At 67.2% G+C, this 115343-nt stretch carries 102 protein-coding genes, 2 tRNA genes and 1 pseudogene (2 of these 105 cut by a window edge); 59 read left to right on the top strand and 46 right to left on the bottom strand.

Annotation, left to right across the window (positions count from 1 at the left end):
• Positions 1-1211, bottom strand: partial view of a DHA2 family efflux MFS transporter permease subunit gene (locus CKJ82_RS03485; protein WP_240510665.1) — the 5' portion only. 232 nt of this gene lie to the left of the window's left edge; only the first 1211 of its 1443 coding nucleotides appear in the window; its start codon is at positions 1209-1211; its stop codon lies beyond the left edge, outside the window.
• A 41-nt stretch (positions 1212-1252) separates the two neighbouring features.
• Here CKJ82_RS03485 and CKJ82_RS03480 point away from each other — a divergent pair, with 41 nt between their 5' ends.
• Genes CKJ82_RS03480 through CKJ82_RS03470 form a run of 3 tightly spaced genes read left to right on the top strand, consistent with a single transcriptional unit; the run spans position 1253 to position 3837 of the window.
• A complete protein-coding gene (locus CKJ82_RS03480; RefSeq protein ID WP_095537026.1) occupies positions 1253-1990 on the top strand; it encodes a DUF429 domain-containing protein in 738 nt (245 codons plus the stop codon).
• Positions 1991-2024: 34 nt separating this feature from the next.
• On the top strand, positions 2025-2786 hold the full coding sequence (locus CKJ82_RS03475; RefSeq protein ID WP_095537025.1) for a MerR family transcriptional regulator: 762 nt from the start codon (positions 2025-2027) through the stop codon (positions 2784-2786).
• Between the two features lie 25 nt (positions 2787-2811).
• Positions 2812-3837, top strand: coding sequence for a Dyp-type peroxidase (locus tag CKJ82_RS03470; protein WP_095537024.1), 1026 nt, complete (start codon positions 2812-2814; stop codon positions 3835-3837).
• Positions 3838-3861: 24 nt separating this feature from the next.
• Here the strand turns inward: CKJ82_RS03470 and CKJ82_RS03465 are convergent, their stop codons facing one another.
• Positions 3862-5331 carry a DUF4185 domain-containing protein gene (locus tag CKJ82_RS03465; protein WP_240510664.1) on the bottom strand — a complete coding sequence of 490 codons (1470 nt, stop codon included), beginning with the start codon at positions 5329-5331 and terminating at the stop codon, positions 3862-3864.
• Positions 5332-5497: 166 nt separating this feature from the next.
• Between CKJ82_RS03465 and fdnG the strand changes: the two genes are divergently transcribed.
• The 3 genes from fdnG to nrfD are packed head-to-tail and all read left to right on the top strand — an operon-like array spanning position 5498 to position 10882.
• The gene (gene fdnG, locus CKJ82_RS03455) at positions 5498-8767 is read left to right on the top strand and encodes a formate dehydrogenase-N subunit alpha (RefSeq protein WP_205691368.1); all 3270 of its coding nucleotides are present in this window, start codon (positions 5498-5500) and stop codon (positions 8765-8767) included.
• A gap of 45 nt (positions 8768-8812) precedes the next feature.
• A complete protein-coding gene (locus CKJ82_RS03450) occupies positions 8813-9790 on the top strand; it encodes a 4Fe-4S dicluster domain-containing protein (protein ID WP_240510663.1) in 978 nt (325 codons plus the stop codon).
• Complete coding sequence (nrfD, locus tag CKJ82_RS03445) at positions 9791-10882, top strand: NrfD/PsrC family molybdoenzyme membrane anchor subunit (protein ID WP_095537022.1); 1092 nt, start codon at positions 9791-9793, stop codon at positions 10880-10882. It begins immediately after the preceding gene.
• On the opposite strand, the gene selD is transcribed toward nrfD, so the two are convergent.
• On the bottom strand, positions 10883-11875 hold the full coding sequence (gene selD, locus CKJ82_RS03440; RefSeq protein ID WP_095537021.1) for a selenide, water dikinase SelD: 993 nt from the start codon (positions 11873-11875) through the stop codon (positions 10883-10885).
• Positions 11876-11899: 24 nt separating this feature from the next.
• On the opposite strand from selD, the gene CKJ82_RS03435 reads away from it, so the two are divergent.
• The 4 genes from CKJ82_RS03435 (at position 11900) to CKJ82_RS03420 (ending at position 16282) form a co-directional block, all read left to right on the top strand.
• Positions 11900-11994, top strand: a tRNA-Sec gene (locus tag CKJ82_RS03435).
• 23 nt (positions 11995-12017) lie between these two features.
• Positions 12018-13313: an L-seryl-tRNA(Sec) selenium transferase gene (gene selA, locus CKJ82_RS03430; RefSeq protein ID WP_205691359.1), complete on the top strand. Its 1296-nt coding sequence runs from the start codon at positions 12018-12020 to the stop codon at positions 13311-13313.
• A complete protein-coding gene (gene selB / locus CKJ82_RS03425; RefSeq protein WP_240510662.1) occupies positions 13310-15088 on the top strand; it encodes a selenocysteine-specific translation elongation factor in 1779 nt (592 codons plus the stop codon). Before selA ends, selB begins: the two co-directional genes overlap by 4 nt.
• Positions 15089-15205: 117 nt before the next feature.
• Entirely contained in the window at positions 15206-16282 is a 1077-nt protein-coding gene (locus CKJ82_RS03420; protein WP_133064004.1) for an HNH endonuclease signature motif containing protein, read from the top strand.
• A gap of 11 nt (positions 16283-16293) precedes the next feature.
• On the opposite strand, the gene CKJ82_RS03415 is transcribed toward CKJ82_RS03420, so the two are convergent.
• Both CKJ82_RS03415 and CKJ82_RS03410 read right to left on the bottom strand, forming a co-directional pair.
• On the bottom strand, positions 16294-17490 hold the full coding sequence (locus CKJ82_RS03415) for a hypothetical protein (protein WP_095537018.1): 1197 nt from the start codon (positions 17488-17490) through the stop codon (positions 16294-16296).
• Between the two features lie 60 nt (positions 17491-17550).
• Complete coding sequence (locus tag CKJ82_RS03410; RefSeq protein WP_095537017.1) at positions 17551-18495, bottom strand: DUF808 domain-containing protein; 945 nt, start codon at positions 18493-18495, stop codon at positions 17551-17553.
• 218 nt (positions 18496-18713) lie between these two features.
• On the opposite strand from CKJ82_RS03410, the gene CKJ82_RS03405 reads away from it, so the two are divergent.
• From CKJ82_RS03405 to CKJ82_RS03390, 4 genes are read left to right on the top strand one after another with little or no spacing between them, the layout of a single operon-like run.
• On the top strand, positions 18714-19337 hold the full coding sequence (locus CKJ82_RS03405) for an ECF transporter S component (RefSeq protein WP_095537068.1): 624 nt from the start codon (positions 18714-18716) through the stop codon (positions 19335-19337).
• Positions 19338-20663 carry an ABC transporter ATP-binding protein gene (locus tag CKJ82_RS03400; protein WP_095537016.1) on the top strand — a complete coding sequence of 442 codons (1326 nt, stop codon included), beginning with the start codon at positions 19338-19340 and terminating at the stop codon, positions 20661-20663.
• Positions 20660-21421 (top strand): energy-coupling factor transporter transmembrane component T family protein, encoded by a 762-nt coding sequence (locus tag CKJ82_RS03395; protein ID WP_095537015.1) that lies wholly within the window; start codon positions 20660-20662, stop codon positions 21419-21421. The genes CKJ82_RS03400 and CKJ82_RS03395 overlap by 4 nt, the downstream gene beginning before the upstream one ends.
• Positions 21422-21889, top strand: a complete 468-nt coding sequence (locus CKJ82_RS03390; RefSeq protein WP_095537014.1) for a nucleoside/nucleotide kinase family protein — start codon at positions 21422-21424, stop codon at positions 21887-21889.
• Here the strand turns inward: CKJ82_RS03390 and CKJ82_RS03385 are convergent.
• Positions 21886-22422 carry a ribonuclease FAU-1 family protein gene (locus CKJ82_RS03385; RefSeq protein WP_095275813.1) on the bottom strand — a complete coding sequence of 179 codons (537 nt, stop codon included), beginning with the start codon at positions 22420-22422 and terminating at the stop codon, positions 21886-21888. The genes CKJ82_RS03390 and CKJ82_RS03385 overlap by 4 nt on opposite strands.
• A 5-nt stretch (positions 22423-22427) precedes the next feature.
• Positions 22428-23114: an Rv1157c family protein gene (locus CKJ82_RS03380; protein WP_095537013.1), complete on the bottom strand. Its 687-nt coding sequence runs from the start codon at positions 23112-23114 to the stop codon at positions 22428-22430.
• A 239-nt stretch (positions 23115-23353) separates the two neighbouring features.
• Here CKJ82_RS03380 and typA point away from each other — a divergent pair, with 239 nt between their 5' ends.
• The 7 genes from typA to CKJ82_RS03345 all read left to right on the top strand — a co-directional run bounded on the left by typA (position 23354) and on the right by CKJ82_RS03345 (position 30368).
• Positions 23354-25270: a translational GTPase TypA gene (gene typA, locus CKJ82_RS03375; protein WP_095275818.1), complete on the top strand. Its 1917-nt coding sequence runs from the start codon at positions 23354-23356 to the stop codon at positions 25268-25270.
• Positions 25271-25281: 11 nt separating this feature from the next.
• Complete coding sequence (locus tag CKJ82_RS03370) at positions 25282-26928, top strand: ABC transporter family substrate-binding protein (protein WP_095537012.1); 1647 nt, start codon at positions 25282-25284, stop codon at positions 26926-26928.
• Positions 26929-26978: 50 nt separating this feature from the next.
• Positions 26979-27860 carry an N-acetyl-1-D-myo-inositol-2-amino-2-deoxy-alpha-D-glucopyranoside deacetylase gene (gene mshB / locus CKJ82_RS03365; protein WP_095537011.1) on the top strand — a complete coding sequence of 294 codons (882 nt, stop codon included), beginning with the start codon at positions 26979-26981 and terminating at the stop codon, positions 27858-27860.
• An 11-nt stretch (positions 27861-27871) separates the two neighbouring features.
• Positions 27872-28237, top strand: a complete 366-nt coding sequence (locus tag CKJ82_RS03360) for a hypothetical protein (RefSeq protein WP_095276197.1) — start codon at positions 27872-27874, stop codon at positions 28235-28237.
• A gap of 13 nt (positions 28238-28250) precedes the next feature.
• Positions 28251-28574, top strand: a complete 324-nt coding sequence (gene fdxA / locus CKJ82_RS03355; protein ID WP_095537010.1) for a ferredoxin — start codon at positions 28251-28253, stop codon at positions 28572-28574.
• 4 nt (positions 28575-28578) lie between these two features.
• Complete coding sequence (gene dapC, locus CKJ82_RS03350; protein ID WP_095537009.1) at positions 28579-29682, top strand: succinyldiaminopimelate transaminase; 1104 nt, start codon at positions 28579-28581, stop codon at positions 29680-29682.
• Positions 29683-29786: 104 nt separating this feature from the next.
• On the top strand, positions 29787-30368 hold the full coding sequence (locus tag CKJ82_RS03345; RefSeq protein WP_369825007.1) for a GtrA family protein: 582 nt from the start codon (positions 29787-29789) through the stop codon (positions 30366-30368).
• Here CKJ82_RS03345 and CKJ82_RS03340 read toward each other — a convergent pair.
• From CKJ82_RS03340 to CKJ82_RS03320, 5 genes are all read right to left on the bottom strand, one after another.
• The gene (locus CKJ82_RS03340) at positions 30357-30770 is read right to left on the bottom strand and encodes a GNAT family N-acetyltransferase (protein WP_133064003.1); all 414 of its coding nucleotides are present in this window, start codon (positions 30768-30770) and stop codon (positions 30357-30359) included. The genes CKJ82_RS03345 and CKJ82_RS03340 overlap by 12 nt on opposite strands.
• A gap of 88 nt (positions 30771-30858) precedes the next feature.
• Positions 30859-31824, bottom strand: coding sequence for a 2,3,4,5-tetrahydropyridine-2,6-dicarboxylate N-succinyltransferase (gene dapD, locus CKJ82_RS03335; protein WP_095537008.1), 966 nt, complete (start codon positions 31822-31824; stop codon positions 30859-30861).
• 5 nt (positions 31825-31829) lie between these two features.
• Positions 31830-33230, bottom strand: coding sequence for an amino acid permease (locus tag CKJ82_RS03330; RefSeq protein WP_095537007.1), 1401 nt, complete (start codon positions 33228-33230; stop codon positions 31830-31832).
• Positions 33227-34633, bottom strand: coding sequence for an amino acid permease (locus tag CKJ82_RS03325; protein WP_420838543.1), 1407 nt, complete (start codon positions 34631-34633; stop codon positions 33227-33229). Before CKJ82_RS03325 ends, CKJ82_RS03330 begins: the two co-directional genes overlap by 4 nt.
• Positions 34634-34742: 109 nt before the next feature.
• Positions 34743-35687, bottom strand: a complete 945-nt coding sequence (locus CKJ82_RS03320) for a 2,3,4,5-tetrahydropyridine-2,6-dicarboxylate N-succinyltransferase (RefSeq protein WP_095535122.1) — start codon at positions 35685-35687, stop codon at positions 34743-34745.
• Between the two features lie 32 nt (positions 35688-35719).
• Here CKJ82_RS03320 and dapE point away from each other — a divergent pair, with 32 nt between their 5' ends.
• The 7 genes from dapE to CKJ82_RS03285 all read left to right on the top strand — a co-directional run bounded on the left by dapE (position 35720) and on the right by CKJ82_RS03285 (position 40925).
• Positions 35720-36847, top strand: coding sequence for a succinyl-diaminopimelate desuccinylase (gene dapE / locus CKJ82_RS03315; RefSeq protein WP_095537005.1), 1128 nt, complete (start codon positions 35720-35722; stop codon positions 36845-36847).
• A gap of 30 nt (positions 36848-36877) precedes the next feature.
• A complete protein-coding gene (locus CKJ82_RS03310; protein WP_095537004.1) occupies positions 36878-37684 on the top strand; it encodes an LOG family protein in 807 nt (268 codons plus the stop codon).
• Positions 37677-38516 carry a dihydropteroate synthase gene (folP, locus tag CKJ82_RS03305; protein WP_240510660.1) on the top strand — a complete coding sequence of 280 codons (840 nt, stop codon included), beginning with the start codon at positions 37677-37679 and terminating at the stop codon, positions 38514-38516. Before CKJ82_RS03310 ends, folP begins: the two co-directional genes overlap by 8 nt.
• Positions 38513-39268 carry a glucosyl-3-phosphoglycerate synthase gene (locus CKJ82_RS03300; protein WP_240510659.1) on the top strand — a complete coding sequence of 252 codons (756 nt, stop codon included), beginning with the start codon at positions 38513-38515 and terminating at the stop codon, positions 39266-39268. The genes folP and CKJ82_RS03300 overlap by 4 nt, the downstream gene beginning before the upstream one ends.
• Before the next feature lie 10 nt (positions 39269-39278).
• Positions 39279-39698 (top strand): cell division protein DivIVA, encoded by a 420-nt coding sequence (locus CKJ82_RS11915; RefSeq protein ID WP_205691357.1) that lies wholly within the window; start codon positions 39279-39281, stop codon positions 39696-39698.
• Positions 39699-39792: 94 nt separating this feature from the next.
• Positions 39793-39963, top strand: a complete 171-nt coding sequence (locus tag CKJ82_RS03290) for a DUF3117 domain-containing protein (RefSeq protein WP_095275850.1) — start codon at positions 39793-39795, stop codon at positions 39961-39963.
• 65 nt (positions 39964-40028) lie between these two features.
• Entirely contained in the window at positions 40029-40925 is an 897-nt protein-coding gene (locus tag CKJ82_RS03285) for a methyltransferase domain-containing protein (RefSeq protein WP_095537002.1), read from the top strand.
• Between the two features lie 14 nt (positions 40926-40939).
• Here the strand turns inward: CKJ82_RS03285 and CKJ82_RS03280 are convergent, their stop codons facing one another.
• Together CKJ82_RS03280 and glgA are read right to left on the bottom strand one after the other, a co-directional pair.
• A complete protein-coding gene (locus CKJ82_RS03280; protein ID WP_095537001.1) occupies positions 40940-42370 on the bottom strand; it encodes a GH32 C-terminal domain-containing protein in 1431 nt (476 codons plus the stop codon).
• 17 nt (positions 42371-42387) lie between these two features.
• Complete coding sequence (glgA, locus tag CKJ82_RS03275) at positions 42388-43542, bottom strand: glycogen synthase (RefSeq protein WP_165765363.1); 1155 nt, start codon at positions 43540-43542, stop codon at positions 42388-42390.
• A 132-nt stretch (positions 43543-43674) separates the two neighbouring features.
• Between glgA and glgC the strand changes: the two genes are divergently transcribed.
• The gene (gene glgC / locus CKJ82_RS03270) at positions 43675-44892 is read left to right on the top strand and encodes a glucose-1-phosphate adenylyltransferase (RefSeq protein WP_408910777.1); all 1218 of its coding nucleotides are present in this window, start codon (positions 43675-43677) and stop codon (positions 44890-44892) included.
• On the opposite strand, the gene CKJ82_RS03265 is transcribed toward glgC, so the two are convergent.
• Entirely contained in the window at positions 44889-45575 is a 687-nt protein-coding gene (locus CKJ82_RS03265) for an O-methyltransferase (RefSeq protein ID WP_095536999.1), read from the bottom strand. The two genes, glgC and CKJ82_RS03265, sit on opposite strands and share 4 nt — an antisense overlap.
• A gap of 109 nt (positions 45576-45684) precedes the next feature.
• Between CKJ82_RS03265 and sigE the strand changes: the two genes are divergently transcribed.
• From sigE to tatB, 3 genes are all read left to right on the top strand, one after another.
• Positions 45685-46299 (top strand): RNA polymerase sigma factor SigE, encoded by a 615-nt coding sequence (sigE, locus tag CKJ82_RS03260; protein WP_095536998.1) that lies wholly within the window; start codon positions 45685-45687, stop codon positions 46297-46299.
• 140 nt (positions 46300-46439) lie between these two features.
• A complete protein-coding gene (locus tag CKJ82_RS12085) occupies positions 46440-46826 on the top strand; it encodes an anti-sigma factor family protein (protein WP_133064002.1) in 387 nt (128 codons plus the stop codon).
• 12 nt (positions 46827-46838) lie between these two features.
• A complete protein-coding gene (gene tatB, locus CKJ82_RS03250) occupies positions 46839-47303 on the top strand; it encodes a Sec-independent protein translocase protein TatB (protein ID WP_095275863.1) in 465 nt (154 codons plus the stop codon).
• Positions 47304-47322: 19 nt separating this feature from the next.
• Here the strand turns inward: tatB and CKJ82_RS03245 are convergent, their stop codons facing one another.
• Positions 47323-48459: an Mrp/NBP35 family ATP-binding protein gene (locus tag CKJ82_RS03245; protein ID WP_095275865.1), complete on the bottom strand. Its 1137-nt coding sequence runs from the start codon at positions 48457-48459 to the stop codon at positions 47323-47325.
• Positions 48460-48538: 79 nt separating this feature from the next.
• Between CKJ82_RS03245 and CKJ82_RS03240 the strand changes: the two genes are divergently transcribed.
• Positions 48539-49111, top strand: a complete 573-nt coding sequence (locus CKJ82_RS03240; protein ID WP_198947126.1) for a YflT domain-containing protein — start codon at positions 48539-48541, stop codon at positions 49109-49111.
• 51 nt (positions 49112-49162) lie between these two features.
• Positions 49163-49948: a type 2 periplasmic-binding domain-containing protein gene (locus tag CKJ82_RS03235; RefSeq protein WP_095536996.1), complete on the top strand. Its 786-nt coding sequence runs from the start codon at positions 49163-49165 to the stop codon at positions 49946-49948.
• A gap of 81 nt (positions 49949-50029) precedes the next feature.
• Here the strand turns inward: CKJ82_RS03235 and CKJ82_RS03230 are convergent, their stop codons facing one another.
• The 3 genes from CKJ82_RS03230 to CKJ82_RS03220 form a co-directional block, all read right to left on the bottom strand.
• A complete protein-coding gene (locus CKJ82_RS03230; protein ID WP_095536995.1) occupies positions 50030-53809 on the bottom strand; it encodes a multifunctional oxoglutarate decarboxylase/oxoglutarate dehydrogenase thiamine pyrophosphate-binding subunit/dihydrolipoyllysine-residue succinyltransferase subunit in 3780 nt (1259 codons plus the stop codon).
• Between the two features lie 115 nt (positions 53810-53924).
• Complete coding sequence (locus tag CKJ82_RS03225; protein WP_095536994.1) at positions 53925-57647, bottom strand: ABC transporter ATP-binding protein; 3723 nt, start codon at positions 57645-57647, stop codon at positions 53925-53927.
• Between the two features lie 4 nt (positions 57648-57651).
• The gene (locus CKJ82_RS03220) at positions 57652-58611 is read right to left on the bottom strand and encodes a hypothetical protein (protein ID WP_133064001.1); all 960 of its coding nucleotides are present in this window, start codon (positions 58609-58611) and stop codon (positions 57652-57654) included.
• Between the two features lie 160 nt (positions 58612-58771).
• Between CKJ82_RS03220 and CKJ82_RS03215 the strand changes: the two genes are divergently transcribed.
• Together CKJ82_RS03215 and CKJ82_RS03210 are read left to right on the top strand one after the other, a co-directional pair.
• A complete protein-coding gene (locus tag CKJ82_RS03215) occupies positions 58772-60343 on the top strand; it encodes a carboxylesterase/lipase family protein (RefSeq protein ID WP_095275879.1) in 1572 nt (523 codons plus the stop codon).
• A 146-nt stretch (positions 60344-60489) separates the two neighbouring features.
• Positions 60490-61275 (top strand): hypothetical protein, encoded by a 786-nt coding sequence (locus CKJ82_RS03210; RefSeq protein ID WP_095536992.1) that lies wholly within the window; start codon positions 60490-60492, stop codon positions 61273-61275.
• A gap of 10 nt (positions 61276-61285) precedes the next feature.
• Here the strand turns inward: CKJ82_RS03210 and CKJ82_RS03205 are convergent, their stop codons facing one another.
• On the bottom strand, positions 61286-61804 hold the full coding sequence (locus CKJ82_RS03205) for a hypothetical protein (protein WP_240510658.1): 519 nt from the start codon (positions 61802-61804) through the stop codon (positions 61286-61288).
• A 117-nt stretch (positions 61805-61921) separates the two neighbouring features.
• Here CKJ82_RS03205 and CKJ82_RS03200 point away from each other — a divergent pair, with 117 nt between their 5' ends.
• From CKJ82_RS03200 to CKJ82_RS03180, 5 genes are all read left to right on the top strand, one after another.
• On the top strand, positions 61922-63136 hold the full coding sequence (locus CKJ82_RS03200) for an MFS transporter (protein WP_095536991.1): 1215 nt from the start codon (positions 61922-61924) through the stop codon (positions 63134-63136).
• Between the two features lies 1 nt (position 63137).
• A complete protein-coding gene (locus CKJ82_RS03195) occupies positions 63138-64133 on the top strand; it encodes a nucleoside hydrolase (RefSeq protein ID WP_095536990.1) in 996 nt (331 codons plus the stop codon).
• Between the two features lie 170 nt (positions 64134-64303).
• Positions 64304-65080, top strand: coding sequence for a glycosyl transferase family 9 (locus CKJ82_RS03190; RefSeq protein WP_095537063.1), 777 nt, complete (start codon positions 64304-64306; stop codon positions 65078-65080).
• Positions 65073-65753, top strand: a complete 681-nt coding sequence (locus CKJ82_RS03185) for a CbiQ family ECF transporter T component (RefSeq protein ID WP_240510657.1) — start codon at positions 65073-65075, stop codon at positions 65751-65753. The genes CKJ82_RS03190 and CKJ82_RS03185 overlap by 8 nt, the downstream gene beginning before the upstream one ends.
• Positions 65744-66880 (top strand): ATP-binding cassette domain-containing protein, encoded by a 1137-nt coding sequence (locus tag CKJ82_RS03180; RefSeq protein ID WP_095536989.1) that lies wholly within the window; start codon positions 65744-65746, stop codon positions 66878-66880. Before CKJ82_RS03185 ends, CKJ82_RS03180 begins: the two co-directional genes overlap by 10 nt.
• 492 nt (positions 66881-67372) lie before the next feature.
• On the opposite strand, the gene CKJ82_RS03175 is transcribed toward CKJ82_RS03180, so the two are convergent.
• From CKJ82_RS03175 to CKJ82_RS03155, 5 genes are all read right to left on the bottom strand, one after another.
• Entirely contained in the window at positions 67373-68626 is a 1254-nt protein-coding gene (locus CKJ82_RS03175) for an ATP-binding protein (protein ID WP_095536988.1), read from the bottom strand.
• 718 nt (positions 68627-69344) lie between these two features.
• Positions 69345-70337 carry an L-lactate dehydrogenase gene (locus CKJ82_RS03170; protein ID WP_240510656.1) on the bottom strand — a complete coding sequence of 331 codons (993 nt, stop codon included), beginning with the start codon at positions 70335-70337 and terminating at the stop codon, positions 69345-69347.
• A 168-nt stretch (positions 70338-70505) separates the two neighbouring features.
• Positions 70506-71909, bottom strand: coding sequence for an amino acid permease (locus tag CKJ82_RS03165; protein WP_095536986.1), 1404 nt, complete (start codon positions 71907-71909; stop codon positions 70506-70508).
• 91 nt (positions 71910-72000) lie between these two features.
• Positions 72001-72900, bottom strand: coding sequence for a trypsin-like serine protease (locus tag CKJ82_RS03160; RefSeq protein ID WP_095535097.1), 900 nt, complete (start codon positions 72898-72900; stop codon positions 72001-72003).
• Between the two features lie 2 nt (positions 72901-72902).
• Positions 72903-73844 carry a DUF418 domain-containing protein gene (locus CKJ82_RS03155; RefSeq protein WP_095536985.1) on the bottom strand — a complete coding sequence of 314 codons (942 nt, stop codon included), beginning with the start codon at positions 73842-73844 and terminating at the stop codon, positions 72903-72905.
• Between the two features lie 81 nt (positions 73845-73925).
• Here CKJ82_RS03155 and CKJ82_RS03150 point away from each other — a divergent pair, with 81 nt between their 5' ends.
• Together CKJ82_RS03150 and CKJ82_RS03145 are read left to right on the top strand one after the other, a co-directional pair.
• The gene (locus tag CKJ82_RS03150; RefSeq protein WP_095536984.1) at positions 73926-74594 is read left to right on the top strand and encodes a response regulator transcription factor; all 669 of its coding nucleotides are present in this window, start codon (positions 73926-73928) and stop codon (positions 74592-74594) included.
• The gene (locus CKJ82_RS03145; RefSeq protein ID WP_095536983.1) at positions 74591-75661 is read left to right on the top strand and encodes a sensor histidine kinase; all 1071 of its coding nucleotides are present in this window, start codon (positions 74591-74593) and stop codon (positions 75659-75661) included. The genes CKJ82_RS03150 and CKJ82_RS03145 overlap by 4 nt, the downstream gene beginning before the upstream one ends.
• Here CKJ82_RS03145 and CKJ82_RS03140 read toward each other — a convergent pair.
• Genes CKJ82_RS03140 through CKJ82_RS03125 form a run of 4 tightly spaced genes read right to left on the bottom strand, consistent with a single transcriptional unit; the run spans position 75658 to position 79887 of the window.
• Positions 75658-76707, bottom strand: a complete 1050-nt coding sequence (locus CKJ82_RS03140) for a hypothetical protein (protein WP_133064000.1) — start codon at positions 76705-76707, stop codon at positions 75658-75660. The genes CKJ82_RS03145 and CKJ82_RS03140 overlap by 4 nt on opposite strands.
• Positions 76708-76764: 57 nt before the next feature.
• On the bottom strand, positions 76765-77763 hold the full coding sequence (locus CKJ82_RS03135) for a hypothetical protein (RefSeq protein WP_133063999.1): 999 nt from the start codon (positions 77761-77763) through the stop codon (positions 76765-76767).
• A gap of 42 nt (positions 77764-77805) precedes the next feature.
• Positions 77806-78477, bottom strand: a complete 672-nt coding sequence (locus tag CKJ82_RS03130) for a hypothetical protein (protein WP_133063998.1) — start codon at positions 78475-78477, stop codon at positions 77806-77808.
• Positions 78478-78531: 54 nt separating this feature from the next.
• The gene (locus tag CKJ82_RS03125) at positions 78532-79887 is read right to left on the bottom strand and encodes a CitMHS family transporter (RefSeq protein WP_095536980.1); all 1356 of its coding nucleotides are present in this window, start codon (positions 79885-79887) and stop codon (positions 78532-78534) included.
• A gap of 152 nt (positions 79888-80039) precedes the next feature.
• Here CKJ82_RS03125 and CKJ82_RS03120 point away from each other — a divergent pair, with 152 nt between their 5' ends.
• The 3 genes from CKJ82_RS03120 to CKJ82_RS03110 all read left to right on the top strand — a co-directional run bounded on the left by CKJ82_RS03120 (position 80040) and on the right by CKJ82_RS03110 (position 84079).
• Positions 80040-82088, top strand: a complete 2049-nt coding sequence (locus CKJ82_RS03120) for a DEAD/DEAH box helicase (protein WP_095536979.1) — start codon at positions 80040-80042, stop codon at positions 82086-82088.
• Positions 82089-82290: 202 nt separating this feature from the next.
• Positions 82291-83103, top strand: coding sequence for a chymotrypsin family serine protease (locus CKJ82_RS03115; protein WP_133063997.1), 813 nt, complete (start codon positions 82291-82293; stop codon positions 83101-83103).
• Between the two features lie 58 nt (positions 83104-83161).
• Positions 83162-84079 (top strand): trypsin-like serine protease, encoded by a 918-nt coding sequence (locus CKJ82_RS03110; protein ID WP_095536977.1) that lies wholly within the window; start codon positions 83162-83164, stop codon positions 84077-84079.
• Positions 84080-84140: 61 nt separating this feature from the next.
• Here CKJ82_RS03110 and CKJ82_RS03105 read toward each other — a convergent pair whose 3' ends face one another.
• The 3 genes from CKJ82_RS03105 to putP are packed head-to-tail and all read right to left on the bottom strand — an operon-like array spanning position 84141 to position 86928.
• Positions 84141-84623, bottom strand: coding sequence for a DUF2269 domain-containing protein (locus tag CKJ82_RS03105; RefSeq protein ID WP_095535086.1), 483 nt, complete (start codon positions 84621-84623; stop codon positions 84141-84143).
• 33 nt (positions 84624-84656) lie between these two features.
• Positions 84657-85316, bottom strand: coding sequence for a GmrSD restriction endonuclease domain-containing protein (locus CKJ82_RS03100; RefSeq protein WP_095536976.1), 660 nt, complete (start codon positions 85314-85316; stop codon positions 84657-84659).
• A 49-nt stretch (positions 85317-85365) separates the two neighbouring features.
• Positions 85366-86928 (bottom strand): sodium/proline symporter PutP, encoded by a 1563-nt coding sequence (putP, locus tag CKJ82_RS03095; protein WP_205691354.1) that lies wholly within the window; start codon positions 86926-86928, stop codon positions 85366-85368.
• Positions 86929-87083: 155 nt separating this feature from the next.
• Between putP and CKJ82_RS03090 the strand changes: the two genes are divergently transcribed.
• The 6 genes from CKJ82_RS03090 to CKJ82_RS03065 all read left to right on the top strand — a co-directional run bounded on the left by CKJ82_RS03090 (position 87084) and on the right by CKJ82_RS03065 (position 95893).
• Positions 87084-90197 carry a DEAD/DEAH box helicase gene (locus CKJ82_RS03090; RefSeq protein ID WP_095536974.1) on the top strand — a complete coding sequence of 1038 codons (3114 nt, stop codon included), beginning with the start codon at positions 87084-87086 and terminating at the stop codon, positions 90195-90197.
• Positions 90198-91019 (top strand): SWIM zinc finger family protein, encoded by an 822-nt coding sequence (locus CKJ82_RS03085; RefSeq protein ID WP_095536973.1) that lies wholly within the window; start codon positions 90198-90200, stop codon positions 91017-91019.
• Positions 91020-91103: 84 nt separating this feature from the next.
• A complete protein-coding gene (locus tag CKJ82_RS03080; RefSeq protein ID WP_095536972.1) occupies positions 91104-92291 on the top strand; it encodes a metallophosphoesterase family protein in 1188 nt (395 codons plus the stop codon).
• 3 nt (positions 92292-92294) lie between these two features.
• Entirely contained in the window at positions 92295-94964 is a 2670-nt protein-coding gene (locus tag CKJ82_RS03075; RefSeq protein WP_095536971.1) for an AAA family ATPase, read from the top strand.
• Between the two features lie 79 nt (positions 94965-95043).
• Positions 95044-95568 carry a MarR family winged helix-turn-helix transcriptional regulator gene (locus CKJ82_RS03070; RefSeq protein ID WP_095275937.1) on the top strand — a complete coding sequence of 175 codons (525 nt, stop codon included), beginning with the start codon at positions 95044-95046 and terminating at the stop codon, positions 95566-95568.
• A 106-nt stretch (positions 95569-95674) separates the two neighbouring features.
• Positions 95675-95893, top strand: coding sequence for a PspC domain-containing protein (locus CKJ82_RS03065; protein WP_095536970.1), 219 nt, complete (start codon positions 95675-95677; stop codon positions 95891-95893).
• An 85-nt stretch (positions 95894-95978) separates the two neighbouring features.
• Here the strand turns inward: CKJ82_RS03065 and CKJ82_RS11975 are convergent, their stop codons facing one another.
• From CKJ82_RS11975 to CKJ82_RS11745, 4 genes and pseudogenes are all read right to left on the bottom strand, one after another.
• Complete coding sequence (locus CKJ82_RS11975) at positions 95979-96914, bottom strand: hypothetical protein (RefSeq protein ID WP_240510655.1); 936 nt, start codon at positions 96912-96914, stop codon at positions 95979-95981.
• Positions 96915-98031: 1117 nt separating this feature from the next.
• Positions 98032-98121 (bottom strand): annotated as a pseudogene (locus tag CKJ82_RS12080) (hypothetical protein); the annotation flags it as partial.
• Positions 98122-98195: 74 nt separating this feature from the next.
• Positions 98196-98549 carry a Shedu anti-phage system protein SduA domain-containing protein gene (locus tag CKJ82_RS03050; protein ID WP_095535077.1) on the bottom strand — a complete coding sequence of 118 codons (354 nt, stop codon included), beginning with the start codon at positions 98547-98549 and terminating at the stop codon, positions 98196-98198.
• A 20-nt stretch (positions 98550-98569) separates the two neighbouring features.
• Positions 98570-98932 (bottom strand): hypothetical protein, encoded by a 363-nt coding sequence (locus CKJ82_RS11745; protein WP_165765362.1) that lies wholly within the window; start codon positions 98930-98932, stop codon positions 98570-98572.
• A gap of 103 nt (positions 98933-99035) precedes the next feature.
• Here CKJ82_RS11745 and cmtR point away from each other — a divergent pair, with 103 nt between their 5' ends.
• A complete protein-coding gene (gene cmtR, locus CKJ82_RS03040) occupies positions 99036-99395 on the top strand; it encodes a Cd(II)/Pb(II)-sensing metalloregulatory transcriptional regulator CmtR (protein WP_095275948.1) in 360 nt (119 codons plus the stop codon).
• A complete protein-coding gene (locus CKJ82_RS03035) occupies positions 99392-99994 on the top strand; it encodes a cadmium resistance transporter (protein WP_095535075.1) in 603 nt (200 codons plus the stop codon). Before cmtR ends, CKJ82_RS03035 begins: the two co-directional genes overlap by 4 nt.
• 321 nt (positions 99995-100315) lie before the next feature.
• Here CKJ82_RS03035 and CKJ82_RS03030 read toward each other — a convergent pair.
• From CKJ82_RS03030 to CKJ82_RS03010, 5 genes are all read right to left on the bottom strand, one after another.
• Positions 100316-100389 (bottom strand) — tRNA-Arg (locus CKJ82_RS03030).
• Positions 100390-100704: 315 nt separating this feature from the next.
• Complete coding sequence (locus tag CKJ82_RS03025; RefSeq protein WP_095275952.1) at positions 100705-101358, bottom strand: LutC/YkgG family protein; 654 nt, start codon at positions 101356-101358, stop codon at positions 100705-100707.
• 2 nt (positions 101359-101360) lie between these two features.
• Positions 101361-102929, bottom strand: a complete 1569-nt coding sequence (locus CKJ82_RS03020) for a LutB/LldF family L-lactate oxidation iron-sulfur protein (RefSeq protein ID WP_205691352.1) — start codon at positions 102927-102929, stop codon at positions 101361-101363.
• Positions 102926-103711 carry a (Fe-S)-binding protein gene (locus CKJ82_RS03015; RefSeq protein ID WP_095536967.1) on the bottom strand — a complete coding sequence of 262 codons (786 nt, stop codon included), beginning with the start codon at positions 103709-103711 and terminating at the stop codon, positions 102926-102928. The genes CKJ82_RS03020 and CKJ82_RS03015 overlap by 4 nt, the downstream gene beginning before the upstream one ends.
• A 57-nt stretch (positions 103712-103768) precedes the next feature.
• Positions 103769-105445 (bottom strand): L-lactate permease, encoded by a 1677-nt coding sequence (locus CKJ82_RS03010; RefSeq protein WP_095535073.1) that lies wholly within the window; start codon positions 105443-105445, stop codon positions 103769-103771.
• Positions 105446-105733: 288 nt separating this feature from the next.
• Here CKJ82_RS03010 and argS point away from each other — a divergent pair, with 288 nt between their 5' ends.
• The 4 genes from argS (at position 105734) to thrB (ending at position 111142) form a co-directional block, all read left to right on the top strand.
• A complete protein-coding gene (argS, locus tag CKJ82_RS03005) occupies positions 105734-107386 on the top strand; it encodes an arginine--tRNA ligase (protein ID WP_095536966.1) in 1653 nt (550 codons plus the stop codon).
• A 15-nt stretch (positions 107387-107401) separates the two neighbouring features.
• Complete coding sequence (gene lysA, locus CKJ82_RS03000; RefSeq protein ID WP_095536965.1) at positions 107402-108757, top strand: diaminopimelate decarboxylase; 1356 nt, start codon at positions 107402-107404, stop codon at positions 108755-108757.
• Positions 108758-108842: 85 nt separating this feature from the next.
• A complete protein-coding gene (locus CKJ82_RS02995) occupies positions 108843-110195 on the top strand; it encodes a homoserine dehydrogenase (protein ID WP_095536964.1) in 1353 nt (450 codons plus the stop codon).
• A gap of 17 nt (positions 110196-110212) precedes the next feature.
• Entirely contained in the window at positions 110213-111142 is a 930-nt protein-coding gene (thrB, locus tag CKJ82_RS02990) for a homoserine kinase (RefSeq protein ID WP_095275963.1), read from the top strand.
• A gap of 10 nt (positions 111143-111152) precedes the next feature.
• Here thrB and CKJ82_RS02985 read toward each other — a convergent pair whose 3' ends face one another.
• The 4 genes from CKJ82_RS02985 to CKJ82_RS02970 are packed head-to-tail and all read right to left on the bottom strand — an operon-like array spanning position 111153 to position 114278.
• A complete protein-coding gene (locus CKJ82_RS02985; RefSeq protein WP_095536963.1) occupies positions 111153-112163 on the bottom strand; it encodes a ThiF family adenylyltransferase in 1011 nt (336 codons plus the stop codon).
• Positions 112156-112626 carry a molybdenum cofactor biosynthesis protein MoaE gene (locus tag CKJ82_RS02980; RefSeq protein WP_095536962.1) on the bottom strand — a complete coding sequence of 157 codons (471 nt, stop codon included), beginning with the start codon at positions 112624-112626 and terminating at the stop codon, positions 112156-112158. Before CKJ82_RS02980 ends, CKJ82_RS02985 begins: the two co-directional genes overlap by 8 nt.
• Positions 112616-113089 (bottom strand): MogA/MoaB family molybdenum cofactor biosynthesis protein, encoded by a 474-nt coding sequence (locus CKJ82_RS02975; protein ID WP_095536961.1) that lies wholly within the window; start codon positions 113087-113089, stop codon positions 112616-112618. The genes CKJ82_RS02980 and CKJ82_RS02975 overlap by 11 nt, the downstream gene beginning before the upstream one ends.
• A 25-nt stretch (positions 113090-113114) precedes the next feature.
• The gene (locus CKJ82_RS02970) at positions 113115-114278 is read right to left on the bottom strand and encodes a molybdopterin molybdotransferase MoeA (protein WP_095536960.1); all 1164 of its coding nucleotides are present in this window, start codon (positions 114276-114278) and stop codon (positions 113115-113117) included.
• A gap of 40 nt (positions 114279-114318) precedes the next feature.
• Here CKJ82_RS02970 and CKJ82_RS02965 point away from each other — a divergent pair, with 40 nt between their 5' ends.
• Positions 114319-114573 carry a MoaD/ThiS family protein gene (locus tag CKJ82_RS02965; RefSeq protein WP_095536959.1) on the top strand — a complete coding sequence of 85 codons (255 nt, stop codon included), beginning with the start codon at positions 114319-114321 and terminating at the stop codon, positions 114571-114573.
• 29 nt (positions 114574-114602) lie between these two features.
• On the opposite strand, the gene CKJ82_RS02960 is transcribed toward CKJ82_RS02965, so the two are convergent.
• Positions 114603-115343, bottom strand: the 3' portion of a protein-coding gene (locus CKJ82_RS02960) for an ATP-binding cassette domain-containing protein (RefSeq protein ID WP_240510654.1). The gene runs 1074 nt beyond the window's last position; 741 of the gene's 1815 nt are visible here — the last part of the coding sequence; its start codon lies off the right edge, out of view; the stop codon is at positions 114603-114605.

The raw sequence follows: 115343 nt of genomic DNA, 5'->3' as shown, positions 1-115343 counted from the left end.
ATGACGGCGCCCACCTGGCGCAGCGTGTTGTACACGCTGGAGCCGGCGCCGGCGAGCGCGGGCGCGAGGTTGCGCGTGGCAATCATGGACAGCGGTCCCCACACCATCGAGTTCGCCACGCCGTTGAGCACGGAGATGGCGAGCAGCCAGTACGGGCTGATCGTCGGGTCGGCGATCCAGGCGGTCATCGCCACCGAAAGGCCCAACATGGTCAGGCCCGCGATGGCGAATGGCTTGGGCTGGTGCGTGTTGGTGAGCTTGCCAATCCAGGGCGACAGCACGCCCGAGACCAGCCCCGCGGGCACGAGAAGGAGCGCGGCGCAGGTGGGGGAGAAGCCTTGGACGGACTGGATGTAGATCATCCACGGGATCATGTACGTCGACACGGTAAAGCCCACCGTGGCGATCGTGACCGCGGAGAGCGAGAAGTTGCGGTCCGCAAAGAGGGCGAGCGGCACAAGCGCGTCGCGACGAGTGCGCGACTGCCACGCAACGAACGTACCGAGCAGGACCAGGCCGCCGGCGATGAGACCGAGCGCGCGCCAGTCCCAGTTGAAGCGCTCACCCTCTTGGATGCCCAGGATGAGGCAGAACATGCCCGCTGCGCTCAGCACCACGCCGAGCCAGTCGAGGCTGCGGGAGGTGAGCTCGAGGCGCGGGACGTAAATCCACGCGAGCACCAGGCCGATCACGCCGATGGGGACGTTGACAAAGAAGATCCAGGGCCAGCCGGAAGCGTCGACAAGCAGCCCGCCCAACAGCGGGCCGACGATGGTGGCGACACCCGCGGTCGCGCCCCAGACACCCATGGCGCTGCCGCGCTCGCGGGGGCTGAAGGTACGGATCATCACCGCCATCGTCTGCGGGGTGACCATTGCGCCGCCGAGGCCTTGGAAGACGCGGGCGACGATGAGCGCCTCGATCGTGCCGGCCAGCCCGCACGCCAGCGAGGACAGCGTGAAGAGTGCGAGGCCGGAGATGTAGAGGGCGCGGGGGCCGAAGCGGTCGCCAAGCCTGCCGGTGATCAGCAGCGGCACCGCGTATGCGAGCAGGTACGCGCTGTTGACCCAGATCACCGAGCTATAGCTCGCGCCGAGCCCGGCGGTGATCGCGGGGATCGCTACGGAAACGATGGTCGAATCGACCAGGATCATGAAAAAGCCCAGCATCATGGACCACAATGCGGGCCAGGGGGATCGTTGTTGCGTCACCTCGGACACTCTACCCCGCAGCGCGCAATATGCTTTCTCGCATGGACCGCACCTTCTCCGGCATTGACCTCGCCGCCGACCCGGCCAAGACCGGCATCGCAACCATCCAGGAAACGCCCGCCGGGCTCACGCTTGTCGACGCCACCGCCTCCGCCACCGACGCCATCCTCATCGCACTCGTGACCGGCGCCGAGCTCACTGGCGTGGACGTGCCCGTCGGATGGCCGCGCGCGTTTCGGGAGTTCGTGAGTGCGCACGCGGACCAGCGCGTGGCTGACCCGGCGACCTACGGCCCGGACGAGCGCCGCCGCCTGGTCAACCGCTTCACCGACCTAGAGGTGCGCCGCAACGCCGGGGTGACTCCGCTGCCGGTGGCCGCCGAGCGCATCGCGCACCCGGCGCTGCGCTGGGCTGGAGTGGAGTCGCGGTTGCGCGCGGCGGGCGCCAACGTGGACCGCGACGGGCACGGCCGGGTCGCCGAGGTCTATCCGGCGGCTGCGCTGAAGCAGTGGGGGCTGCGCCACCGCGGGTACAAGGGCGCGGACGTCGCGGGGCGCGGTGCTCGCGAGGAGATTGCGGCGGGACTCACCGAGCGCTTCGAGCTGGATTGGGCTGGGCGGGAGGCGGGTGTCACCGATAATGCGGACTGCCTCGACGCGGTCATTGCCGCGCTCGTCGCGCGAGAGGTGCGTGCCGGACGTTGCATACCACCGCCGTCTGATCAGGCGGAACTCGTCGCGGAAGAGGGCTGGGTGTGGGTGCCGCGCCCGTCCGCTTGACCTTGTCCCTACGGCAACCTGTTCACTGATCACCATGACCGCAACCACCATCGGAGAGGCCGCCGAGATCCTCGGCGTCACGCCGAAAGCTCTGCGCCACTGGGAGGCGCTCGGACTCATGCAGCCGGAGCGCACCAGCACCGGCTACCGCCAATACCACGCATCCGACCTCGAGCGGGGCGCCGCGATTGCCCTCTACCAGGGAATCGGGGTCCCACTCGCACAGGTCGCAGTGCTTCTCGAAGCCTCCCCGTCCCACCTCGCACGCGCCCTTAGCGCCCACCGCGAGGCCCTGGTGCACCAGCGCGACTCCCTCGAGGCGCAGCTGGACGCGGTCGAGACGTTGATCCGCAAACACAAGAAAGGAACGCTCAGCATGTCTGACATGAAGCACTATTTCGGCGAGGAGTTCGCCGCCCATCAGGAGGAGGCGCAGCAGCGCTGGGGCGACACCGCGGAGTGGCAGCAGTCCCAGGACGCGCTGGCCCGCATGGATGCATCGAAGGCGGAACAGCTCAAGCGCGAGCAAGAGGAGCTGGCCGCCGAGCTGGTCGACGCCCGCGACGCAGGCGTCGTACCTGGTTCGGAGGAGGCAGAACGCATTGTGGCGAAACACCGCGACTCGATCGCGCAGTGGTACGAGGTCACCCCGGCGCGCCAGCTGATCCTCGCCCGCATGTACGTCGGCGACGAGCGCTTCCACAAGCCATTCGACGGAGCCCAGGACTACCTTCTCGAACTCATCACCGCGCACGCCGAGGCCGCGGGCGTGGACCTGGACGCTCCGCAGTGGTAGGCACCCACCGCGTAGGGTAGGGGCCATGAACGAAAAGTACTCAGCAGACGTTTCGCAAACTGTCATCCTTCCTCAGTCCAAGGACGCGATCTTCCTCACCGTCACGCTCAACGAGGGCACCGAGAAGCAGGCGCTCGAGGTCATCACCGGCCTGAAGGGCCTGGTCAACGGCGTTGGGTTCCGCTGGCCCGAGGCACAGCTGAGCGCCGTGGTGGGCATCGGCGCGAACCTGTGGGACCGCCTGTTCACCACCCCGAAGCCGGAGGGCCTGCACCCCTTCCGCGAGCTGCAGGGGGCGAAGCACCACGCGCCGTCCACCCCCGGCGACCTTTTCTTCCACATTCGCGCCGACGAGTACGACGTCGCCTTCGAGCTCGCCCGGCGTATCAACGCGCAGTTGGAGGGCGCGGTGGCCGAGTACGACGAGGTCCACGCGTTCCAGTACCAGGACTTCCGTGACCCGCTCGGTTTTGTCGACGGCACCGAGTCCCCGCGCGGGCAGGCTGGCGTAGAAACCGCGCTGATCAAGGACGGCGACTGGGCCGGCGGTTCCTACATTGTGGCGCAGAAGTACATCCACAACCTCAAGGCGTGGAACGACCTGCCGGTGGAGGAGCAAGAGAAGGTCATCGGTCGCACCAAGCACTCGGACGTGGAGATGGGCGAAGACGTCAAGCCCGCCAACTCCCACGTGGCGCTGAACTCCGTGAAGGACGAAAACGGCGAGTCGCTGGAGATCGTGCGCAACAACCTGAGCTTCGGCGACGCCATGGGCAACCAGGGTACCTACTTTATGAGCTACGCCAAGGACGTGCGCATCACCGAGCTCATGCTGCGCCGCATGTTCATCGGTGAGCCGGAGGGCAACTACGACCGCATCCTCGATTTCTCCGAGGCGCTCACCGGCGTGAACTTCTTCGCCCCCTCCGCGAAGTTCCTGGAGGAGGCTGCCGACCACGCCAAGCCGGAGTTCCTCCCCGAGGAGGAGACCCCGGCCGCGCCCCAGCCCGCCACCACGGCCTCGCAGGGCAAGGTCATCTACGGCGAGTAAACCGGGGCGCGTCGCCCGGCGCAGCTAGATGTGCAGGAACTCGCGCAGCTGCGGCGGGAGCGCCCCGCGCCAGTACGGGAAGGACATCGCGGCGAGCGCGGCGATGCCGGCAAGCACGCCGACGATGGTGACGATGCGCTCCGTCTCTTCATCCATGTTGGCGCTCAGGGACGCGCCACCGCCGCCACCATTACCTCGGCCGGTCGGCTCGTCCTTCGCCGGGACCACCTCGCGCAGTGGCGGAAGCTCGCTCGAGTCGATCCCGTAGAACGTGTCCAGCCCGCGCACGTTGAACTGCGTGGACATGTAGCGCTTGTTGGTGTTGGTATTCCACTGCGAGACGACGACGTCCAAGTTGTCGATGGTGGAGCCCGGAACGATGTAGCCGCCGTAGGGCTGCGACCAGTTGGTGGGGGACTGCTTGTCGCTCCAGCTTCCCGCCTTGGCAATGGTGGAGACCGGCACGTCGTTCCAGTCGCGCTCCAGCGTGTCCGAGATGCGCACCTCGATCGCGTCGGTCGCGTCATTGAACATCACCAGCACCCAGTACCCCTGGATGTAGCGCAGGTTCATCTCACCGGCCTGGACGTTCTTGGACAGGATCGGGGCGGCCTCATCGGTCCAGTTGTCCGTGTCCGGGTCGTAGAGCTCCCACTTCGTGCGATCGTCGATGTCCTCGAGCTTGAAGCGGGACAGGTAGACCGGGTCGGCGCGCTTGAAGGAGGAGGAGACGGCGTAGATGTAGCCGTCGTCGCCCTCCTCCCAGCTGATCAGGTCGCCCATGCCGCCCATGTAACTGTTGCCGGTGTAGCCGATCGACGTCCACTCGCGGCCGCGGGACGTGGACTTCCAGATCTGGGTGTTGCTCACGTTGCCGATGCCGTTGTTCCACATCGCCTGCATGTACAGCGTGCCGTCGATATTGATGATGTCCGACGGGATGAGCGTGAGGTTGCCCTCCTGGTAGTAGCTGATCAGCTTTTCCACCTTGCTGCCGCTGTTCATCGGCCGCTGAACAGTAACGAAGCCGTCGCTGTCGGTTTGGGCGATGACGCCGGTGGGGCTCATCCAGGTGCCCTTGCCAAACGCCTTGCCGGTGAAGGAATCGCCGAAGACCATCGCGTACTCGCGGTCATCCAGCGGCGCCATCACGCCGAGGTCGGTCGCGCCCATCCCGATGCCCTCCGTCCAGGGGCCGAGGATGTCGCCCTTGACCTGGACAGTCGTGCCGTTTGGCATCGCCACCGGGCGGGAGGTATTTACGGCCGCCTGGCCGGCAAAGTTCTCGACGTGCAGTTCCGCCGCGGATTCAGGGTCGGAGCTGATCGCATCGCTCGTCTCCTCTGCATTGTCCAGGGTATCCAAGAAGTCAGCCGGGCCTTCAAGCTGAATCTTCTGCGCCTGGGCTGCCTGCGGGGCGGCGACTGAGGAGAGGGCGATGGAACTGGCGACGGCGGCGCACAGCAGTGCGCGGCGGCGGGAAGAGGAGTGCATGCTGTCTCTGTTCAAACTTGGGGTGAGTAAGGGCACTTATAAGAAGCACAATGAATGTATCAAAGTGGCTGCGATTGCGTAGGGCATTGTGAAACGGGGGTACCACGTGTCTGTGTATCGGGTGTGAAACTCGTCGAAGGCGCGAAACTTGGCTAATCTGAGGGGCATGTCTCGTTTCAGCCCCTTGAACTGGCCGGTGGTGCGCCAGGTGCGGGACGGTGACCTTTTCGCTCGTGGAGCGAATACGGAATCGTCGAAAAGCAAAGACCTGAAGGGCCGCATTGAAGATGCGGACCGGGTGGTCAAGAGCGTGTGCCCGTACTGCGCCGTCGGCTGCGGTCAGCGCGTGTACGTCAAGGATGAGAAAGTCATCCAGATCGAGGGCGACCCGGATTCGCCGCACTCCCGCGGGCGTCTCTGCCCCAAGGGTGCTGCCTCCGAGCAGCTGGTGAACGCGCCGGGGCGCCTCACCGAGATTCTCTACCGCGCCCCCGGTGCCACGGAATGGCAGACGCTGGACCGCGACACCGCGCTGGACATGGTCACCGACCGCTTTATGGAGGCGCGCAAGAACGGGTGGCAGGATTTTGACGAGGAAGGGCGGCCGCTGCGCCGCACCATGGGCATCGCCGGGCTCGGCGGCGCGGCCATGGATAACGAGGAAAACTACCTGATCAAAAAGCTCTGGACCGCCTCTGGCGCGGTGCAGATTGAGAACCAGGCCCGCATATGACACTCGTCCACGGTTCCCAGTTTGGGATCCTCGTTTGGACGCGGCGGCGCAACCCAGCCGCTGCAGGACATGGCCAATGCGGACTGCATTGTGATCCAAGGCTCGAACATGGCCGAGGCACACCCGGTCGGGTTCCAGTGGGTCATTGAGGCGAAGGCGCGCGGCGCCAGGATCATTCACGTTGATCCGCGGTTTACGCGGACGTCGGCAATCGCTCACAAGCACGTGCCCATCCGCGGCGGCTCGGACGTCGTGCTGCTCGGCGCGGTGATCAACTACGTGCTGCAGAACGACCTGTTCTTCCGCGACTACGTCACCGCGTTCACGAACGCCTCGACGCTGATCAGCGAGGAATTCCAGGACACCGAGGACCTCGACGGGCTGTTCTCCGGGTACGACCCGGAGACCGGTGCCTACGACAACGCGACGTGGCAGCCGCAGAAGGCGTGGGATGCGAAGGTGTCGTGGGACAATAAGACGGACCCGACGCTGGAGGACCCCAACACGGTCTTCCAGATTCTCAAGCGCCACTACTCGCGCTACACGCCCGAGGTGGTGGAGCAGGCCTGCGGTATCTCGCAGGAGGACTTCTTCTACCTGGCGGACTCCATCGTGGAAAACTCCGGGCGCGAGCGCACCACCTGCTTCGCGTACGCACTCGGCTGGACCCAGCACACCATGGGCGCGCAGTTCATCCGCACCTGCGCGATCCTGCAGCTGCTCATGGGCAACGTGGGCCGCCCCGGATCCGGCATCATGGCGCTGCGCGGGCACGCCTCCATCCAGGGCTCCACGGACGTGCCCACGCTGTTCCACCTACTGCCCGGCTACCTGCCCATGCCGCAGTCCACGGTGCAGACGTGGGACCAGTACCTCGACGCCGTGTCCAAGCGCGACCAGAAAGGCTTATGGCAGCAAGGCGAGAACTACGCGGTCTCGCTGATGAAGGCCTACTGGGGCGATGCCGCCACCGAGGACAACAACTGGGGCATGGACCTCATGCCGCGCTTGACGGGCGCGCACTCCACCTACCACACCCTGCAGCTCATGGACCAGGGGCTTATCGACGGCTACTTCGTCTTCGGCCAGAACCCCGCCGTTGCGCAGTCGAACGGGCGGATGCAGCGACTGGCCATGTCCAAGCTCAAGTGGATGGTCGTGCGCGACTTCCAGGAGATCGAGACCGCGACGTTTTGGAAGGACTCGCCCGAGATCAAGTCCGGCGAGCTGGTCACCGAGGAGATCGACACGGAGGTGTTCCTCTTCCCGGCGGCGAACCACGTGGAGAAGGCGGGCACGTTTACCCAGACCCAGCGCCTCCTGCAGTGGCGCTTCAAGGCGAAGGACGCGCCGGGGGATGCGGACAGTGACCTGCAGTTCTTCTACGAGCTGGGGCAGCGCATCAAGGAACGCGTGAAGGACTCGACGGATCCGCGCGACATCCCGCTGCAGCGGATCACGTGGGACTACGAGACGGATGCCGAGGGCGAGATCGATCCCGAGTCCGTGCTGCGCGAGATCAACGGCTACTACATCGACGGCCCGCGCAAGGGCCAGATGGTGGACAAATTCGCAGACCTCAAGGCGGACGGCTCGACGGCGTCCGGCTGCTGGATCTACTGCGGCGTGTTCGCCGGCGACGTGAACCGTTCGGCGAAGAAGCGCCCCGGCCAGGAGCAGGACGAGATGGCCCTGGACTGGGGCTGGGCGTGGCCGATGAACCGCCGCGTGCTGTACAACCGCGCATCGGCGGACGAGGACGGTAAGCCCTGGTCCGAGCGCAAGCGCCTCGCCTGGTGGGATGAAGACGAGGAGCGGTGGGTCTCCAAGGACATCGTGGACTTCCCCGTGGACCGCGCCCCCGGCTATAAGCCGGAGCGCGACGCCGTGGGGCCCGCCGCTATCGCGGGCAACGACGCCTTCATCATGCAAGACGACGGCCGCGCATGGCTCTTCGCGCCCACCGGCATGGTGGACGGCCCGATGCCCACGCACTACGAGCCGCAGGAGTCACCGTTCCCCAACGTGCTCTACGGCCAGCAGCAGTCGCCGTCGCGCATCGTGATGCGCGGGGAGCACAACCTGTCGGCGCCGAACTACGGCGAGCCGGGCACGGACGTCTACCCGTACATGCTCAACACCTACCGGTTGACCGAGATGTACACCTCCGGCGCGATGACGCGCACGCTGCCGTTTTTGGCGGAGCTGCAGCCGGAGCTGTTCTGCGAGGTCTCGCCGGAGCTGGCGGAGCGCGTCGGGCTGAAAAACGGGGAGTGGGCGACGATCGTCTCGCCGCGCAACGCCATTGAGGCGCGTGTCCTGGTCACCGACCGCATCAAGACGCTCACCGTTGGCAACCGCGCGTTTGAGCAGATCGGCATGCCGTTCCACTACGGTCGCGGCAACTACGCTGAGGTGGCTGGCGACGGGCCGAACGACCTGCTCGGCATCATGCTGGACCCGAACGTGAACATCCAGGCCTCCAAGGTCTCGGCCGTGGACATCCGCCCCGGCCGCCGGCCCCGCGGTGCCGCGCGCGTCGAGTTGGTGCGCGAGTACCAGCAGCGCGCCGGCCTGGACGAGAACACGGGCACAGTGCTTCACGACGCCACGTCGCAGGCCGCCGTCCGCCAGGGACAAGGCGACGCCTCGGCAGCCAAGGACGACCCCACGAAGGACAACATGTCGAACCAGGAGGGCTAAGACCAGTTGCAGACGAAAAACCGGATCACAGAATCGCCCTCCAATGTGGGCTACGACGGTGAGCAGCGCAAAGCGTTTTTCACCGACACCTCAATCTGCATCGGCTGCAAGGCCTGCGAGGTGGCCTGCAAGGAGTGGAACCGCAACCCGCAGGACGGCGACTACGCCATGTCGGGCATGTCGTACGACAACACCGGCTCCCTCGGGGCGAACACGTGGCGCCACGTGGCGTTCATCGAACAGAGCGAGGAGCAGATTGCCAACGCCCGCGAGGAAGGCAAGAAGCTGGTCACGCTCGGGATGCCGGGGATGCCGGGCGCATCGGGGGAGGGTGACGGTGGCGTCGATAAGCATGAGCCCCAGCTGCCAGACACCCCGGACTTCCGCTGGCTGATGTCGTCGGACGTGTGCAAGCACTGCACCAACGCGGGCTGCCTGGATGTGTGCCCGACGGGCGCGCTGTTTCGCACCGAGCACGGCACCGTGGTGGTGCAGGACGACGTGTGCAACGGCTGCGGAACGTGCGTGGCCGGCTGCCCGTTCGGAGTGATCGAGCGGCGCGCCGACGGCGGGGTGCAAAAGCGCAACGAGCGTGCGAAGGTAGGAGACGACTTCACCGTCGGCGAGGTCGCGCCAATCAAGAACGTCGGCGTGGCGCAGAAGTGCACAATGTGCTTCGACCGCCAACAGGTCGGCGAGGGGCCGGCGTGCGCGAAGACGTGCCCGACCAACTCCATCCAGTACGGCACCTACACCGAGATGCTCGCCGCCGCGAAGGCGCGCGTGACCGAGCTGCACGCACAGGGCATGACCGAGGCGCGGCTCTACGGCGCCAACAGCGACGACGGCGTGGGCGGCACCGGCTCGATCTTCCTGCTTCTCGACGCCCCCGAGGTCTACGGCCTGCCGCCGGACCCCGAGGTGCCCACCGCAAACCTGCCCGAGATGGCCAAGCGGGCCGTCGTCGCGGCCGCGGGGCTCGTCGGCGCCGCCGCGGCGGCATTCGTGATCGGAGGAAAGTAGATGGCAGAGTTCGATTCCTTCCGCCCGCCGGAGCCGCCGCGCGGACCGAAGCGGCGCGGCGGTTCGACCCGCTACGGCGGCAAGAAGCGTCGGCGCGGCGAGGAGCTCATGGTGCCGCGCGCGGACTTTGAGCAGTACGATTCCTACTACGGGCGGCCGATTGTGAAATTCCCGCCGTGGGAATGGCCGATCGGCGTCTACCTATTCCTGGGCGGCATGGCGGGCGGGTCCTCGCTGCTGGCCGTGGGTGCCGGCGCGACCGGCAACAGGGAGCTGCAGCGCAACACGCGCCTGACCGCGGCGGTTGCCGCGGCGGTGGGATCCGGCTGCCTGGTCATCGACCTCGGGCGCCCCGAGCGCCTGCTCAACATGTTCCGCGTGTTCAAGCTGTCCTCGCCGATGTCGGTGGGGTCCTGGATCCTCGGTGCCTTCTCCGGCGGCGCGATGGTCGCCGCCGCGGCGGAGGCGGACGCGCTCACCGGCGAGCGGGCCCCGCTGCCTGGGCCGACACGGAAGCTCCTGCACGCGCTGGCCACCCCAGCCGGCGTCGCCTCCGGGCTGATGGGCGCGCCGCTGGCCGTCTACACCGCGGTGCTGCTTGGTAACACGTCCGTGCCCATGTGGCAGGACGCGCACAAGGAGCTGCCCAACCTGTTCGTCTCCTCGGCGGCGTGCGCGTCCGCGGGTGCTGCGCTGGTGACGACTTCCGCCGCGAACAACGGCCCGGCCCGCGCGCTGGCCGGGGTTGGTGCGGTGGCGGACGTGGTGGCGTCGTCAGTGCTCACCCGCAGGCTGACTGAGCCGTTGGAAGAGACGGTGGAGCACGGCAAGGCGGGGAAGTTCCTCAAGGCTGCGGAGGCGTTGGTCATCGCCGGCGGGCTCGGGGCGGTGTTCGGCGGGAAGCGCCGCGCGGTCGCGGCGGCGAGCGGTGTCGCGCTGGCTGCGGCGTCGTGCCTGACCCGTTTCGGCATCATCGCCGCTGGCAAGCGCTCCACCGAGGACCCGAAGTACGTAGTCGAGCCGCAGCGCGCCAGGTTGCGCGCCCGCCAGGAGGCCGGCCAGGTCGGTGACTCCATCACCACCGCGTCCTAGCTAGCGCACGCGCACGCGCCCGGTGCCCTCGGTGGTTTCGCCGATGATGGGGTAGCCGGGCACCTCGCCGATAACCAGGAGGCCGCCGGAGGTCTGCGCGTCGGCGAGCAGGAGCAATTCTTCTTCGTTGATGCCGTCGGCATCTACGTGCGGGCGCACCCAGTCCAGGTTGCGCTGCGAACCGCCCGGGATGAAGCCTTGGGCAAGGGTGTCGCGTGCGCCGTCGATAAGCGGCACCTTCGTGTGGTCGATGACCGCGTCGACGCCGGAGGCGCGCGCCATCTTGTACAGGTGGCCGAGTAGGCCAAAGCCGGTGACGTCGGTAGCGGCGCGCGCACCGGCGTCGACGGCGGCGCGGGAGGCGTCGCGGTTGAGCGTGGTCATGACCTCGACCGCCTCGTCGAACCACTCGCCGGTGGCCTTGTGGCGGTTGTTCAGCAGGCCCGAGCCGATCGGCTTGGTCAGCGTGATGGGCAGGCCGGGGGCGGCGGCGTCGTTGCGCATGAGGCGCGCGGGGTCGATGGTGCCGGTGGCGGACATGCCGTAGATCGGCTCGGGCGCGGAGATGGAGTGCCCGCCGGTGACGGAGATGCCGGCCGCGCTCGCGCCGTCGAGCCCGCCGTGGAGGACCTCGCGGATGAGCTCCTGCGGGAGGACGTCGCGCGGCCAGCCAAGCAGGTTGATGGCGGTGATGGGGGTGCCGCCCATGGCGTAGACGTCGGAAAGCGCGTTGACCGCGGCGATCTTTCCCCAGGTGTACGCGTCGTCCACGACGGGGGTGAAGAAGTCGGCGGTGGAAATGACGGCGAGGTCATCGCGCACGCGGATCGCGGAGGCGTCATCGCCGTCGTCCAGGCCGACGATCACGCTGGGGTCGTGCACGCCGACGAGGCCCTTGACGGCGTCTTCCAGCTCGCCGGGCGGGATCTTGCAGGCACAGCCGCCGCCGGCGGCGAATTGGGTGAGGCGAATCTTGGGGTTCGTGGTGCTCATGTGGCCTATGGTAGCGTTTTGCGCGGAGGCGTACGTGTCCTGGTGGGCGCCCCAGTCTTCAAAACTGGTGAGGCCGAGCAGCTCGACCTGGCAGGTTCGATTCCTGTCCGTCTCCGCCACGCTTTTCGAGGAGGACACGAGCTTGACCGACACGCGCCGCCACATCCCCCGCACCGACGCGCTGCTGGCGTTGGCGCAGGACACGCCGCTCGCCGCGCACGCGCTCAAGTCCCTCGCGCGCACAACGCAAGACGCTTGTCGACGCCACCTTATCCCACCCCACGCCGCCGAGTCTTACTTCCTCGCACTGGTTGGCAAGGGTGTCGCCTCTATGACGCCGGTGCTCAACGCGACGGGCGTGGTTGTGCACACCAACGTGGGGCGCGCGGCACTCGCGCCGGAGGCCGTCGACGCCCTCGTCGACGCCGCGGGCTACGTGGACGTGGAGATGGACCTCGCGACCGGCCGCAGGTCGCGCAACCGCGGGGCGGGCGCGCGCGACGCGCTGCTCGCGGCGTGCCCGGCGGCGGAGGATGCGCTGGTGGTCAACAACGGCGCGGGCGCGCTCCTGCTAGCCAACGCGGCGCTGGCGGAGCACGGCCGCGTGCTCATCTCGCGGGGCGAGCTCATCGAGATCGGGGCGGGGTTCCGCCTGCCGGAGCTCATCGAGTCGGCCCGCGTCGAGCTCGTCGAGGTGGGCGCAACGAATCGGACGCACCCGCACGACTACGAGCGCGCCGCATCGGGCGCGAGCGCCATCCTCAAGGTGCACCCGTCCAACTACCGAGTCCACGGCTTCACCGCCGAGGCGGGCGTGGCGCGGCTGCGCCACATCGCCGACGCGCACGAGCTTTCCCTCATCGTGGACACGGGCTCCGGGCTGCTGCGCCCGGACCCGGCGCTTCCCGACGAGCCCGACGCCACCACCGCGCTGCGCGCCGGCGCCGACATCGTCCTTTTCTCCGGCGACAAGCTGCTCGGCGGGCCGCAGGCGGGCGTGATCCTGGGGCGCAAGGACGCCGTCGAGCGGTTGCGGCGGCACCCGCTGGCGCGCGCGGTGCGCGTGGACAAGCTGCGCCTCGCCGCGCTCGAAGCGACCGTCCGGCTGCGGAACACACCCACCTCAGCGGCGCTGCACGCCGACCCCGACAAGCTGCGCACCCGCGCCGACGCGCTCGCCGCGGCGCTGCAGGAGCGCGGCACGGAGGCGTGCGTCGTGCCGCACGACGGCCGCGTCGGCGGCGGGGGAGCGCCCGGCGTGCCGCTCGCCGGCTGGGCGGTGGCGGTTGACCAGTCGCTCGCCGAGCCACTCCGCCTCCAGCGCCCCGCTGTCCTCGGCCGCGTCCACGACGGCGCGCTGCTGCTCGACCTGCGCTGCATCCCACCCGCGCGGGACGCCGAGCTCGCCCGCGCCGTCGCCGAAGCGGGGCAGCCATGACGCCCCCGACGTACGTCATGGCAACCGCGGGCCACGTCGACCATGGCAAGTCCACCCTGGTCAAGGCGCTCACCGGGATGGAGCCGGACCGCTGGGAAGAGGAGAAGCAGCGCGGACTCACCATCGACCTCGGCTTCGTCTGGGCCCGACTGCCGCAGGGAGCCGGCGACCCCGTCGACGTGGCCTTCGTCGACGTGCCTGGCCACGAGCGCTTCATTGCCAACATGCTCGCCGGCGTCGGCCCCGCGCCCGCCGTCCTCTTCGTCATCGCGGCCGACGAGGGGTGGATGGCGCAGTCCACCGACCACGCCGCCGCCATCGACGCGTTCGGCATCACCGACGCAGTCATCGCAATGACCAGGGCCGATCGCGCCGGCCGTGCGCGCCGAGACGAGGTGCGCGCCGAGATCGCGCGTCACGTCGCCGGCACCACGCTGGAGGGCGCGCCGGTCGTCGAGGTCTCCGCCCGCACGGGCGAGGGGATGGTGGAGTTGGGGCGCGTGTGCGTCGATAAGCTGCGAAGCGCGCCGCGGCCCGACCCGGACGCGCGCGTGCGACTGTGGGTCGACCGCGCATTCACCATCAAGGGCGCGGGCACCGTGGTCACCGGCACGCTCACCGCGGGCACGATCCGCCCCGGCGACACGCTGCGGCTCGGCGCGCGGGACGTGCAGGTGCGGGGCATCCAGTCCGAGGACACGCCGATCGGCGCGGCCGCCCCCGCGATGCGCGTCGCGCTCAACCTGCGCGGGGTGAGCGCCGAGGACCTCGGTCGCGGCGATGCGCTGTGCCCCCCGGGCGCGTGGGAGCAGACCTCGCTTATCGACGCCCACGTCACCACCGGCCAACCCGCCACCAACCTCCCGCACGAACTGGTCGCGCACGTCGGCACCGCGCAGGTCCCGGCGAAGGTGCGGCCGTTCGGCGCCGACTACGTGCGGCTGGTGCTCGACCGGCCGCTGCCGCTCACGCTCGGCGACGCGCTCGTGCTCCGCGGCCCCGGCGCCCAGCACATCCTGGCGGGCGTGCGTGTGGTCGACGCGGACCCGCCGGAGCTGCGGCGTCGCGGCGACGGCAGGCGCCGCTCCGAGCAGCTGCCCGCGCTGCCGTCGCTGGACGCGGAGATCGCGCGGCGCGTGGCGGTCACGCCTGCGCACCTGGCTCGGCTCGGGTTCGACGTGCCGGCGGCGCCGCCGGCGGGCGCGGTGGCGTTCGCCGGGTACTGGGTCCGCGCGAGCCAGGTGATGGCGTGGAAGCGCGAGCTGGCGGCGGCGGTGGCGGAGCACGAGCGCGACAACCCGCTCTCCGCGGGCCTCTCGGCCGGCGCGGCGTCCGACCTGCTTGGGCTGCCCGACCCGAGGCTGCTCGCGCTGGCTGCCGCGGCGGCCAAGCTCACGCTCGCCGGCGGGGTGGTGACCAGCGGCGCGCAGCGGGACCTGGGACCGGGCGTGGCCCGCCTGGAGGAGCACCTGCGCGCCCAACCGTTCCGCGCGCCGGAGGCGGCGGACCTCGCGCGCTGGAACGTGGGGGAGAAGGAGTTGGCAGCGGCGGAGCGCGCGGGCCGCATCGTGCGCCTCGGCGACGGCGTCGTGCTGCTTGTCTCGGCCCCCGCCCGCGCCGCGGAGCTGTTGCGCGACCTCGACTCGCCCTTCACCGCCTCGCAGGCGCGCCGCGTGTGGGACACGACCCGCCGCGTGGCGATTCCGCTGCTCGAGCTTCTCGACGCCCACGGCATCACCCGCCGCCTCGACGGCAACCTCCGGGCGCTGCGTTGAAACCCCGAAACCTTATTAGACGTTGAAAACGCCCCGCCGGTTCCCTGCTCGGCCGAAAGTGGAATCCTTCTCACAAACCATTGAACCCGCAGCTCACACAGGTTTATGGTGTGTGGCATGACGCTTCTCGACGACCTGATCACCCTCGACAGCCGCGGCATCGACCTTGTTGCCGCGGCCGCGTCGTCGAGCGCCGAGACCCTCATCTCCCGCGGCATGGACCCCGACCGCGCCGCCCAACTTGCCACCGCCGCCGAGGTCTTCTTCGCCCCAGTGCGCAACCGCCGGGCCCAGACCGCTTGCGTCGACGCCGCCCGCGACCGCGGCCACCGAGTCGACACCCTCGCTTTTATCGCCCGCTCGTCTCGCAGCCTGACCAAGGATGCGGATCGCTGGAAATACCGCCGCGCCCTGTGCGAGACCGACGGCGATTTGCGCACCATCATGCGCGAGGCGAAGAAACTGAAGAAGAAGCTTGCCCCACCGGCGCCGCGGGCGCCGAAGGCGAGCATCACCTACCACGACAAGGGACTGTCCACCCTGCACGTGACGGGGCGTACCAGCGACGTGCTCGCCGCCTACCACGCAGCACGCCCCGACCCGGCAGCCTGGTTGACCGGTGATGCCACCACCCGTGCTGCCGCACCTGCGGTGACCACGGTGCTTAACATGGACATCGGCGAGTTCGCCGCCTGGCGCACCCACCCCGACAACGCCGCCGAGATCCAAGTCCAGCTGACTAACGGCGAGTGGCTTGACGGTGCCGAGTTGGTCAACCGGAAGCTCGACAAGGCGGGCTACATCGCGCTGATCTCGCCGACTGACGGGCCGGTCAACCTGTATGCGACCACCCTTGCCGGGGATGACCCGGCCAACCCGAGGCGGGCGACCCGGGAGCTGCGGCTGTTGATGAGTGCGGACGGGCCGACGTGCGCCTGGGCGGATTGCCACCAGCCGGCGGATGTCTCCGAGGCGCACCACCTCACCGAGTGGGCTGACGGGGGAAGCACAGAGATTGGGAACCTGTGTTGGTTATGTACATATCATAATCGGCAAAACGGCAGGCCAGGACGCGGCAGGATGCACCGGCACCGCGGGCGCGTCACCTGGCAGAGCCCGACCGGGTATCGAATACCCGGCGGGGTTGATCACGCCGACCCCGACAGACGCGAACAACGCCTCGCTCACATCTGACACACGCCCGCCTAGTCGGCCGGCGTGACTCCGTCGCGCTCTGCTATGAAATGCTGCAGCGTGCGGTCGGGGGCGCGGTGGTGCCCCTCGGCCTCGAGGCCCGACGCCGCCTGCGCGCGCTGCTGGCGGCGCAGCTGCACCTTCTCCACCTCAGTGAGGTAGTCGCCCGCGCCGCTCCACGAGTGCTGGGGCGCGAACCCCGCGAGCCGCGCGCTGTGCAGGTCCGCGAACGATTCGGTTGGCGTGGGGTCCGGTTCCGGTGCTGGCGCTGGTGCCGGTGCCGGTTCCGGTTCCGGGTCGGGGGCGGGAGTGTCGTCGACGATGCCGAAAATCTCCGTCGGCGCCGCCATCTCGGCCGGACGGTCGCCGCCGGTGAGCGAGACGTAGCGCGCCGTGTGCAGCGGCTTGACCTCCTCGTCTGGGTCCGTCGCGTAGTCGTGTTCCACGGTGACAGCCCACGAGCCGTCGGGGAAGTCGACCACGGACCAGGGGCGGCGCGGGCGCGTGTCGGGGACGCTCAGCGCGGGGACGAGTACGGGCCCTTCGCCCGGTGAGGCGACATCGAGGGCGGCCATGGCGTCGATAAGCACTGCTCTGGCGTAGACCTCTGGGGCGCCGAGGGCCGTGGCTTCTTCGACGAACTCGACGAGGTCGAGCGCGTCGTCGCCGGTGAAGCCGCCGAGCACGCGGCCGTCGTAGACCGCGACGACGGTGTCGGCGATGCGGTGCAGGGCCACGAGCCACTGGCCGGGGGAGAGCATCTCCAGCTCCTCGGCGGAGAACTCGCCCGCGGCGGTGTCGATGACCATCATGTCGCCGGGCGGGAGGACCCACGCACCGGCGGGTGTGTCGTTGCGCGGCACGGCGAGCTGGGTCGGCGGCAGGATCACGGCCACGTCGAACTGGCCGGTGGCGGCGTTGAACCGCAGCTCTGCGGTCGTGCCCGGGCGGAGCAGCGACTTGTGCACGCGCTCGATGTCGGGGAAGCGGGCGCGGTCCTCGGCGGGGACGGTGCCGATCACCGCGCCGTTGTAGCGGACGCGCCATGACCCGGTCAGCGGGTTCGCCTCGAGGTCGACGTCGATGTACGAGGTGGCGCGGTTGGCGTCGAAGTCGGTGAAGAGCGCGGCCTGCACCACGTGGGTGAGCCGGATCTCTTCGCCCGCGCCCCAGATAGCGGGGGAGAGGGGGTAGCGCTGGAGTCCCACGGCCTTGGCCTCCTTCGGCTTGTGTCGTTCGTTGCCGTTTACTTTAGGCGCTCCGACACACTACGCGGCCTGGTGCCCCGCTTCCTTGTCGCGAGACGGCAGCACCTTCTTCACGCCGGAGACAATGGCCAGCACGATGAGCCCCACGATGAGGCCGGTGACCAGGGAGATGCCGGTGTCGACGAGCCAGCCGAGCGCGCCGCCGCCGACGGCCTCGACGCCGCGCTCGATGAGGTCGTGCGGCCAGTGCCAGCCGAAGACCTCGTGGAAGCCGCGGATGATGAGGTGGCCGCCGACCCACAGCATGGCGACGGTGCCGATGATGCCGATTGCGGCGAGCACGTACGGCATGCCCTTGACCAGCGCGCGGCCGAGTCCTGGCGTGCGGCCGCGTTCGATCATGCCGTGGCCGATGTCGTCGACTTTCACCAGCAGCGCAACGGCACCGTAGACCAGCACGGTGAGGAAGATGCCCACCGCGATGAGGACGGCGGCTTCCATCCAGATGGGCTGGTCGGCGACCTCATCGAGCGAGATGATCATGATCTCAGCGCTGAGGATGAGGTCTGTCGTAATGGCGGACTTCACCAGCGAGTCTTCGTCCGCAGCCGACTTGTTCGCCGCGCGCTCCTGCTCGGCCTTGTCGTCGGCGGTGAGCTTGTGCACGATCTTTTCGGCGCCCTCGAAGCAGAGGTAGGTGCCGCCGACCATGAGCAGCGGCACGAGCGCCCACGGCGCGACCGCGTTGAGCAGCAGCGCGATCGGCAGGATGATGAGCAGCTTGTTGCGCAGCGAGCCCTTGGTGATCTTCCAGATCATCGGCAGCTCGCGCGCGGGCGTGACGCCGGAGACGTACTGCGGGGTCACGGCGGCGTCGTCGATGATGACGCCGACCGCCTTGCTCGAGGTTTTCGCGGTCATTGCGGCCACGTCGTCTGTTGATGCCGCGGCGGTGCGCGCGATGAGCGCGACGTCGTCAAGCAGTGCGAGGAGTCCACCAGCCATATTCTTACCTTTCTGTTGACAGCGCTCCAAGCTTATCGACGATCACCCGCCCCGCCCACTCCACACGAATCGGGCGGTTCCGGCGGCCCCGTTGCGCTCGGGTACGCTGATGATGCACTACACGGGAGCTGGGCGCGCGCCTGGCTGAGATTCCGCGATACGCGGTAAACCGTCGAACCTGATCCGGGTAATACCGGCGATAAGGAAGGAAGATTCGCATGACTGCGGCACCGAAATCCAACTCCTGGCGCGTGATCGACATTGTCACCGCCGCCGTCCTCGGCGTGGCTTGTGGCCTGCTGTTTGTGCTGTGGAACGGCGTGGGCTACGCGGGCTACAAGGCTATCGACGCCGTCACCCCCGGCCTCGGCGGCCTGTTTACCGGCATCTGGCTGATCGGCGGCGTGCTGGGCGGGCTTATCATCCGCAAGCCGGGCGCGGCCGTGTTCGTGGAGGTACTCGCGGCGTCGGTCTCCGCGCTGCTGGGCAGCCAGTGGGCGATCGAGACCGTGTACTCCGGCCTGGCCCAGGGCCTCGGCGCGGAGCTCATCTTCCTCATCTTTATGTACAAGCGCTTCTCGCTGGACGTTGCGGTGCTCTCTGGCATCGGTGCGGGCGTGGGCGCGTTCGTGCTCGAGCTGTTCACCTCCGGGAACCTGGCGATGAGCCTGAGCTACAACCTGATCTACCTCGTGTGCACGGCCATCTCCGGCGCGGTGCTCGCGGGCCTGCTCGGCTTTGTCCTGGTCAAGGCGCTGGCGAAGACCGGCGCGCTTGATCGCTTCGGCGCGGGCCGTGAACGGCTGCGTGCACAGGCAGGCGCGCCGAACCCGGGCCGCTAGATGCCCGCGATCCTGGCCGAGGGCCTGAGCTACCAGTACGCCACCCGCGCCGAGCCCGCGTTCACGGGCGTGGACCTGCGCATCGAGCGCGGAGAGCGCGTCATCCTCACCGGCGACTCCGGCTCCGGGAAGTCGACGCTGCTTGCCGTGCTCGCCGGTCTGGCGAGCGGCGACGACGAGGACGGCCATAGCACCGGCACGCTGAGCGTCGACGGCACGGTCGGCATGGTGATGCAGGACCCGGAGGCGCAGACCATCCTCACCCGCGTGGGCGACGACGTAGCCTTCGGCGCGGAGAACCTCGGCGTGCCCCGCGAGGAGATCTGGCAGCGCGTGCGCGCCTCCCTCGACGCAGTGGGCCTTGACGTGCCGCTGGATCACAACACCGCCTACCTCTCGGGCGGGCAGAAGCAGCGCCTCGCGCTCGCCGGCGTGCTGGCGATGGGCGCGGACATCCTCATCCTCGACGAGCCGACCGCCAACCTGGACCCCGCGGGCCGCGACGAGGTCATCGCTGCGGTGGAGCGGGTGTGCAACGACACCGGCGCCACGCTCATCGTCGTGGAGCACCGCCCGCGGCCGTGGGCGCACTTCGCCACGCGCGTGTTGCACTTGGGTGACGGAGGGGTGGAAGAGGTGGGCGTCGACAAGCTGCCCGGCGCCCCGCAGCTGCCTCCCGCACGCGGCGTGCCGAGCGCAACTCCAGCGGCGCTGACGGCGCGCGGCGTGCACACCCGCGTAGGCCGGCAGCCCGACCTGGCCATCCCCGAGGGTGCGTCGACCGTGATCACGGGGCCGAACGGCGCGGGCAAGACGACGCTCGCGCACGTGCTGGCGGGCCTGGACGCGCCGAAGGTTGGCGAGATCGCCTACGCGGACTCGATCACCCGCGGGCTGACCACGCCCGCGATCCGGTGGAAGTCGGCGCAGCTTGCCGAGCGCATCGGCTTCGTCTTCCAGGAACCGGAGCACCAATTTGTCACCTCGACGGTGCGCGAGGAGATGGCGCTGTCCGGCGCGTCGCAGGCGCGCATCGACGAGCTGTTGCGGCGGCTGCGCCTCGAGCATCTCGTCGGCGCGAACCCGTTTACCCTCTCGGGTGGGGAGAAGCGGCGGCTGTCGGTGGCGACCGCGCTGGTCAACGCGCCGAGCCTCGTGCTTTTCGACGAGCCCACGTTCGGCCAAGACGACCGCACCTTCGCCGAGCTGGCGCGCCTGATCCGCGAGCTCACCGAGGTGGGTGTGACGGTGGTGTCGATTACGCACGACGAGGTGTTCATCGACTCGCTCGGCGACCACATCATCCGGTTGGAGGCTGCATCGTGAACCTCCTCGAGGGGATGAACCCGGTCACGCGCATCCTGGGCCTTGCGCTGCTGACCACGCCGCTGTTGGTGAGCATCGACTGGGTCTCCGCGACCGTCGCGATCGTGGCGACGCTCGTGCTCGCGCCGCTGTGCGGGGTGGGCTACGGCAGGTTCGCGCGCCGCGCCTGGCCGATTCTCCTGCTCGCCCCGGTCGCGGGCATCCCGATGGCGCTGTACGGCCAGTCGGGCGGCGAGGTCTACCTGGACTACGGGCTGATCCAGGTCTCGGAGCTGTCGGTGTCGCTGGCGTGGGCGATTACGTTGCGCGTGCTGGCGGTGGCGCTGCCGGTGGTGGTGCTCTCCGCCGACGTGGATCCGACGGATCTTGGCGACGGGCTTGCCCAGGTGCTGCGCCTGCCGGCGCGGTTTGTGCTGGGGTCGGTCGCCGCGCTGCGCATGCTCACGCTGCTGCGCGAGGACGTGGAGGCGATGCGACGCGCGCGTCGTTCGCGCGGGATCGCGGACATGAACCGGGTTCGCTACGCGTTTTCGCTGGCGTTTGGCCTGCTGGTCATGTCGCTGCGCCGCGCCGGCAAGCTCGCCACCGCCATGGAGGCGCGTGCGTTCGGGCGGTCGGGGACGCGCACGTGGGCTCGAGAGTCGAAGATGCATGCTCGCGACTGGGTGGTGCTGGCGGTGTGCGTGGCGCTCGCCGCCGTCGCGCTCGGCGCGGCGTGGGCGACGGGGGAGTTTCGCCCGGTGTGGGCGGTGGGCTAAGTGCCGTACACGCTGCTTATCGACGGCCCCTCCGGCGCCGGAAAGACCTCGCTGGCCAACCAGATTGGCGCCGCGCTCGGCATCCGCGTGGTGCACCTGGACGACTTTTATCCCGGCTGGTCGGGCCTCGCGGAGGGGGCGGCGATGGTGGCCCGCGACGTGCTCGACCCGGTCGCGCCCGGATACTGGCGGTGGGACTGGGAGCGCGACAGGCGAGGGGAGTGGGTGCCCCTTGACCCGCGCGCGGATGTGATTGTGGAGGGGGTGGGGGCGGTCACGTGGGCGTCGATAGGCAAGGCCCGGGCGCGAGGGAACGTGGATACGCTGCGGGTGAGCGCCGACGATAGCTTGCGCAAGCGGCGGGCGCTTGCACGCGACCCGTACTACGCCGAGTATTGGGACATGTGGGCCGCGCAGGAGGCGCAGCTCGCCTGCGTTCCGGTGGACGTGGAGGTGCGGCGCGTTTAGCCGGCCGGTGTGAGCTCGACCTCGTCGGCCCAGGTGAGCTCGATGCCGAGGGCGCGGAGCCACTCCATCGCGTCGTCGTCGTGGCGAGTGATGCCCTCGACCGCGCGAAGGGTGACGTCGATCGCCTTTTCGGCTTCTTCGGCGGTGATGAGGCCGGCGGAGCAGGCGGCGGCGAGCTCGTCGATGTCCACGACGTCGATCGGGTTGCCGGTCAGCGACACAAGGTCGACGTAGAGGTCGCGGGTGCGCCAGACGTCGCCGTCAACGTCAATGTCCGCGACGTCGAAGTAGAAGTCTTGCTCCTTCTCCGCGCCCTCGCGGAAGTGGAAGATGTTGGCGCGCAGACCAAGCTCGGGCAGCAGCCAACTCTCCAGGTAGCCGAAGCGGGGGTGGTTCGCGCCGCGGGCCATGTAGAGGCCGAAGTCCGTCACCTTGTACGTGTCCACCTCGCGGAGGAAGCCCTTCGGGTCGGTGTTGGTGTTCGACGTGGTGTCGAAGCTTTCCTGCTTCACGGGGTGAAGGTCGGCGCTCATGGTTACTACCTCACGTGGAAACTAGCTGCGGTGGGGGCGAACTTGCAGACGTTGTCGGCGGTGCGGGCACTGCCGTCAATGACTGCCAGGACGCGGCCGGCGCCTGTCGCGGCGGTGCCGGACAAGGTGGTCGGTCCTGTCGGGTTTATCCCGTGGTTGCCCAACGGCGTTACACCGGTGCGGAAATTGTCGAGGTTGATCCAATACGCATTCATGAGGCTCTGGTCCTGCGCTGCCGCCGGCGTGCCGAGCGCCGTGAAGACGAATGTGGCCTCGCCCGCGGCGGCGCCAGGCTGGGGGCTCGTGGCGGGGCCGGGGACCACGAGCGCGGAAGCAGTGGAGTGCATACCAGGGCCGATGCAGTTGGAGGAGACGGTCGGCCAGGCGAACTGCGTGAACGCGGGCGCGTCCTGCGGCAGCTCGGGGCCGCCGAGCTCGCCTTGCCCGGCGTAGAAGGCGAGGGCGGTGCGCAGCAGGTTGGCCGCGTCAGCGGGGACGAACGGCTGGCTGGCAAACGCCTCGACGCGCGCAATGGTCTCGTCGTTCGGGCGGCCCAGCGTGTCGAGCGGGTTGGAGGACGTCGTGGAGCCGACGGTGACGGGCCCCGCGGAGGGAGCGGCGTGCGCGGCCGGGGCGACGGCGAGCGTGGCGGCGGCAAGTGCGCTAGCAGCGGCGATGGCGGTGGTTCGCACGGCGGTGACGTCTTCCTTCGGGGTCTCGGGGCTGGGGGCTCGACGCGGGGTCTGGCGCGCACGAACGCGCGCAACACACCCGCACCTTGCGCAACTACAGCAACAGTAGTCACTTTTGTCACACTGTCAAGGTGGGGTGGAGGGGCGTCGATAAGCGAAATGCTCCAAACGTGCGCGTTGGGCGCGGCAGGGGTAAGGTTTAAGCGTTCTACCGCCTATGTATAAGGAGCACCGGATCAGTGTCGCATCCTGAATTTCGTAACGTCGCCATCGTCGCCCACGTTGACCACGGCAAGACCACCCTGGTGAACGGCATGCTGGAGCAGTCCGGTGTGTTCGGCGACCACGGCGAGCACGGCGACCGTGTGATGGACTCCGGCGAGCTTGAATCCGAGCGTGGCATCACCATCCTGGCCAAGAACACGGCGATTCGCCGTAAGGGCAAGGGCAAGGACGGCCGCGACCTGGTCATCAACGTTATCGACACCCCGGGCCACGCCGACTTCGGCGGCGAGGTCGAGCGCGGCCTGTCCATGGTGGACGGCGTGGTGCTGCTTATCGACGCCTCCGAGGGCCCCCTCCCGCAGACCCGCTTCGTCCTTGGCAAGGCCCTCGAGGCCAAGAAGCCGGTGATCATCTGCGTGAACAAGACCGACCGCCCGGACGCGCGTATCGACGAAGTCGTGGAGGAAGCACAGGACCTTCTCCTCGAGCTCGGCGCGTCCCTGGAAGACCCGGAGGCCGCAGAGGCCGCCGAGAACCTGCTCGAGTTGCCGGTGCTCTACGCCTCCGGCCGCGAGGGCCGCGCGTCGCTGGAGAACCCGGGCAACGGCAATGTCCCGGAGAATGAGGACCTCCAGCCGCTCTTCGACGTCATTTACGACACCCTGCCGGAGCCGTCCGCCGAGATCGACGCGCCGCTGCAGGCCCAGGTGACCAACCTGGACTCCTCCTCCTTCCTCGGCCGTATCGCGCTGATCCGCGTGTACAAGGGCACCGTGAAGAAGGGCGACACCGTCGCGTGGGTCCACTACGACGCCGAGGGCGAGCAGCACGTGAAGAACGTGAAGATCGCCGAGCTGCTGGTCACCGAGGGGCTCGACCGCGTCCCGGCGACCGACGACGTGGTCGCCGGCGACATCGCCGCAGTCTCCGGTATCGACGAGATCATGATCGGCGATACGCTGTGCGACCCGGAGCACGTCGAGCCGCTGCCGCGCATCAAGATCGATGACCCGGCGATCTCCATGACCATCGGCGTGAACACCTCCCCGATGGCCGGCCGTAACGGCGGCGACAAGCTCACCGCGCGTATGGTCAAGGCCCGACTCGACCAGGAGCTCATCGGTAACGTCTCCATTAAGGTGCTGCCGACCGAGCGCCCGGACGCCTGGGAGGTCCAGGGCCGTGGCGAGATGGCGCTGACCGTGCTCATTGAGACGATGCGCCGCGAGGGCTTCGAGCTCACCGTGGGCAAGCCGCAGGTGGTGACCAAGGAGGTCGACGGCAAGACCTACGAGCCGTACGACCACATGATCATTGACGTCCCGTCCGAGCACCAGGGTGCCGTCACCCAGCTCATGGCCAACCGCAAGGGCCAGATGACCACCATGGGCAACGCCGGTTCCGGCGACTGGGTCCGCATGGAGTTCGACGTGCCGTCGCGCGGCCTCATCGGCTTCCGCACCACCTTCCTCACCGAGACCCGCGGCGCTGGCATTGCCAACTCGTACTCCATCGAGCACCGCCAGTGGGCCGGCGAGATCAAGGGCCGCCCGACCGGCTCGCTCGTGGCCGACCGCTCCGGCCAGGTCACCGCGTACGCGCTGCAGAACCTCGCGGACCGTGGCGACTTCTTCGTCGAGCCGGGCGCCGAGGCGTACGAGGGCATGGTCGTCGGCGCGAACAACCGCGACGAGGACATGGACGTCAACATCACCAAGGAAAAGAAGCTGACCAACATGCGCTCCGCCACCGCGGACGCGACCGTCACCCTGGCGAAGGCGCGCACCCTGTCCCTGGACGAGGCCATCGAGTTCTGTGACGACGACGAGTGCGTCGAGGTTGCCCCGGAGGCCATGCGCGTGCGCAAGATCATCCTCGACGCCACCGAGCGCGGCCGCGCACGTTCCCGCGCGAAGGCAAAGAACAAGTAAGCGGTCTCCCCATGCACGTCCCCGCACGCAGGTGGTGTGCCGCGTTCGGCGCAGCGCTGCTGCTCGCGGGGAGTGCCGGGTGCGCCGCCAACCCAGGTCCGCCGCCACTGGTGGACCCCGCCGAGGTGCAGGACGCCCCCGGCGGCGACACCAGCGCCAACGATGCTGGTGACGGTGCCGCGGAGCCGGACGAGGAGACGTCGACAAGCAAGCCCACGCAAGGCCCCGAGCGGACCCAGATCACGGTCGGCACGGACACGCTGCGCAACGGCCTGAACCCGCACCTGCGCGCCGACGAGTCCGCGATGGTGCGCAGCATTGCCAACCTCGTGCTGCCCAGCGCGTTTGTGGACGGCGTCCGCAACGACGAGCTGCTCGTCGCGGCGACGCGGCTGCCCACCTCGAGCTACGCCATGACGGTGCGCTACGTCATCGCGCCGGAGGCACAGTGGTCCGACGGCACGCCGATTACCGGCGCTGACTTCGCCTACCTGTGGCGCGGGATGTCGCACACCCCGGGCGCGATCGACGCGGAAGGCTACGACGCGATCGTGGGCGTGCGCGTCAGCGGCGACGGCGGAAAGGTCGTCGACGTGGACTTCGCCCGCCCGGTGGGGCAGTGGCAGAGCCTGTTCCAGCACCTGCTTCCCGCGCACCTCTTCGCGGCGGACGCGTCGGACTTCCGCGCGGCGCTGCACGACACGATCCCGGCGTCGGCCGGCCGCTACATGGTGCGTGAGGTGGACCGCGGCCGCGGCACCGTCACGCTCAACCGCAACGACAGGTTTTGGGGCGAGTCGCCCGCGCAGATTGACATCATTAACCTCCAGGAGGTGCGCACGACCACCCAGGTTGCGGACCAGCTGCGCGCGGGCCAGCTCGCGTTCCTGGACAAGACGCCGCAAGAGACGTCGTCGCGAGTGCTCGACCTGCTGCCATCAACGCAGACGCGCCTGATCAGCACCCCGCGCACGCTCGGCGTGAACGTGTCAGTGAACTCGGGCCTGTCCCGCGGGATGCGCGAGGAGCTTCGCTCGCTTATCGACGTTCCACTGCTCGCCCCCATCAGCGCCGGCCGCTCCGCGGACCTGGACCCAGCCGAGCCTACCCCGCCCCTGGAAGGCGAGCCTGTGCGGCTGCAACAGTTCGTGGAGAAGTACCGGCCGCTGCGCATCGGCGTGGACGCCTCCGACACGGCCGCGTCCGCCGCGGCGCGCTCGCTCGCGGACATCCTCAACGGCCGCGGAGTGCGCGCGAGCGTCGTGTCCACCGATACCGCGTCGCTGCTGTCCAGCAGCATGCCCGATGGCAACGTTGACGTGCTGGTGGGGTGGCGGTACGACGCGGGGACCACCACCCAGCTGGCCGGGCGCGTGGCCTGCCCGACAGGCAAGTACCTGGAGGAGAACGTTTCCGGGCTGTGCACGCAGGAAAACCAGCTACTGGCCAGCGCCATCCTTTCCGGCGAGGTGGGCCAAGGCGAGGCGGCGCGGCGCGTCGCCGACATCGAGCAGCAGGAGGTGCTCTGGGTGCCGGTGGTGCGGGAGCGCCGCATCCTGGCGCTCGGGACTACAATCGACGGCCCCGACGCGGACCTGCAACGATGGAACCAAGGCCTGTCGAGCGCCGCGCAGTGGACGCTCACCGGCACTGAGTAGCAGCCGAGCAGCGCACGCCGCCCAAACCAATTCAACGCAAGGAGTAGACAATGCACACCACCAACAGGGACCTCGCCGGCTACCGCGTGGTGGCGGTCCACGCACACCCGGACGACGAGGCGATCACGATGGGCGGCACGCTCGCGGACCTGGCGGCCCGCGGGGCGGACGTGCTTGTGGTGACCTGCACGCTGGGGGAGGAAGGCGAGGTCATCGGCGAGCCCTACCAGCAGCTCACCGTGGACCACGCCGACCAGCTCGGGGGCTTCCGGATCCGGGAGCTGCAGGAGTCGCTCGCGGCGATGGGCGTGCGCGGCGCGTTCCTCGGCGGCGCGGGCTGCTACCGGGACAGCGGGATGGCCGGGTCCAAGGCGCACGAGAATCCGCGGGCGTTTGTGCATGGGGGGCAGGGGTGCGTCGATAAGCTTGCTGCCCTGCTCGAGGCCGAGCGGCCGCACCTGGTGCTGACCTACGGACCGGACGGTGGGTACGGGCACCCCGACCACATCCGCGCGCACGAGATTGCGCACGCGGCCGCCGAGCAGGTTGGCGTGCCGCGCATCCTGTGGGCAGTGCGGCTGGCGGAGGAGACCAACGCGCTGCTTCCCGCCGAGGCTCCGGAAGGCTGGCGGCTGCCGGAGGACGGCGAGCTCGACGGCGTTGCGCATTCCGACGTCGCGGTGCGGCTTTCCCACACCGCGTACAGCGCGAAGGTGGCGGCGATGCGCGCGCACGCCACCCAGCTGTGGATCGCGGACGGGCGCACCAGCGCCACCAACCCGCACTCGGTCGTGGGGCAGGGGCCGGTGGTGTACTACGCGTTGTCCAACCTCATCGTGCAGCCGATTCAGCCGTACGAGCACTTCCAGCTTGGCGCGGGCGTGCCGATTGAGCGCCCGGAGGACGGGGTGCTCGGGGGTCTGGCTCGGTGACGGAGCCGGCCGTGCGCACGGACTACTCGCGCGGCGAGGTCGTCGCCGCGATGGTGTGGCTGGGCATCGGCGCGCTGGTGTCACTGCTGCTTGAGGTGGTCTACCTGGGCGCGCGCGTGGGCAGCGTCCCCGTGCCCGCGACGGTGCTGGTGGCGCTCGCGTTCAATGTGGTGCTGACCAGGACCGCCCGGTTGTGGGCGCGCGGTGGAGCGTGGATCGCCTTCGTACCCCTGGCGGTGTGGCTGGGCGGGTTCTTCGCCCTCATGTTCGTGCTTCCAGCTGGCGGCCCGCAGCTCGTGCCGGATAATATTCTGACGTTGCTCCTGCTGTTCGCCGGAATTTTGGGTGGCGTTTTCCCGATGCTCCGAGCGAAGTGACATACTGGACAGCATGACTTACGTGATTGCTCAACCATGCGTGGACGTGCTGGACCGCAGCTGCGTCGAGGAGTGCCCCGTCGACTGCATCTATGAAGGCAAGCGCATGCTCTACATCCACCCGGACGAGTGCGTTGACTGCGGCGCGTGCGAGCCGGCTTGCCCCGTCGAGGCCATCTTCTACGAGGACGACACCCCGGACGAGTGGTCGGAGTACTACGACGTCAACGTCAGCTTCTTTGACAAGCTGGGCTCCCCAGGCGGCGCGGCCAAGACGGGCCCGACCGGCTACGACCACCCGTTTGTAGACGCGCTGCCGCCCCAGAACCAGGACTAGGCGTATGCCGGTTACGCCCAAGCGTCAGCCCCTTGGTCAGCGCCTGCCGGAGTTTCCTTGGGACACCATCGCCGAGGTCAAGGCGAAGGCGGCCGCGCACCCCGACGGTATTATCGACCTCTCTGTGGGCACCCCGGTCGACGACGTCGCGCCGTCGATCCAGCTCGCGTTAGTCGAGCACGCGGCCGAGCCCGGCTACCCGCAGACGGTGGGTACGCCGGAGCTGCGCGAGGCGATTGTGGGCGCGATGGCGCGACGTTTCGCGGTCACCGGCCTTGACGAGCGCTCGGTCTTGCCCGTTATCGGCACGAAAGAGGCTATAGCCTGGCTGCCGACGCTGTTGGGGCTGGCCGGCCAGAAAGTGATCATCCCGGAACTTGCGTACCCCACCTACGAGGTCGGCGCGCTGCTCGCCGGTGCGGAGCCGGTGCGTTCCGATACTCCGGTCGAGGGGGCGGCGCTTGCGTTTATCAACTCGCCGTCGAATCCATCCGGCCGGGTGATGAGCGTTGCCGAGATGCGCGAGTGGGTGGAGTTCTCCCGCGACACGGGCGCGATCATTGCGTCCGACGAGTGCTACCTGGGCCTGCCGTGGTCTGCTGAGCCGGTGAGCATCCTCGATCCGCGTGTCTGCGGCGAGGATATGACTGGTCTGCTTGCGCTGCACTCGCTGTCGAAGACGTCGAATTTGGCATCGTATCGCGCGGGCTGGATCGCGGGCGATACAGACTTGGTGCAGGAGCTCCTGTTCGTGCGCAAGCATTCCGGGCTCATGGTGCCCGGGCCCGTGCAGCACGCCATGCGGGCCGCGCTTATCGACGACGCGCATGAGCAGCTCCAAGCCGCCACCTACGCGAAGCGACGCGCCACGTTGCTCGCTGCGCTCGTGGACAGCGGTTTCACCGTCGACCATTCTGAGGCCGGCCTGTACCTGTGGTCGTGCCGCGAGGGCATGGGTGCGCGCGACACACTCGACTGGCTCGCTGAGCGCGGGATCCTGGCCGCTCCGGGCGACTTCTACGGACCGGCGGGGGAGCAGCACGTGCGCATTGGGCTCACTGCCCCGGACGCGCGTATCGACGCTGCGGTGGCGCGCCTGCAGGACTAATAGCGGGCGACGCAGTTTTCGCGTTTTTCTTTCACAGACGGCCACGTACTAGACTGGACAGGTTAGTACGTGGCCGTTGGCGTAGTTGAAGGAGGCATGCGCGCGTGTCGAAGTCGCACATCACCCCGGGGGAGCAGCGAGCCACCCCACCGACCAAAGGGCAACGCGTGGCCACCGGGCTGCGGGAGTTTTTCAAGTTCGGTGTGGTCGGCGGCTCCGGCGTTGTGGTCAACCTGGTGGTGTTCTACCTTGCGAAGAAGGCGCTCGACGCCGGCTGGGATCTGCACGAGGCAGACGCACTGGTGGCGATCCCGGGCACGCGATTTAATGTGCGCTGGTACCACGTCATGTCCACCATCGCGTTCCTGCTGGCGAACGTGTGGAATTACCAACTCAACCGTTCCTGGACCTTCCGCAAGCTCGAGCAGCGCAACTGGTTTGCCGGCTTCTTTCCGTTCCTCGCGACCGGTGGTATTGCGTTTTTGGTGTCGCTGACGTTTATAACGCTGTTCATGAACCCGAACTCGCCGATCGCGCTGCCGGATCACATCCTCGACGACTCCACAGGCTTGCGCACCAAGTCGTATTGGGCGCAGGCGTTGTCCACCTTGATCGCGATGCCGGTGAACTTCATCATCAACAAGGTCTGGGCTTTCAGGAAGCCGAAGGAGATCTCAGCTGCGTGACCTGCGGTATTGCAGGTGGCGGCCATGTTCAACCGCGAACGTGTAGCCGTTGCTTTCCGCGACGTGGCGAGAGGCGGAGTTGCCCGGAAGCATCTCGATCTTGAGCGTCTCGGCCCCGCGCGCAAAGGCATGATCAGTCACGAGGCGCACCGCGCGCGTCATGAGGCCACGTCCGCGTGCCCATGGTGCGGTGTTGTAACCAAAGTTCGCCGCGCCGTCTGGCTCGAGGCGCAGTTCGATGTTGCCCGCGTATCGAGCGTCCACCACTAACGCCCACCGAAACACGCCATCTGGAACGTGGGTGAGGAATTCGTCGAGCATCTCCTCGGTGAACGGCGAAGGCACAGTGGTCCACTCAACCATTCGATCATCAGTGGAGGCAGCGAAGAGGTCCTCGCGCACACCAGGGACAGTGTGTACATGGGACCACGGCAAAAGGGTAAGGCCGCCGTCGACGAGTGCGTCGTCGCGCGGCGGCCACCAGGAAGTGCTAGTTGGCGTGCAGCGCCTCGTTGAGCTCGATGCCCTTTGCGGCAACGACCTCGATGGCTCCGGAGGTGGAGTTGCGGCGGAACTGTAGGCCGTTGGCGCCGGAGAGCTCGAGCGCCTTGATCTCGGTGCCTGGCTCCTTGCCCAGCGCCTCGGCAACCTCGGCGGTGAGCACGACCTTCGCGCCTGCGGTGACGTAGAGGCCGGCTTCGACCACGCAGTCGTCGCCAAGCGAGATGCCAATACCCGCGTTCGCGCCGAGCAGGCAGCGCTCGCCGAGGGTGATGGTTTCCTTGCCACCGCCGGACAGGGTGCCCATGATGGAGGCGCCGCCGCCGATGTCGGTGCCGTCGCCGACGGTCACGCCGGCGGAGATGCGGCCCTCGACCATGGAGGCGCCGAGCGTGCCGGCGTTGAAGTTGACAAAGCCCTCGTGCATCACGGTGGTGCCCTCGGCGAGGTGGGCGCCGAGGCGGATGCGGTCGGCGTCGCCGATGCGCACACCGGCGGGGACGACGTAGTCGACCATGCGGGGGAACTTGTCCACGGAGTAGACGATGACGGGGCCGCGGGCGGCGAGGCGGCCGCGGGTCATCTGGAAGTCGGAGACCTCGCAGGGGCCGTAGTTGGTCCACACCACGTTGGCGAGCAGACCGAACACGCCGTCCATGTTCGCGCCGTGCGGCTTGACCAGGCGGTGGGAGAGCAGGTGCAGGCGGAGGTAGACATCGTAGGCGTCGATCGCCGGCTCGTTGATGTCAGCGATCTGGGTCTCGACGGGGACGCGTGCCACGCCGCGGTCCTCGTCGGGGCCGACCAGGTGGGAGAAGCGCGGGTCTTCCTCCTCCAGGCGGGTGGTGCCGGTTCCCGTCACGGGCTCGCCCAGCTTGGGGGCGGGGTACCAGACGTCGAGGACAGTGCCATCATGGGTCACCGTGGCAATTCCACGGGCAATCGCTGAAGTCATGCCTGTTAGCTTAGATCATCCTGTCGGAGCGCTGCAGCCCTGCCCCGTGTGAATAGGGACGCGACAACAAGTGCTGCGGAAACGATAAGGACGGCGAGGATCTGACCGCGCGCGGAGGCGTCGATAAGCATGAGCCCCACGAGCGCGAGCAGGGCGGCGAGCGTAGCCCACGGCACGAACATCCCACCTTGTACCTCGACGGCGGAATGGCCTTCGCCCGCGCGCATTTCCGGGCGCAGGCGGATGTAGCTCAGCGTGATCATGATCCAGGTGACGATGAGGCAGCCGCCGACCGCGTTCATGAGGAAGCTGAGCAGCCCCGGCGGGTTCCACCACTGCAGACCGACCGCGACGAACGCGAAGAACATGGAAACCAGCACCGAGTTGAAGGGGACGCCACTCGCGTTGGTCTTGGCAAGCCACTTCGGGGCGTCGCCCTCGAGCGCTTGCTGATACGCCAGGCGAGAGGTGCCGAAGATCTGCGCGTTGAACGCCGAGAGCAGCGCGAGCACGATCACGACTTCCATGAAACCGACAACACCGGGCAGGTTTGCCATGGACAAGACCTGGGTAAACGGCGAGTCCGCGGCGGAATCGGCGGCGTCGATCTGCGCGTAGGGCAGTAGGAGGATGATCACCACGACGGAGCCGACGTAGAACAGCGCGATACGCCAGATAATGGAGTTGACCGCGTTCTTCACGGCCTGGGCGGGGTTTTCGGACTCAGCCGCCGCGATGGTGACGACCTCGATGCCGCCGAATGCGAAGGCGACGGCGAGCAAGCCGGCGGCGATACCCGGGATGCCGTTCGGCGCAAAGCCGGATTCCTTCACGTGGGTGAGCCCGACAAAGTCGCTGCCCGGCAGCACGCCCAAGAAGAGGAGGGCACCAATGACCAAAAAGCCCATGATGACCACGATCTTGATCATGGCAAACCAGTACTCAAACTCGCCGAAGCCTTTTACCTGTGCCAGGTTGACCACGGCGAAGAACACCACCGCGACGAGCGCGGGGATCCACTGGGGGACGCCGAACCAGCCGCCCATGATCGCGGCGGCGCCGGTGATCTCTGCGCCGCCGACCATGATGAGCAGGAACCAGTACAGCCAGCCGAGCAGGAACCCGGCCCAGTGGCCGAACGCCTGACGCCCGTAGGTGGCAAACGAGCCGGAGGAGGGGCGCGACGCCGCCATTTCTCCGAGCATGCGCATCACGGCGACCACGATGAGCCCCGCGATAAAGTAGGCGATCAGGATGGCGGGGCCGGCGGCGCGGATGCCCTCGCCGACGCCCAGGAAGAGGCCGGCGCCGACGGCCATCCCAAGGCCCATCAGCGTGAGGTGGCGCGATTTCAGGCCGGTGCCGAGCTCGGAATCAGGGCCGTTGTGGGTGGTAGCGCTGCTCATCGGATGTTCCTTTCGGCCGCCTTCGCGGCGTTGATGCGGAAGGAGTCGGTGCGCGTCCACAGCACACCTGCAATGGCGGCCACGCCGACGACGACGGCCACCGCGAGTAGCTGCGTGCGCCCGTCGGGTGTGGTGAGCATGAGGACGACGAGCGCTGCAGCGAGCGCGATGGTCGCCCAGGGCAGCACGGACGGCGCCCACATGTGCACCTGCGTGATCTCGCCCGTGGCCACGAGTCGCGGGTGGAGGCGCAGGAAGGAGAAGCTGATGGCAAACCAGATCACGATCAGGCAGCCGCCGACCGCGTTGAGCAGGAATGCGAGCAGCCCCGGTGGGTTCCAGTACTGCAGGGCGACGGCGCCGAACCCGAAGCAGACGGAGACGATGACCGCGCGCATGGGCACCCCGCGCGTGTCCGTGGTGGCAAACATCTGCGGGGCGTCGCCGCGCAGCGCCAGGTTGTGCAGAAAGCGGGAGGAGCCGTAGATCTGCGTATTGCACGCCGACAGCAGCGCAACCACGATGACGACCTCCATGATGCCCACCGCGCCCGGGACGTTGGCCAGGTGGAGAACGGCGGTGAAGGGGGACTCGGAGGCGTCCTCGGCTCCGCCGATCTGCCCGAACGGCAGCAGCATGACGATGAGCAGCACGGAGCCGATGTAGAAGAAGCCGATGCGCCAGATGATGGAGCGGATCGCGGCGTGGACCGCCACCTCGGGGTCTTCCGACTCGGCGGCGGCGATGGTGACCAGCTCGATGCCGCCGAAGGCGAATGCGACGGCGAGCATGGCGGTGGCCACGCCGCCCCAGCCGTTGGGCATGAACCCGACCTCGGCGATGTTGCTTGTGCCGACGAAACTGGTGCCGGGCAGCAGACCGAGCCACAGTGCCACGCCCAGGATCAGGAACGCGATGATGACGGAGACCTTGATGAGGGCGAACCAGAACTCGAATTCCCCGAAATTCTTCACCGCGGCGAAGTTGATCACGGTAAACACCACGATGGCCACGAGCGCCGGGATCCACGGCGAGATGCCAAACCAGGCGGCGATGATGGCGGAGGCGCCGGTGATCTCCACGGCCATGATCATGATCATCATGAACCAGTACAGCCAGCCGATGGCAAACCCGGCCCAGGGGCCGAGTGCCTGCTCCGCGTAGGTGGAAAAGGTGCCGGAGGACGGCCGCGCCGCCACCATCTCTGCAAGCATCTGCATGATGCACACGGTGATCGCGCCGGCGATGAGGTAGGCGATGATCACCGCTGGCCCGGCAGCGGCGATGCCCACGCCGGTACCGAGGAAGAGCCCGGCGCCGATTGCGGAACCGAGCCCCATCATGGTCAGATGGCGGGTTTTGAGGCCACGCTCAAGCGAGACGGAGGCAGAAGTCGGTGCGATGACCGACGCGCTGCCAGGGGAATCCTGAGAAGACATGGTCTTACTCTAATCGTTGGCACCGCGACGCGGGCCAATAAGGCTCGCATCGTCCCAGCTGGGGGCTTGAATGCTAATCGACGCTTCCCTGATCCCTCACAACCGGACAATTGCTCATCGCCTCGCGCCGGATGAGCAAGTCGTCCTGCCCGGCGATCTCTTTGGCGGGGATCTCGCGGTCCAGGCGGGCGTCGTACACCACCGATTCCGGCTCGATCATGACGTTGACGCCGACGGTGCAGTTATCGCCCAGGTCCACGCCGAACACGCCGGCTGAGGGGTGCATCGTGCAGTGCTTGCCCACCCGCATTGGGCCGCGGGTGCGTTGCGTGGCGCGCGACGCCATGAGCACGGATGACAACGCCAGGTCCGCGCCCTCGCCGACCACCACGGACGAGGACAGGCGCCCCTCCACCCGCGAGGGGCCGAGCGTGCCCGCGTTAAAGGAGACGTAGCCCTCGCGCAGGACCGACGTGCCCGGCGCGAGGTAGGCGCCGAGGCGGACGCGCTCGGCCTGCGCGATGGACACGCCCGAGGGAACGACGTAGTCCACCATGCGCGGCACCCGCTCGATGCCCCAGACGTGGATCGTGCCGCGGGAGCGCAGGTTGGTGCGGATGAACTCGAAGTTGTCCGTCAGGCACGGGCCCTTGTTGGTCCACACCACGGGCACGAGGTGGCTGAGGCAGTCCTCCATGTTCAACTCGAGCGGCTTGACCAGGCGGTGGGAGAGCAGGTGCAGCCGCAGGTAGACGTCGTGCGCGTCCACCGGTGGCTGTGACAGGTCCGGGATGCGGGTGCGCACCGGGACGAGCTCCACCAGCCGGTCGCGGTCCAGGCCGACGAGGTTGAGGAACCGGTCGGACAGCTCGTTCGCGCTGACGCGCTCGGTGCTTGCGGTAGCGGGTGGCTCGGACGGTGTGGCGTCGATAAGCGCTGGGCTCGGGTACCAGGTGTCCAAGACGGTCCCGTCCATAGCGATGTTGGCAATTCCGGTTGCTTCCGCTCCAATGGGCATGTCCTCATCCTAGGCGGATTGCCGCCCGTAGGATGAGTGGGGTGAACACGCTAGACCTCTTTGCAGACCCAGTCGATCTCACCGCCGCGCTCGTGGACATCGAGTCGCCGTCCCACCACGAGGAGGCGATCGCCGACGCCGTCGAGGGGGCGCTTCGGGCGCTTGCCGACGCCACCGGGGACGGCGCAGTCGACGTGCAGCGGATTGGTAACACCGTCGTCGCCCGCACGCACTTCGGGCGCGAGCAGCGCGTCGTGCTGGCGGGACACATCGACACGGTGCCGCTGGCGGACAACACGCCGCACCGCATTGAGGGCGACACCATGTTTGGCTGCGGGACCGTGGACATGAAAAGCGGCATGGCGTGCTACCTCGGGGCGTTCGCGCGGCTCGTGCGCGGCGAGGCCGAGGCGCCGGGGGAGCGCGCGGCGTTCGATATGACAGTCATTGCCTACGAGGCCGAGGAGGTCGCCCAGGAGTACAACGGGCTGTTCCACCTCGAGCGGGACCACCCGGAGCTGCTTGCGGGCGACATCGCGCTGCTCGGCGAGCCGTCCGGCGGGGTGATCGAGGCCGGCTGTCAGGGCACGATCCGCGTCTTCGTAGACGCGCACGGCACCCGAGCGCACTCCGCGCGCTCGTGGCTGGGGCACAACGCGGCCCACGACCTTGCGGGTGCGCTGACCCGCATCGCCGCCTACGAGCCGCGCCGTGTCACCATCGCCGGCTGCGAGTACCGCGAGGGCATCAACGTCGTCGGCATGGAGGGGTTCGTGGCCACCAATACGATCCCGGACCACGCCCGGCTGATTGTCAACTTCCGCTACGCGCCGGACCGTGACGTGGAGAACGCGAAGGCGCACCTCGAGGAGGTGCTCGCCCTGGAAGACGGGTTGACGCTTGCGTATGACGACGTGGCGCCGGCTGCGCTACCGGGGCTGGACCACCCGGTGGCGGCCAACCTGGTGAAGGCCGTGGGCGGGAACTTCCGTGCGAAGTTCGGATGGACGGACGTGTCCAGGTTCTCTAACCTTGGTGTTCCGGCCGTGAACTTCGGCCCCGGCGATCCGGGCTTTGCTCACAAGAAGGACGAGCAGTGCCCGATCAGCCAGATCCGTGAGGTGTTCGCGCAGCTCATGGACTACCTGTCCCTTCACTGAACATAGAAAAACTTTCCTTACACAAAAACTATGGCACCGCACACCACACCCCGCCCCGACCGTGACCGCAAGCTCCGCGGCCCGCTCATGCTGCGCAGCGACAACGAGCAGGCGTCCACGCACGACCGCCGCTTGCTCGAATCGCTCGGCTCCTCCGACCACGACTGGAAGCACGCAGACCCGTGGCGCGTCATGCGCATCCAGTCCGAGTTCGTGGCCGGCTTCGACGCACTCAGCGAGCTGCCGAAGGCCGTGACTGTCTTCGGTTCCGCGCGGCTGGGCGAGGGTACCCCAGAATACGAGCAGGCGTACCAGGTTGGTCACGGGCTGGTCGAGGCCGGCTACGCCGTGATTACCGGCGGCGGCCCGGGCCTGATGGAGGGGCCGAACCGCGGCGCGCATAACGCCGGCGGCATGTCGGTCGGCCTGGGCATCGAGCTGCCGTTCGAGCAGGGTCTGAACGACTGGGTCGACCTCGGCCTGAACTTCCGCTACTTCTTCGCCCGCAAGACCATGTTCTTGAAGTACTCGCAGGCGTTTATCGCGCTGCCCGGTGGCTTCGGCACGATGGACGAGGTCTTCGAGGTGCTGTGCATGGTGCAGACCGGCAAGGTGACCAACTTCCCGATCGTGCTCATCGGCACCGACTTCTGGTCCGGCCTGGTCGATTGGATGGTCAACCAGCAGCTCGAGCGCGGGCTCATTTCGCCTGGCGACGAAAAACTGTTCCTGGTCACTGACTCGGTTGAGGAGGCCATCGCGCACATCGTGGAGAAGCACCAAGTGATAACGGACGAGCGCCTCGGCGACGCGCAACGCGCTGGTGGACATGAGTAACTCGCTCGCGCGGGTGATGGCCATTGTGAACCGCACCCCGGACTCCTTTTACGACAAGGGCGCGACCTTTGCCATTGAGAAGGCAGCTCAGCGCGCGGACGAGGTCATCGCGGCGGGCGCGTCCATCGTGGACGTCGGCGGCGTCAAGGCCGGGCCGGGCGATGAAGTGGACGTTGACGAAGAGATCGACCGCGTCGTCCCGCTGATTGCCGAGGTCCGCGCGCGCCACCCGGAGGTGTCCATCAGCGTGGACACATGGCGAGCGAGCGTCGCCGAAGCGGCTATCGACGCCGGCGCGGACCTGATCAATGACACCTGGGCTGGCTGGGACCCCGAGCTCGTCGAGGTGGCGGGCCGCCACGCGGTCGGCTACGTCTGCTCCCACACCGGCGGGGTGGTGCCGCGCACCCGCCCGCACCGCGTGCATTTTGATGACGTCGTCACCGACGTGATCCGCGAAACCTCCGCCCTGGCCGAGCGCGCCGTGGACTGTGGCGTGCCCGCCGAGCGCGTGTTCATCGATCCCACCCACGACTTTGGCAAGAACACGTTCCACGGCCTGGAAATCCTGCGCCGGATCGACGAGCTCGTTGCCACCGGCTGGCCGGTGCTCATGGCGCTGTCCAACAAGGACTTCGTGGGCGAGACAGTGGGCCGCACCGACCCAGCGCAACGCGTCGCGGGCACGCTCGCTGCCACTGCCTGGTCGGCCGCCCGCGGCGTCGCCGCCTTCCGCGTCCACAACGTCGCGGAAACCGTGGACGTGATCCGCATGACCGCGGCGATCCAGGGCACCGCCGCGCCGCTAGCCACCGTCCGGGGGCTGGCGTGAGCAGCCCGCGCGTGAGCGTGGTCATCCCGGCGCTGAACGAGGAGCGCACCGTCGCCGGCGTGGTGCGGACCTGCTTCGAGTCGCGCGCCGCGCGCGACGGCGGGGAGGTGCTGGTCATCGACTCCGACTCCACCGACTCCACCGCCAGCGAGGCCGCAGCGGCGGGCGCCCGCGTGGTGAACTGGCGAGACGTTGGTCCCGCCGAGACCGTTCCCGGCAAGGGCGAGGCCCTGTGGCGCGGGGTGCGCGCCGCGAGCGGCGACGTCGTCGTCTTCGTCGACGCGGACGTGACCTCGCTGCGACCCGGCTGGATCGACGCGCTCGCCGCGCCGTTTGCGGACCCGGCGATCCACCTGGTCAAGGCCGCCTACACCCGCGAGCTCAACGGCGGCCCCGGCGGCGGCCGCGTCACCGAGCTCACGGCGAAGCCGCTGCTGCGCGCGCTGTTCCCCGAGCTCGGCCACATCTCCCAGCCGCTCGCCGGCGAGTACGCCATCCGTCGCAGCACCGCGCTGAGCCTGCCGTTTGTCGCCGGCTACGGGGTCGAGGTGGGCTTGCTCCTCGATGTCGCGTCCTCCCACACGCCCGCCGCCGTCACCGAAGTGCAGCTCAGCGCGCGGCGACACCGGAACCGTCCGCTGGAGGAGCTCGCGCCGATGGCGGATGTGATCGTGGCGACGATCCTGGATCGGGCCGCGGGGCGCGGCGCGCTGGGCGAGGTACAGCAGCGCGCTGCGTGGGGCGGGAAGTAGAATAGCGCCCATGCTCTCTTGGATTATCCTGATTCTTGTCTTGGCGCTGTTCAGCGTGCTGGGGACGCTGCTAGCGTCGTCGATTTTTGGGCGCGGTGAGACGCAGCCGCCGATGCCTGATACGGAAGATGTGAAGGCGGCGAATCGCCGCGCGGTTGAGGACGGCAACTTTGACGACATTCAGCTGGAGGTTGTCCACCGCGGGTACCGGATGGACCAGGTCGACGCACTCATCGCGCAGCTGACCGGCCAGGACACCGCGGAGTGGCGCGACGACGAGGCCGCTGAGGCTCGCCCGGCGCAACCCCGCAACCCGCAGAAGGTGGACTCGCACTCGCTCACCGAGGGCGTGAGCGCGGCGGAGTTTGAGTCGCCCGCGACGCTGGAGCCGGCACCGAAAGCTGGGGAAAATCCGTACGGAAAGGCATAGTTAGCTACGGAAATGCTGCTTGACCCGGATGGTCGGGCCCATACAGGCGTATCATTGACTCCATACGTCATTGAGTTCAAAGGAGAGAATACGCATGGCAGCAATGAAGCCGCGCACCGGTAGCGGCCCGATGGAAGCTGTAGAAGAGAGCCGAAAGATTGTGATGCGCATTCCATCCGACGGCGGCGGGCGGCTCGTCGTGGAGATGAGCAAGGAAGAGGCAGCCGAGCTGGGCCAGCTGCTTATCGACGCCGCGGGGCAGTAACCCACGCCGTCACCGCATTCACCCTGCACCGCTTGGCCCGGCCGGCGGTGCGGTAAGCTTTCCACATGCTCAAAGACATCGTGGACGTGCTTGCAGACCCGGCAGATCTTTCCCCGTTGCGGGGCGAGGACGACTTTTCGCGCCTCGTCTCCGAGACGGGGCATTCTTATGACGTGGCCAAGCAGGGCTACGTTACGCTGGCCAGCGGAAAGGGCCTGAACCACGAGGGCGACTCGATCGAGATGATCCACGCCCGCGAAGCCTTCCTCTCGCAGGGGCACTTCGCGCCGTTCGTCGAGGCGGTGACGGAGCAGGTGCATCACGTGTTGGAGCACAGTGCGCCCGAGCCGGGCGACCCGTCAGTTGGGGAGGCGCGCGGCGTGGCCGAACCGGCCGTGCTGGAGGTGGGAGCCGGCACCGGCTACTACCTGGCGCACACGCTGGACAGCGTCGGCGGCGCGCGCGGCATTGGGTTGGATATTTCCGTGCCCGCCGCAAAGCACCTGGCCAAGTCCCACCCGCGCGTCGGCGCCGTGGTGGCCGACGTGTGGAGCCAGCTGCCGGTTCGTGACGGCAGCGTTCACGCCATCATGGATGTCTTCGCGCCCCGCAACCCGGCGGAATTTGCCCGCGTTCTTGCGCCCGGCGGTGAGGTCGTTGCGCTTATCGCGCACCAGGGCCATCTGGACGAGCTGCGCGACCCGCTGGGCATCCTCGGCGTTGAGACGGGCAAACTCGAGCGCATGGTGGAGCAGGCCAAGGGCCACCTGGAGCTGGCTTCGGAGCCGCAGCTCATCGAGTACACGATGCGCCTGGAGCGCGACGCGATCGCCGCGCAGGTAGGGATGAGCCCGTCGGCGCGCCACGTGGCGCCGGACGTGCTGCAGGAGCGCCTCGCGGCGCTGCCGGAGCACATGGACGTGACGGCGCGCGGCCAGCTAGTCCGGCTGCGCAAGGCGTAGGCCGGAGCGGGCGTCTACCGGGCGCTGGGGAACCCCCGGCGCCACTCGTTGTAGATCTCGGCGTCGCCCGCCGCGCGGGAGCGGATTCCGCTGTAGCCGGTGGCGGACCAGATGCGGGATGCGGTGACGACGCTGCCGCCGCCCGCGTAGACCTCGAGGGTGGAGCCGTCGACGATGACGGTGATGTTGTCCTCATCGTCGTCGTGCACCTCCGCGACAGCGGGGTTGCCGTCGAGACGGTCGACGGTGAGGGTCTCCCCGTTGTGGCTGATCACAGCCACCGGCTCGCCGTTGCCGTCCAGCACCTCGGCCTCCACGGACGAGCCCGCAGGGATGTCGCACAGCGCCGTCCACATCAGTGCGTGGCGCGACGACTGCACCGCCTCCGGCAGCCCGCCGGCGGGGACCTGGTAGAGCTGCCCGTGCTGCAGGGTCGCGCGGCGCGGCAGCGTCAGCGTGTTCGCCCAGCCCTCGGACTCCCAGTTCGGCTCCTTGGTCGGGTCGCCCTGGCGGCCGGAGTCGGTCATGAAACCGAACAGGTAGGTCCGCTCGTAGCGGTCCTCGGCGTTCGACGGCTCCAGGGTGTAGGCGGAGTTGCGGGGGCGGGTGAAGTCGTGGCCGTAGTCTAGCGGCTTTGCCTGGGATGTCACGGTGAAGACGCTGCCTTTGAGCACGCCGACGAGGTACACGGTGCGGTCCTTGCCGTCGATCTCGGCGGTGAGGAAGAGGACGTCGTAGATCTCGCCGTCCACTTCGTCGCGCAGGCGGGAGATGCGCGGGGCGACGAGCGGCTTGGTCACATCGAGGCCGGGGTCGCCGTCGAAGGTCAGCGCGCCGTCGACAAGCCAGCTCTGGCCGTCGTGCGAGGAAAGGACGACGGGCACGGGTGCCTCGAGCGAGCCGGTGACCGCGAGCATGAGCCAGCCGTCGTGGCCGCGCTCGCGGTTGTCGTCTTCCTCCCAGTCAGGGACGACGCAGGGGGAGCGGAAGTTGGTGTAGACCTGGCCGTCGACCTCCGTGTCCTGGACCACCGCACCGAGGCGCTTGACGCCGGCGGAAGGGAGCAGTTCGCCGGTTTCGGACTCCTCCAGCTCCTCGCAGAGCGCGGCCAGGTCGTCGGCGTGCGCGCGCTGCACGGTGTCGCCCGCAGAGGTGTTGGAGGTGAAGTATAGGTCCGCGCCGTCATCGGTGGCGACGACCGCACCGGCGCGGACGTTGAGCTCACCGCCGATGGCGACGAGGGCGTCGTTGCACTCGAGCCAGCTGAACGGGTCCTGCTCGCTCATGTCGTGCCCCCACGCGCTCGGGGAGTCCGGGGTGAGCTTGTACTGGTAGAACATGTGCCACACGCGCTCGCCGCGCTCGCCGGCGCGGATCACACCTGCGGGGCCCTCGAGGACGCCGCGCTCGGCGGTCACGTGCAGTTCGGGTCTGTAAACGCTCATACTTAGTTCTGTTTCCTCTACAGCAGCTTCTTGTATACGTCCACGGTTTCCTGCGCGATAGTAGACCAGGAGAACGTGTCGCGGGCGCGCGCCAGGCCCGCGGCGCCCATGCGCTTCGCCGTCTCCGGGTCCCCGACCAGCGCGTTGACTGCCTCGGCGAGGGCCTGCTCAAAGGCCTCCGGATCGTGCTCGTCGTAATCAACGAGGGTGCCGGTCTCGCCGTCAACCACGACCTCCGGGATGCCGCCGACTCGCGACGCCACCACGGCGGTCTCGCACGCCATGGCCTCCAGGTTGACGATGCCCAGTGGCTCGTAGATCGACGGGCAGACGAACACGTCCGACGAAGCGTAGACCTCGCGGATCTTCTCCGGCGGCAGCATGTCCTGCACCCAGAAGATGCCGTCGCGCTGCGCGCGCAGCTTCTCGACGAGCCCCTGCGTCTCCGCCGCAATCTCCGGGGTGTCCGGGGCGCCGGCGCAGAGGATCAGTTGCACATCCTCGTCGAACTGCTGCGCCGCCTTGAGCAGGTGGGGCACACCCTTCTGGCGGGTGATTCGGCCGACGAACGAGACGACCGGCTTCGCCGGGTCCACCCCGAGCTCCTCTAGAATCGTCGCCTGGCCGGGGTACCAGTTGTTGGTGTCGATCCCGTTGAGCACCACGTGGACCTTGTCCGGCTCAATGCGCGGGTACGCCCGCAGGATCGCGTCCTTCATGCCGGAGGACACCGCGATGACCGCGTCGGCGTACTCCATGGCATTCCGCTCGCTCCAAGAGGAAACGTTGTAGCCTCCGCCGAGCTGCTCGCGCTTCCACGGGCGGTCCGGCTCCAGCGAGTGCGCGGTGACCACGTGCGGGATTTCGTGGAGCTGGGATGCCAGGTGGCCGCCCAGACCCGCGTACCAGGTGTGGGAGTGCACCAGGTCCAACCCGCTCGCCGCGTTGGCCATGCGCAGGCCGGTGGACAGCGTCTTGATCGCGCCGTTCGCGTCGGTGAGCTCCGGGTCTACGCCGTGGACGTAGACGTTGTCCATCTCGCGCGGCTTCCCCATGCAGTGCACGTCGACGTCGATAAGCTCGCGCATAAAGCGCGTCAGCTCAGTGACGTGCACGCCGGCACCACCGTAGATCTCCGGTGGGTACTCTCTGGTCATCATTCCGACTCTCATGAGCCCCAACAGTAGTGAGGAATGCGCGGCGCTGCAGGAACCCGAACGGGAGGTGTGGTGCGTACCCCTAAAGTGGTGAAAATGTGTACATAGCCACTGCGGGAGACGTTGCTTTTCAATACTCTGGTGGGCGTGAAAAGCCAGCCAAGAGTCCTCGCCATCGTCCTCGCGGGCGGCGAAGGGAAGCGACTGTTCCCCCTGACCGCCGACCGTGCCAAGCCTGCAGTCCCGTTTGGCGGTAACTACCGCCTCATCGACTTCGTTCTGTCCAACCTGGTCAACGCGGGGTACATGCGCATCGCCGTGTTGACGCAGTACAAGTCCCACTCGCTCGACCGCCACGTCGCCACCGCGTGGAACGTGTCCGGCCCAACCCCGCAGTACATCGCGTCCGTGCCCGCGCAGCAGCGCCGCGGCAAGCGCTGGTACAACGGCTCGGCGGACGCGATCGTGCAGTCACTCAACCTCATTTATGACGACAAACCGGACTACGTCCTCGTCTTCGGTGCGGACCACGTCTACCGCATGGACCCGTCGCAGATGGTGGAAAACCACATCGCCTCGGGTAAGTCAGCCACCGTCGCCGGCATCCGCGTGCCGCGTGCGGAGGCCACCGCGTTCGGCTGCATTCAGTCCGACGAAAACGGCACGATCACGGAGTTCCTGGAAAAGCCGGCCAACCCGCCGGGCACCCCGGATGACCCGAACGTGACGTTCGCGTCCATGGGCAACTACGTCTTTTCCACCGAGGCGCTCGTGCAGGCCTTGCTGGAGGATGAGCAGAACGAGGACTCCGCCCACGACATGGGCGGGGACATCATCCCGTACTTTGTGAACCAGGGCGAGGCGAACGTCTACGACTTCTCCGAGAACCACGTGCCGGGCGCGACCGAGCGCGACAAGGGGTACTGGCGCGACGTCGGCACCATCGACTCGTTCTACGAGGCGCACATGGACCTGATCTCCTCGCACCCGATCTTCAACCTCTACAACAACGCGTGGCCGATCCACTCCACCGAGGACGGCAACCTCCCGCCCGCCAAGTTCGTCATGGGCGGCATCGCACAGGAGTCCATCGTGGCCTCCGGTTCCATCATCTCCGGCGCGACGGTGCGCAATTCCGTCCTGTCCACGGACGTGCGCGTGGAAGAGGGCGCGACCGTGGAGGGGTCCGTGCTCATGCCGGGCGTGCGCGTGGGCAAGGGGGCAGTGGTGCGCCACTGCATTCTGGACAAAAACGTCTACGTGTCCGATGGTGAGATCATCGGCGTGGACCCGCAGCGCGATCGCGAGCGCTACAAGGTCTCCGACAACGGCGTGGTCGCCGTTGGCAAGAACGAAGTGGTCTAGCGCTTCGTCACAAGCGTCAGTCCCCCGTCGAGGGGCAGACGCGTGACGACGCCACCGTGCTCTGCCGCGAAGGTCTCCGCGTAGTCGTCCGCCTCGCGGGCGGCCGCGGTCGCGCGGTCGCGGCGGGTGGCGTCGGCGACCGTGCCGTCCAGCAGCGAGCCGGCGAGCACGAGGGTGCCGCCGGGGGTGAGGAGGGGCCACGCGGCGTCGATGATCGCCCCGAGCTCAACGGGCGAGACGTCCGCGTAGATGACCTGGTAGGCGTCATTGGCCAGGCGGCCCATCACATCGAGCGGACGGGCGGTGAGGAAGCGGACCCGCGAGGGCGCGTACCCCGCGGCGCGCACTGCGGCCTTCGTGCCGGACTGCAGCGCGGCCTCGGGCTCGATGCAGGTCAGGGTGGACTTTTCCGGCAGGCCGCGCAGCAGGTGCAGGCCCACGGTGCCCGCGGCCGGGGTGACGGCGACGGCGCCCTGCGCGGCGTCTGCGCGCGCGCCCGCCGCGGCGAGGGTTGTCAGCAGCGTGCCCACGGTCGGGGAGGGCAGGCTCACGCCGTTCTCCTCGGCCTCAACGCGGGCGACCTCGAGCCCTTGGCTGAACGGGTCCGCGTCCGCCGCGCCCTTCGCGTGGTTCGCGCGCTGGTCGATGTAGGCGATCATTTGGGAAAAAGCTGTCTCACTCACACCGCACATCATAGCGAGCTGCGGATCGTGAGCGGATTGTTACCCGCCACCAGGCAAAGTGCCGGGCAAAGTGTTGCCCAGGCTTAGTTATCTCTGCCACAATAGAGTAATGACTTCACCGCGCGAGCAGCCCACCCCGAACGCCGACACGCTGACGGGCACTGCGGCGTTTGACGCTGGCCAGGGCGGGATGCCCACCTGGGCCGAGTTGGTTGCGGAGCACGCGGACAGCGTCTACCGCCTTGCGTTCCGCCTCTCCGGCAACCAACAGGACGCGGAGGACCTCACGCAGGAGACGTTCATGCGCGTCTTCCGCAACCTGAAGAGCTACAAGCCCGGCACATTCGAGGGCTGGCTGCACCGCATCACCACCAATTTGTTCCTGGACATGGTGCGCCACCGCGCCACCATCCGGATGGAGGCGCTGCCGGAGGACTACGAGCGCGTCCCAGGCACCGACATGACGCCGGAGCAGGCGTACACGGTGGCCAACCTCGATCCCGCGCTCCAGCACGCGCTGGACGAGCTCGGCCCGGACTTCCGCGTCGCCGTGGTGCTTTGTGACGTCGTCGGGATGACCTACGAGGAGATCGCCGACACCCTCGGCGTGAAGATGGGCACGGTCCGCTCGCGCATCCACCGCGGCCGTCAGCAGCTGCGCGCGTCGCTGGAGGCGCAGGCAACACACGATCAAGCGGCGAAGGACCTGATCCGGGCGCGGTAGTCTTACCTGCTGCGCGGGGCGGTCAGCGCATTCGGCGCCGGACGGGCGTACGCTAGGTGCAAATTGGGCCAGTGGCCTCAACATGCGATCGAGCGAGCACGAGGAGTAAAGGAGCGCACTGAGTGGGCGAGGTGAGCAGGGTGAGCAAGAAGATGCCGTCGGCTGTGTCGGCCTCCGGCGCACCCCGGCGCAAGCAGTTTTCCTCCACCGAGCACCTCAGCCCCGAGGCCATCGCCGCGTTCACCGACAACGAGCTCAGCGCCACGGCGGCGCGTCGCGCCCGTTCGCACCTGATGCAGTGCGCGGAATGCTTCGCCGAGGTGCAGGCGCAACGCGTCACCTCCCAGCGGGTGCGCCGTTGCAACGACGATGACTTGCACGCCCCGGACTCGCTGGTCGAGCGGCTGGCGCATTTGTGCAGCGACGACGTCGCCGACCGTCCGGGGGCGGATCTCTCCGCGCAGTCTCACGGCAGCATGTTGGACAAGATGGAAGTAGTTTTCCGTACGCTGAGGCGCCGCGGGTAGAGGGAGCAGGCAGTGTTTTCCAACATCGGCTGGGGCGAGATTTTCTTCATCCTCATCATCGGCCTCATCGTCATCGGCCCCGAGCGTCTGCCGGGCGTGATCCAGGACGTCCGCGCAGCCATTTATGCGGCCCGCAAAGCCATCAACAATGCGAAAGCGGAGCTCAACGGCGAATTTGAGGAGTTTGAGGAGTTCCGCGCGCCCATGCAGAAGGTAAGCAAGTACGCCGCCATGGGCCCTAAGCGTGCGATGGCGCAGATGCTTTTCGACGATGACGTTAAGGACGCGAACGCCCCCGGACACACCGACCCGCGCGCGGCGCTTCGCGACGACCCGCAGGCCCGGACCCCCAAGCCGCCCGTCAACCCGGGCGAGCCGGGCGGGGGCTCCACCCGCCAGGTGGCGCGGCGCGACGCCCAAGGAAAGCGCAAGCCGGACACCTCCGGCGGCGGATTCTCCTGGGCCGACATCACCTAGGCGCAGGCAGCGCCAGGGGCTACTTCACGCCGAGGTTCAAGCTCTTGCCCGCCAGCGAGGTGCGGCGGATCTTTAGTTTGTTTGCAACCTCCGTGATGGCCTTGGCAGCGGGGGAGTCGGGCTCATCGAGCACGACCGGCGTGCCCGTGTCCCCGTGCTCGCGCAGCTTCGGGTCCAGCGGGATCGACCCGAGCAGCGGGACCTCATTATCCGTCAGCGCGGTGAGGCGCTCGGCGACCTGCTCGCCGCCGCCCTCGCCGAAGATGTGCATGGTGGAGCCGTCCGGCATGACCATGCCCGCCATGTTCTCAATCACGCCCGCGATCGGCTGATCCGTCTGCTGCGAAATAGTGCCCGCGCGCTCCGCCACCTCCGCGGCCGCGGCCTGCGGGGTGGTGACGATGAGCAGCTCGGCGTTGGGCACCAGCTGCGCCACGGTGATGGCCACGTCGCCGGTCCCCGGCGGCAGGTCCATGAACAGGACGTCGAGGTCGCCCCAGTACACGTCCGCGAGGAACTGCTGGATGGCGCGGGTGAGCATCGGGCCGCGCCACACGATCGGGGCGTTGCCCTCCACGAACTGGCCGACGGAGATGTGGCGGACGCCGTGCGCGATCGGCGGCATGAGCATCTCGTCCACCACAGTCGGGCCCTGCCCCGCGGAGCCCATGAGGCCGGGGATGGAGTGGCCGTAGATGTCGGCGTCGATAATGCCCACGGAAAGCCCCTGCTTGGCCAGCGACGTGGCGAGGTTGACGGTCATGGAGCTCTTGCCCACGCCACCCTTGCCCGAAGCGACCGCGAAGACGCGAGTCCGTGAGTTCGGGTCGGCGAACGGGATCGCGGGGCCGCTCTGCTGGCCGCGGAGGGACTGTGCGAGCTCGCGCCGCTGCTCGTCGCTCATCGTGTGCAAGGTGACCGAGACTTCGCCTATGCCCTCGAGGTCCTCGAGCACCGCGCGCGTGTTGGACTCGATGGTGTCTCGCATCGGGCAGCCGGCGATGGTCAGGTATACGCCCACGGCGACATCGTTGCCGTCAATGGACACGGACTCGACCATGTTGAGCTGCGTGATCGGCTTGCCAATCTCGGGGTCCTCGACACGCGAGAGGGCCTCGTAGACGGCGTCTTTGGTAATCGGGGAAGTGTCAGTCATAACGCCTACCAAGTATAGGGTGGCGCGCGACGTGGCAGAAACGGCGTAGCGCGGTCCAGCCATGAGCGCGGGCGGTAAGATGTGGACGTTGCACGCGCAGGCCGCTGACTCCCCGGAAAGGACACCGACCATGACTTCTCCCTCGCTCCGAAGCCCGCAAAACCGCGAGATCCCAACCGGCTGGCCGGTGGGCAGCTTTGGCACCTACCAGGAGGCGCAATCGGCCGTGGACAACCTGTCCGACAACGAGTTCCCGGTGGAAAAACTCACGATCGTCGGCGTCGACCTGATGCAGGTGGAAAACATCACGGGGCGGCTGACCTGGCCGCGCGTGCTCGGCGGCGGTGCGCTGTCCGGTATGTGGTTCGGGCTGTTCATCGGCCTCATCATGGGGATGTTCGCCTCCGAGGGCAGCACCTGGCTGCTGGTGTCCATGTGTGTCATCGGCGGTGCTGTGTTTGGGCTCATTTCCGCGGCGTTTGCGTACGGATTCACCGGCGGCAAGCGCGACTTCGCCTCCGCGACCACGATCGTGGCGGGCCGCTACGACGTGCTCGCGGAGCAGGACGTGGCCACTCGCGCCCGCGACATGATCGCCGCGATGGGGCAGCCGCAGCGCCCGTTACCGGGGGCCGACGGCGACGAGCGTTAGGATCAAGAGGACCAAACGGCCGAACGTACTGACCGAGAGGACGGGATCTGTGTGGGCAAGGTGAATCAGCGGTGGCGACGCGTCGCCACCGCGGCGATAGTGACAGCGAGCGCGCTGTCCCTCGCGTCCTGCACGCCGTTTGAGCGGCCGGAGATTACCACCGTACTCAACGTCGGAGCAGAGGGGACGCTCGCTATCGCCGTCGACCCGGCGTCGCCGGAGCAGCTGGTCATCGGAGAGATCTACAACCAGGTCCTCGCCGCGTACGGCCGCCCGGTCGGTCTCGCGGCGAACTCGTCGTTTGCGTCGCGCAGCCCGTTGGACATCCTGAAGGAGGACAACGTCGACATCGTGGTCGGCTGCACGGGCCAGGTCCTCACGCAGCTGGATCCGCAGACCGCGGCAAGTTTCGCGCAGCCGAGCGACGAGGCGGCCGGAGCCGCGGACGAGAACACGACGAGTAGCGCGTCCGAGGCCGAGCGCCAAGATGAGGTGTATGCCGCCATGGTCGCCACGTTCCCCGCAAACGTTCGCTCGGTGGATCCCTCGCCCGCGCAGGCCTGCCAGGACAGCGAGGCCGCGAAGCAGGGGCTGCCGGAGAACATCGTCCCCATCATCAAAGACGGCAGGCTCACCCGCACCGAGTCGACCCGATTGAACTTTATTACGCGCGTGATGTCCACCAAGGACATCGAGGAGATGACGGAGCGCGTAGAAGCGGGGGAGACTGTGCGTTCCGCGGTGGCGGAATGGTTGATGGAATACGCGAGCATCAACATCAACGCCCCGAAAACCAAGGACGAGGACGAGAAGGACGGGACGCAGCGCGCGGCGTAGCGGGAGGCGTCGAGAAGCGCGCGCCCTAGGTGCGACCAAGAAGAAAGGCCCCCAGGACGGGGGCCTTTGTGCTGCGAGGCGTTACTTGGCGAATGCCTCCTCGAGCAGCGCCTTCTCCTCCTGCAGGTGCACCTTGGCCACACCGGTGGCGGTGGTGGACTGTGCACGGCGGGAGACGCGAACCATCTTCGGCATGTCCGGGATCAGCTCGCGCAGGTGCTCGTTGTAGAACGGCCAAGCGCCCTGGTTGGCGGGCTCGTCCTGGACCCAGCGGATCTCCTTCGCGTTCGGGTAGTTGGCAAACGCGTCGCGGAGGCGGTTGAACGGGATCGGGTGGAGCATCTCCACACGGATGATCGCGATGTCGTCGCGGCCGTCCTTCTCGCGCTTCTTCTCCAGCTCCCAGTAGATCTTGCCGGAGCAGAGCATGATCGTGGTGACCTTGTCAGTGTCGGCGATCTTCTTGTTGCCGCGCTCGACAAAGTTCGGGTCGTCGATAACGGACTGGAAGCGGTTGACCTCGATGAAGTCAGCCGGCTGGGAGACCGCGGCCTTGTTACGCAGCATCGACTTCGGGCTGAAGACGATGAGCGGACGCTTCATCTCACCCATCGCCTGGCGGCGCAGGAGGTGGAAGTGGTTTGCCGGGGTGGACGGCTGCGCGATGGTCATGGAGCCCTCCGCGACGAGTTGCAGGTAGCGCTCGATGCGGGCGGAGGAGTGGTCCGGGCCCTGGCCCTCGTAGCCGTGCGGGAGCAGCAGCGTCAGGGAGGACAGCTGGCCCCACTTGGTCTCGCTGGAGGAGACGTACTCGTCGATGATGGTCTGCGCGCCGTTGGCAAAGTCGCCGAACTGCGCCTCCCACGCGACCATGGCGTCCTGGTTGCCCAGGGTGTAGCCATACTCGAAGCCCATGCCCGCGAACTCGGTGAGGGCGGAGTTGAAGACCTCGAAGCGGCCGCCGTTGCCGGACTCGATCGCGTTGTGGTCGAGCGGGTTGTACGCCTCGCCGTTCTCCGGGTTGTACAGGACCGCGTGGCGCTGGGTGAAGGTGCCGCGCTGGGAATCCTCGCCCGCCAGGCGGATGAACTTTCCTTCCTCGGCCAGGGAGCCGAACGCGAGCAGTTCGCCCCAGCCCCAGTCGATGTTGCCGTCCTCAAAGGAGCCGCCGCGCTTCTTCATCACGGACTTCAGGCGCTTGTTGGAGGTGAAGTCCTCCGGCAGGTCCACGAACGCGCCAGCGAGGCGCTTGAAGGTCGCCTCGTCGATGGAGGTGTCCAGGCCGTGGGTGAGCTCCTGGGAATCGGTGATGCCGGTCTGCTCGCTCGGCTGGCCCTCGTGCTCCTTGACGTCGGTGAACACGGAGTCCAGCTGGTCGTGGAAGTCCTGGGCTGCCTTCTCGGCCTCCTCGGCGTTGATGTCGCCGCGGCCGACGAGGTCCTTGGTGTAGCGGGTACGGACCGAATCGTGGCTGTGGATGCGGTCGTACATCACCGGCTGGGTCACGGTCGGGTCGTCGGCCTCGTTGTGGCCACGCAGGCGGTAGCAGATGAGGTCGATGAAGACGTCCTTGCCAAACTCGCGGCGGTACTCGGTAGCCAGCTGGGCAACCCAGGCTGCCGCCTCCGGGTCATCGCCGTTGACGTGGAAGACCGGGCAGTCGAAGCCCTTGGCCAGGTCGGTGGCGTAGAAGGAGGAACGGCCGGAGTCCGGGGTGGTGGTGAAGCCGATCTGGTTGTTCACCACGATGTGGACGGTGCCGCCGACGGTGTAACCGGGCAGGCGGGACAAGTTCAGGGTCTCCTGGACCACGCCCAGGCCGGTGAAGGAAGCATCGCCGTGCAGCATGATGGGCACGACCGGGTGGTCCTCGCGCACGCCGGCTTCCTTGAGGATGTCTGCCTTTGCGCGGGCCATACCGACGAGCACCGGGTCGACGGCCTCGAGGTGCGACGGGTTAGCGGCCAGGGAGACCTTGATCTCGCCGTCGCCGAACATCTGGATGTGCTCGCCCTGGAAGCCGAGGTGGTACTTCACGTCGCCGGAGCCACCTTGCTGTGCGGACTGGACGTTGCCCTCAAACTCGTTGAAGATGGTGGCAACCGGCTTGCCCACGATGTTGAACAGCACGTTGAGGCGGCCGCGGTGCGGCATGCCGATGACGACCTCGTCCAGGCCCTGGCCAGCGGCGGTGTCAATGACCGCGTCCATGAGCGGGATAAGGGTCTCGGCGCCCTCGAGCGAGAAGCGCTTCTGGCCGAGGTACTTGGTCTGCAGGAAGTTCTCAAAGGCCTCTGCGGCGTTGAGCTTCTGCAGGATGTACTTCTGCTCGGCGTTGGTGGGCTTCGGCATACCGACCTCGAGGCGGTCGCGCAGCCACTCGCGCTCGTCGCGGTCCATGATGTGGGTGAACTCCGCGCCGATGTGCAGGGTGTAGGCCGCGCGCAGGCGAGACATGACCTCACGCAGCGTCATGGTCTCCTTGCCGCCGAACCCGCCGACGTGGAAGGTGCGGTCCAGGTCCCAGATGGTCAGGCCGTGGGACTCCATGAGCAGGTCGCGGGAGTCCGGCATGGGCAGGCCCGGCTGGTGCCAGCGCAGTGGGTTGGTATCCGCGATGAGGTGGCCGCGGGAGCGGTACGCCTGAATCAGCTGCATCACGCGGGTGTCCTTGTTCACACCGGTGTTGGGCTGGTCCTGTGCCCAGCGCATCGGGGAGAACGGAATTTCCAGGGCGGTAAAGATGTCGTCCCAGAACTTGTCGTCGATAAGCAGCTGCGAGATGTCGCGGAGGAACTCGCCGGATTCCGCGCCCTGGATAACGCGGTGGTCGTAGGTGGAGGTCAGAGTGACCAGCTTGCCCACGCCGAGCTCGGCGAGGCGGTCCTCGGACGCCCCGGCAAACTCAGCCGGGTAGTCCATGGCGCCGACACCGACGATGGTGCCCTGGCCCTTGGTCAGGCGCGGGATGGAGTGGCGGGTGCCAATGCCGCCCGGGTTGGTCAGCTGGATGGTCACACCGGAGAAGTCGTCCATGGTCAGCTTGCCGTCGCGGGCGCGCTTGACGATGTCCTCGTACGCGTCGATGAACTCGTTGAACGCGAGCTTCTCGGTCTCCTTGATGGCGGCGACGACGAGGGAGCGGGAGCCATCCTTGCCCGGCAAGTCGATCGCGAGGCCGAGGTTGATGTGCTCCGGCTGGACGGCGAAGAACTTGTTGCCGTCCTCCTTGTAGTTCTTGTTCATGTCCGGGTGCAGCTTGGCTGCCTGGACGATGGCGTAGCCGATGATGTGGGTGAAGGAGATCTTGCCACCGCGGGTGCGCTTGAGGTGATCGTTCACTAGCGCGCGGTTCTCAAACATGAGCTTGACCGGCATGTCTCGCACGGTCGTCGCCGTCGGGACCTCGAGGGACTCGTTCATGTTCTTAGCAATCGCCTTGAACGCACCCTTGAGCTGGAACTCGCCGGGCTCAACCTCAATGTTGTTGATGTTGTCCAGCGGGGACTTCTTCGGCTTCGGCAACGTTGCCTTCTCCTTGGACGCGGTGGCCTTCGCGGCGGTGGCGGCGCGGTCGATCTGGGTCTCGCGGCCGTCCTGGCTCGGCGCGGCGGTGGAGGAGGAAACCTTCGGGTCGGTCTTCGCCGTCTCCTGCTTCGCAGCCGGCGCAGCGGAGGCCTTGGCGGCCTTGGGCGCCTGCTGAGCCTTCGACGCCTGCTGAGCCTTCGGTGCCTTGGGAGCACCCTCTGCATCGAAGAGCTTGCGCCATTCCGGATCAACGGAATCCGGGTTCTCCTGGTACTGCTGGAACATCTCGTCAACCAGCCAGCTGTTCTGGCCGAACGTGTTATCGCTGCTCACGGCAGGTCCTCGCCTCTTTCTGTCGGGTCTTTACTCGAACTAAATCTTGACTGTAATTCGCTTGATAGCCAGAGCGTTAAAACTCTCTCGCATTCTTCCACGACGCCACCATGGCCTACCCCCGATTTCGGTTGACTGCCCACATCCGGGCATATTTTCCGTCCGATTTCAGGAGGGTCTCGTGGGAACCATCTTCTATGATACGTCCTCCTTCAACGACAACTATGCGGTCGGCCCGTTGCGCGGTGAGCAAACGGTGCGCGACGATGATGGAGGTTCTCCCAGCAGTGGTACGACCAGCAGCGTTGAGGACGGCGTGCTCGGTGGCCGGGTCAAGCGTTGCGGTCGCCTCGTCCAGCAACACCACATCTGGGTGGAGCAGTTCCGCCCGCGCCAGCGCAATAATTTGCCGTTGCCCCGAGCTGAGCCCGCGGCCGCGCTCGCCGACCGAGGCGCAGAACCCGCCGGAGATCGCCGCGATGACGCCGAGGGCGCCGAGCCGGCGCACCGCGTCTTCGATCTCAGCCCGCGAGGCGCCCGGCGCGCCGTACGCGATGTTGTCGGCCACGGTGCCGGGGAAAAGATAGGACTCCTGGGGCACCTGCGCGAGCGCGCGCCGCCATGCCGGCAGCGGGAACTCGGCGATGTCCGTGCCTGAGGCGGTGATCCGCCCGGCGGTCGGGTCGTAGAAGCGAGCCAGCAGCTTGACCACGGTCGACTTGCCCGCGCCCGTCGGCCCCACCAGGGCAACGGTCTCGCCGGGCCGTAGGTCGAGGTCCAGGTCTTTCACCACCAGGGTTGGGGTGTCGCGCTTGTCGACGCCCCCGTAGCCGAAGCTCACGCCCTCGAGGGCAAGCGGACCGCGGGCGGCGTCGGCGGCGCGCGGGTTGGTGCCGGTATCGGGCACGGTTGTGCGCTCCGCCAGAAGCTCCGTGATGCGGTCGAAGCTGACGGTTGCCTGCTGCCAGGAGTCAAAGATCTGGCCCAGTTGCTGAATCGGCCCGTAGAGCTGTCCGAGGTACATGGTGAAGGCGACGAGTACGCCGACGGAGAGGTCGCCCTCGGACACGCGCGTCGCGCCCACGCCGACGACGGCGGCCGTCATGGTCTGCGAGATGGCCTGCATGCCCGGGAAGTAGGCGGCGAGGAGCGTCACGGAGCGCATGCGGAGGCGTCGATAGGCGAGCGAAGCGTCTGTGAACGCCGCCTCGGCGCGGCGCTCCGCGTTGTACATCTGCGTGACGCGGATGCCGCCGATGAGCTCCGCGAAATCGCCGTTGACCACCGAGATCTGGGCGCGGGCGGCCGTGAAGTAGCGGCGCGAGAGGCGGCGGAAGATGAGCGTGGCGACGACGATGACGGGCACCGCGCTCATCGCGGTGAGCGTGAGCTGGCCGTCCGTGGCAAGCAGCATGGCGGAGACGCCGACGAGGCTGCCCACCGCCACGATCGCCTGCGCCAGCCCGGTCTGGAGGAAGCTGGAGAGGGTGTCAATGTCCGTGGTCAGGCGGGTGATGATGCGCCCGGACAGGTGCCGCTCGAAAAAGCTCAGCCCCAGCTGCTGCAGGTGCGCGTAGGTGCGCAGCCGCAGGCCATAGAGAAGCCGCTCGCCGGAGCGGGAGGACAGGACGGTCAGGCACGCGTCGGCGGCCCAGCCGATGAGCACGACGGCGAGCGTCGCGCCCGCGATGGCACACAGCGCGCGGAAGTCGTTCGGTGCGATGCCGCGGTCGATCGATGCACGGATGAGCGTGGGAAACGCGAGGTCGGCGAGCACGCCGACGATGAGGAGCGCGACGCTGCCCGCGATCAGCCAGCGCACCGCGCGGAAGAGCTGCGAAACCTTGAACTCGTTGCCGCTGCCCGTCGGGGTGCGCAGCCGCGCAAGCGTCGCCTCGTGAAGGTTCGGCTGCTCTCGCGCGGGCGGGAGCTTCGCGACGTCAGCCAGCAACCCAGCATCAGCCATGATGGTATGCCGACCGCCCCCGCTGCTGGTCGCGCGGGCGGCGGACGCCGCGGCCAGGTCGGGGCTCGCGGAGGTGGAGCGCTCGTCCGGCCAGAGTAGGCGCTCGGGCGGCTCCGCCTCCGCGCTCGCGGGGGCCTGCGTCGCCTCGGGGGCCATGAGTGCGCGGTAGGCGGGTGTGGCGACGACGTCCGCGCGGGGGCCGTGCTCGGTGACGCGGCCGGCATCGAGGATGAGGACGGTGTCAGCGTGATCGACCGTGGATTGGCGGTGGGCCACTGTGAGGACGGCGACGTCGCCGAGCTCAGTGCGAAGGTTGTGCAGGATCTCGGCTTCGGTGATGGCGTCGATGGCGCTGGTGGCGTCGTCAAGCACGAGCACCCGCGGCTGCGAGAGGAGCGCGCGGGCGAGCGCGACGCGCTGGCGCTGCCCGCCGGACAGGGTGAGCCCGCGCTCGCCGACGAGTGTGTCGTAGCCGTTGTCGAGGCGCTCGATGAACTCGTCCGCGCGCGCCAGCCGGGCCGCGCGGTGCACCGCCTCCGTGAGCGCCTCGCCCGACAGCGCCGCGGGCGCGCCGAGGGCGATGTTGTCAAAGATGGAGAAGGAGAAGAGGAAGGCGTCGTCGAAGACGCAGGTCACCCGGTCGCGGAGGTCCTCCTGCGCAAGGTCGGAGTAGGGAGTCGTGGCCAGGGAGGCGTCGACAAGCGCGCACTGCCCGGAATCGGGGGTGTAAAAGCCGCCGGCGAGTTGCACGGCCATGGTTTTGCCGGCACCGGGTGGGCCGACGACGGCGAGGGTTTCGCCGGGGGAGACGGTGAAGCTGACGTCGTTAAGCACTGTGGTCCCGCCGTTGGAGAATCGCACGCGATCGAACGCGAGCCCGACGGGGCCTTCCGGGGCGCTGCTGCGCGCGGGCTCCGGCGAGTGCGGGGCGAGGGCGAGGACCTCGTCGAGGCGGTCGAAGCTGCTCATACCCATCTGCAGGCGCACGTACTGGTTGGTCAGCATGGACATCGACGAGGTCAGCGACGTCAGATACGTGGTGAACGCCACGAACGCGCCGATGGTGATGCCGCCGCGCATCACAATCAGCCCCGCCGCGACGATGGTGATGACCAGCGCAATCTTGGGCAGCTGTGATAACAGCGGCTGGAAGCGGGCAGTCAGTTTCGCCGCGCGCATCTTCACCGCGTACAGCTCGCGGCCGAGCGCATCAAGCTTATCGACGCTCCTTCGCTCCCCGCCGAACGCCTTGACCACCCGCACCCCGGAAACGGTCTCTTCCACGTGCTCCGCCAAATCCGCCGTGGCCTGCTGGTTCACCCACGTGGCGGCGTAGAGCGCCTTCCGGGAGCGGTTCGCCTCCCACAAGATCAGCGGCAGCAGACACAGCGCCATCGCCGTCAGCGACAGATTCATGCCCACCATGACGACGAGCGTGCCGACCAGCTGCATTGCGCGGGTGAAGAACATGGGCGTTTGGCCCAGGACCATGGCGTACTGGTTGAGGTCCGAAATCGAGCGGGCCACGATCTGGCCGGTGACAATCGCGTCCTGCCCGTTGCCATCCAGCCGGTGCATCGTGCGCAGCAGTTCCACGCGAAGCCAGTGCTGGGAGGTGGCGGAGAGCCGGCCCGACGCCCAGCGGCGCACCGCGCCCAGCGCGTACGTAACCAGTGCGACGCCAACCATCGTCCACGCGGTGCGCGAGACCGAGCCGGTGACGTTGCCCGTGGCGATGTCCACCGCGCGCCCCGTCAGCGCGGGGAGGAGGACCTGCAACACCGCGGCGGCCGCGGCGGTGGCGAACGCGAGCGCCGCCGTGACCGGGGTGGCGGTCAGCGAGCGGCGGAATAGGGGGAAGCCGTGGGGCACGGCGCTACTTGGTTGCTTCGATGGCGGCGTCGACCTGCGCGCGCTCCTCCGCGTCGTTTTTGCCGCGGCCGAAGATGTTGAGGATCCACTGCGCGAAGCGCTTCGGGTCGAAGCTCAGGCCCTGAGAGTCCTGCCCGTCGTCCTTCTTCGGCGGGAGCGGGGTAGCGAACGCATCCGGCACCGGGTCGAGCGACTGCCCGACGCGCTTGATCACCTCATCTGCAAGCTTGCGGTTTGCCGCGGTGCCAGCGACCGCGCCGAGACCCAGCGGGAGGAGCTTGCCAATCCAGGCGCGGCGCGTCTTCTTTCGCACCTGCTTCAGTGCGGCCTTGGTGAGCATGTTGTTCGCCTCGGCCAGGCCCGGGCCGGAGAAGCGCGCGAGCGTGGACTTGGACGGCAGGCGTGAGGCGTTCTCGCCGACAAACGTGTCCACGATTGCGAGGCCCTCGGTGCCCACCAGCGTGGTGAGCACCATTGCGCGGCGCTGCTCAGGGTCGGCCGGATCGTCGCCGCGCAGGTACGCAGACGCGACGGTGTAGAAGGCGGCCAGATCAAGGAACAGGACGGACTCGCCGGCCACCGCCGCGCTGCCGGAGATCAGGCCGACGCCCGGGACCGCGGCGGCGGCACCGACGCCAGCGCCGGTAGCGGAGACGGTGTTGCGGAAGTGCGCGTCCATGCGTTTCTGCACGTCCTGCGGGGTTGCGTCCGTGTCCTGGCGACGCAGCCAGTCCACGTACGCGCGGATGGTGCCGGTCTGGAGCGAGACGGCCTTGTCCACGGAGCTGATGAAGGCGCGGGCGATCGGGCCGGCGCCTTCGGCCAGCTGCGCACCGTTGGCGGCAGTGACGTCGCTGGTATCGCTGGCATTGCCTTCGCGGTTCGTGCTGTCCTTGTCGTTGTTGCGGCCAAACAGTCCCATGCTTTCCTCCTCCGGGGCGAGCCCGATTGTGTGATGTTGCAAACCTATTGTGCACGTTTCGGCCGAACGCTCGGTGATTGCTCGTGCTCACCTGGGCGGTCGGACCGAGTTCCGCACGGTATAGCGTTGCGCGTGCGGTTTCCATTCCCGGCGCCGTTGAGCGTCGCTGTGCGCGACCGCGTTCGCGTCTAGGGTGGGGGCTATGTCGAGCGCTGATCAACCGGTGGTGACCACAAGTGCCGGTCGCGTGCGCGGAATTGTCGACCCGGACACGGGGGTCCGCACCTGGCGCGGCGTGCCGTACGGCGCGACCACCGAGGGCGCGGGGCGATTCCGTGCGCCCCGCCCGGTTGAGCCGTGGACCGGGGTGCGCGACGCGAGCGCCTTTTCGCCCCCGGCCATGCAGGGGTTCTTCGGCTGGACGGACAACGTCATCGGCACGGAGGACTGCCTCACGTTGGACATCGTGCGCCCCGACAACGACGAGGAGTTGCCAGTGGTGGTGTACTTCCACGGCGGAACCTTTGTCACGGGGTCGAGCCACGAGAAGGTTCTCCAGGGGCACTACCTGACGAAGACGACGGACATCGTCTACATCTCGGTCAACTTTCGCCTGGGCGTGTTCGGGTACTTGGACTACCGCACGCTCGGCGAGGACTGCGTGGCCAACCCGGCGCTCTTGGACCAGATCCTCGCCCTGCGCTGGGTCCACGACAACGCGGCCGGGTTCGGCGGCGACCCCGGCCGCGTCACCATCATGGGCGAGTCCGCGGGTGGCGCGGCGGTGATCCACCTGATGTGCGCCCCGGCTGCGCGGGGGCTGTTCCACCGCGCGATTGCGCAGTCGCCGCCCGTTGCCAGCGTGCACTCCCGCGTGCAGGCGGCGATGTGGGTGCGCAAGCTGATCAAGGATATGGGCTTGCCCAGCCAGACCACGTTGGAGGCGCTGCGCGAGGCTGACGCCGAGGCACTGGTGCGGGTCGGGCAATCGATGCTGCTCAACCGCAAAGAGCTCGTCCAGTTCAACACCAGCTTCATGCCCACCGTGGATACGCACACGCTTCCCGCGCACCCGATCGACGTGTTCCAATCCGGTGCCCAGGCGCCGGTCCCGCTGATCATCGGCACGAACGCGGATGAGGCCAGTTTTGCCAAGGCGCTGTACCAGACGAACAAGTCGCGCCTGCGGGCGGCGCGCCGGGCGCTGAGCGTCTACGACCCCGACAACGCCGAGGCGGTGCTGGAGACGTACGATTTTGTGGACGATCGCCGGAAGTTTGCCGCCCTCATCGCGGACGCGGTCTTCTGGGCGCCGTCGGTGATGCTGGCAACCGAGCATCGTCGCACGGCCCCGACCTGGATGTACCGCTTTGACTACGCGTCGACCACGATGCGCCGGATCGGGCTCGGCGCCATGCACACCTCGGACCTGGCGGCGGTGTTCGGCGATGCGAAGGCAACCCGCGCTTCCAAGTTCGACCCGTTCCAGCCGCGCGAGGAATTCGACGAGGTCAGCGCCGCCATGCAGTTCCACTGGGGCTCCTTCTTCCACAACGCGCATCCGGGCGAGAAGTGGCCGGTCTACGGTTTCCGCAGCGACACGGAGCCCGGCCGCGCGACCGCGATCTTCGCGGCGAAGTCCTCCGTGGAGTACGACCCCAAGGCGGCGCAGCGCCGCGCGTGGGAGGGCTTTGACATGCGCGAATGGGGCATGCACAGGCAGGACCTGGTGGAAACGCTCACCGATTCCATCGCCGACGAGGGCAACGCTTAGCGACGCCACCGCCACCCCCTCTACACACCTCCCAGCAATTTCCACCGCGCGTGCACCCGTGCTTTGTGCGCGTCGGCCGACGGCGCGGCGAATTCCTGGCTAGGCTGGGGCAGGCCTGGACTGGAGAGTGGAAGGAAACCGCCGCCATGAGCTTTTTCGAGGACATTGCAGCCAGCCTTGACCGTGAAGGGATTGAATCCCGGGTACACGACGACACCATGTTCGTGCCCATCACGTCCGAGGTGGAAATCCAGTTTGTAGAAATCGACCCGCTCCTGCCCGCCGCCAATGTGTACATCGCCGCCGCGGACGTGGACGAGGACGATGATGAATTTGAGGCCGCGCTCGTCGCCGTCGTCTTCTCCGTGGAAAGCGCCGTGGAGACCGTGGCAGAGCATATGGCCACCGACCAGGTGATTACCGTGCTGCGCGACCTCCTCGAAGCTACGGACGAGCGCATCGAGGACCTGGAGTTCTTCCCGGATCGCGTCAACAGCCAGCTGGTGCGCGCCGAGGTCGGCGAAAGCGCCGAGCTGCAGGTCCAGGTCGAGGTGGTGCAGGGGACCGCCACCGCGACGGTCGAGTTCATCGCGCTGTCGGACAACTACGACGACCTCATGGACGACGCGATCGGCGAACTCTGGGAGTCCGACGGCGACGCAGAGCTGACCGAGGAGGATCGACTGCGCCTGTTCGAGACCATCCACAGCGAAGCGGTGTCCGAGGCGGAAATGCTCAGCCTCGGCACGTTCACCGACTTCGACCGGCTCTTCGACGTCCTGTCGCTTGCCGCTGACCAGGCGGAGGAGTGGGAAGGCCAGCTCCTCCCGCTGGAAGACGACGAGGACGAGCCCGACATCTACGACATCTTCGGCCACGACGACGTCGAAGATGATGAAGACGACGAGGACGACGGAGACGACGAGGACTAGCCCGGGCGGGCTACGCCGCCGCGAGACCCTCAAACATGGAGGACGGTGACAGTACCGGGACGAAGTCGCCGTCGGTGAGCCAGACGTAGCTGGCCGCGCGGGGTGACGGAAGCTCGTGGACGGCGCCCGCGGCGTCGATAGGCAAAAGCGCGCGCACCCACCCTTCGGCGACGCGGCGGTCCGTGGGGAGTCCGGAGGGGTCGGTGACGCGGACCTCGATGAGAAACGCGGGCACTCGGTCCTCGCCGTACCCGCGGACTCTTGCCTGCGCGCGTGGGCCGACGCGGCGCCGCGAGATGGCGATGGTGAGTTCGGTGGTGTGACCGAGGCGGGGGAGCCGTTTTGTCGGCGGGCGCCACCGCGCAGTGGGCCGCGCGAGCGAGCGCGGGTGGTGGATCATCGCCGTGAGCTGCTGGAGCGTGTCCGGTTCGCGCTCGCGGATGTGCGCGGCGTACTCAGTGGGCAGCGGGGCGCAGTAGTCGGAAGGCTGGGCGGGGGCGGTGTGCGTTTTGCTTGTGAAGTTCAACATGCCTGGCACTCTAAGAGGAGAGGTGAACACGGCACCGCACAAATTAGAACACAGTGGCGAACGTGTGGTTGTTCTTGCAGTTTGCTCGCTTGGCGCGTGGGTTTAGGCTGTTTCCCGATGACCCCTACGCCCGAACCTCAGCAGCAGCCGCACACACCGCCACGGCCGGCCATCCCGCGCACCATCTGGGTGCTCGTGGGGGCGGCCTTCCTCATTGCTCTCGGGTACGGATTTATCGCCCCGATCCTGCCGCAGTTCACCGCGAGCTTCGGCGTGTCCATGGCCGCGGCCGGCGCGGTCGTCTCCGTGTTTGCCGCTGCGAGGCTCATCGGCGCGCCCGGTGCGGGCATGCTCGTGGACAAGCTCGGCTCGCGGCCCGTCTACATCACCGGCGTGAGCGTGGTGGCGGCTGCGACGTTTTTCGTGGCGTTTGCCACCGCGTACTGGCAGATCTTTGTGCTGCGCTTCATCGCGGGGTTCGGCTCAACCATGTTTACGTTGTCGGCGCAGGCGCTCATTGTGCGGGTGACGCACCCCTCGATACGCGGCCGCGCCAACGCGATCTATTCGTCAGCGTTCCTGCTGGGCAACATTATCGGCCCCATCATCGGCGCGGCCCTGTCGTTCCTGGGCTTCCGCATCCCGTTTGCCGTGTACGGGCTGATGGTGGGCGTTGCCGCGCTGTTCGTGTGGGCGGCTACGCACAACCCGCAGGGGAGGGCGCAGTTGCCGCCGCCGCTGCCGCCGATGCAGCTGTCCAGCGCGTTGCGCATGCCCACCTACCAGAGCCTGCTGTCCTCGGCATTTGCGCACGGCTGGGTCAACTTTGGAACCCGCGTGTCCATCCTGCCGCTGTTCGCCGCTGCCGTGTTTACTCACGGCGGCGCCGCTGCCGGCTTTGCGCTCACCGCGTTTGCGTTCGGCACCGCGGTTACGCTGCAGTTCTCCGGCAGGCTCGCGGACGAACACGGGCGCAAGCCACTCATTATTGCGGGCCTGATCACTACCGCCGTGTTTACCGGCTCGATGGGGCTGGCCACCGGCGTCGTGCCGCTGCTCGTCCTGTCCGCGCTTGCGGGCGTGGGCAGCGGGTTGATCGGCCCGGCGCAGCAGGCGTCGCTCGCGGACATCATTGGGAATCACCGCTCCGGCGGCAAGGTGCTCTCCACGTTCCAGATGGCGCAGGACGCGGGCCAGATCTTCGCGCCGATTGTGGTGGGGCTGCTCGCCCAGGCCTTTGGGTTTGGCGTAGCGTTTGTGGCCTGCGCGGGGATTGCGGTGGCGTCGATAGGCGTCTGGCTCACGCGCGGAACTGAGACGAAGGAGACTTAGGATGAGAGTGCTGCTGGACTGCGACCCCGGCATCGACGACACGTTCGCGCTGACCTACCTCACCGCCGCGCACCACGCCGGCGAGCTGGAGCTGGACTGCGTGACCACGACCGCGGGCAACGTTGAGGCCGAGCAATGCGCGCAGAATGCCGCGTGGGTGCTTGCGCAGTGCAACCTGCCAGCGATCCCCGTGGCCGCAGGCGAGCCGCAGCCACTCGAGCTTGCGCTGACCACCACCCCGGAAACCCACGGCGAGACGGGCTTGGGCTACGCGCACGCGCCCGCGCGCCACGTGGCGACAGATTGGGACATGCTCTGGTGCGACGCCATCGAGCGCGGCACCGAGGACCTCCACCTCATCGTCACCGGCCCCATGACCAACCTCGCCGTGTTTGCGCGCCGCCACCCGCGCCACTTCGCGCAGCTGCGTCACATCACGGTGATGGGCGGCAGTGTGAACTATCCCGGGAACACCACTCCGACCGCCGAGTGGAACTTCTGGGTCGACCCGCACGCGGCGCAGGAGGTTTTCGCGCGCACGCCGGTGCCCATCACGCTGTGCTCGCTGGGCGTGACCGAGCAGATGCTCCTGGACCCGCCGCGCCTGGAACAGCTCGTCGCGGCGCTGGGGGAGACCCCGATCGCGTCCGCGCTGCCGGAAATCACGCGCTTCTACTTCGAGTTCCACGAGGACGTCGGCGAAGGCTACCGCGCCCAGCTCCACGACCTGCTCACCGTCCTCATCGCGCTTGGTCGCGTCGACACCGCCGTCGCCGAGGCCACCATTGACGTCGAAGCCGCAAGCGAGCTCATGCGCGGCACCGTCGCCGCCGACCTGCGCGGCATGTGGGAGCGCGAGCCCAACGCGCGCGTGGTCACCTCGGCGGACATTCCCAGCGCTTGGGCGCTTGTCGACGCCGCGTTCTCCCTCCACGCACGATTCACCGCAGGAGATGAGCAGCTCAAGGCGGGGTATCACCTCAAGGCGGAGGAATAGCTGGTACACTTTCGCCGTCTGCTTCGCCGAGGTGACATAGGCGAAACCCTGTCGACCACAGGACTAGTTTCCCCTTTTCCGCGTATTACCCCTGGAGAACCCCCATGTCGCACGATACCGATGACCGCCTGCCGTTTCCGCCCAAAGGGCCGGTGAAGCCCCCGACCGACATGGCGCTTGGAGACTGGACCCTGCCACAGCGCCTCCTCGTCATCGCCGGCGCCCTGTGCATCGCCGCAACCTGGGCGTATCTTGTGCTGGTCCGCCCGAGCAGCTGGGACAGCGTCGGCGGATCCACCGAAGCGATCATCACCCTGTGCGGTTACGGGCTGGGCACCGTCCTGCTGCTCGCGGCGACGCTGCCCATGCTTCCGGCGCGCACGCTGGGCCTGATCCCGCTGGCCATCCTCATCAACTCCGTCGTGGGGCAGATCGTCGGCTCGATCGGGCTGCCGCTCTACCTGGACACGATCGGCACCGTGCTCGTTGCCGCGCTCGCTGGGCCGATCGCCGGCCTGACCACCGGCGCGCTCAACAACGTCGTCTGGGGGCTGCTCAACCCGGTGGCGCTCCCGTTCGCGGCGGGTTCCGCGCTCGTCGGGTACCTCGCGGGCGTGTTCATCCACCGGCTGCACGCGCTGCACTCGATATTCACGGTGGTTGGCTACGGCATGCTGCTGGGCCTGGTCGGCGGCGCCGTCGCCGCGCCGGTGGCCGCGTTCGTGTTCGGTGGCACCGCGGGCGTAGGCACCGGTGCGCTCGTGTCGCTCTTCCGCGAGATGGGCGGATCGCTCATCGCGTCGGTGACCACGCAGGCATTCCTCTCGGACCCGCTGGACAAGGTGATCGTCCTCGCGATCGCCTACGTGACGGTGCGGGCGTTGCCGCGGAAGACAGTTCAGGCGTTCGCGCCGCGTCGAAAAGCGCACTCCGCGCAGCGTGATTAATCCTCTCACGGCGCTGGCGGCGGGGGCGTGCGGGTGGATCCTGGTCCTCGGACTGAATTCGCCCGTGGTGTCGCTGGCCATGATGGCTGTCGCGTGCGTGCTCGGGGTGTGGCGCACGCGCAACGCCTCGGTGCCGGCGACGACGGTGGCGCTCGCCGTGCCCGTCGGGCTGTCCATGCTGCTCATCCACGCGCCGTACGGCAGCGAGCGCATCGCCCCACTGCTCACTGCGGACGGCCTGGCGGTGGGCGCAGCGCTGGCGGCGCGATTCTGCGCGTTGATGGCGTGCATGCTCGCCGCCGTCGCGTACGTCCGCATCCCCGAGCTGGTCAAGGCGCTGCAGGTGCTGCCCGGCGGAAACAAGCTGGCGTACATCGCGGGCGCGACGCTGCAGCTCGTCCCGCACGGCAGCGCGCAGGTGAAGGTGGTGCGCGACGCGCAGGCGCTCAAGCGCGCGCCGGTGCACGCGCGAAACGTGGTGACGCGCCTGATCATGCCGGTGCTCACCGCGCTGCTCAGCCAGGGCGCGAGCCGTGGTGCGGCGTTGGAAACCGCCGGCTATGACTTGCAGGGGAAGCGCACGGTGCTACGGCCGGTGCCGGACTCCGCGGCGCAGAAGGCGCTGCGGATCGTCGCCCCGATCGCGTGCGTGGCGGTGGTCGTATGGATCTGACGCTGCTGCAGCGCGCGCTGAGCACGCACGACCGCGTGCAGGTCGTCGGCGCGTCCGGCTCCGGGATGTCGCAGCTGGCAAACCAGCTCCACGAGGAGTGGCCGAACGTCGGTGTCGTGGGCCAGGACGCTGCGGCGCACGTGACGTACCTGCGCGAGACGGTGATCGAGGAGGTGGCGATCGGCCTGGAGCAGCGCGGCGTCGAGCGCGCGGAGATGCAGGCGCGCTGCGAGCGCATTCTTGCGCGCACGGGACTTGCGCATTTGGCGGAGCGCCATCCGGCGACGTTGTCTGGTGGCGAGACGCGCCGCCTCGCGATCGCGTGCGTCGCGGTGCTCGAGCCGGAGCTGCTCGTGCTGGATTGCCCGTTCGCGGGCCTTGATACGGAATCCGCGCGCTTGATTGAGCAGCTCGTCGCCTCCTCCCGCGCGCTGGTGCTTGGCTATCAACCACGCGAGATTGGTGGCGCGCAGCTCGGCATTATCGACGCCACACTCACCCCGAATCCGCACCTCACCCCAGTTTCGCTTCCCAGTCCCGTCGAGCCGCAGCCTGACCGAATCGACCTCGGTGCCGTAACCGCGGGCCGCCAGGCACCGCAGCGCAAGTGGTGGCATTTTCGTGAGAAACGCGGCGAGCAGTTCCAGGTCGGTCCGGTCGAGCTTGCCCCGCGCAAGGGCGGGGTGCTGTGGCTCCGCGGGCACAATGGGTCGGGCAAGACAACACTGTTGCGCGCGCTTGCTGGCCTCGACGGCAATCCGCCTCAACCGGTCGGCGTCTCACTCGCGCTGCAGCGCGTGGCTGACCAGGTTGTGGAGACCACCCTCGCGGAGTTCGCCGGCGGCAGCGATGCAACGCATCCGCTCGACCTTCCGCAGGCGCAGCTACGGGTCGCCCAATTGCGTCAAGTTTTCGCCCAAGGCCGGGAGCTTGTGCTTATCGACGAACCCGATACCTCACTCGACGCCACCGGCCGCACCCAGGCGCATGCGGTAATCGCCGAGGGCTTGCGCACCGGGCAAGCAGTGATCCTGACCTGCCACGACGAGAGCTTTGTCGACGAGGTCGCAGCCTACGCGGAGGTGGAACCGGTCGTGCTCAAGGCACAAGGGCATAAGTCTTATTAGACGTGTGTTTTGGATGCGCTTTTTGGGTTGACCGCTGCGGTTTCGAGTTCGTTCTCGCAGCAGCAGGACCCGAGCGTGTTCAGTTGCCGGCGACCGAGCCGAGCACCCCGCGCGTGGGGGTGACTCATCATGGGATGGGTATGCCACCGTGCGGTTGCCTGGGCCGGCTGCGGATGTGCAGGCGTATTTGATGCGGCGAAAAATGATGTGGTTGGATGACACGGTGATAGGCGCCTGAAGGCGCAGTACCTGGTGTGGGGCTCTGCGCGACCTGGGCTTTTGAAAAACCCGCTCGCCCGGCGTCTTCGCTCATCATTTCGAGGATTATTACATTCCGCGTACTACAGTTTGAAACTTCGGGGTCCGCGCCGCTGGTTTAGGCGCGCAGCAGGGCGATGGATGCGTTCCTGGTGTTGCGTAAACCTGCAGTGCACGGAGTTTATACATGCTTTTGCAATTCCGGGAGAATGGTTTGACTCGTTTCTGTGACCGCTAAGCGGTGAGGGTGCCCAAAGGAATCACGTGTACTCCGCTAGGAAGCGTGTATGCATACTCCGTAGCGGTGATAATGGCTAAGTATGCAGGCGACCCGACCCTGTTGGTGTCGACACGTTCGTCACGGAGTTTGATGAGGTTTGCTTCGGCTTGTGGGATCTGCGACGCCCCGAGTTTGACTTCGCAGGCACCCCATTTTCCGTCCTCGGGGTATTCGATGATGGCGTCAACTTCAAGGCCCGTGTTGTCGCGGTAGTGGTAGACGTGACCGTGCTGGAGGGCGGATGCAGCACGCAGGTCTCGGATGACCATGGACTCGAAGATCTGGCCGAAAAACTCTGGGTCTTTCGCGAGACGGTCAACGCCGATACCTAAGGCGGCGCAAGCCAGGCTGGGGTCAGCGAGGTGGAGCTTCGGTGAGGTGCGCAGCCGTGATTTGGATCGGAGCGCGACGCTCCAAGGCTGCAATTCGTCGAGGATGAATATTCTGGTAAGTGCCTGGAGGTAAGTGGAGACCGTTTTCGGATCGACTGTTGTGGCATCGGAAGACACGTCTGCAGCGAGTGTTTTCAACGTTGCTTCGCCAGAAATGTTCCGAGCGATGGATTCCAAAGTCCGACGAATGTTTAGCTGGTTGTGACGTGTGCCAACGCTTTCTGGTACTTCCACGTCGAAGACATTGTCCAGGTACGAGCGATTAAACATGACCGCCTGCTGGGTGTTGGCGCCGAGTAGGCCTGGCCATCCGCCACGTACAGCTTGTTCGGCCATGCCCTTATAGGTGAGCTTGGAAACTCCGCTCACACCAACGCCCGGTTGTAGCTCTGCGAGGCTTACCTGGTTTGTCGACGCCCCACTTTCCGCGAGCGACATTGGACGCATCCTCAATCTTGCAAAGCGTCCCGCACCTGAGTGGCGCGTGGTGTCATCGGCTGGTGCCGCTGACCCTGAAAGGATGAACTCCCCGCGTCCTTGGCGATCGTCAATCTCATGGCGGATCGTGTTCCATATGGAAGGCGCGAGTTGCCACTCATCAATGAGGCGAGGCGTTGGGCCGTTGAGTAAAATTGCGGGGTTCAATTCTGCGAGCGTGATCAGCTCGGGGGATCGGTCGAGGCGTACAGAACTTGCAGCCTTTTGGAGGGCAGTAGAGGTCTTCCCGCAAGCGCGTGGCCCTTCAAGGAGGACACCTCCCATGAACTGGAGTGAGTCCTCCAAAACCTGATCTGCAAAGCGGGAAAAGTACTGCACACCGGCATTGTACCCAATTATGCAACGATTTTATACCCGCTTTTGCAACAGTTTTATACCCGATCCTGCAACGGTTTTATACCCGCTTTTGCAATTTGTGGATGATGGGAGGCTTCGCTCCTCTGCTACGTGTTACATGAATATGCGGGCTGTGGACGGACGGTCGTATTGGGGTGCGTGTAGGGTACGAAGCCTACGAGCGTTCACCCAGTGCTTAGTGCATACCGAGTAATCGGGTTCGGGGTGGACGCAGCCTGTCGCGCGGTGCGATGCGCATCATATGATCGAGCATCGCCATGGTGGGGAGACTGTGCCGCATAATCTTGGGTGGTCGTGTCAGTATCACAATTCGCAGGCTGCGCGTGGGACTCGTGGGCATACCGAGCGTGGTCACGGGGGTTGTGTATGTCTCCCCGCTTGGCAATGTGACGGCGACGGGGGTGGACCATCAGGCGCGGGCGGCGTACCGCAGGCTGTACCCACTACCAGATAAAGGCGGCCCGTCCGATGATCCTGGGGTGGCGACCGCAGGCCCGCCGGATTCCGGTACCGGCCAATAACCACAGGGCCGGGCCGGCGGACACCGCCATTTACTGGAATATCCTGTGGGAACGCGTCAAGCGCCAGTAATCCTGGCGCCTACACGCATGCTCGCATGGGAAAGGCACCGCAGAACTGAACTGCGGTGCCTTTTTACGAGTCGAGCGTGAGCGCTGGCTTAGACCAGGCCAGCGTCCTCCATGACCTTGCGCAGGGTGGTTGCGGAGTGGTCGAACTTCTCCTTCTCCTCATCGTTGAGGCGGAGTTCGACGGCCTCGCGCACACCGTTGCGGTTCACCACGGCCGGGGTGCCGATGTAGATGTCGTTGTGGCCGTACTGGCCGTCCAGCTTGGCCGAGATCGGCAGGACGACGTCCTCGTTGGCGAAGATGGCGCGGGTGATGCGGGCGAGGCAGCTGCCGATGCCAAAGTCGGTCGAGCCCTTTGCCTGGATGATGTGGTACGCGGCGTCGCGAGTTGCTACGAACATCTCGTCGACCTCCTTGTACACGTCCGGGTTGCTCTCGGCTTCCTCGGCGAGGCGGTTGCGCAGCGCGATACCTGCGATGGAGCCGGTGGAGATGACCGGGAGCTCGGTGTCGCCGTGCTCGCCGATGATGTAGGAGTGCACCGACGATGCAGACACGTTGTACTTCTGGGACAGGTTGTAGCGCCAGCGGGCGGTGTCCAGGACGGTGCCGGAGCCGAGCACCTGGGAGGCGGGCAGGCCGGTCTGCTTCTGGGTGGCGTAGGTCAGAATGTCGACCGGGTTGGTGGCGACCAGGTAGATGCCGTTGAAGCCGTTTGCCATGACCTCCTTGTTAATGGACTCGAAGATCTTCACGTTGCGGCCCACCAGGTCCAGGCGGGTTTCGCCTTCGCGCTGAGCGACGCCCGCGCAGTTGACCACCAGTGCCGCGTCGCGGCAGTCCTCGTAGGTGCCGAAGGTGACCTTGGTGTTGTGGCCGGAGTAGGGGACAGCGTGGTTCAGGTCCTCGACCTCGCCGCGAGTCTTTTCCTCAGCGAGGTCGATGATGGCGAGCTGGTCACACAGGCCCTGGTTGATCAGGGCGTAGGCGTAGGCGACACCTACGGCGCCGGCGCCGATGAGCACGACCTTGTTGCCGGGGGTGATGTTGTTCTTCGGGGTGGACGGGTTCGTGATGCTCACTGTGGTTCTCCTCTTTCCGATACCGTGACCGGTAGACGTTGTTTCCGGCATCCATCATTGCACAACGTTGGGGCCGGTGCCGCGGAGCCGGTCAGAAAACAACGGAATTTCCCGTAAAGTCGGACGTATTCGGGCGAAAGCGGGCACGGTGGCGTCGATAAGCCAGCCCTACTTGAAGTCTTCCTCTGTGTGCGCCGCAGCGATCGCCTTCGGGCGGCCGGTGACGAAGTACATGCCCGTCATGACGATGAGGAAGACGACGCCGGCGGCGAGGGCGACGTGGTACTGCGGCAGCCACACCATGATGCCGAACGTGAACAGGATGAACGCCACGGCGAACCACTGGCCGTAAGGCCAGAACGGGACCGGGAAGTGCAGCGCGCGCTGCTCGGCGGCCGTCATGCGGCGGCGCGAGGCGAGGTGGGCGATGAGGATCATCAGCCAGACGAAGACGGTGGCGAAGGTGGCGAGCGCGGCGATCGTCTCGAAGACGTTGGGGAACTGCGCGTTGAGGACAACGCCCACGACCAGGACGATGAGCAGGGTCACGGTGGTCATGACGGGGATGTCGCGAACCGTGCGCGCCATCACGCGGGGCGCGAGTCCCTCGCGTGCCAGGCCCGTGAGCACACGGCCGGTGCCGAAGAGGTCCGCGTTGATGGCGGAAAGCGCCGCGGTGATGACCACCAGGTTGAGCAGGCCCGCCGCCCAGTTCACACCGAGGGTGGAGAAGATCTGCACGAACGGGGACTCGTCGCCGGTAATGCTGCGCCACGGGTTGAGCATGAGGATGATGAGGATAGCCAGCACGTAGAACAGGAGGATGCGCACCGGCACCGTGTTCACGGCCTTGGGGATGGAGCGGTCCGGGTCGTCGGCCTCGGTGCCGGCCACACCAATGATTTCGGTGCCGCCGAACGCGAAGAGCACGAGGATGAACGCCGCGATCATGCCCTCTGGGCCGTTGGGGAAGAACCCGCCGTCGTTCCACAGGTTGGCCAGCCCCGTGGTTTCGGGGTGCGTGCCCAGCCCGAAGGCGAGGACGGCCGCGCCGCCGACGATCATGGCCACCACAGCGACGACCTTGATCAGCGTGAACGCGAACTCCAGCTCGCCGAACCACCGCACGCTGGCCAGGTTGGCGGCGCCGATGACCAACAGGGTCGCGGTGATCCACACCCAGGCGGGCGTGCCGGGGAACCAGAACTTCATGTAGATGCCGATGGCGGTGAGGTCCGCCAGGCACACGATGATCATCTCGAAGGCGAACATCCAGCCGGTGATGTAGCCGCCCAGCCCGCCGAGGTGCTCTCGCGCGTACACGGCGAAGGAGCCGCGGACGGGGTGGCGCACGCTCATCTCGCCGAGCGCGCGGAGCATGAAGTACACCACCGCGCCGCCGAGCAGGTACACCAGCAGGACGGACGGCCCAGCGGCCTGGATCGCGCCGGCCGAGCCGTAGAACAAGCCGGTGCCGATGGCGGAGCCGAGCGCGATGAAGTGGATGTGTCGGTGGCTGAGGCCTCGAGCTTTGCGTGCGGGCTTCGCAGGTGTTGGGGAGCTCGTGGACATCGGCGCTGAGCCACCTTCCATAAAATTGTCCGAAACAATGGGCTTTTACAGCATATTGCCACAGTGAGCCTCGCCAAATGTGGGGTTCGGCCTATTGCTTATCGACGCCCCCGTGCCCCCTCCGCCGCGCAACCACCGACGCACCGGCCGCCACGGCGAGCAGCACCGCGATGGCGATGAGGTACGGTGTCGCGTTCGCCTCGCCGGCGCCGGGGTCCGCCGCGGCGTCCGCATCGCTCAGGTCGTCGGCGATTGTGTCGTTGATCCATGCGGCGGCGTCGCCGAGCGGGGCGGCGGAGGCGGCCGCGTTGGTGTCCATGGCGATTTCCTCCGGGTCGTCCGGGTTCACGAACAGTCCGGCGCTGAGCACGCCGGTGAGCTTGCCGTCGCGGAAGACGGGGCCGCCGGAGTCGCCGCCCTGGATGCCGGCTCCTTGGGCGAGTGCGATGGTGAGGGCTTGGTGGGCGTCGAAAAGCGCCATGGGGCTTGCGCCCTCGACGGTCGCGTCGGTCACAGGCAAGCGGGTCGTGGCGCCCGAGCCGTCGGAAGACCAGCCGTAGACGCGCGCGGCGGTGTTGGGGCCGGGGACCTCGGTGTCCACAGTGGCGTAGCGGTCCAGGCCGAGGTCATCGGCGGTGTGCAGCAGCGCGATGTCGCCCTGGGGCGCGGTGAGCCACCGATCCACGGCCACCGTCCGCTGCGCGTTGCCCTCGCCGGTCCGCACCGACCCGCCGGCGGTGGGCAGGTGGTCCATGCAGTGGCGGGCGGTGACCACCCAGTGCGGCGCGACTGCGGTGCCAGTGCACACGCCGTCGGCAGGGTCGTCGTTGGCGGTGCGCACGGAAACGACGCTCGCGCCCTCGGACGCGGTGTCGGGGGAATCGGCGGCGAAGGTGTCGGATTCGAGCGCCCCGGCGGGCGTGGCGGCCAGCACCGTGAGCGCTGTGACGAGCGCAGCGGCGGCGGGGATCGTGGAGGTGGAGATTCGCATGGTTATGCTCCTTTGGTAAGTGTGGTGGGAAGTGGTCGCGGGGGTAGGTCCTGGCGCGAGAGCGACCGGGTGAACGCGCGCAGGGCTTCTTCGAGCGGGCCGCGCGGGAAGCGCAGCAGCCACACCGACGCAAGCGCGCACGCGGCGGCGATGCTCACGGCCGCGGATGCCGCGCCGGACGGCACAAGGTCCGCAGTGGTCACGTGCAGGCAGTACACCGTCAGCGGCATCCGGCCGAGGGCCTGCAGCGGGTACGGGCAGAAGCGCCGGAACACGATGAGGCAGACGGTGAGGACGCCCAGGGAGCAGCCGACCTCGCTGAGGATGGCGATGAGGCCGCCGGTGTGGCCGTTGGGGTTGAGGAAGGGGTGAAGGTGGGCGCCCATAAGCGAGCGGGCCCATACGCCGCCGACGGCGAGCGCGAAGCCGAGCGCTGCGAGCCACACGCGCGGGCGCAGGCGCGCGGCGATGAGGCCGGCGACCATGAGCGCGGCCCACTCGAACAGTGGGTACGGTGGGGCGGTGACCGCGAGTGGGAGGCGCAGCGCCGAGGCGAGCGTGAGGGCTGCGAACAGGGCCGCGAGCGTGCGCGTGCGCCAGCGCGGCGCCGGGGCGAGTGCGAGGTAGCAGGCGCCGAACGCGCCGAGAACCACCGTGATCGAGGCCGAGAGCGGGGTGAGCACAACGTGCAGGGTGAGCAGGGCCGCGCCACGCAGCATCGCCTGGTGGCGCTGACGCGCCAGCGCCACCCCGCCCGTGGCGCGCGACGAGACCTGCATCGACACGCCAGCGAGCACCGCGAACAGCGCCGACGGGAAGCCGTAGAGCCACGGTGAGGTCGAATCGGTCAGGTGCGCGCACATCATCGCGGCGAGTGCGACGGCGCGGGCGGCGTCGAGACCCGCGATGCGCGTGGGCGGGGGAAGTCTGGAAGCTGTCGTCATGGCACACACGCTAAAAACTGCCGTGTTGCGAGAGCGTTAACGCGCGCTTCGCCCGCGCCCACCGGCGTTAGACTGACCCGCATGTCCAACGTGTTAGTTGTGGAAGACGAAGCCTACCTCGCCGACGCCATCGCCGCCGCCTGCGCCGCGCACGGCCTGCAGACCCAGGTTGCTTACGACGGCGCGCAGGCGCTCGAGATGCTCGAATCCGCCGACGTGGTGGTCCTCGACCGGGACCTCCCGCGCGTTCACGGCGACGAGGTCTGCGCCCGCATCCGCGCCGACTACCCGCACATCCGCGTGCTCATGCTCACCGCGGCCAGCGCCCTCGACGAGCGGCTTGGCGGCTTCGCGCTTGGCGCCGACGACTACCTCACCAAACCCTTCGAGGTGCCCGAGCTGCTCGCGCGCGTGGACGCGCTCATGCGCCGCCACACCCCGCCGCAGGCCGACGTGCTGCGCTGCGCGGACGTGCGCATGGACACCGCGCGCCGCACCGTGACCCGCGCGGGCGCGCCGATCGCGCTGAGTCCGAAGGAATTCGCGGTGCTGGAGACGCTGCTCGCCGCCGACGGCGCGGTCCTGTCCGCCGAGGCGCTGCTCGAGGAGGCGTGGGACGCGTTCGCCGACCCATTTACCAACTCGCCGCGCGTGACCATCTCGCACCTGCGCCGCAAGCTGGGCCAGCCCTGGATCATCCACACCCAGCCCGGCGCGGGATACTACGCCGCGGAGGAGGCGCGCCCGTGACGCTGCGCCTGCGCCTGACCCTTGTGTTCGTCGCCACCGTCTTTTCCGCCGGCGCGGCGCTCACCGCCCTCGTGTGCGCATACCTCGCGCTCACACCGGTGCCGCTGCACGTCTCTCTGCCAGGGCCGGAGGGAGTGCTTATCGACGCCGCCATGCCCATCCCCGCCGACATCATCACCGTCGTGCTCGTCACCATGCTGATCGCGCTTGCCCTGCTCACGGCGCTTGCGGGGGCGGTGGGCTGGTTTGTCGCCGGGTACGTGCTCACGCCCGTGCGCCATCTCGCCGCGGTGGCGCGCCGGGTCTCCGACGGCGAGGTCGGCCAGCGCATGCACTACGAGGGGCCTGCCGATGACGTCGGCGACCTGGCCCACGCGTTCGATCAGATGCTGGACTCGCTGGAAGCCTCGCTCGACGCGCAGCGCCGCTTCGCCGCCAACGCTTCGCACGAGCTAAAAACCCCGATCGCTACGATCCAGACGGTCGCGGACGTCGCGCTCATGCAAGGGGAGCAGAGCGCCACCGCGCTGCGCCGGATTCGCGAGGTCAACGCGCGCGCCGGGGAAACGGTCGAGCGGTTGCTTGCGTTCGCGCGCGCCGAGGCGGCGCAGCCCGGCAGTGTGTGCGGCGAGCAGGTGGACGTGGCCGCGCTGTGCGAGGAGGTGTGCGCGCAGTATGGCGTCGCGCTGCGCGTCGATCCCGCCGCGGCGACGGTTGCCGGCGACGCGGTGCTGCTGCGCCAGGCCGTGGGCAACCTCGTCGCCAACGCGGTCGAGCACGGCGCGCCGGGCACCGCCGCGGTGGTGGTGAGGGTTACGGATGGGGCCGTTGAGGTGGGCGTCGATAATGGTGGCCCCGAGCTGGGCGAACGCGAGGTTGAGCGGCTCAAAGAGCCGTTCGTGAGGGGAGCCGGGCGCGTCGCGGGTTCGCACGGGTTGGGGCTTTCGCTTGCCGACGCCATCGCGCGCGCCCACGGCGGACACCTCGACCTCAAGCCGCGTTCCGGCGGTGGGCTGGCCGCGCGGCTGAAGCTTGAGCGGTGGCGTCGAGAAGCGACACAGCGCTAGAGCATCTCGGTACCGGCGATGACGAAGGCGCCGCCGCCTTCGTTCCGGCACAGCGGGGCCGCGTTGAGCACGTCGGTGTGCGTGCCCGGCAGCATATAGTCCATGCTGCACGACCAGCCGTCGGGCGAGGACCACTCCATCGTCGGCGGCTGCACCTCGCCGGCCTGCAAGGCAGTGATGAAACGCTGGGCCACATCAAACGTGGTGGTGCAGTCCGTGTTGTCGGCGTGCGCGATGAGGGAGAAGTGGTGGGTCTCGCCGGTCTCGGTGTCCGAGGCGCTGACCACGTTGCAGGGGGTGCCCTCGGGCGCGGCGGTGTTGGAAAGGTCGAACAAGTCCGGGTTCGGCTCGCCGTGCTGCACGCTTTCCGCCGGCGGGCTGTGCACCGCGGTGTTGCCGTTGGAAATGGTGAGGCTGTGCACGCCACGCTGGATAACGACGGTGTCTTCTGCCGGGCGGGCGAGCGTAAACCCGCTCAGCGCAACCTTCTGCCCGACCTGCAGCTCCGGGTAATCCTTGGTGTACTCGTCCTTGTGTATCGGCTCCTGGCTGCTGAAAGTGTAAAAGCCGACCGTCGGCTCGTACTGCATGGACAGTGCCCGATTGCTGGATCCAGGCGGGGTGTCGTATTCGCGCGCCGGGTTTGCGGGGTCTTCGATGCCGATGTCGCAGTTGAATTGGAACATCTCGTCCTTGCCCTGGGCGTAGCTGGGCGCCATGCGCTCGGTGGGGACCATGCAGCCCTTGGTTCCTACCCCGGGGAAGCCGACGGCGAAGGTCACCGGCGTGGCCTCGAACGTGTCCGCGGGGACCTCAGTGAGGCCGGCGAGCTCCTCGGACGAGACCTCGCGGACCTCCGTCGTGGTGGGTTTGGTGCTGGTCGTGGATTCGGGTGGACGTGAGTCGGTGGTCTCGCTGGATGCGGTGGCTTCTGTGGTGGTGGTTTCGGTCTCGGGGGCGTCGTCTGGCGCAGCGCTACACGACGCCAACGTCAACGCCGCCGCAGCACAGAGGGGAAGGGCCTTGCATGTCGGTGAGTGTGTCACGGCTCTCAGTGTAACTGTGGCCTGGGTAACACGCACGAGATTTCTGGGGCGGGTCGGCTAGAAGCGGGCGACGTCGTCAGGCCGCAGCGCGACCACCGCGCCGGATCCCTCCTGGGCGGGGTTGCCGGCGCGGTCCGACGCGCTGCACGTGTTCTTGGCATTGGCGCGGATCTGCTCGTCGCCGGGGAGGAACCACCCGTTCGCGCAGCCCCAGCCGTTCGGCGCGGTCCAGAACCCGGCTTGGCCCTCGACCTCGCCGTTTCTGTAGGCGTCGACGTAGCCGCGCATCGCCGCAAGGGCGCTCTCACAGGTCGTGCCGTCCTCCAAGGCGATGATTTGGTACGAGCCACCCATCGAACTCTCGACGGTGCCGCAGACATTGCCGGCAGCGCCGCCGGCCGCCTCCGCCTCGGCGGGCGAGCCGGGATCGGTGGTGGTGTAGACGCCGTCGTGCATTTCAAACGTGGCGTCGCCTTTGGTCCCCCGGTAGCCGCCGCCGTGGAGGTGGGTGACGGTGAGGCCGTCGACCGTCACCTGCTCGCCCTGCCTGAGGCGCTGGGTGCCGGGGTGGAGCTCGGCGCCGGGGGAATACGCCGTGCTGAAGCGCCCGCCGTCCTCGTCCCAGTTGATCATGTTCGGAGCCGGCGGATTGGGAACGCCGTAGTCCTCCTCGGTCGGGGGCACGGGGTCGGCGAAGTCCGCGTGGCAATAGGTCCCCGAATCAGATTCGGAGTTGAGCTCCGCTGTCTTGATGAAGCAGTCGTGGAACCAGCGGTCGCCGTCGCCGCCGATGACGTATGCGGTACCGAGCAGGAACCGCTCCGGGTCGACGACGGTGTAGAGGTCGGCCTGCTCCGCCTCCGCGGCACTCGTGTCTGGTGCCTCGGACTCCGCGCTGGGTGCATCGCTGGTCACGGCTTCCGTGCTCGCCGCGGTCGCAGAGGTCGCAGAGGTCGTGCCGTCGGCGCCAGGTTCCCCGCCGCCCCCTCCGCAGGCGGCGAGTGCGAGGGAAGCGGACACCAGGAGAACGGTCGTGGCCCAACGACGTGCGTGCATACGAAAAACTATAAAGCGGGCTGTGTGTTCCCGCGGCGTTTTTTAGCGCGGAATCTCGTCGACGGCCTCGGTGGCCTCCTGCGGGTACATGGCCACGACCTGGTGGCGCGGCTCGCCGAAGCGCGCCGCGTTGCCGCGCGTCGAGGTCTCGTCGGTGTTGTCTGGGTCGTCGGACGGGTCGAGCAGGTCGGCGTCCTGGCAGGTCATGCGGCCCTGCGAGTGCGTGTCCAGCTCGCGGGGGAGCAGCCAGTCCATGGAGCAGTGCCAGCCCTCTTCGGAGGTCCAGTTGTGGAAGCGGTCCGCGTCCGCGCCGTAATCGTCGGCCTTGTATTCCTCCATGACGTGCTGGCCAGCGCTACAGGACGTCCCGTCCTTCACCACGATCACCTCGAGGCGCTCGCCGTACGCGTTGACAATCTCGCCGCACTTGGTGCCGATCGGCTGGGGGTCGTCGGTGGCAATCGCCTTGTAGGTCGTCGGCTCGGTCTTGGCAGCGGCAGAGGAGGAGGCGGCCGCGGCGGAGGACGCGGACTTCGCAGCGCTTGACGACGATCGCGCCGCCTGCGACGCGGCGATCACCTCTTCATCGGACCGGGAACTCGTGGTGCTCGACGCATCCTGGGATGCGTTGCTGTCGCTGTCGCCGCTGCCGCAGGCGGACAGCGGGAGGGCGAGCAGAAGGACTGAAGCTAGCAGGGAAGAAGTTTTACGCATGCGCACATAGTACGGCAATGTTCCTGTTTTGCGGCGGGTGATCGGAAGGGCCTATTACGCCATCATCCCGGTCGCAAACGCGCCGAGCACGAGGACGACCGAGAAGCCCCAGCACAGCGGGAACGCGACGCGGATGTACTTGCCCATGTTGGCACCGGCCAGCCCGAGGCCCAGCCACAGGGCGGGGGAGAACGGGCTGACAAACGTGCCGATGACGTTGCCGACGATCATGGCGGTGGCCGCGCCCATGCCGGAAACGCCGAACGCCGCGGAGGTTTCCTGCACGATGGGCAGGACCGAGAAGTAGTAGGCGTCCGTGGAGGTAGCCAGGTCGAGGGGCACGCCCAGCAGGCCGACGATGACGTGGATGTAGGCGCCGACGGACGCGGGCAGGACCGAGATGAGCGAGAGCGCGATCTGCTCGAGCATCCCGGTGCCGTCGAGCACACCGAGGAACATCGCGGCGGCGAGGATCACGCCGGCCATGGATAGTGCGGTCGGGGCGTGGCGGCGCAGCACGTCGTTCTGGTCGTCCAGGGTGGCGAAGTTGGTGATGAGCAGCAGCGCCGTGCCCACCAAAAACGCCGGCCCGGGCGAGGTGATGCCGGAGACGAGGACGCCGATCAGCGCGAGGGTGACGATGACGTTGATCGCGGTGACCCAGGTGCCGGTACGCGGGGTGAGGTTGAATTTGGCGCGCTCCTCCGCCTGGGAGCGGCGGAACTCTTCGGCGATGGCGTTGACGTCGACGGTGGCGGTGGCGTCGTGAAGCGATCGCTTCGAGATACGGCGCTTCTCGGATAGGCCGAAGCCTGCGGCGACAAGAAAGACGAGGACGATGGCGATGCCCTGAGCGGGGAGGAGGTGGGCCCAGATCTCGTTGGGGGTGGCCTCGATGACGCTGGCGGCGCGGCCGACGGGGCCGCCCCACGGGATCATGTTCATCACGGACGCGGACAGCGCGACGAGGGTGAGCAGCACGTATCTGGACATCCGCATCGCCTTGTACAGGGGGAGGAGCGCCGGGATGGTGAGCAGGAAGGTGGTCGAGCCGGAGCCGTCGAGGTGCGCGACGATCGCGATCGCGGCGGTGCCGAGGGTGACCAGCATGACCTGGCCGCGGGTGGCGCGGATGAGCGCGGTGATGACGGGGTCAAAGAGGCCGACATCGGAAAGGATGCCGAAGAAGATGATCGCGAAGATAAACATCACGACCACCCCCATGACCCGCTCGAGGCCTTCGCCGTAGAAGTCGGTGATGTCACCGATGCCGAAGCCGGTGATGAGCGCGCCGATGATCGGGATGAGGGTCATGGCGATAATCGGGTGCATTTTGCCTTTGAGGAGCACGCCGACGGTGACGAGGATGATGGCCAACCCGACCAGGGTCAGCGCGAGCGGTGGAGTCATGCGGGAAACACTACTGCGCTATTGCGGGACATGTCACATTGGGTGGGTGTAGTGAGTTGCAGCCAAACGGGGGTGGAAACGCCAGCGCCGGGTGCGGATGGCCAACTTGCGGAATAGTCCTGGGGCTCCATGTGGCGTACGCTGGTGAAGCAATGAGCAATTCCGAAAACGCGACCGGCAGCGAAAATGGGCCGGATATGAACTTGTCGGAAACTCAGAACACCCCGCAGGATGTCGCAGCGGACGCAGTTGAGCCTGCCGCTGCAGAAGACACCAGGGATGCGGGTTCCTCTGAGCACACCGGCGCTTCTGTGCAGAAGACTGCAGAAGCCACCGAGAACGTAAATACTGAAGCAACCGAAGCAACGACGCCGAACGAGTCCAGCGAGGAGAATGCAGAGCCGGAAAACGGCTTCACCACGCTGAGCCTGCCGGACAACGTGATCGCGGCAGTGAAGAAGGTCGGCTTTGAAAAGCCGTCCGCAATCCAGGCGGAGACGATTCCGCTGCTGATGCAGGGCCGCGACGTCGTCGGCCTGGCGCAGACCGGTACGGGCAAGACCGCGGCGTTCGCGCTGCCGATCCTGAGCCGCATCGACACGAGCAAGCGGTACCCGCAGGCACTCATCCTCGCGCCGACGCGTGAGTTGGCGCTGCAGGTGTCCGATTCCTTCCAGTCCTTCGCCGACCACCTGGGCGGCGTGCACATCCTGCCGATTTACGGCGGGCAGGCGTACGGCATTCAGCTGTCTGGCCTGCGCCGCGGCGCGCAGATCATCGTGGGCACCCCGGGCCGCGTCATCGACCACCTGGAGAAGGGCTCGCTGGACATCTCCAGCCTGCGCTTCCTGGTGCTGGACGAGGCCGACGAGATGCTCAACATGGGCTTCCAGGAGGACGTCGAGCGCATCCTGGAGGACACGCCGGACGAGAAACAGGTGGCCCTGTTCTCCGCGACAATGCCGAAGGCGATCCGCCGGATTTCCCGCGACTACCTCAACGACCCCGAAGAGGTCACCGTCAAGTCGGAGACCCGAACGAACACCAACATCACGCAGCGCTACCTGTTCACGGCGCACCGCAACAAGCTCGACGCGATCACCCGCATCCTTGAGGTGACCGAGTTTGAGGCGATGATCGTCTTCGTCCGCACGAAGAACGAGACCGAGGAGCTGGCCGAGAAGCTGCGCGCCCGCGGATTCTCCGCCGCCGCCATCAACGGCGACATTGCGCAGCAGCAGCGCGAGCGCACGGTGGATCAACTGCGCGACGGCCGCCTGGACATCCTTGTGGCCACCGACGTCGCCGCCCGCGGCCTCGACGTCGAGCGCATCTCGCACGTGCTCAACTTTGACATCCCGAACGATACCGAGTCGTACGTCCACCGCATCGGCCGCACCGGCCGCGCGGGTCGGTCCGGCGAGGCGATCCTCTTTGTCACCCCGCGCGAGCGTCGCATGCTGCGCTCCATCGAGCGCGTGACCAACGCGAAGATCGAAGAGATGGACCTGCCCACCGTGGACGAGGTCAACGAGAGCCGCAAGGCGAAGTTCATGGACTCCATCACCGAATCCCTCGAGGCGTCCGACCTGCAGATCTTCAAATCCATGGTGCGCGAGTACTCGGCGGCGAACAACGTGCCGATGGATGACATCGCCGCAGCGCTCGCCACGCAGGCGCTTGCGGGCGACGAGTTCCTCATGAAGGAGCCGCCGAAGGACAAGCGCGACCGGCGCGATCGCGACCGTTGGGATCGCGACGACCGTGGTGGGCGCGGCCGTCGCGGACGTGACGACCGTGACGATCGCGGGCGCGGCAAGCGCCGCCACAACGACAGCGAGAACTTTGACACCTACCGTCTGGATGTGGGCAAGCGCCAGCACGTCCGGCCGGGTGCCATCGTCGGCGCGCTGGCGAACGAGGGTGGCCTCAATTCCAAGGACTTCGGCCGCATCACCATCGGTGGAGACTTCACCCTGGTGGAGCTGCCGAAGCAGCTGGACAAGAAGGTCCTGGACCGGCTCTCCGACACCCGGATTTCCGGTCAGCTGATTAACATCCAGCGCGATCACGGCGCACCCCCGCGCGACCGAGGCGGTCGCGGGCGCCGCGGTGGCTTCGGCGACCACAAGGATCGCCGGGACAAGTTCCGCGGCGATCGCCGCGACAGGGGCGGGCGCGGTAAGCGTCACTGGGATTAGGCCCTTGCTGCGGAAACGGGGCCGGTGAGCACAGCGCTCGCCGGCCCCGTTGCGCTTTCCGGGGTGGTTTCAATGCAGGCCACACCCGCACAGTAGAGTGAGATGGACTTCACTGCCTCCACTGCGAAAGGGTGCCATGTTCGGACTTCACCGGGGAACGCATCGCGCGCTGACAGGACTGTCAGCGCCGTCAGGAAGCCGGGTGGCGCGAGCCGTTGTGGGGTGCGTGCTCGGGGCGATGGCGGTGGCGTCGATAAGCGTGCAGCCCGCCGCTGCCCAGCCGGTGGTGGCGCAGGGCTCCGTGGTGGTCGTTGAGGGCGGGGGAAAGTGCACGGTGGGCTTCAGCGATCCCGCGCACCAACGCAGCCTGATCGCGGCGCACTGCGGGCGCGAGGGCGGCAGGGTGGCCATCGTGGACCCCGCGACCGGCGCGTCGAGCGGCCTCGTCGGAACGTTCTTCCGCTCGAAGGCGTTCGACTCGCGCCTGGGCAATGACTGGGCGGCGATCCAGTGGGACCCGGGCGTGGCGATCGGGGGAAATGGGTACTCGGGTAACGGCTGGGTGCACCCGAACGACATCGCGCTCGGCGAGCCGGTGTGCTACCACGGCAACACCAGCCACGGCGGCGGGGGCGAGACCTGCGGAAAGTTCGCGGGTTCGGTGGGGAACACGTTCTTTGTGGATGCCCCGCTCACCCGCGCCGGCGACTCCGGCGGGCCCGTGTGGGTGCCGGGGCGCGGCTTCGTCGGCGTGATTTCCAGCCAGTGGGCGGCTCGCCAGCTCCCCGTGGTCGGTGGCGCCAACTTCGTCGTTGGCGTTGTGCCAAGCGACGGCCCGGCGGTGTCGCAAACGCAGCTGATGGGGCTGTACATGGAGAACCTGGCTGCCCCGGTGTCGCGCGGCGGGTCCTCGGTCGGTCCGGCGGGGGAGCTGCTCCGCCGGGCGGTCAGTACTGTGTTTGGGGTATTTTCCCGCTTCGGCCTGCCGGAACCGGCCTCTGTGCACTACACTTAGGAGATATTCGGGCGAATTGCAGTTCGCTTCCAGTTTTCTCCAATGCTAGGTGGACCCCATGTCTTCTTCCCGTTCCCTGCTCGCCGCCGCGCTCCTCACCTCAACCCTGCTCGTGCCCGCCCCGGCAGGGGCCGCGCAGCTCGACTCGCCCGTTCAGGGCATGGCCATCGGGACGAGCATCGGGTGGTGCACCCTGGGCTACAACGACAAGGACCAGCACATCAGCTACACCGCCGCGCACTGCGGCAAGGAGGGTGACCGCGTCCACCTCGTGGACCGCGTCACCGGGAAGCAGTCCAAGGACATGGGCACGTTCCGGCCGTCGACCAAGTACGACGGGGCCTTCTCTAACGACTGGGGCTATATCGAGTGGGACCGCGACGTGCGCTTGGGCGACAACGTCTACTCAGGGGATACGATCGTGGCTCCGTCCGCGGTAAAGCGCGGGGCGAAGGTGTGCTACCACGGCGAAACGTCGCACCTGGGCACCGATGAAATCAGCTGCGGCACCTTCTACCGCGCGGTGAACGAGAGTTTCACGCTGCGCGGGTCTACGTGGCAGCAGGGCGATTCCGGTGGCCCGATCTGGGTGGAGGGCCAGGGCTTCTTGGGCGTGACATCGGTCGGCCCGGCGGACTCGAACAGCGTCGGCGAGGCCTGGCTTGGCCCGGTGCACGTGAAGGGGAAGCCGATGGGATGGGGAGCAGCGCCTCGCGACGGCCGCGCGATCACCTCCGAGCAGGCCAGCCGAGAGTTCTTCGCCGCCGCCGGCCTGGACGAGGCCGGGCTGTACGACGGCGTCATTGATAAGAGCACTGCCGGTTCGTCCGGATCCTCGGAGAACGGGTCTAGTGCTGAGTCCGGCGCTGCGTCCAGCTCGGAGAAGTCGCCGGGCGAGATCCTGGCCATCGTGGTGCCCATCCTCGCTGTCGTGGTGCCGCTGCTCGCCCAGCTTGCCCAGGCCTTTATGAAGTAGCCGCGCGTTCAGGGGCACGAAAAAGCCCCGCGCGAGGCGGGGCAGATGCGTTCCGGGTGGGTTAGACCGGCGCCGGCAGGAACATCAGCACGAAGGTGAGCAGCCAGAGCAGGTTGAAGATGCCGGAGCCAGCGGTGGCAGTGGCCTTGGCCTTCTCAAAGTTCGGCGCAACGTCCGAGGCGTCGCCTTCCGCAGGGGAGAGCGCGCCGAGCGAGCCCATCATCTTGCGCTGCTGCGGGATGACCAGGAAGAACAGCAGGCCCCACGCGATCACGGACAGGATGATCGCCGTGTGCAGGAAGTAATTGGTCTTGTAGGTGCCCCAGTCGGAGGCCATGACGACCGCGCCGAGCAGCGGGACCAGGACGGAGAGCATGCCGTAGGTGGTCGTCACCTTGTGCAGGACGGATGCGCGGCCGGTTGCTTCCTCGCCGCCGTTGCGCGATTCTGCGGCTTGCTTGGGGAACATGGACGTAGAGACAACGACGGGGCCGAGCAGAATGATCGCGGCCACGACGTGCAGGGCGGTGAAAAAGGTAACCATGGTGACTTACTGTAATGGACACGTGCACGATCGTCACAGTTCGCGGCCAGCGTTTTGCACATGGACTTGGGAGCCATTCAGCGAGCGGGCGCCGGCGAGGCCGGAAAACCCTGCACATGAGCGTCGCATAGCGCGCACATCCTCGGCGGGAAGCGCGAGGTGATACGCCTGCGCCACGTCCGCGAGCCGGTGCGAGTACGCGCACCGCTTCCTCCGTGCGGGCGGCATCCACTCGCTGGGCAGCTGGTCCGACTTCTCCTGGTTCGCCGTGGCGGACACGACGACGAGGTTGCGCGGGTCGTTGGCAAAGGCGATGCGCGTGCGCCGCGGCCACGCGTGCGCGCCGAGATCCCACGCGGCGGACAGCGGGATGAGGTGGTCGAGTTCGACGTCCGCGGGAGTGATCGCGGTGCCCGTGTAGGGGTCGTCGATCGGCGCGGCGCCCCAGCTCGTGTGCGGGGTCGAGCAGCTTATCGACGCCACACCATCCCCGCCGAACGCCACCGCCAACGCCTCCGTGCGGGTGGTGCACCCGTTGCCGGTGTCCGCCCAGCCCTGCCCGAACTCCTCGCGCGAGTAGCCGAGCACGGTGGCCCGCGGCGGCCCGGAACCGGCCGCAATGTGCGAGCGCGGGGTGGGAAACGGGGCGATGAACAGTGTGGCAACGGTGAGGAGGGCAAGGTAATAGCGCATACCTTGTTAGACGCGCGCGGGGCGGCACCGGTTCCCACCGCCGCGGAAATTATTTCGCGCGCTGCGTGGCGCCGAGCGCGTCCTCGAACGTGGCCTCGGGGTGGCGCACGGCGTACTCGGTGACGGCGATGGCCTGGTCGAACTCAGACTCCACGCCCGGCTTCGGCTTCGTGGCCAGCGAGACGATCACCATCGCTGCGGTGGCGAGGATGACGCCCGGGACGATCTCGTAGATGGTGTCGGCGAGCACCTCAGTCGAGCCCCACACGAACACGGTGACGGCGCCGACGATCATGCCGGCGATCGCGCCGGGCGCGGTGAGGCGGCGCCAGTAGAGAGACGCGAAAACAACCGGCCCGAAGGCCGCACCGAACCCGGCCCACGCGAATCCGACGAGGCCGAGGATGGTGTCGGAGGGGCGGGCGGCCATGATCATGGCGACGATGGCAATGAGGACGACCATGGTGCGCGACGCGACGAGCAGCGTGGTGTGGCTGGGATCCTTGCGGAAGATGCGGAACAGGTCTTCCACCAGCGCTGACGAAGTGATGAGCAGCTGCGAGGACATGGTGGACATGATGGCGGCCAGCACGGCCGTGAGCACCAAGCCGGCGAGCAGCGGGTGGAAAAGGATGCGGGCGAGGTCCAAGAAGACGGTCTCGTAGCCGGACTGGTCCGTCACCGAGTGCGTGGTTTGGGAGAAGAACATGGTGCCCACCATTGCGGTGAAGACCGCGCCGGCGTAGCAGATGGCCACCCAGATCATGCCCGTGCGGCGCGCCGATGTCGCCTGCGCGGGGGACTTCAGCGCCATGAATCGGGTGACAATGTGGGGCTGGCCGAAGTAGCCGAGGCCCCAGGCGATGTTGCCGATGATGGTCGCGGCGGACACCCCGGCGACCAGGTTGAAGTAGTCGGGGTTGCCCTCCGGCCACGGGCCGTAGGCATGGTCCGTGGCGTAGGAGAAGATCTCGCCCGGGTTGTCCACGGCGACCAGCGCAATAATGGGCACGGCCAGCAGGGCGAGGAACATGAGTCCGCCCTGGACCACGTCGGTGTAGGAAACCGCAAGGAACCCGCCGATGAAGGTGTAGAGGACCGTGATCGAGCCGACGATGAGCATGCCGACCAGGTAGTTGCCGCCGAAGGTGGACTCGTAGTAGCGCCCGCCCGAGACCATGCCGGAGGAGACGTAGAAGGTGAAAAAGAAGATGATGATCACGGCCGCGACGATGCGCAGGACGCGCGAGGTGTCGCGGGTGCGATTTTCAAAGAAGCTGGGCAGCGTGATCGAGTTGTTGGATACTTCGGAGTAGGCGCGCAGGCGCGGCGCGACCCACTTCCAGTTGGCCCACGAGCCCAGGAACAGGCCGATGACAATCCAGAGCTCGCTCATGCCGGAGACAAAGAGCGCGCCGGGAAGTCCCATGAGCAGCCAGCCGGACATATCTGACGCGCCTGCGGAAAGTCCGGCAACGAAGGGGTTGAGTCCGCGGTCGCCGAGGACATAGTCGTCGTACTTCTGCGTCTGGAGCCACGAGTAGAACCCGATTGCTACCATGACACCGAAGTAGATCACAATGGCCATGACGAGCCAGAAACTCTCAGTCACGTGCATCTCCTTGGGGGTAACTAGGTAATGAGTTGGAAAAAGCGTAACGCAGCACAGATGTGCAATGTGGGGGATTGGACGAAACGTGTGGTCGTCCGCGCCGGCGAGCGAACCTGCGAGCCCGGAAAATTCCTCGGAGTGGTATAAGGGTGGGTATGCCTGAATACCTGCTCCACGGACTTTGGCTGCCGGAGTCCGGGCTCAATATTTGGATTGAGCAGGTCTCTGGCCACAGAGTTGTCACGATTGATGCCGTCCGCGACGGGACATTCCCGTCACACGTGCAATCGTTGCTGAGCAAGAACCACTTTCGCGGCCGCCAGCGGTTGCAGCTGCAAACGCCGAAGGGCAAAGAGGCGATTCTGCGCGCACCGACGGCGACGTTTTCCCCGAGCACCGCAATCGAGTTCCTCGCCGCGCTGGCGCATCTGGACGAAAGCTCGATGCTCAGCACCGGGGCGCAGCGCGAGACGATCGCCCCGGACCTGCGCTGGCTGGTCCGCGCGTACTTGGGGCTGAACCAATTCGTGCGCGCGGGCCGGGTGACCATCCACGTGCCCCGGCGCGACGGGAACTGGTATGCGCAGTGGCAGCTGGGTACCGGGGTGCAGGAGCGCGGCTGGTTGGCGGAGATGATCGCCGCCGCCCCCGGCGTGCTCTCACTGAACAACCCCAACCTGAGCGAGGATCTCGCGCAGACCCTGACGCACTGGATCGCCACAGCGCGGCTGCAGTCGGTGGGCGTGCCGTCGAGAGTCCGGCCCTACCCGTGGCACGACTTCGTGGCGTCGCTGGTCTTTGGCACCCCGCTGCGCCGCGGGAACGCGTCGCTGGTGCAGCAGATCAACGAGTGGGGCGGGTCCATTACTGCGGTGAACCTGCAGCTGGTGTTCCTCGTGGAGGCCCCCGAGGACGAGCCGGAGGACGCCGAGGCCGCGGAGGATGCGGAGGACCTGCAGTGGCCCGTGCGTGTGCAGGTGCGCGCCGGGACGGACGCCCCGCGGCCCGCGCGCCTGTCCGACTTCGATGCCCAGACCGCGCAGACGCTGCGCGAGTCCATCGAGGCGGCGATCGACGTCACGGAGTTGGTGGACTCCCGCCGGCACCCGCGCCAGGGGTCGGCGATCCGAGACCGGAATCGGGGCGACTGGGATAGCTTCCTCTCCACCGAGGAGATTGTCCGGTTCGTGGAGACAGAGGCGTCGAAGCTGCGCCAAGCCGGATTTGCTGTCATGCTGCCCAAGGCGTGGTCCACGGCGGAGACCTCGGCGAAGCTGCACGTGACCCGCCCGGAAAACCCGTACGATTCCTCCACCGTGACCATGATGGGCTTTGACACGCTCGTCTCCTACGACTGGCGCGTCTCCCTCGGCGATATGGAGCTGACCGACGAGGAGATGGAAAAGCTGGTTCGCTCCAAGTCCGGCCTGGTCAAGCTGCGCGGCGAGTGGGTGCTTGCAGACGGCAAGGACCTGTCGCGCACCAAGCAGTACATGAAGCGGCTGCAGCGCAGCTCGGCCGACAAGGCGCGCCTGGAGGCGGAAGCCGCTGAGACGCGCGCCAAGCTGGCCGAGGCCGCCGGTTCGGACGACGCCGCGGAGCTGCGCAAGCTGGCGGACGAGGCCCGCGCGCGCTACGAGGAGCTCGCTGACGACGAGACCAAGGGGCAGGTGTCCGCCGCCGAGCTGCGCCAACTCGCGCTCGAGACGGCGACGGAATCGCCCGTGGAATTCTCCGGCTCGACGTGGTTTACCTCGCTCGTCGGCGGCCAGGACCGGCCCGCCCCAGAGCGCGTGGACATCCCCGAGGCAGTGCACGCGGAGCTGCGCGAATACCAGCGTCGCGGCGTGGACTGGCTCTATTACATGTCGCGCAACAACCTCGGGGCAGTGCTTGCCGACGACATGGGGCTGGGCAAGACGCTGCAGCTCCTCGCCCTGCTCGCGGTCGAGGAGGCGGCGGGCCGCCGCACCGGGCCGACGCTGGTGGTTGCACCGACCTCGGTCGTGGGCAACTGGGCGCGCGAGGCCGCCCGCTTCGTCCCGGGGATGAAGGTGGTGGTCCACCACGGCGCGAACCGGTCCAAGGGCGACGAGCTGTTTGCCAAGGCAGACGAGGCGGATCTGGTGATTACCTCCTACGGCGTGGTCGGGCGAGACTTCACGGATTTGGCCCGGGTGCAGTGGGATCACGTGGTGTGCGATGAGGCCCAGGCGATTAAGAATTCGGGGACGCAGGCGTCGAAAAGCGTGCGGGCGATCCCCGTGCGACACCGCATTGCGCTGACGGGTACCCCGATTGAAAATAAGCTGTCCGAGCTGCGCAGCCTGCTGGACTTTGTGAACCCGGGGATGCTGGGCTCGCAGGCGTTTTTCCGCAACCACTTTGCCAAGGCGATCGAGTCGCGGCGCGACGAAGGTCTGGCCGATGAGATGGGCGAGCGGCTGCAGCGGCTCACGGCGCCGTTTATCCTCCGGCGCGTGAAGACGGACGCCGCGATTATCGACGACCTGCCGGAAAAGCGCGAGCACGTCGTCGCCGTGGAGATGACGCAGGAGCAAGCGGCCCTGTACACGGCGCTGGTGAACGAGATGAAGCAGCAGCTTGAGCAGCGCAAAGGGATGGCGCGCCGCGGGCTGGTGCTGGCCACGATCACGCGCATCAAGCAGATCTGCAACCACCCGGCCCACTTTCTCGGCGACGGCTCGCCGGTGACCATCCGGGGCGCACACCGCTCGGGCAAGGTAACCAAGCTCATGGAGCTCCTGCACCAAGCGGTGGAGCGCGACGAGCGCGTCCTGATCTTCACCCAATACAAGGCGTTCGGCGACTTACTGCAGCCGTACCTGTCGGACCAGCTGGGCGAACAGGTGCCGTTCCTGCACGGCGGGGTGGGCAAGAGCGCCCGCGACGCGATGGTGGAACAGTTCCAGCGCGACGACGGGCCGCGGGCGATGCTGCTCAGCCTGAAGGCCGGCGGTACCGGGCTGAACCTCACCGCCGCCTCCGTGGTGATTCACATGGACAGGTGGTGGAACCCGGCGGTGGAGAACCAGGCGACGGACCGCGCGTTCCGCATCGGGCAGCGCCGGGACGTGACCGTGTACAAAATGATCACCAAGGGCACGATGGAGGAGTCCATTCAGGACGTCCTGGACGGCAAGATGCACCTGGCCGGCGCGGTGGTCGGCGAGGGCGAGGGGTGGATCACGGAGCTGGACACCGAGGATCTGGCCCGCCTGATCAGCTTCCGAGGGAGGACCGAGTAAGTGGCAGAGAAGAAACGTCCGAGCGAGGACAACGTCATCTACGCCAACTTTGGCGAGCGCCGGCGCGTCTCGTCCGCGGAGGAGACCGGCGAAAAGGTGCTGTCCGCGCGCGCTGTATCTACGATGTCGGCGCCCGCGCAGCGCGTGGTCAACGCGGCGCTCCGCAAGACGGACCTGGGCCGGGCGAACCGCGGGCGCGACTACGCTTCCAAGGGCCACGTGGTGAACCTGGAGTTCAACAACGCGCGGATCAACGCCTCCGTGGTAGGCAGCCAAAACTACCCGTTCGAGGTCTCGATGATGCTGCCGTTCCGCGCGCCACGCGAGGTGCGCGTTGCGGTCGGCGAGCTGGCGCGCAACCCGGGAGCGCTCGAGCGCGCGATGCAAGGCGACTTCCCGGACACAGTGCTCGACGTGATGCTTTTCTCCAGCCCAAACGAGGTGTATTTCTCCTGCACGTGCCCGGACAGCGCGTCCGTGTGCAAGCACGCGGTGGCGCTGGCCCAGGTGGCGGCGTCGCGCGTGCACACCACGCCGTCGCTGGTGTTTACGCTGCGCGACCTGAGCATGGCGTCGGTGGAGCAGGCGGTGCGCGAGGAGGCGACGTCCATCGCGCGGGAGAACACCGAGCCGGGATCCAAGTACTTCTGGGCTGGGCGGGACCTGCCGCCGCTGCCGCACCCGAAGGTGGCCCCGATGATTGATGATTCGGACACGGGGCTGCTGCACCGGGCGATGCAGACGGTGTCTTTTACCAACATCGATCAGCTGCGCGCGGTCTCTGACATCACCGAGCTGTACGATGACCTCACCACCGATTAAACTGCCTGCTCAGCATGGTGTTTTGGAATGTATATTCTATGCTGGTAGGGCGGGTGTCCGGTCGGCCTGGTAGTTGTGTAAAGCATGACGCACACAACATTTATCCATAGCTCCGATTTGCAGATCGGTATGACCCGAAAGTTCTTAAGCCCCGAGGCCCAGGCTCGTTTTGACGAATCTCGGGAGCGCTCCATCGACGCGCTGGGGAACCTGGCGCGCGACCGCGGCGCAGAGTTTATTGTGATTGCCGGCGATGTCTTCGAACATAATTCGCTGGAGGAACGCACGCTTGGCCGCGCGCTCGAGGCGCTGCGCCGCCTGCCGGTCCCGGTCTTCTTACTCCCTGGCAACCACGATCCGCTCGTTGCGGATTCAATTTTTAGCCGCACGGAGGACATCGACAACGTCACCGTCCTTTCATCCTCGGAGCCGGTAGAGGCGGTCGACGGGGTCGACATTGTCGGCGCGCCGCTGCTGACCAAATACCCCTCGGACGACCTGTGCGCGCAGGCGGTCCGCGCCCTCGAGCCTTCGGACCGGGTCCGCATCCTCGTCGGCCATGGCCAGGTGGAGGGCTTTGGCACGGATGATGACGAAGCCTTGATCCACCTCGACCCCCTCGAAGATGCTCTCTCGCGCGGAGTGATTGATTACGTCGCCCTGGGTGACTCGCACTCGACGGCTTCGCTGGGCTCCTCCGGCAAGGTGTGGTTCTCCGGAGCCCCGGAAACCACAGACTACGCGGAGCGCTCGGGCACTTCGGGCCCCGCGGGCTCCTCGGGATTCTCGGGCGCTGTGGCTGGCGGCGAATCCGACTCCGGCAACGCCCTGGTGGTCACGGTGACCAAGGACGGCGGTGCCTCCGAGGTGTCCGTGGACAAGGTACGCACCGGGATTTGGACGTTCGACGCGCTCGGCTGGGAGGTGACCGACGCCGACGACGTGGCCGAGGTCATCGACCAGCTGCGGGCGTACCCCGACAAGGACCGCACGGTGATTAAGTACGCGCTCACCGGAACGTTGGGGCTCGAAGCGACCCGCACGTTGGAGCGCGAACTGGCAGCGCTCGAGCCGGTGTTCGCCGCGTTGTACGAGCGGGACCGGCTCATGGACTTGCACCTCGAGCCGGGGGAGGAAGAGCTGGACAACCTCCCGCTGACCGGATACGCCAGCCAGGCGATGCACCAGCTTGTCGGCGAGGCCGCGCAGGGCGATCCGACCGCGCGCGACGCCGTCAACCTGCTGTTCCGATTCTCCCAGGAGGCGAAGTAGCCAATGCGAATTCACTCCCTGACAATTAAGCACTTCCGCGCCATCGACCACCTGAAGCTGGAGAACCTGCCCGATACGGGCGTGGTGATCGTCCACGGGCCGAACGAGGCGGGCAAGTCGACCATCCTGGACGCGCTCGACCTGGTGCTGCGCGAGCGCTATACCGCCGGCGGCAACAAGGTGGAAAAGTATGCGCCCGTGGGCAAGGATGTGGGGCCCGAGGTCTGGCTCGACGCCACCGTGGGCGAAGTGTCCTTTGTGGTGCACAAGCGCTGGGTGAAGTCGAAGAAGGCGGAGTTGACCGTCCGCGCGCCGCGCCGGGAAAACTTCTCCGGCAGGAAGGCCGACGACGAGCTGTTCCGAATCCTGGACGAGCACCTGGACCGCTCGCTTATGGACACGCTCTTCCTCCGCCAGGGAGACCTGGACCCAGCCGTTGCGGCCGCGGGCGTGCCCTCGATCACCAGGGCGCTCGACGGCAGCGGCGAGCAGGGCGACTCCGCCACCGAGGACACGAAGCTCATGCAGGCCGTGGAGGAGGAGTACGCCAAGTACTGGTCCAACAGCACGCCGCCGAAGCCGAAGAAGGCGGTGAAGCAGCTGGAAAAGGACGTGGAGGCCGCTGCGGAATCGCGCGATGCGTGCGTCGCCGAAGTGGAGCGCCTCAGCGCGTTTGTGGACGAGGTGTCGCGCCGCGAGGAGGAGATCGCCCAGGTCGACGCGGAGCTCCCGGGGGCGCAGGCCGACCTGGCCGAGCGCGAAGAGGACGCGACCAAGGCGAAGGAACTCGCCGAAAAGGTGGCGGACGCGCAGAAGAAGTACACGCAGGCGGCAATTGAGGTGCAGCGCGCCGAGAAGGACCTGGCCGGGCGTGCCGCGCTGGCCGAGCGCGTCGATACCCTGCGCACGGAGCACGCCGAGCTGGAACGATCCCTCGAGCCGGCACGAACCGCGAGCGAGGAGGAAGCCGCCAAGCTGGAGCAGCTTCGCACCGCCTCCGCGTCGGCTCGCGAAGCGCTCGTCGGCGCCCGGGCCGCGGTGAAGGAGGCGGAGCAGCGCCGCGACGTCGTCCGCGCGACGCACCGCTTCGAGACGCTCAAGGCGCACCTCGCGCGCGTTGACGAGGTGGAGCAGGCATACAAGGAACTGCTGGAGCAGGCGCCGAGCAAGGAGATCACGGAGAAAGCGGTGCGCGCTGCGGAGGCGGCAGAAAACGAGGTGGCGCTGCAGCGGAAGCTCCGCGACGCGGCGTCGGCAAAGCTTGCCATCGCGGGCAAGCAGGGCACCATAGACGTTGATGGGCGGGAGGTGCGCGTTGACGAGGGCACCGAGGTGCAGCTTTTCGACGGCACACAGCTGGCCATCGGCGGCTACGACCTCACCTACCGCGCAGCTCAGGGGGCGAAGGACCCCCGCGAGGCGGTCCGGGACGCGGAGGAGGCGCTCGCCGGCCTGCTGGAAAACGCCGGGTGCGAGTCCGTCAACGCGATGCGCGACGCGCGCGACGCCTACAAGGCACACGAGTCCAAGGCGGAGGCCGCGCGCCGGCGGCGCGAGGACGTGCTTGCGGGCACGGACCGCGATACCCTCGTCGCGGAGCGCGACCGCCTCGTGACGGTACTGGAAGAACTGGCCGACGCGGCAGACAGCGCGAGGAGTGAGATCAGCGAGCCCGACGCGGAGGCGGCTGTGAAGGAGGCCAGCGCCGCGCTGGCGAAGGCCGAGCAGGAAGCGGACCACGCCGAGGCAGCGCTGAAGCCCTACGCGGAACAGAAGGCGGCAAAGGAACTCGCGGTGCTTGAAGCCCGCCTCGAGGCGAAGGCGAACGAGACAGCCAACGCCGACAAGGAGTTCCAGGCGGCAGAAACCGCACAGACGCAGCAGACACTCGACGAGGCGCTCGCGGCTGCGACCGCGGCGCTGCAATCGGCAAAGCAGGACGCCGACGAACTCGCCGCCGCCGCGGCCGAGGCGGACGTGGAGCTCGCCCAGACGTTGCTTGAGGGCGAGCAGTCCAGGGTTGCCAATATGCAGAAGCGGAAGCACGAGGCCACGATTCGCATCACCGAGCTGCGCGGCCGGATCGAACAGGCTGCGGGTGCCGCGGAGAGGGCGGACAAGGCCGAAGCCGTGCTGGACAAGGCGGAGACCGCGCTTGCTAAGGCGACCCGTCGCGCGGACGCGATCCGCCTGTTGCGGGAGACGCTGCACGCGCACCGCGACGCGGCGCGCGCCAAGTACACCAAGCCTTTCAGTGACGCGGTGCGCAAACGGGCCAGCATCATCTACGGCAAGGACGTCGCGTTCAATTTCGGCGACGACCTGCAGATTACGGACCGTTCCATCGGCGAGCAGACCGTGCCGCTGAGCTCCCTGTCTGGCGGCGCGAAGGAACAGCTGGCGCTGCTGACACGGTTTGCCATTGCGGACCTCGTGTCCACCGAGGGGGATTCCGCGCCGGTGCCGGTCGTGGTGGACGATGCACTCGGTGCGACCGACCCGGAGCGCCTGGCCCTGATGAACACGCTGTTTTCTCAGGTGGGGAGGACCGCGCAGGTGCTCGTGCTCACGTGCTTCCCGCAGCGCTTCGACCGCGTCGCCGCTGCGCGGACCGTCCACATCGACGAGCTCAAACAGGCCGGGAGCGCATTCGCGGGCGGGGAAGTGGACTAGCGGAAAGGAGAGGAGCGGGAGCGCCCGAACTGAATTCACTTATTTTGTTAGGGCAGTCACATCCGCTATGGTGCAGAGTATGAAACACGATGCCCGCTGGCTGAACGACGAAGAGCAGGAACTCTGGCGCCTCATGCTCGCTGCGTCGCGAAAGGTCACCCGCGTGCTGGACGACACGTTGCAGGCGGAGTCCGACCTTTCCTCGTCCGAGTTTTCGGTGCTGGTCACACTCTCGGAGGCGGAAAACCAGGCGCTCCGTTTGCGGGACCTATGCAGCGAGCTGGAGTGGGACCGCTCCAGGACCTCCCACCAGGTCACGCGGATGGCAAAGCGTGGTTTGGTGACCAAGGAGAAGAGCCCCGGAGATGCCAGGGGAGTGCTGGTGTGCCTGACATCGGAGGGCATGAGCCGCCTCGAGTCGGCCGCCCCCGAGCACGTGGAAAGTGTCCGCCGAGTGGTGTTTGACCACATGGACCCCAGCACCGTTGGCGCGCTGAAGCAGTTCTTCCAAGGAATCATGGACGTCACCAACGTCCCAGGCTACGCCGACTACCGCGGTGCGCAGCCGATGACGGAGCGCGCTCGCCCGTACAACACCCCCTAGGGGTCAAAGATCGGGGTGTATCTCCGGGGAAACCCCGTTGTCGGCCGCCTCCCAGGCACGTTTAATGGGTGGTGTACCGACAAGGATTTGAGAGAAAGGACCGATCATGACCTACCAGAGCTACAACCCCAACCAGACCCCGAAGCGCCTGACCCGCTCCATGACCAACAAGATGATCGGTGGCGTGTGCGGCGGATTCGCCGACTACTTCGACATGGACGCCACCGTCATCCGTGTGCTGGCCGTCATCCTGCTCCTGTTTGGCATATTCCCGATGTTCCTGGCCTACCTCGCCGCCTGGATCATCATGCCGGCTGAGTTCTAGCGGCAGTTTATCGGCGCCCCTGCGGCCTCGACGTATATGATCCGGCACGGCCGCCCCGGACCCCCGCCGGTCTCCCGGGGGGCCGCTATCCGTAGTTCTCGACAATGTCGACGTAGTTGCTCATCCGGTCTGGGAGTTCGGGGGTGAACCAAGCGCTCACGGTCCGGTCTTCGGGTTTTTCGCAGGTCACCGTTGCCCAGTCGCTGCCCAGACGGCAGTCAAGGTTGTACGTCTCCTTGGTGACGGGGCTTGCGACCGTGACCGCTGCATGCGGCACCTGGGTAACCTCTGAGGACGCCACGTGGGTAACAGTGAATGTGGCTTGCAGTGCGGCATCGAACATCGCGGCGGCGAATTCGCACGAGGTCGCCGAGCCTGCCTTGATCGGAATTCCGGAATCGGTTGTTCCGCAATCGCCGCCGACCTGGCCGACATTGATGTTGTGATTCCCCGCCGGAGGTGCCGGCGCAGCCTCGGGCGCGGGCTGCTCCGGCTGGGCTTCCGGGGCCGCCTCCCCGGCCGGTGGTGCCGTCTCGGCGGGCGTCGGATCCTCGTACTCAGTGACGGTCTGTTTCACCGTCACGGTTTCGGGCGAATCCTGTGCCGCATTCGGGGCGCCACATGCGCTCATGGCAAGGCCGTAAGCGAGCAGGAGCGTGCTGGCGAGTCCTCGTTTCATGCTGGTGAGTGTAACCCAGCTTTGAGTAAGGGTGCAGGACTTTGGCAGCCAGCGTTGGCGTGTGGTTGGGTGGTCTACCTCTGTGGACACGTTTGTTGTCCGGCGGCCCAGGCTCAGCGACGCCACGCCGATCAGCACCGCGCTGAACGCCAGCAAGCAGACCGCGTCGATGGCGATGCTGCTCTGCGGGAACGCGCTGTGCTCCGTCATCCCTCCGAAGGCCCACAGTGAGCCTTCGACCTCAACGCCGAGCCACGCCACGCACACTCCGACCGTAATCAGCACCTGCACGAATGAGAGCAGCGCGAACGCCAACACATATCCGGCGGATGAATGAGCCACGCGATACGGGCATGGTGAGTGTGCGCTCGAGTGTGCCTCGTCGGCGTTCGCGTAGCGTCGTGATGGACGCGACGAGGAACATCACCTGGAACGGGGACAGCGCAAAGATCGCGTGCGCGAACCCCCGAACGTTGGCGTATCAATGAGCATCCAATACGGCAGCGAAGGCACCACGAAGACCAGCATCAAGGTCCGCGGGTCCCGATGCAGCTGCGTGAGCACTCGCTTAGCGACGGCTAACGTCACCCTCATCGTCCCATCACCGCTCAAAATGCGTCTTCCATCGAATCCGCTCCGGTGCGTTCCAGTACTTCGTCGCGGGTTGCGTGCTCGACGCGTCCCTCATCCACAAAGAGCAGGTGCTCGCTACCCTCCGTCTCGTCTTCAACGACAAGGACACCCGAGCCCCTGTCACCGGATACATCGAGAGGGAGATTCTCGCTGAGGCGGAAAAATCAAGGCGCGGCACCCCGCCCCACCACCGCAAGCGCGTATGAGGCCGTCATCGACCTCTCAACGGTGCTGCTCGGCGTGCACGTGTCGCGCTAACTCCTTCGTGCTGGTCCGCACGCAGGCATGTCCGTATACGACTTCGGTGGGGTCATGGAGCGGGTGCTCAGAGGCGCGCTGGGGTGGGGACTACCCCGCTGACCCTCGCACGATGAATGTGCCGGAGGGTGATGGATTCCAGGATCACTACCGCCAATGAAGCCAGTGCGCCCCGCTTCGCCAGATACCGATACCGGCATGGCGAGAATGCAGTACAGGGGGCCAAACGCCTACGCAGGGGCCCGGCGATAACGGCAACAAAAAGAAAGAAGCCCCGAGACATAACCGGAACGATGTCTCGAGACTTCGGGGCTTTCACGAAACACCCTGACCAGTTATATCAGATCCGCGGCTACATCCCGGTTACACCGGGTTCCTCCTCCGGTTACACGACAGTAGTCAAGCAAATGCCGCGAGCAGGAACTTCGTCTTAGAACTCAAAGTCAGGAACTTCCGTCTCCGCGCCTTCTCGCTTCTCGGCAAGCTCCACATCCCACCGCGCCCGCTCGACAAGTTCGTCAAAGGTAAGCACCTCCGGTGACCTAAGGTTCGAGCGGAAACTTTCAAAGCTACGGAACTTCGCGTCAATCCGGTTTCCTTGCGAGCTACACAAGTCGCTCATGGAGCCGATCACCAAAAACGAGCGTGGCTCGACCAAATTCGCACCGTCGCCAGTGCTGCCGCCCTCGGTGTCCCTCTCGGGAATCCAGCTAGCGTGGCTCTCTTTGGCGACTAGAACCGTTTCTTGGCCTGGGCTACTGCGCCGAAGAACTCGCGGCTGATCCCGTAAACATCACTGCGGTATTGGTCCCGTGTCAGCAAAGGCGTGTCCGGGTGTTTAATCTCTGCCAGCGCCACTGAACGCAGCAGGCCGTTGGACACTAAGAAGGCGTCGGCACGTTTCCCGGAAGTGTGCAGGTTTGCTCCGCGAACTGTTTGCTCAAGTTTTCCCTCGTCCCAAGTGGTGTAGAGCCCTATCTCCGAGACCAATGCCGAGGACCCATGGGTTGGCTTCGAGAAGGTTCTGCCACGCCTTCTCATCGCCACCCGCCGCGTTTTTCGCTTCGGCAAACGCTTCGTGGTCATCGAGCCACGATTGCATAGTGTTAACGACGTCGCGATGGTTCTTCAGTTCCCTTGATCTCAGCGGCCGAGGTCTCGGCTTCTACGAGTGCCTGGAGCGCCTTAGGGTCTCGCTTGTACAGCCGCCGTTGAAGTTCGCTTTGGTCGGCGATGATGCGGTTGAGAACGTCATCGTCAACCCTGGAGGCTTTCTCGCCGTTAACGGGAATCGAATCGAGGTTGCGGGTCAGGTCGATAATTTTGTTCGAGCCTTCCCGGTTCAAGATGATCAGGTCATCAAGTTTCGGGTCGTTCGGGTCTTTTCTTCGCGCTTGAATTCGAATTTCCCGAACTACGCCCAGTTCACGAACGACATGAACCTTGATCTGGCGACGCTGTTTTCGCATCTTGCCGGAATCTCTGCCACTTCCACTGTCCTTTGAGCAGCGCACACAGCTGCACCGCTACCCGGAATTTGACTAGTTCAGTGCTCGCTGTATAGTTCAGTGCATGCTGACTATTGCTTCACGTCTCGACGTGATGAACCGCCTGGGTCGTGCACTGGCCGACCCCACTCGATCGCGGATCATCTTGACCTTGCTCGACCATCCCGCTTACCCGGCGGAACTGGCTCGAGCTTTGAATCTGACACGCCCGAATGTGTCCAACCACCTGGCATGTCTGCGCGATTGCGGGATTGTCGTCTCCGAGCCCGAGGGGCGTCGGACGCGATATGAGATCGCCGATCCGCACTTGGCGCAGGCGCTGACTGCATTGGTCGATGCCTCCTTGGCAGTAGACGAAGACGCCCCGTGCATCGATCCCGCCTGCTCGCTTCCCGGGTGCTACACAGCTGGGGAGGGCGCATGATCCTCACCGCAGTCTTGCAGGCGATAGGCCTGTTCGCAGCTACCAACATCGACGACATCATCGTGCTCTCTCTCTTCTTCGCGCGAGGGGCAGGCCAGCGCGGCACAACCGCGCGCATTATGGCCGGCCAGTACCTCGGATTTGCCGGCATCCTCGTCGCCGCGATCCTTGTGACCATCGGCGCCGGAGCATTTTTGCCCCCGGCAGCTATTCCATACTTTGGTCTCATCCCTCTGGGCATCGGCCTCTGGGCCGCATGGGAGGCTTGGCGCGGAGACGATGACGACGATGACGACGAGGCCAAGGTTGCCGGCAAGAAGGTCGGCGTTTGGACAGTCGCAGGCGTCACGTTTGCCAACGGTGGCGACAACATTGGCGTCTACACCCCTGTATTCCTCAGCGTGGAACCTCTCGCAGTAGTCGCCTACTGTGTTATCTTCCTCGCGCTCGTTGCGGTCCTGGTGGCCCTGGCAAAGTTCGTCGCCACCCGCCCCCCGATCGCGGAAGTGCTCGAACGCTGGGAGGGCATCCTCTTTCCCGTCGTTCTCATCGGCCTCGGCATCGTGATCCTCGTCAGTGGCGGAGCCTTCGGGCTCTGACGTAGCGGCAGCGTTCCAAACGGTCCTGACCGGGCGCACCCCTCTCGGTTCAGCCCCCAACAACTACCCGCAGCCAGTCCCGCGTGATCACAGCAACAAGACCGCTATGACGGGCTGCAAAAACCGCGCCACCAGATGAGTACGGAAACTCTTCCGCGGCTCGGTCCGCGCTCATAAACAATCCGCGCTATAACCCGAGCAGGAACGGCGTTCAGACAAAGAAAAATGACCCCTCCGAACGAACGGAGCGGGTCATTTTTGTGTTCGCGGCCGTATTCCTTCGGTCGACAGGAGGTTTCGTGAAACCCCCACTTCACAGCGTGTCCCCGACAGGATTCGAACCTGCGACCTTCGGTACCGGAAACCGATGCTCTCATCCACTGAGCTACGGAGACAGTGCTTCACCAGCGCACATGTGCGCGGAAAAGCAATACGGTAAAGGGTAGCACTTGGGGTGGGCGGGGGAGTAATCGGCCTGGTCGGTGGCGTCGACAAGCGGATGCGACAGGGTCCGGAATTTCCTAAGCACGTCTATGGAATGGGCCAGGGAGTTTTCACGGATTTGCAGGGGTGGTGTCGCATGATGATTGTGCGCCTTTGAGGAGGCGTGACACGGGAAACAATGACAGCAGAACGGCCGGTACCGAAAGGTACCGGCCGTTTTGTGTGTGTGGACCGCTGGAGGGCGAAGCCTTAGCGGTCCTGGCGCTCTAGTGAACGACCATCACGATCAGGTCGCGGGGGCCGTGCACGCCCTCGACGCGGACCAGTTCGATGTCGGAGGTTGCGGACCCACCGGAAATCATGGTGGCGGGCTTCTCCGGGTCGATGCGGCTCATCATCTCCGGGACGCCGTAGACCAGCGAGTCCGGGCGGACGATGACCACGTGGCGGTCGGGCACGAGCGAGAGCGCGCGGCGGCCGCAGAGGTCGCCGGACTCGAGCACGATGGAACCCGTCTGCGCGGAGGTGACCTGGGAGTCGGTCACTGCGGCGCCGATGTCGCCAAGCTGGCGCGGGTCGGACGCGGGATCGTCCGCGCGCGCCTCGCCGTCGAACTCAGCGAACAGGGAGGCGTCCAGGCCCGGGGCGTAGACGATGTCCTTCGCGCCGCGCTCGGCGAGGATCTTGGCGATGTTGGACGCGAGGTCCGCCTCGGACGTCTCAACGACGCTGGCTTTATAGTCCAGCAGGCGGTCGATGAGGATCTCACGGAGCTGCTCCGGGGTGTGATCGGAGGTGGTGCGGTACTCGCGCACTGCCTCGACGTGGGACGGGGCCTCGGAGAGCTGCTGCGCATCGCGGACGCGCTTGAGAATCTCCTTCTTTGCGTCCTCGTTACGGGAGGAAACGTTCGGTGCCATGCTTACTTATCCTCTCCGGTGTTCGGGTCGACAAAGTTGGTGGCGTGCGACTCGGAGTCGCGCCCCGGGACGCCGCGCTTGCGCTCGGCGGCGAGCAGGTCGCGCGCCTCGTCCGTCTCCCACCACTGGCGGAAGGACTTCTTCGGCGGCACGGCCACGTCGCGGTACTCCGTCCATGCTGACAGCGGCGCCGGCATGGACGAGATCTCGCCCTTGAAGCCGCCGAGGATGCGGCCGAGCGCGACCATGCGCACTGCCTTGTCCCACAGCTTCGGGTTGCCCCACATGGTGCCGATGAGGCCGAAGGCCTTGGACTCCATGAACGGACGGTGCTGCTCCACCTTCTGGTGGCGCATCTCCAGCAGGATGTCCGTGATCGGGATCTTCACCGGGCAGACCTCGTTGCAGCGGCCGCACAGGGACGACGCGTACGGCAGGGAGGAGTTCGGATCATCCAGGTCCTCCATGCCGGTCAGCTGCGGGGTGAGGATGGCGCCGATCGGGCCCGGGTAGGTGGAGCCGTAGGAGTGTCCACCCGCGCGCTCGTAGACCGGGCAGACGTTCAGGCAGGCGGAGCAGCGGATGCACTTGAGGGCCTCGCGGCCGATCTCGTTGGACAGCGCCGCGGTGCGGCCGTTGTCCAGCAGCACGATGTGGAAGTTCTGCGGGCCGTCGCCCTCGGTCACGCCGGACCAGAGGGAGGTGTACGGGTTCATGCGCTCACCGGTGGAGGAGCGCGGCAGGAGCTGCAGGAAGACCTCCAGGTCCTGGAACTTCGGCACGAGCTTCTCAACGCCCATGACGGAGATGAGGGTCTCCGGCATGGTCAGGCACATGCGGCCGTTGCCCTCGGACTCCACGATGGAGACGGTGCCGGTCTCAGCAACACCAAAGTTCACGCCGGAGATAGCGACCTTCGCCTTCATGAACTGCTCGCGCAGGTACTGGCGGGCAGCCTCTGCCAGCTCGGCCGGGTCCGAAGTGAGGGACTCGTCCGTGTTGGGCATCTTATCGACGAAGATGTTTCGGATCTCAGCGCGGTTGCGGTGAATCGCCGGCACCAGGATGTGGGAGGGGAAGTCCTCGCCGAGCTGCACGATCAGCTCCGCAAGGTCGGTCTCCTGCGCGGTGATGCCGCGCTTTTCCAGCTCCTCGTTGAGGGCGATCTCCTGGGTGGCCATGGACTTGATCTTGACCACGTCGGTCTCGCCGGTTTCGCGGATGAGACCCTCGATGATGTCGTTGGCCTCGGCGGCGTCGCGCGCCCAGTGGATGTGGCCGCCGCGGGCGGTCACGTTGCGCTCGAACTCCTCGAGCAGCTCCGGCAGGCGCGCGCCGACGTCCTGCTTGATGGTGGAACCTGCGGTGCGCAGCTCCTGCCAGTCATCCAGCTCGTCGACAACCTCCTGGCGCTTCACGCGAATCGCGGTGGTGGCGTAGTTCAGGTTGCGGCGCTTGGTGACGTTGTCCAGCTCGTGGTGCGCAGCCTTCTGGAACTTCTCGGTGCCACGCAGGTGGTTGGGGCCAGCCGCGTGGGGCGGCATCTGGGGTTTGCCAAGTGCAACTTTCACAGCATGGTCTCCTTCGAGTAAGCGGCCGACTTGGGAGTCCACGGGTGTTCCTTCGTGGAGGCGAGGATCTCGGCCATGTGCAGGGCGCGGACGCCCGAGTGCTGGCGGCTCATGGAGCCGGCGATGTTCATGAGGCAGGAGGAGTCACCGGCGGTGACGAACTCGGCCTGGGTCTCCTTGATGTGGCGGGTCTTGTCAGAGACCATCGCGGCGGACACCTCAGACATCTTCACCGCGAAGGTGCCGCCGAAGCCGCAGCACTCCTCGCGGTTGGGCAGCTCCACCAGCTCGAGGCCCTCGACTGCGCGTAGCAGCTTGTAGGGGCGATCGCCAACTTCCAGGAAGCGGCGGGAGTGGCAGGACTCGTGGTAGGTGACGCGGTGGGGGAAGAACGCTCCGACGTCCTCGGTCCCTGCGACGTCGATGAGGAACTCGGAGAGTTCGTAGGTCTTCTTGGAGGCCTTCTTCGCGCCGTCAACCAGCGCGGAGCTGCCGTAACGGTCGGCCAGGAAGACATGCTGTTCGCGGACAGCGCCAGCGCAGGAGCCGGAGGGTGCCACGACGTAGTCAATGGACGGGTCGGCGAATGCGTCGACATAGGACTCGACGATCGGGACGGCTTCCTTCTGGTAACCGGTGTTGACGTGCATCTGGCCGCAACACGTTTGACCTTCTGGGAAGACGACCTCGTAGCCCAGACGGGACAGCACGAGGGCGGTTGCCTTGTGTGCGTCCGGGAACAGAGCGTCGCCGATACAAGTAGAAAACAGTGCTACTCGCAAAGTGGACTCCTTAGAAAAATTGCTGCTGTCGGTTCATCCGACAGCCGGGCGGGTGCATTATACGGCAGGTGCCAGGAAGCTGAGAATGTTGGTCTGGAGGAAGACCATCACGCAGACGGCGAGCAAGAAGATAAACGAGTAGCCGACAACCTTCTTGAAAATCTCCGATTCCTTGCCCTCCATGTCTACCGCTGTTGCGGCGATCGCGAGCGACTGAGGCGAAACCATCTTGCCCACAACACCACCGGTAGTGTTGGCGGCGAGCATGAGATCCGGGTTGAGATTCAGCTGATCAGCGGCTGTGACCTGCAGTTTGGCAAAGAGTGCGTTGGCAGAAGTATCGGACCCGGTCACGGCGACACCCACCCAACCCAATATGGGGGCAGCGAAGGCGAAGAACCCACCCAGGTTGGCAAAGAACTCGCCAATGGTCACCGTCTGGCCGGAGTAGTTCATCACGTAGGCGAGTGCAAGAACGAGCACGATGGTGGCGGCGGACCAGCGCATGCGGTACATGGTGTCCGTCAGCTCCTTGCCCACCTGGCCCCAGGTCAGCGAGTAGCGGCCGTTCTCGTTGAACATGATGTAGGCCAGGGCGACGATGAGGCCGGAGATGACCAGTAGCGTGCCCGGGTTGTTGAGGTAGGCGAAGGAGTAGTCGGCCTTGACGTCGGCGCCGTTGGCGTCGAGAAGCGAGCCCTGCGGCAGGCCCGGCCAGGGGAAGGTGACCTTGAAGGAGCTCAGCCACTCGGGGATGGTGGAGCCCAGGTTGGCCAGGCCGAAGATGACCACGACGACGGCGTAGGGCATGAGTGCCATCCAGATGCGGTTGCCGGGCAGCTCGACCTCGTCGGGGTTCTCCGAGCGCGGGAGCTCAAGGCGTTCGCGCATGTCGGCGATGCCCTTCGGCTGCCAGAAGCGGAGCAACAGGAAGGCTGCGCCGAGCGCGACGATGCAGGCGACGACGTCAGTGAGCTGGTAGGCGAAGAAGTTCGAGGTGAACCACTGCGCGATACCGAAGGAGAGGCCGATAACCAGGGCTGCGGGTGCGGTCTCGCGGACGCCGCGCATGCCGTCGATAATGCCGGCGATGATGAAGGGGACGAAGAACGCCAGGAAGGGGGTCTGGTGGCCGACGATGGCAGCGATGTTCTCGGTCTGCTCGAGGGTGCGGCCGCCGACCTCGCCAGCGGTGGTAATCGGGATGGCGACGGCGCCGAACGCAACCGGCGCGGTGTTGGCAATCAGCACGATCGTTGCGGCGCGCAGCGGCTTGATGCCCAGGGCGAGAATCATGGTCGCGGTAATGGCGACGGGGGCGCCGAAGCCTGCGAGGGCCTCGAGCAGTCCGCCGAAGCAGAACGCGATGAGCATGGCCTGGATGCGCACGTCACCGTGGCCCATCTTGTCAAACACGAGCCGCAAATCTTCGAAGCGGCCCGAGGCGACCGTGATTTGGTAGAACCAGATCGCCGCCATGATGACAAAGACGATGGGGAGCAGGCCGAACAGGCCGCCGCGGAAGGCAGAGGAAATGGCCATTCCCGCGGGCATGTTGAAGCCAAAGATGGCGACCAGCAGGGCGGCGACGAGGGCGACGAGGCCGGAGAGGTGCGCGCTGGCTTTCACGCCCAGCAGCATGATGAAGAAGGTGAGCAGCGGGATCGCCGACACCAATGCGGAAAGGCCGACGCTGCCCCCGACTGCGTCGGTGAAGACCTGGAACTGGTCCATGTTTGCGCTCCTTGGTTGGAAGGAAATGTATGAAATGCCACGCGGGGCGGTCCCCTGTGTGTGCGCCGACATTCTCACGGAATTATGACACGCGAGTAAACGTATTCGCAGGAGAATTTTGAGAAAAGTACATTCAACGCGAAACTATTCTGAGCTGGGGCGACGCCGGAGACGGGGGTGTAAAAGGTGGCCAGACGGGGGAGGAGGTACCACCATGCGAACCGGGAAACGTGGTGCGCACGCGGGCCATGGAGAGAATGCGGTAGGGGTGAATTAGACTTGCACCCCATGACGCCAGCAGACCTTTCTCAGCTCATCAGGACGACGACCGTTTCCGTGCTCAAGCAGCACGACCTCGACGCATCCGTAGTGCCGGACAACGTCACCGTGGAGCGCCCGCGCAACCCGGAGCACGGCGACTACGCCACCAACATCGCGCTGCAGGTGGCCAAGAAGGCGGGGACCAACCCGCGCGAGCTCGCCACCTGGCTGGCCGAGGCGCTGTCGTCGGACGATGCAGTGGACACCGCCGAGGTCGCGGGCCCCGGGTTCCTCAACCTGCGCCTGGCATCCGCCGCGCAGGGGCGCCTGGTTGGCCAGATCCTGGACACGGGAGAGGGCTTCGGCGGCTCGACCCTGTACGAGGGTGAGAAGATCAACCTCGAGTTCGTCTCTGCAAACCCGACCGGCCCGATCCACCTGGGCGGCACCCGCTGGGCTGCTGTGGGCGATTCGCTGGGGCGCGTGCTGGAGGCCTCCGGCGCCGAGGTGACCCGCGAGTATTACTTCAACGACCACGGCGGGCAGATCGACCGCTTTGCCCGCTCCCTCGTGGCCGCGGCGAAGGGGGAGCCGACCCCCGAGGACGGTTACGGCGGGGACTACATCAAGGAGATTGCGGGCGCTGTCGTCGATAAGCATGCCGATGCACTCGACGGCGATGACGCGCAGGTGCAGGAAAATTTCCGCGCGGCTGGCGTGGAGATGATGTTTGCGCAGATCAAGGAGTCGCTGCACGAGTTTGGCGTGGACTTCGACGTGTTCTTCCACGAGAATTCACTGTTCGAGTCGGGCGCGGTGGACAAGGCGATCCAGACGCTGAAGGACAATGGGAACCTCTACGAGGCCGAGGGGGCCTGGTGGCTGCGCTCGAGCGACTTCGGCGACGACAAAGACCGCGTGGTGCTGAAGTCCGACGGCAACGCCGCCTACATTGCGGGCGATATTGCCTACGTGGCGGACAAGTTTGATCGCGGCCACGACCTGGCCATCTACATGCTCGGCGCGGACCACCACGGCTACATCGCGCGACTGCGGGCCGCAGCGCAGGCGCTGGGCTACAACCCGGAGGCCGTCGAGGTGCTCATCGGCCAGATGGTGAACCTGGTGCGCGACGGCAAGCCGGTGAAGATGTCCAAGCGCGCGGGCACGATCATCACGCTGGATGATCTTGTGGACGCCATCGGTGTGGACGGCGCGCGCTACTCGCTGGTCCGCTCCTCCGTCGACTCCAGCTTGGACATCGACCTGGACCTGTGGACGAAGCAGTCCAGCGACAACCCGGTCTACTACGTGCAGTACGGCCACGCGCGCCTGTGCTCGCTGGCACGCAACGCGCAGGACGCCGGCGTGAGCGCCGAGGGCGCGGACTTCGCGCTGCTCACGCACGAGAAGGAGGGTGACCTGATCCGCACGCTCGGCGAGTTCCCGGCAGTGGTCAAGGCCGCCGCCGAGCTGCGCGAGCCGCACCGCATTGCCCGCTACGCCGAGGAGCTGGCGAGCTCCTTCCACAAGTTCTACGACTCCTGCCAGGTCCTGCCGAAGGCCGGCGAGGACACCGCCCCGATCCACAGCGCGCGCTTCGCGCTGTCTATGGCCACCCGCCAGGTGCTGGAAAACGCGCTGCGCATGGTCGGCGTGTCCGCTCCGGAGCGGATGTAGGGGGGCTGGCGCACCATGGATAATGCTGTAGAAACCCCGTCTGCGCAGCAGTTTAATGAGCTCCCCGCGCACGTCTGGCCCCGCAACGCGGCGCGCCAGGAGGATGGCGTGATCACCATCGCGGGTGTGCCACTGCCCGAGATCGCCGCGGAGTACGGCACGCCCGTCATGGTGGTGGACGAGGACGATTTCCGTTCGCGGTGCCGCGACATGGCAGAGGCGTTCGGCTCCGCCCGCAACGTGCACTACGCGTCGAAGGCGTTTTTGACCCGCCACATCGCCCGCTGGGTTGACGAGGAAGGCCTGGCCCTCGACGTAGCGAGCGAGAACGAGCTGCGCATCGCGCTGGCCGCCGATTTCCCGCCGGAGCGGATCACGGTCCACGGCAACAACAAGTCCGCCAGCTTCCTGCGCCTGTGCCTGGACGCCGGCGTGGGCCACGTGGTGATCGACTCCCGCCAGGAACTCACCGAACTCGCGGCGCTGGCGGAAGAGTGCGGCAAGGTGCAGGACGTCTTCGTCCGCGCCAAGCCGGGCGTGGACGCGCACACGCACGAGTTCATCGCCACCAGCCACGAGGACCAGAAGTTCGGCCTGTCGCTCGCCTCCGGCTCGGCGTATGAGGCCGCGGCCGCCGCGATCCGCTCGCCGCACCTGGAGCTCACCGGCCTGCACTGCCACGTAGGCTCCCAGGTCTTCGACGCGGAGGGCTTCAAGCTCGCCGCCCAGCGCGTCCTTGGCCTCTACGCCCAGATCTGGAAGGAGCAGGGCGTCGCGCTCAAGTTCCTCGACTTAGGCGGCGGCTACGGCATTGCATACATGAACGGCGAGGAACCGCTTGACGTCGAGGCGGTGGCGAAGGACCTCCTGCGCGAGGTCCAGCACGTCGCCGACGACCTGGGCATCGAGGCCCCCACGGTGGTGGTCGAGCCCGGCCGCGCCATCGCGGGCCCGTCCACGGTAACGGTGTACCGCGCCGGCATCGTCAAGGACGTCCACACCTCGTACACCGCGACGCGCCGCTACATCGCGGTCGACGGCGGCATGAGCGATAACATCAGGCCAGCGCTCTACGCATCGCTTTACGACGCCCGCGTGGCCAACCGCTTCACCGAGGGCACCCCGGTGCCGACGCGCCTGGTCGGCTCGCATTGCGAGTCTGGCGACATCCTGGTGGAAAACGCCGCGTGGCCCGACGACATTGCGTCCGACGACCTTATCGCCATCGCGGCGACGGGCGCGTACTGCTACTCCATGAGCTCGAACTACAACTCCTTCGGGCGCCCGGCCGTGGTTGCCGTGCGCGCGGGGCAGGTAAAACCCATGGTCAGGCGCGAAACGGTCGAGGACATTTTGGCCCGCGAATATTAACACCGGTACCCGGCCCCGAAAAAGTAGACCAAGCGGTACACTGTGCCGGGTACGCAGACCCGTTACTTGAGGAGAGGGAACACGCATGACCGTCGCAAGCGTCGAAGGCCACAACGGCAACTACCCGGGCAAGGGGATTGGACACGCCGTGGGCGTGGCCGTGCTGGGCAAGGGCACCGTGGGCACCGAGGTGCTGCGCCTGCTCAAGGAGTTTTCTGACAGCCTGGAGCAGCGCGTCGGCGGTCCGCTCGAGGTCCGCGGCGTCGCCGTGTCCAACCTGGACAAGCACAAGGACGCACCGGAAGTCCAGGGCGTGTACCTGACCGATGATGCCTCGGAGCTGGTCACGCGCGACGACGTCGACGTCGTCGTGGAGCTGATCGGTGGCATCGATTACCCGCGCGAGCTGGTGCTCAAAGCGCTGCACGCGGGGAAGTCCGTCGTGACCGCTAACAAGGCGCTGGTGGCGGCGCACGGCTCCGAGCTGGCGGACGCCGCCAACGAGGCCGGCGTGGACCTCTACTACGAGGCGGCCGTCGCTGCGGCCATCCCCGTGGTTGGCATGCTGCGCCGCTCGCTGGCGGGCGACAAGGTGGAGCGGATCTCCGGCATCGTCAACGGCACCACCAACTTCATCCTGGACGCCATGGCGTCGACTGGCGCGAGCTACGAGGACGCGCTGGCGGAGGCGACCCGCCTGGGCTACGCCGAGGCCGACCCGACCGCGGATGTGGAGGGCCACGACGCGGCGTCGAAAGCCGCGATCCTTGCGTCCATGGGCTTCCACACCCGCGTGACCTTTGACGATGTGTACTGCGAGGGGATCTCCAAGATCACTGCGGATGACATCGCGGCGGCGAAGAAGTCGAACCAGACGATCAAGCTGCTGGCCATCTGCGAGCGGCTGTACGACGACGCGGGCAACACCACCGCCGTCAACGCCCGCGTCCACCCGACCCTGGTGCCCAACGAGCACCCGCTGGCCACGGTGGATAAGTCCTACAACGCCATCTTCGTGGAGGCGGAGGCGGCCGGGCGCCTCATGTTCTACGGCAACGGCGCCGGCGGTGCGCCCACGGCGTCGGCGGTGCTCGGCGACCTGGTCGGCGCCGCCCGCAACAAGGTGCACGGCGGCCGCGCCCCCGCGGAGAACCCCTACGCCGACTACGACGTCGTGGCCTTCGATGAGGTCCCCACGCGCTACCACATCAACATGACGGTCTCCGACCGCGTCGGCGTGCTGGCCGACCTCGCTCGGCACTTTGCCGACGACGGCGTCTCGCTCTCCGCGGTGCGCCAGGAAGAGTCCGGGAACGAGGCCCACCTCATCGTGGTCACCCACAAGGCGTTGGAGAAGGACCTGCGCGCGATTGTGCAGAGGCTTTCTGAGCATGACGCCGTCCAGGCGGTTAACTCCGTCATCCGTCTCGACTCCTAAGGGAGGAAAGGAACGCAATGCCCACCGACCTGCAAGTAGGCCTCAAGGCCACCGTGACCGTCCCGGGTTCCTCCGCGAACCTGGGCCCGGGGTTTGACACCCTGGGCATCGCCGTGAGCATCTACGACACGGTGGAGGTCGAGGTCACCGCGTCCGGGCTGGACGTACAGATCTTTGGCGAGGGCGCCGACGAGCTGCCGCGTGACAACTCCCACCTGGTGGTGAAGGCGATCCGCTCCGGGCTCAAGGCGGCTGACGTTGAGGCACCGGGGCTGAAAGTGACCTGCAACAACAACATCCCGCAGTCGCGCGGCCTCGGGTCCTCCGCGGCCGCCGCGGTGGCGGGCGTTGTCGCCGCGAACACGCTCGCGGGCGGTCCGCTGAGCACCGACGAGATCGTCCAGCTGTCCAGCGAATTCGAGGGGCACCCCGACAACGCCGGCGCGTCCGTACTCGGCGCGGCAGTCGTGTCCTGGACGGAAATCCCGGTGGACGGGCGCTCCCTGCCCGAGTATCGGGCTGTGGGCGTAGACGTCGACCCGCGGATCCGCGCCTACGCGCTGGTCCCGGACTTCCACGCCTCCACCAACGCGGTGCGCAAGGTGCTGCCCAGCCACGTCACGCACACGGACGCGCGCTTCAACGTGTCGCGCACCGCGGTGATGACGGTAGCGATTCAGAACCACCCGGAGCTGCTCTGGGAGGGCACCCGCGACCGCCTGCACCAGCCGTACCGGTCCGACGTACTCCCGGTGACGGCGGAGTGGGTCAACCGCCTGCGCAACCGCGGCTACGCCGCGTACCTGTCCGGCGCCGGCCCGACCGCGATGGTGCTGTGCACCGAGCCCGTCGACGAGGCGATCCTGGACGAGGCCCGCGCCGCCGGCCTGCGCGTGCTGGACCTCGAGGTCGCCGGCCCAGTCAAAGCCGAGCTGACGAGCGACTAGGGGCGAGCGCCTAGCGCCGCAGGCCGTCCATCCCGCCGCGCAGGCTTGCCACCCCGCGCACGCCCCGAGCCTCGAGCGCGGCGACCGCCCGCGCGGAGCGGGCGCCCGAGGCACAGATGAGCACCCCGCCGCCTGCTAACTCCGGCGGGGTGTAGCCGTCGAGGACCCTGCCCAGCGGCACGTTGATCGCGCCCCGGATGTGGTCGGTGGCGTATTCGGAGGGCTCGCGGACGTCGATAAGCACTGCCCCCGGCGATATGCTGCCTACTTCCGTGGGCCCGTGCGGTGGGTCAAGCTCGCGGACGCGCTCGGTCACGGCTGGGTCCGCATTAAGCGGGACGTATTCCCAAGTGCCGGCGAGGCCGTCGAAGTAACCGAGCGTGCCCACGAGCGGCGTGCCGATACCGATGGCGAGCTTGAGCGCCTCCATCGCCATCGCGGAGCCGACGACGCCGACGAGCGGACCAAGCACGCCCGCCTGCGAGCACGACGGGACCGAGCCGGGTGGCGGCGGGGCGGGGAAGAGGTCCTCGTAGACGGGGCCGTGGCCGGCCCAGAAGACGGAGAGCTGCGCCTCGACACCGAGGATGGAGCCCCAGATGTGCGGGATGCCCAGGCGTGCCGCCGCGTGAGAGATGACGTGGCGGGTGTCAAAGTTGTCGGAGCCGTCGAGGACCATGTCTGCGCTGGCGAGCTGCGCCACGGCGTTGTCCCATGTCAGGCGCGTGCGGACCGGGTCGACCTCCGTGTCGGGGTTGAGGGCTTCGAGCGCGTCCATGGCGGAGAGCACTTTAGCGTCGCCGACGGTGCCGGTGGTGTGGATGACTTGGCGGTGCAGGTTGGAGAGGGCGACCGCGTCGTCGTCGATAAGCACGATGCTCCCGACGCCCGCGCCCGCGAGGTAGAGGAGGGCGGGGGAGCCGAGGCCGCCCGCGCCGACGACGGCGATGCGCGCGCCGCGGAGTTTCTGCTGGGCGGCCTCGCCGATGAGCGCGGTTTGGCGCACGTAGCGGCTATCCATCAATGCCCACCCACTGGGTCTCGCCGCTGGCCATGACCTGCCGTTTCCAGATCGGCACCTCGGACTTGACGCGGTCGGCGGTTGTCTCGCACGCGTCGAAGGCGTCGCCGCGGTGCGCGCTGGCGGCGAGGACGAGGAAGGCGAGCTTGCCGATGGGCACCTCGCCCGTGCGGTGCGCGGTGAAGAGGCGGACGGGGTGGGCGGCCGCGACCTCCGCGGCGACGCGCCGCAGCTCATCGGTGGCGCTGGGGTGCGCCTCGTAGGTGAGGGTACGGACGCGCTGGCCGCCGTCGTGGTCGCGGACAATCCCGTCGAAGCGGACGAGCGCGCCCATCGCGTCGGTGAGTGTGTCGGTGGTGGCCTGCTGTGCGAGCAGTTCGAGCGGTTGGTCCGTGACAACGGCGCCGATGACCTGGCCGGTCTGCGCGGCGACGTAGTCGGGGTCGGGGCGGCTAGTGTGCATGGTTGCCTTCCAGCTGGTCGAGGAGGTGGGGCAGGATCGGGGCGAGCACCGCGCAGCCGTCTTGCACGCCGCCGCGCGACCCGGGCAGCGCCATGATGAAGGTGCCGCGCTGGGTGATTCCGGCGACGGTGCGCGAGAGGATAGCGGTCGGGGTGGAGGCGAGACCTTGATGGTAGAAGGCGTGCGCGATCCCCGGGAGCTCGCGGTCCACGTGCGCGGCGACGGCCTCGACCGTGCGGTCGTCGGGGCTGACGCCCGTACCGCCGGAGATGAGGACGACGCTGGGCCGGCGGGCGATGGCGTCGCGTACAGCGGCGTCGATGGCGGCGTCCGCGACCACGGTGGCGTCCGGGGTGCGCAGGCCCATTCCGCGCAGGAACTCGACCGCGATCGGCCCGGATTTATCCTGGTAGATGCCTTGCGACGCCCGCGTGGACGCGACGATGACCTCTGCGTTTCTCATAGCGTCCCCATCGTACCGCCGGGCGCTACAGTGGGTACGCGGCGGCGAGCTCGCCGGCCCGCAGGGTGGCACCCGCGGGAATCCGGATGAGGTGCGTTGCCTGCGCCCCCTGCGCGAGGAGGTGTGAGCCGGGGCCGCCGATCGGCCGAATCGCCCCGTGCTTGACCGCGCCACGCAAAAACTGCTCCTTGTCCTCCAACCCCGCGACGTCGCAAGCAAGCGGCGCCAGAATCGGCTCGGGTGCGTGCCCGAGCAGCGGCGCCACGTAGGTGCGGAAGCTGACCAGCGTGGAGATTGGGTTGCCGGGCAGGCTGATCACGGGCGTCTCGGCGAAGCGGCTGAGTCCTTGCGGACCTCCCGGTTGCTGGGCCACGTGCCCGTACCAGCCCTGGCGGAAGATTTGGCGGACCACCTCGAACTTGCCGTGGCTGATCCCGCCGGAGGTGACCACTGCGTCCGGCGCGTGCTCCGCGATTGCATCCCGCACCTGCGCCTCCAGCTCGTCCGGGTCATCGCTGGTGCGCACGTGCGCTGCAACCGCGATGCCGTACCGCGACGCCAACGCCCGCAGCATCGGCCCGTTCGCGTCGGGGATCGTCGCGGGGCCGGCAGGCCTTGCGGTGACTTCGGCGCCCCCGGTGACGATGACAATCCGCGCCGCCTGCTCGACCTCGACCTCGCCGATGCCCTGGCTTGCCAGCGCGCCGACGAGCGCCGGGGTAACCGGCGCGCCCGCCGGAGCGAGCTCCTCGCCCGCCGCGATGTCGGACCCCGCCCGCCGCACGAAGGCGCCTTCTTCCGTTGCCGGCAGGCGCACGCGTTCGCCCTCGCCGACGAACTCGCCCGGGTCGCACGCCTCCACAGGCACGACCGCCCGCGTCCCGCGCGGCAGCTTCGCCCCCGTCATCACCGGCGCCGCCAGCGCGCCCAGCCCCACCGGGTACGCGGTGTCCGGGTCCGCGCCCGCAGCAACTGTGGGGCCGACTACCGCCTCGCGAGCGCCCGCCTCACCCACCGCGTACCCATCCATCTGCGAGTTTGTAAAGGACGGTTGCTGGCGCGGCGCCACGACGGCGCTAGCAAGCACCGCGTTGCGTGCGGCGGCGTTAAGCGGCGAGGTCGGCTCGCTGCGGCGCTCGCCCAGCGCTGCAGCCACCGCGGCGAAATGCGTTTCGGGGGTTCGGCTCATGGGGCCATCGTACGGCGCAGCACGCAGGTATCGTGTGAGCATGCAGATCCACTACTTCGCCGCCGCCCGCGCGGCCACCGGCACGCCGTGCGAGTACGTCCGCGAGTTCTCAACGCTCGAGCAGTTGCTTATCGACGCCACGTCGCGCCACACCGGCACCACCGATTCCGGCCAGACGCTCGCGGACATCGTGGCGCGCTGCACATTCCTCGTCGACGGCACCCGGTCGGATCCTTCCACGCTGCTGGCCGGCGCGTCGCGCGTCGACGTGCTTCCACCGTTCGCGGGTGGGTAGTGAAGTTTTTCCGCACGTGCGGAAAAACTTCACCCGTGTTCCGCCGGGATGAGCTTGACCTTCCGGGCATCTAACGTGCAGGTCACCTGCGTTCCGGGCGCGAGATCTTGCCGCAGCACCGCCTCGCGGTCCACGAGCAGCGAAACGTAGTGCTCGGTGTGCTCGGCGTCCCCGCCCACGGCCAGCTCGACGGCGGTGCCGCCTCCTGGCAGCAGTTCGACCGCGCTGACCCGCCCGCGGAGCAGGTGGGAGCCCGCGGGCTGTGGGGTGCGAATCACAGAGAGCGCGTCCGGGGGGAAGGAGGCGCGGAGGGGGCGGGGCACGGTGGTGTCGGTAAGCGGTGGCCCCTCGAGCAGGCTGAGGTCCGCGAGCAGGTTCATGCCCAGTAGGCGTGCGGAAAATGCGGTGGCGGGGGCGGCGAGCTCGTCGGCGGCGGGGCGCAGGCTGACGACGCTGCCGCTGCGCATGACGGCGACGTGGTCCGCAAGCGTCGCGACGTCGATGGCGTCGTGCGTGACCACGATCGTGGTGCGTTCGCGGGCCGTGGCCTGCAGCAGGCGGCGCCACTGGGCGGTGGTGGCGGCGTCGATGGCGGCGAGCGGCTCGTCGAGGATGAGCACGCGGGGGCGGGCGGCGAGCGCGCGGACCAGCGCGACCTGGGCGGCCTGCCCGCCGGACAGCGCGGGGACGGGGACGTCTGCCAGCGATGCGAGCCCGGCCGCGCGCAGCAGCTGCTCGGCGCTGCGGGTGACCATAGCGAGAGCGGTGCG

The sequence above is a fragment of the Corynebacterium gottingense genome, from assembly GCF_002285125.1.
In the GTDB taxonomy this organism is placed as follows: Bacteria; Actinomycetota; Actinomycetes; order Mycobacteriales; family Mycobacteriaceae; genus Corynebacterium; species Corynebacterium gottingense.
This window is presented reverse-complemented; position numbering and strand designations above follow the sequence as displayed.

Excerpts from the sequence above, each read along its gene's own strand:
- CKJ82_RS03480 (WP_095537026.1), top strand. The coding sequence starts at position 1,253 with ATGGACCGCACCTTCTCCGGCATTGACCTCGCCGCCGACCCGGCCAAG.
- CKJ82_RS03475 (WP_095537025.1), top strand. The coding sequence starts at position 2,025 with ATGACCGCAACCACCATCGGAGAGGCCGCCGAGATCCTCGGCGTCACG.
- CKJ82_RS03470 (WP_095537024.1), top strand. The coding sequence starts at position 2,812 with ATGAACGAAAAGTACTCAGCAGACGTTTCGCAAACTGTCATCCTTCCT.
- CKJ82_RS03465 (WP_240510664.1), bottom strand. The coding sequence starts at position 5,331 with ATGCACTCCTCTTCCCGCCGCCGCGCACTGCTGTGCGCCGCCGTCGCC.
- nrfD (WP_095537022.1), top strand. The coding sequence starts at position 9,791 with ATGGCAGAGTTCGATTCCTTCCGCCCGCCGGAGCCGCCGCGCGGACCG.
- selD (WP_095537021.1), bottom strand. The coding sequence starts at position 11,875 with ATGAGCACCACGAACCCCAAGATTCGCCTCACCCAATTCGCCGCCGGC.
- selB (WP_240510662.1), top strand. The coding sequence starts at position 13,310 with ATGACGCCCCCGACGTACGTCATGGCAACCGCGGGCCACGTCGACCAT.
- CKJ82_RS03420 (WP_133064004.1), top strand. The coding sequence starts at position 15,206 with ATGACGCTTCTCGACGACCTGATCACCCTCGACAGCCGCGGCATCGAC.
- CKJ82_RS03410 (WP_095537017.1), bottom strand. The coding sequence starts at position 18,495 with ATGGCTGGTGGACTCCTCGCACTGCTTGACGACGTCGCGCTCATCGCG.
- CKJ82_RS03405 (WP_095537068.1), top strand. The coding sequence starts at position 18,714 with ATGACTGCGGCACCGAAATCCAACTCCTGGCGCGTGATCGACATTGTC.
- CKJ82_RS03400 (WP_095537016.1), top strand. The coding sequence starts at position 19,338 with ATGCCCGCGATCCTGGCCGAGGGCCTGAGCTACCAGTACGCCACCCGC.
- CKJ82_RS03385 (WP_095275813.1), bottom strand. The coding sequence starts at position 22,422 with ATGAGCGCCGACCTTCACCCCGTGAAGCAGGAAAGCTTCGACACCACG.
- CKJ82_RS03370 (WP_095537012.1), top strand. The coding sequence starts at position 25,282 with ATGCACGTCCCCGCACGCAGGTGGTGTGCCGCGTTCGGCGCAGCGCTG.
- mshB (WP_095537011.1), top strand. The coding sequence starts at position 26,979 with ATGCACACCACCAACAGGGACCTCGCCGGCTACCGCGTGGTGGCGGTC.
- fdxA (WP_095537010.1), top strand. The coding sequence starts at position 28,251 with ATGACTTACGTGATTGCTCAACCATGCGTGGACGTGCTGGACCGCAGC.
- dapC (WP_095537009.1), top strand. The coding sequence starts at position 28,579 with ATGCCGGTTACGCCCAAGCGTCAGCCCCTTGGTCAGCGCCTGCCGGAG.
- dapD (WP_095537008.1), bottom strand. The coding sequence starts at position 31,824 with ATGACTTCAGCGATTGCCCGTGGAATTGCCACGGTGACCCATGATGGC.
- CKJ82_RS03330 (WP_095537007.1), bottom strand. The coding sequence starts at position 33,230 with ATGAGCAGCGCTACCACCCACAACGGCCCTGATTCCGAGCTCGGCACC.
- CKJ82_RS03320 (WP_095535122.1), bottom strand. The coding sequence starts at position 35,687 with ATGCCCATTGGAGCGGAAGCAACCGGAATTGCCAACATCGCTATGGAC.
- dapE (WP_095537005.1), top strand. The coding sequence starts at position 35,720 with ATGAGTGGGGTGAACACGCTAGACCTCTTTGCAGACCCAGTCGATCTC.
- CKJ82_RS03310 (WP_095537004.1), top strand. The coding sequence starts at position 36,878 with ATGGCACCGCACACCACACCCCGCCCCGACCGTGACCGCAAGCTCCGC.
- folP (WP_240510660.1), top strand. The coding sequence starts at position 37,677 with ATGAGTAACTCGCTCGCGCGGGTGATGGCCATTGTGAACCGCACCCCG.
- CKJ82_RS11915 (WP_205691357.1), top strand. The coding sequence starts at position 39,279 with ATGCTCTCTTGGATTATCCTGATTCTTGTCTTGGCGCTGTTCAGCGTG.
- CKJ82_RS03290 (WP_095275850.1), top strand. The coding sequence starts at position 39,793 with ATGGCAGCAATGAAGCCGCGCACCGGTAGCGGCCCGATGGAAGCTGTA.
- CKJ82_RS03285 (WP_095537002.1), top strand. The coding sequence starts at position 40,029 with ATGCTCAAAGACATCGTGGACGTGCTTGCAGACCCGGCAGATCTTTCC.
- CKJ82_RS03280 (WP_095537001.1), bottom strand. The coding sequence starts at position 42,370 with ATGAGCGTTTACAGACCCGAACTGCACGTGACCGCCGAGCGCGGCGTC.
- glgA (WP_165765363.1), bottom strand. The coding sequence starts at position 43,542 with ATGAGAGTCGGAATGATGACCAGAGAGTACCCACCGGAGATCTACGGT.
- sigE (WP_095536998.1), top strand. The coding sequence starts at position 45,685 with ATGACTTCACCGCGCGAGCAGCCCACCCCGAACGCCGACACGCTGACG.
- CKJ82_RS03245 (WP_095275865.1), bottom strand. The coding sequence starts at position 48,459 with ATGACTGACACTTCCCCGATTACCAAAGACGCCGTCTACGAGGCCCTC.
- CKJ82_RS03240 (WP_198947126.1), top strand. The coding sequence starts at position 48,539 with ATGTGGACGTTGCACGCGCAGGCCGCTGACTCCCCGGAAAGGACACCG.
- CKJ82_RS03215 (WP_095275879.1), top strand. The coding sequence starts at position 58,772 with ATGTCGAGCGCTGATCAACCGGTGGTGACCACAAGTGCCGGTCGCGTG.
- CKJ82_RS03210 (WP_095536992.1), top strand. The coding sequence starts at position 60,490 with ATGAGCTTTTTCGAGGACATTGCAGCCAGCCTTGACCGTGAAGGGATT.
- CKJ82_RS03205 (WP_240510658.1), bottom strand. The coding sequence starts at position 61,804 with ATGTTGAACTTCACAAGCAAAACGCACACCGCCCCCGCCCAGCCTTCC.
- CKJ82_RS03200 (WP_095536991.1), top strand. The coding sequence starts at position 61,922 with ATGACCCCTACGCCCGAACCTCAGCAGCAGCCGCACACACCGCCACGG.
- CKJ82_RS03195 (WP_095536990.1), top strand. The coding sequence starts at position 63,138 with ATGAGAGTGCTGCTGGACTGCGACCCCGGCATCGACGACACGTTCGCG.
- CKJ82_RS03190 (WP_095537063.1), top strand. The coding sequence starts at position 64,304 with ATGGCGCTTGGAGACTGGACCCTGCCACAGCGCCTCCTCGTCATCGCC.
- CKJ82_RS03180 (WP_095536989.1), top strand. The coding sequence starts at position 65,744 with ATGGATCTGACGCTGCTGCAGCGCGCGCTGAGCACGCACGACCGCGTG.
- CKJ82_RS03165 (WP_095536986.1), bottom strand. The coding sequence starts at position 71,909 with ATGTCCACGAGCTCCCCAACACCTGCGAAGCCCGCACGCAAAGCTCGA.
- CKJ82_RS03160 (WP_095535097.1), bottom strand. The coding sequence starts at position 72,900 with ATGCGAATCTCCACCTCCACGATCCCCGCCGCCGCTGCGCTCGTCACA.
- CKJ82_RS03155 (WP_095536985.1), bottom strand. The coding sequence starts at position 73,844 with ATGACGACAGCTTCCAGACTTCCCCCGCCCACGCGCATCGCGGGTCTC.
- CKJ82_RS03150 (WP_095536984.1), top strand. The coding sequence starts at position 73,926 with ATGTCCAACGTGTTAGTTGTGGAAGACGAAGCCTACCTCGCCGACGCC.
- CKJ82_RS03135 (WP_133063999.1), bottom strand. The coding sequence starts at position 77,763 with ATGCACGCACGTCGTTGGGCCACGACCGTTCTCCTGGTGTCCGCTTCC.
- CKJ82_RS03130 (WP_133063998.1), bottom strand. The coding sequence starts at position 78,477 with ATGCGTAAAACTTCTTCCCTGCTAGCTTCAGTCCTTCTGCTCGCCCTC.
- CKJ82_RS03125 (WP_095536980.1), bottom strand. The coding sequence starts at position 79,887 with ATGACTCCACCGCTCGCGCTGACCCTGGTCGGGTTGGCCATCATCCTC.
- CKJ82_RS03120 (WP_095536979.1), top strand. The coding sequence starts at position 80,040 with ATGAGCAATTCCGAAAACGCGACCGGCAGCGAAAATGGGCCGGATATG.
- CKJ82_RS03110 (WP_095536977.1), top strand. The coding sequence starts at position 83,162 with ATGTCTTCTTCCCGTTCCCTGCTCGCCGCCGCGCTCCTCACCTCAACC.
- CKJ82_RS03105 (WP_095535086.1), bottom strand. The coding sequence starts at position 84,623 with ATGGTTACCTTTTTCACCGCCCTGCACGTCGTGGCCGCGATCATTCTG.
- CKJ82_RS03100 (WP_095536976.1), bottom strand. The coding sequence starts at position 85,316 with ATGCGCTATTACCTTGCCCTCCTCACCGTTGCCACACTGTTCATCGCC.
- CKJ82_RS03090 (WP_095536974.1), top strand. The coding sequence starts at position 87,084 with ATGCCTGAATACCTGCTCCACGGACTTTGGCTGCCGGAGTCCGGGCTC.
- CKJ82_RS03080 (WP_095536972.1), top strand. The coding sequence starts at position 91,104 with ATGACGCACACAACATTTATCCATAGCTCCGATTTGCAGATCGGTATG.
- CKJ82_RS03075 (WP_095536971.1), top strand. The coding sequence starts at position 92,295 with ATGCGAATTCACTCCCTGACAATTAAGCACTTCCGCGCCATCGACCAC.
- CKJ82_RS03070 (WP_095275937.1), top strand. The coding sequence starts at position 95,044 with ATGAAACACGATGCCCGCTGGCTGAACGACGAAGAGCAGGAACTCTGG.
- CKJ82_RS03065 (WP_095536970.1), top strand. The coding sequence starts at position 95,675 with ATGACCTACCAGAGCTACAACCCCAACCAGACCCCGAAGCGCCTGACC.
- CKJ82_RS03050 (WP_095535077.1), bottom strand. The coding sequence starts at position 98,549 with ATGACCACGAAGCGTTTGCCGAAGCGAAAAACGCGGCGGGTGGCGATG.
- CKJ82_RS11745 (WP_165765362.1), bottom strand. The coding sequence starts at position 98,932 with ATGCGAAAACAGCGTCGCCAGATCAAGGTTCATGTCGTTCGTGAACTG.
- cmtR (WP_095275948.1), top strand. The coding sequence starts at position 99,036 with ATGCTGACTATTGCTTCACGTCTCGACGTGATGAACCGCCTGGGTCGT.
- CKJ82_RS03035 (WP_095535075.1), top strand. The coding sequence starts at position 99,392 with ATGATCCTCACCGCAGTCTTGCAGGCGATAGGCCTGTTCGCAGCTACC.
- CKJ82_RS03025 (WP_095275952.1), bottom strand. The coding sequence starts at position 101,358 with ATGGCACCGAACGTTTCCTCCCGTAACGAGGACGCAAAGAAGGAGATT.
- CKJ82_RS03010 (WP_095535073.1), bottom strand. The coding sequence starts at position 105,445 with ATGGACCAGTTCCAGGTCTTCACCGACGCAGTCGGGGGCAGCGTCGGC.
- argS (WP_095536966.1), top strand. The coding sequence starts at position 105,734 with ATGACGCCAGCAGACCTTTCTCAGCTCATCAGGACGACGACCGTTTCC.
- lysA (WP_095536965.1), top strand. The coding sequence starts at position 107,402 with ATGGATAATGCTGTAGAAACCCCGTCTGCGCAGCAGTTTAATGAGCTC.
- CKJ82_RS02995 (WP_095536964.1), top strand. The coding sequence starts at position 108,843 with ATGACCGTCGCAAGCGTCGAAGGCCACAACGGCAACTACCCGGGCAAG.
- thrB (WP_095275963.1), top strand. The coding sequence starts at position 110,213 with ATGCCCACCGACCTGCAAGTAGGCCTCAAGGCCACCGTGACCGTCCCG.
- CKJ82_RS02985 (WP_095536963.1), bottom strand. The coding sequence starts at position 112,163 with ATGGATAGCCGCTACGTGCGCCAAACCGCGCTCATCGGCGAGGCCGCC.
- CKJ82_RS02980 (WP_095536962.1), bottom strand. The coding sequence starts at position 112,626 with ATGCACACTAGCCGCCCCGACCCCGACTACGTCGCCGCGCAGACCGGC.
- CKJ82_RS02975 (WP_095536961.1), bottom strand. The coding sequence starts at position 113,089 with ATGAGAAACGCAGAGGTCATCGTCGCGTCCACGCGGGCGTCGCAAGGC.
- CKJ82_RS02970 (WP_095536960.1), bottom strand. The coding sequence starts at position 114,278 with ATGAGCCGAACCCCCGAAACGCATTTCGCCGCGGTGGCTGCAGCGCTG.
- CKJ82_RS02965 (WP_095536959.1), top strand. The coding sequence starts at position 114,319 with ATGCAGATCCACTACTTCGCCGCCGCCCGCGCGGCCACCGGCACGCCG.